Source organism: Pseudomonas sp. yb_2 (assembly GCF_043103905.1).
GTDB classification, from domain to species: domain Bacteria; phylum Pseudomonadota; class Gammaproteobacteria; order Pseudomonadales; family Pseudomonadaceae; genus Aquipseudomonas; species Aquipseudomonas alloputida.
In genome coordinates this window covers 1-82,978 of record NZ_JBICKH010000010.1, presented here as the reverse complement: position 1 = coordinate 82,978, position 82,978 = coordinate 1, and the positions used below count along the sequence as shown (strand labels likewise).

Here is an 82,978-nt window from a genome sequence, read left to right as displayed (position 1 = left end):
GCGCAGGTAATCATGTAAGTCGTGGTGCCGTCACCGTCCAGCGCCACCAGCAGCGACAGCAAGGCGGTGCCGATGGCGATCTTGATCGGGTCGCCATTCACCCGCTTGAGGATCTTGCGGATCAGCGGGTCGAACAGGCCGGCGTCGATCATCAGGCCGAAGAACAGGATGGCGAACAGCAGCAGCGCGGCAGACGGTGCGACCATTTTCAGCCCATCGAGCATCATCTTGCCCAGGTCTGGCGCGAAACCGCCAACAAGGGCGAAAACAATCGGCACGATGGTCAGCGCGACGATCGGTGACAGGCGTTTACTCATGATCAGGTAGGTGAAGGTCACCACCATGATCAGGCCCAGAAGTGCGAGCATGGTTTGTTCTCTTGTTTTTATTGTCTATGTGGCCACCTGCAGCGCAGACGGCCCCCTGACCCCCACCCGGCAACGCCTGGTGGGGGCCTGCAAAAAGCTTGAGGGTGTCGGGGCTCAGCCGTGGCGGTGTGGTTCGGCGACCCAGTCGGCTGTTTCAGCGACGGGGGTGACCACCGGCTCGCCGTTCAGCCGGCTGTGCAGCGTCTGGCGGTCACAGGCGTTTTCCGACAACGAAACCACCACCGTCGCCACTGCGTTGCTGGCAAGACTCGTCAGCGCACGGGCTTCCGACATGAAGCGGTCGACCCCGATCAACAGGGCCAGGCCGGCCAGGGGAATGTCGTGGATCACGGTAAGGGTCGAGGCCAAGGCCACGAAACCGCTGCCGGTGACACCTGCCGCGCCCTTGGAGGACAGCAGCATGATCGCCAGCATGGTGACCACCTGGCCCAGGCTCAGGTCGATGTTGCAGGCCTGCGCGATGAACACGGCTGCCAACGACAGATAGATGGCAGTACCGTCCAGGTTGAACGAGTAGCCAGTGGGCAGCACCAGGCCAACCACGCCTTTCTTGCACCCAAGCTTCTCGAGTTTCTCAAGCATGCGCGGCAGCACCGGCTCGGTTGAGGAAGTACCCAGCACCACGAGGAACTCTTCGCGGAAATAGCGCAGCAACTTCCACAGGCTGAAGCCATGGGCGCGGCAGATGCCACCGAGCACCACCAGCACGAAGAAGGCGCAGGCGATGTACAACGTCCCCACCAGCTTGGCCAGCGCACCAAGCGACGTAATCCCGTACTGGCCCACGGTGAATGCCAGTGCGCCGAAAGCGCCGACCGGTGCAAAGCGCATCAGGTAGCCGAAGATGCGGAACACCATGGTCGAGGCCGACTCCAGCACATCCAGTACCGGCTTGCCCTTTTCGCCCATCGACGAGAGAGCGAAACCGCTGAGTACGGCGATGAACAGGACCGGCAACACCTCACCCTTGTTGAAGGCACCGATGAAGGTGTCCGGGATGATGTGCATGAAGAAGTCCACCACGCTCAGCTTGGCGGCCGACGCGGTGTACTGGCTCAGGCCCGCTGTGCTCAAGGTGGCAGGATCGATGTTCATGCCGGCACCTGGCTTGAACAGATAGACCGCCGCCAGTCCGATCACCAGGCTGACCACCGTCAGCCCCAGGAACAGCAGCAGGGTCTTGCTCATCAAGCGCCCCAGGGAACGCTTGTCGGTCATGCCGGCGATGCCGGTGACGATGGTGCAGAACACCACCGGCGCGATCATCATCTTGATCAGCTTGATGAACGCATCACCCAGCGGCTTGAGGGCCACGGCCTGTTGCGCCCAGAAGTGTCCGACCACCACGCCCAGCAGGACGGCGCAGAGAATCTGGAAATACAGCGATTTGGCGAGTCTCATGGCATCACCCATTGTTGAAATTGTGCGGATGCGCTTGTTACGAATGTGCAGGTCTGGATCGGTGCCTGGAACTACCCGGCCAACCTGCGGAATGTAGGGGCGTAGACGAACCCTGAGAAGAGCCGCCGGGCGGTTCGCACCACCGAAGCCTGGATCGTCTGGCCCTCGGCACCGCTGCGCGTCAGCGCAACATCGATGCCGCCACTTGGGTGCTCCAGGCGGACCTGGGCCAGTTGCTGCGCGCCTTCGCCCAACAGGTCGGCAATCACGGTGCCAGGGCTGACGCAGGCAGTCGCCAGCCCCACCGCTCCAGTGATCGCCAAGGCACGATGGCAGTTGTGCGGCATGAAATAGCGAACCTGCAGCGTGCCGTCGTAGCGCGGCTTGGACACCAGCACTGGCTTGGGGATGACCATGCCACTGACATCGCCCAGGCCCATGGCCTTTCCGGCCTTCAGCCGCAACGCTTCCAGGCGTTCGAGCAGCGCGCTGTTGGCGTCCAGCTGAGCCGGGGTTTCCGAGCCGCTGACACCCAACTGGCTGGCCTCCACAACCATCATCGGCATGGCCATGTCGATGCAGGTCACCGGCACGCCATCAATCACGTCCTGGGCCTTGCCCGTGGGGAACAGCTTGCCGGTCTTGCTGCCGACCGCGTCGAGGAAGGTCAGATGCACCGGGGCGGCAGTGCCCGGTACCCCATCGATCGCCGTGCGGCCTTCGTAGCGCACGATACCGCCGGGCGTTTCGACCAGCGAATTGACGAAGGTGCCGGTGTTGAGGTTGCGAATGCGCACCAAGGTCTTGCCTTCCTGGCCTTTTACCAACCCCTGTTCGATGGCGAACGGCCCAACCGCACACAGCATGTTGCCGCAGTTGGGGGCCGTATCGACCCGGCGCTGTGCGACCATCACCTGCACGAACAGGTAGTCGACGTCGGCGTCGGCATGCAATGACGGGCTGATGATCGCCACTTTGCTGGTCTGCGGGCTGCCGCCACCGATGCCGTCGATTTCCAGCTCATGGCCAGAGCCCATGAGGTTGATCAGCAACTCGTCGCGCTCGACCACATTGGCAGGCAGGTCCCAGGCGTGGAAGAACGGCCCTTTAGAGGTACCGCCGCGCATGAGTACGCAAGGAATTCGTTGCATGATTTCGCACTCTTGTTGATCAATGGACATCATTGATGCTGTGAGCAAAAGAGTGACAGGGATGGATAAATCAATCCAATGCAAATATCGTAGCTATTATTGCGATTCAAACATCAATATAGCGCCAGGCCAGTCGAAGGTTTCTTATGGAATATGAGCTGCAAGACATCAGATCTTTCGTAAAAATCGCCGAACTTGGCAGTTTCCATGAGGCCGCAGAAGCGCTTCACCTGTCCCAGCCGGCCCTGAGCCGGCGGATCAAGAAACTGGAGGAAGGCCTGGGCACCTCGCTGCTGGAACGCACCACTCGCCGGGTCAGCCTGACCAGCGTGGGCCGCGACTTCCTGCCCAAGGCCAGGCGCCTGCTGGATGATTTTGAAGACTCGATCCTCAGCATCCGCGAGCTGGCCGAGCGCCAGACCGGTCAGGTTACCCTCGCCTGCATTCCTACCGCGGCGTTCTACTTCCTGCCGTCGGTGATCCGCGATTACAACGAGCAATACCCGAAAATCCGCATTCGCCTGCTGGACCTTAGCGCCAACGACGGGCTCGAAGCCGTGCTGCGCGGCGAGGCCGACTTCGGCATCAACATGATGAGTGGCCAGCACCCGGACATCGAGTTTGTCTCGCTGGTGCAGGAGCACTTTGTACTGGCCTGCCGGCGTGACCACCCACTGGCGAATCGCGCCTCCGTTACCTGGACAGAGCTGGCTGATTACCGCCTGATCGGCGTCGGCCGCCTGAGTGGCAACCGCATGCTGCTGGACCATGCGTTGTCCGGGCTCAACCTGCGGCCCAAGTGGTTCTACGAAGTGCAACACCTGTCCACGTCGCTGGGCATGGTCGAGGCCGGGCTGGGCGTGTCCGCCATGCCCAGCCTGGCCATGCCCAATGCCGACCACCCCACGCTGGTGAGCGTGCCGTTGATCGAGCCGCAAGTCACCCGCACGCTAGGGCTGGTGTACCGGCGCGGCGCATCGCTGTCGCCGGCTGCGGAGAAATTCGTTTCGATCCTGCTGCAGAAATGGCCAAATCGCTGAAGGAAGCCGCGCGCGGCCTTAGTCGTTCTTACCCAGCATGTACCGGTCAAAATGCTCGATATGCTCATCGAGGTTGTCCTCGAGCATCATCCGGTACTTATCGCAGAAGTACTTCAGAATCTCTTCCCGTGCCGCGCCCAGCTCCGCGCCGCTCTTGAAGCTGCGGGCGCTCATCCAGGCGCTGAAGCGCGCGGCACCGAAGGTCAGCGAGGCGCTTACCTTGCCCAGGTCCTCGAACTTTTCGATCTGCTGGTTCGCCAGTTCGATGTGCGCATCGGCACGATCGTAAAAGGCCTGGTCGGTAGCTTGGGTCATTGGGGTTCACCTTGTTGCGTAATGCGAGCGGGAGGCCAAGCCTTGCATGTCGCGGCGCATACGTGCAAGGCTGAAAAAGGATCACCCATGACGAAAAGGAAGCAAAGCACCTCATGCTTGGAATCACACGTATCCATCGCTATTTGCGCCCACTGCCTGCGAAACCGACTGCAGCCAGTGGGCGTGACCTCAAGGCCAAACGCGCCACCCGCCTCGCCTCAACGGTTGCCAACCTCCTCTGCACGCCCCGCTCCGCCCCGCCTTACCTCTGCGTCACTCCTGAGCGTCCCCCTGTCGAACGTGTGCCCCCGACCTGACTGCCCCCACTGCAGCTCACACACCGTTCTCGCCTGTTGCAGGCGAGATGCCTGACGCAACGACAAGGGGCAACAGCCAATGCTTTTCTTTCACGGTAAACAGATTTTCAGCGCCATCTTCGATATGGATGGCACCCTCTTCGACACCGAGCGCCTGCGCTTCAGGACACTCAAGCAAGCTTCTCTGGAAATCTTCGGCAAAGCGCTGAGCGAGCAGACCCTGATTGGCTCGCTGGGCCTGAGCGCAAAAAAGGCCGAAGCCCTCGCCAAGGCGCATAACGGCGAAGACTTCCCTTACGCACAAATCCGCCAACGCGCGGATGAACTTGAACTGGAGTATGTGCGCAATCACGGCGTACCGATCAAGGCCGGCCTGCTGGAGGTGCTGGAGCGCCTGCGCAAATCAGGCCTGACCATGGCGGTGGCCACGTCCAGCCGCCGTGCCATCGCCGAGGAATACCTGATCAACGCCAACGTGCTGAAGTACTTCGACATCACCGTTTGTGGCGATGAAGTGGGCCAAGGCAAACCCCACCCCGAGATTTTCCTGAAAGCCGCCCGCGCGCTCAATTGCGAGCCAGGCCAGTGCTTCATGGTCGAGGACTCGGAAAACGGCATGCTGTCAGCGATGCGCGCCGAAGGGCAGGCGATCCTGATCGAGGACATCAAGCCGCCTGCGCCGGAAATCAAGGCAGGCGCGCTCAAAGCCTACCGCAGCATGCATGAATTTCTCGCCGACCTGAGCGAGTGCGTACCCGACCTGGGCATGCCTGCATTGAGCGAGCCGTTCCCGGCCTCGATGAACCAGTTCAGCGTGGGCATTCATGGTTTCGGCGCCATCGGCGGCGGTTACCTGACGCAGGTATTTTCCCATTGGGACGGCTACACCCGACCGCGTGAAATCATTGCCGCAACCCGCTCGCGCATGCTGCGCGAAAGCGTCAGCGCCTTCGGCCGCTACAGCGTGCGCTACGGTGCCACATCGTTCGACCAGACCATCGACAACGTGCGCATGATCGACATGGACGATGACGACGCCGTGATCGGCATGTACACCACTGCCGAAATCATCGGCCTGAGCCTGCCCGAGCAGGCCATCAGAAGCCAGGCCAGGGTGATCGCCCAAGGCCTGCTGCAACGCTTCGAGCGCCGAGGCCGCGAGCTGACCCTGCTGATCGTGCTGAACAAGGTTGGCGGTGCAGCGTTCGTGCGGCGTCATGTGCAAGCCGAGTTGTCGCTACTGTGCCCGCCTGCGATCAGCGAGCAGGTTTTGCAGAAGACCCATTTCGCCGAAACGGTGGTCAGCCGCATCGTGTCCAAACTGGGCAATGACGCGCTGGTACGGCAGCTGCGCATCAAGTCGCAGATGTTCCAGAACAGCCTGGAAGACGAGCCCGCAAGCACGCGCAAACCTTCAGCGCCGCTACCGGAGTACGAACGGCTGATCGGCCACTTCAGGCCTTTTGCACAGCCCAGCAGCGCCATGAGCCAGCTGCATCTGGTGCTGTTCAACAGTGAAGCCGACATGCCGCTTTACGCGGAGCGCGGCAGCGATCTGCTCGAACGCCTGCGCCAGGTGAAGACAGTGCCAGACATTGCCCAGATCCAGATCATCAAGAACCGACTGTGGAACGGCCCGCATGCCATCGTGGCCTGGTACGCCAGCCTGCTGGGCCATGCCTGGGTCGGCCAGGGCATGGGCGATGCGCGGGTGAGTGAACTGGCCGAGCGCCTGATTCGCCAGGAGGTCGCGCCCGCACTGGTGGCCGAATACCCACAGATGGCCGAGGTGGTCAGCCGCTTTGCCGAGGCATTTCTCGAGCGCTGCAAAACCTCGTTCAAAGACCCCTGCGCCCGGGTAGGCCGCGACCCCTTGCGCAAGCTGCAACGCAACGAACGCATCCTCAGCAGCATCGACCTTGCCCGCAAGCACGGTATTGCAACCCCGGCCCTGGCGTTTGGCGCCGGGCTCGCCATTCACCACGCCCTGAACTGCAGCAACAGCAAGGACCTGGAAAGCCAGGCAATCAGGCAGGTTTACCTGGATAACCAGGAAAGCGTCGAAGCCGTGCTCACCCATGCCAACAAACCTTTCCCCGGGTTGTGCCCCGTCAAGGACGCGGAACTGATCGCTGCCATCCGTGAAGGCTTCCGCCAATTGCCACAGCCGGCTCCGCGTCACGCGGTTGCTGTAGGCTCATAACCAGCCCTGGCCGGGACACTGTGGGCGCGAGTTGCGCCTGCGTCCCGGTCAGCGCCATGGGCTGGCCTTGGGTACCGGCCTAAAGCACTTCGAACAGGCCCGCTGCGCCCATGCCGCCGCCCACGCACATCGTCACGACCACGTACTTCACCTTACGTCGCTTGCCCTCCAGCAAGGCATGGCCGACCATCCGCGCGCCGCTCATGCCATAGGGGTGGCCGATAGCAATGGCGCCGCCGTTGACGTTCAGTTTCGCCGGGTCGATCTGCAACTGCTGGGCGCAATACAGCACCTGGCAGGCAAACGCCTCATTCAGCTCCCATAGCCCGATATCGTCTACCGTCAGGCCCTGCTGGCGCAGTAGCTTGGGCACCGCCAACACCGGGCCGATGCCCATTTCCTCGGGGGCCAGGCCAGCCACGGCGATACCGCGGTAAAGCCCCAGGGCCGCGATGCCCGAGCGCGCCGCCAGCGCACCTTCCATCAGCACGCAGGCACTGGCGCCATCGGACAGCTGACTGGCATTGCCGGCCGTGACACAACCGCCTTCGACCACGGGCTTGAGCCCCTGCAGATCGGCCAGGGTCGTCGCCGGCCGGTTCCCTTCGTCCTGGGTCAGGCGCACCTCTTCATGGCTGACGACACCTGTCAGCTTGTCCACCACCTTCTTGCGTGCGATCACCGGCACGATTTCAGCGGCGAACAACCCCGCCGCCTGCGCCGCCGCCGTGCGCTGCTGAGACTGCAGGGCGTAGACATCCTGTGCTTCGCGGCTTATGCCATAACGCCGGGCCACCCGTTCGGCCGTTTGCAGCATCGGCATGTAGGCATGCTCGCTCATGCGCAATACCGCGGGGTCATAAGCCTCACTGGCCAGCTGGTTGTGCACCTGCTGCACCAGGCTGATCTGCTCCTGACCTGCGCCAATGGTCACCTGCATGCCATCAACCATGATCTGCTTCGCCGCCGTGGCAATGGCCATCAGGCCTGAAGCACACTGGCGGTCGACGGTCTGACCGCTGACCGATTGGGGCAGGCCGGCGGCCAGCGCCGACAGCCGACCCGGGTTGATCGCGGCAGTGCCGCTCTGCATGGCAGTCCCCAGCACCAGGTCATCGACCTGCGCCGGTTCGATGCCAGCACGTTCTACTGCGGCGCGGATAGCGACAGCCGTCATGCTGGGGGTTTTCAGGTCGTTGAAGGCGCCACGCATGGCTTTGCCGATAGGGGTGCGAGCAGTGGCGACGATCACGGCATCTTTCATGATGGCTGTTCCTCAGAGGATAGGGGCTGCAGTTCGCTCAACACATGCCGTAGGCAGTCAGGCACCGGCACCGGACGCCGCCCTTCGCGGTCGACGAATACATGGACGAAGCGGCCGGTGGCACAGGCCAGTGGCTGGCCGGAGAGGAACACCGCCAACTGATAGTGCACCGAGGTGTTGCCCAACCGGCTCACCGCAAGGCCCACTTCGATGTCATGCGGGAAGGCCAGCGGCGCCTGGTAGTCGCAGGCGGAGCTGACCACCAGCGCGATCACCCTCCCCTGGTCGATATCCAACCCGCCCTCCCGCACCAGCAGGCGGTTCACGGCGCTGTCGAAAAAGCTGTAATAGACCACGTTGTTCACGTGGCCATAGACATCGTTGTCGTGCCACCGAGTGGTTATGGGCGTGTAGTGCCGATAGTGTTCACGTCGCCGGAGGTGGTTCATCAGTAGGCTGCCTCATAGATGGCCAACGCATCGGCCTGGGTGACTTCACGCGGGTTATTGACCAAAAGGCGCTGCTGTTGCATCGCGTCTTCGGCCAGCTGGCCAAGCCGATGACGCGGTACATCGGCGTCGCGCAGGCGGTCAGGTAACCCGCAGCGGCTGCTCAGCGCGGCCAGCTCGGCCACGAATTGTTCTGCCTGCTGGCGCTGATCACCGGGCTGCAAACGGGCCCCCAACAGCGGCACGGCCAATTCGGCGTAGTCCACTGCCGCCACCGGCAGGTTGAAGCGCAGCACATGCGGCAACACCAGCGCGTTGGCCAGGCCATGGGGAACATGAAAGTGCCCACCCAGCGGATAGGCCAGGGCATGCACCGCCGCCACCGGTGCATTGGCAAAGGCCTGGCCGGCCAGGCAAGCCCCCAGCAGCATGGCCTGGCGGGCCTGCAGGTTGCCGCCGTTGTGCACAGCCTGGTCAAGGTTATCCGCCAGCAGCCGCAGCGCCTCACGGGCCAGCAGGCTGGACAGCGGGTTACGTTTGAGGCGGCTGGTATAGGCTTCGATGGCATGCACCATGGCATCGATACCGGTAGCAGCAGTCACCGCCGATGGCAGGCCGAGGGTGCAGACGGCGTCGAGCACTGCCAGGTCTGGCAACAGCAGCGGCGAAACAATGCCCATCTTGGTGGTGGCGCCGGTGGTGACGATGGCGATCGGCGTCACCTCCGAACCGGTACCTGCCGTGGTGGGCACCTGGATCAACGGCAGTCGGCGGCCCTTGGCCCTGTCGATGCCGTACAGCTCGGCGATGGGCTGCGAACAATCGCGGTGGGCCAGCAGCGCAACCAGCTTGGCCACATCCATCGAGCTGCCGCCGCCGAACCCCACCACCAGGTCGGCGCCGATATGCCGGGCGCGCTGGGCGGCCGCCAGCACGCATGCCTCGCTGGGGTCGGCCGTAACCTCACTGAAGATCGCCACACCGACCTTGGCTGCCGTGAACCCCGGCAGCAGGTCATCGAGCATGCCAAGGCGGGCGATACCCGGGTCACTGACAATCAAAACACGCTTGGCACCGCGCTCACGGCACAGACCTGCAAGGCGCTGCACCGCGCCAGGTTCGCAGAGGATCTGCGCAGTGGTGGCAAAGCTGAAAGGCTGCATCGCACTCTCCTTGTTCGTGTGGTTTGCCGTGCGCTAGAACGCGAAATCGCTCGCCGGTAGCGCCATCAGGCAATCTGCGCCACCCAGCAGGGCCTCGCGGTGAGCAGTGGCGCGGGGCAGGAGCCGCCGCCAGTAGAACGTTGCGGCGTCAAGCTTGGCCCTGTAGAAGGCTGTTTCCGCGCTGCCGGCGACAAGCGTTGCTTGAGCGCACACAGCCGCTTGCAACCACATCGCCGCCAACAGCACGTAGGCCGAGTAGGCAAGAAAATCAACCGACACTGCCCCTGACTCCTGAGGGTCACGTTCACAGGCCTCGACCACGTGGGCGGACAAGGCGCGCCACTCCTCCAAACGTTGACCCACAGCCGTCGCCATGGACTGCAGGCCGTCGAGCGCATTGGCAGCCCTGACGTGCAACGCCATTTCGTCGATCAGCAGATTGAGCTCGGCCCCGCCGTCCCCGAGGACCTTGCGTCGTATCAGGTCGAGGGCCTGTATGCCGTTGGTGCCTTCATAAAGCTGGGTGATGCGGCTATCGCGCATCAACTGCTCCATGCCCCACTCGCGGATGTAGCCGTGACCGCCGTACACCTGCACCCCAAGACTTGCGACTTCCTGACCGACGTCGGTGAAGAACGCCTTGACGATAGGGATCAGCAACGCCGCCCGCCGAGCTGCGGCCTGGCGCGCCGGTGCACTTTTCGCAGCATGCTCCAGGTCCAGTTGCCGAGCGGTGTAGATGCCCAGCATGCGACAGCCCTCGGTAAGGGACTTCTGGGTCAGCAGCATACGCCGCACGTCTGGATGGACGATGATCGGATCGGCAGGCTTTTCCGCTGCCACCGGCCCGGCAAGCGAGCGCGACTGCAGACGCTCCCGGGCGTAGGCCAGCCCTCCCTGAAAAGCGGCCTCGGCAATACCAAGCCCCTGCAGGCCGACCTGGAAGCGGGCATCGTTCATCATGGTGAACATGCAGGCCAGGCCCTGGTTGGCCTCCCCCACCAGCCAGCCCTGGGCACCGTCGAAGTTCATCACGCAGGTCGAGGCCCCCTTGATGCCCATCTTGTGCTCCAGCGCCCCGCAGCACAGCGCATTGCGCTCGCCACCGGGCAGCAGCTTGGGCACCAGGAACAGGCTGATGCCCCTGACACCGGCCGGCGCATCAGGCAGGCGCGCGAGTACCAGATGAACAATGTTGTCGGTCAGGTCCTGCTCGCCACCACTGATGAATATCTTGCTGCCGGTAATGCGGTAGCTGCCGTCCGCTTCCGGATGGGCGCGGGTACGCAGCAACGCCAGGTCGGTGCCGGCCTGCGGCTCGGTCAGGCACATGGTGCCGGCCCACTCGCCACTGACCATACGGCTCAGGTAAGCCTGCTTGAGTGGCTCGCTGCCATGGCGATGCAACGCCAGGACCGCGCCCTCGGTCAGGCCGGAGTAGATGCGGAACGACAACGACGCCGCCATCAGCATTTCATGGAAGCTGGCCGATGCCATCTGCGGCAGACCCTGCCCACCATAGGCCTGCGGCCCGGTCATGCTGGCCCAGCCATGTTCGACGTATTGCCGATAGGCGTCCCGCATGCCGTCCGGGGTGGTGACCTCACCGCCCACCCACTGACAGCCCTGTTCGTCACTGTTGCGATTGAGCGGTGCGATGATTTGGCCAGTGAAGCGTGCGGCCTCCTCAAGGATGCCGTCGAGGGTGTCGCGGTCCAGTTCGATACCGAGTTGCTGGCAATGTCCGCTCAGGTCGAACAGTTCATGCAGCACGAAACGCATGTCGCGAAGGGGCGCCTGGTAGTTCATGCCTGAACCTCCCCACGCGGTTCGAAACGCTTGCCACCGGCCACGAGTGAGTAGAGCAGCCCTGCCGGGCGCCAATGCTCGCCAAGCACGCCCTGTAGGTATTCCAGCCGGGCCAGGATAAACGGCGCCCCCTGCTCGTCAGCCCAGCGCATGGGCCCGCCAGTGGCAGCCGGGAAGCCATAGCCGTGGAGCCAGACCCGGTCGATGTCGCTGCTGCTGGCGGCGATACCTTCCTGGAGAACCTTCGCCCCTTCGTTGACCAGTGCCAGCAGGCAACGTTCGAGGATTTCCTCGGCACTGATGCCCCGACGTCGGTAGCCAAGGTTCTGGGACACCTGCAGCACCAACGCGTCGACCTGCGGGTCATGCTCGGCCTGCCGGCTGCCGGGGGCATAGCGGTAATAGCCCTGCCCGGTCTTCTGCCCAAGGCGGCCGAGCTCGCACAGCGCATTATCGACCTGCACCAGCGGGTCGTGCATGCCTTGCCCGGCCAACTGCCGGGCGCGCCACTCCAGGTCGATGCCCACCACGTCGTACATGCGGAACGGCCCCATGGCGAAGCCGAACTGCTGCAGTACCGCATCCACCTGGTGAGGCAACGCCCCTTCAAGCAGCAACTTGCGCGCTTCGCCCACATAGCTGCGCAACATGCGATTGCCAATGAAACCAGGGCAGTTGCCTGCCACGATCGCCACCTTGCCCATGCGCTCGCCCAGCGCTTTGGCGGCATCGAGCACCTTCTGATCGGTGTGCGTCCCACGCACGATTTCGAGCAGCTTCATGACATGCGCAGGGCTGAAGAAATGCAGCCCCAGGACCTGGGACGGCCGCTGGGTGACGGCGGCAATCGCGTCGATGTCCAGCGCCGAGGTGTTGCTGGCCAGGATCGCCCGTGGCTTGAGGTGTGCATCCAGTGCACGGAAGATTTCCTGCTTGAGCGCCAGGTTTTCATACACCGCTTCAATCACCAGGTCGGCCTCCGCCAACGCCGGATAGCCGTCCACTGCCTGCACACGCGCCAGGCAGGCGTCGGCCTGGGCCTGGGTGATGCGCTGCTTGTCCACCTGCTGGGCCCAGGCCTGGCTGACCATGCCCAGCCCGGCTTCGAGCGCTGCCGCGTTGCAGTCCAGCCACAGCACCGACAGCCCGGCGTTGGCCAGGCTGATGACGATGCCGCGGCCCATGGTGCCTGCACCTATCACAGCCACCTGATTGATCGGGAAGGGAGTATTCACGCGCAACGCTCCTGCTTTCTTGTAGGTATGAGGACTGTGATCACCCTAAGCAGGCCGAAGGTATTTTTGAAATTTCCATTTCGTATGCCATATATTTTCAGCATGAATATTTCGAACTTCGACCTGAACCTGCTGCGCGTCTTCGACATGTTGCTGCGTGAACAGAATGTATCCCGGGCAGCCGAGCGTCTGGCCCTGACCCAGCCGACCGTGAGCAATGCCCTGGCGCGCCTGCGTGACCAGCTGGGCGACCCGCTGCTGGTCCGCGTGGGCCGGCGCATGCGCCCGACGCCACGGGCCTTGGCACTGGAGGGGCCGATACGTGCGGCGTTACAGCAGATCGAGCAGACGCTGGGCACCGGCGATGGTTTCGAGCCTCAGCGCAGCCATCGCCAGCTGCGCATCGCCCTCACCGATTTCGTCGAACAGCTGTGCATGCCGCCACTCCTGGCGCGGCTGGAGCTACTGGCACCCAACGTGCGCATCGACGTGGTGCACCTGGCCCCCAACCTGCCGGCCGAGGCGCTGGACCGGGGCGACCTCGACCTGGTACTGGGCCGTTTCGACGAGGTGCCGGCGCGCTTCACCCGCCACCCCTGGCGCCGTGAAACCCTGCAGATCGCGCTGCGCCAGCAGCACCCGCACCTGGCGCCGGGCCAGGCACTGGACCTCGACGCATTCCTGGGCTTGCGGCACATCTGGGTGCACGGCGGCCAGACCCGGGGCATGGTCGACCAGTGGCTGGCCGAGCAAGGCCTGACCCGGCAAATCGCCTATACCACGCCCAACTACCTGCAGGCCGCCCATCTGGCCGCAGCCACCGACATGTGTGTGGTGCTGCCGCGGCAACTGGCGCAGCAGTTTGCGCACCTGCTGCCATTGGCGGTGCACGAACTGCCATTTGCCCTGGAGCCTTTCGAATTGGAAGTGGTGCACCTGAGCCACCGTCAGCACGACCCCGCCCTGGCCTGGCTGGTCGAACAGATCCTCACGCTCCCCCCCGCCTGAAGCCATCAGGAAACGCGATAGCGGCCATGCCGCTCTGGTATTGGCTGGTGCGCAAGCCCCTCCCCTAGAGTGTTCTGCCTCAAGAACAACAAGGAAATCCCATGCGCTTTTCACTGTCGATGCTGGCGCTTGCCCTGCTGGCCCCCCTTCCGAGCCTGGGCGCAACAGCGGCCAAGGATGCCACCCCGGCCACTCAGGCCAGCAACCAGCAGTGGCTGCAACGGTTGCCCTTCGAGGATCGCGTCGATTACGAAACAGCCCGGCGTGGGCTGGTCGAGCGGTTCGACGGGCCAGTCGCGACGGCCGATGGCAAGACCGTATGGAACCTGGCCCAGTATGCTTTTCTGGCGCCGGCGCAGTCCCCTGCCACGGTAAACCCGAGCTTGTGGCGACTCGCTCAGTTGAACAACATCGCCGGGCTGTTCAAGGTCACCGAGGGCATCTACCAGCTTCGCGGCCTGGACCTGGCCAACATGACCATCGTCGAAGGGAAGGACGGGCTGATTGTGCTTGACCCGCTGCTTGCCGTGGAGACTGCCAAGGCGGGCCTCGAACTGTACTTCAAGCACCGCCCGCGCAAGCCGGTGACCACGGTGATCTACACCCACCCGCACGTCGACCATTTCGGCGGCGTGCGCGGGGTGATCAACGAGGCGGACGTCAAGGCTGGCAAAGTCCAGGTCATCGCGCCCGAGGGGTTCTTCGAACATGCCATCGGCGAAAACGTGCTGGCCGGACCGGCCATGAAACGCCGCGCCCAGTACATGTACGGCGCCCCCCTGCCCCGTGGGCCGCGAGGCCAGGTGGATGCCGGACTGGGCAAGGGCGTGCCGGCCAATGCCACTGTCAGCCTAATCGCGCCGACGCTCGAAATCAGCCAACCGCTGCAACGCATGACCCTGAGCGGCGTGGAGGTGGAGTTCCAGCTGACCCCGGGCACCGAGGCGCCGGCGGAAATGAACATTTATTTCCCGGCGCTCAGGGCACTGTGCATGGCCGAGAACGCCACCCATGTGCAGCACAACGTACTGACGCTGCGCGGGGCCCTGGTGCGCGATCCGAAAGTGTGGGCCCATTACCTGGACCAATCGCTGGTGCGCTACGGCGAGCAGGCCGAGGTGGTGTTCGCCCAGCATCACTGGCCCACTTGGGGTGGTGCGGCCATCCGCGACTACCTGGCCGACCAGCGCGATATGTATGCCTTCATCGACAGCCAGACCTTGCGCCTGATCAATCAGGGCCAGACCCCCATGGAAATTGCCCAGACCCTGGCCAGCCTGCCGCCGCGCCTGGCAAGCAAATGGTACAGCCGCGACTACTACGGCTCGCTCAGCCATAACGTCAGGGCCGTCTATCAACGCTACATGGGGTTCTACGACGGCAACCCGGCCAACCTCGACCCATTGCCACCGCAAGCGGCCGGCAAGCGTTACGTGGCGGCGATGGGGGGTGCCGATCAGGTGCTGACCCAGGCCCGCCAGGCCTTCGCCGAGGGCGACTATCGCTGGGTGGCGCAATTGGTCAACCACCTGGTATTCGCCGAGCCAGACAACACCGAGGCCCGCGAACTGCAGGCCGACGCGCTGGAGCAACTGGGTTACCAGAGTGAGAACGCCACCTGGCGCAATGCCTACCTCAGTGGCGCGCAGGAATTGCGCTCAGGCGTTGCCGCCGGTGCGGGTAGCGGCGGCAACGCCGATGACATGGTGCGGGCCCTGACACCCAGCCTGTTTTTCGACTACCTGGGCGTGCGGGTGAATGCCTACAAGGCTGCCGATAGCAACCTGACCATCAACTGGCGGTTTTCCGACCTGGACGAAGACTACGCCCTCACCCTGCGCAACGGCGTCCTCACCCACCGCGACCTGGCGCGCCACGCCAAGGCCGATGTAGAGGTCATCATGCGCAAACAGACACTGGACAGCATTGCCTTGAAGCAGACAGGCTTTCTCAAGGAAGCCACAGCAGGGGCAATCGAAATCAAAGGCGAGCGGGTGAAGTTCCTGCAATTCATGGGGGGGCTGGAAGAGGCTGATTCGCGCTTCAATATCGTCACGCCCTGAGCGGCAGCGGGCGGCGCCGGCACTGTGCTCAGCCGCCCTTCGCCAACCGGCACAAGCCTGCCAATGCCATGAGCCACACCACGCTACCCAGTGCCAGCACTCCCCACGGTGCAGGCTGGCCGCGTTCGGCTTGCAACATCGCCAGGCCCCGTTCGTAACGCCGCCCTTGGCGGGCCTGCAGCGCCAGCGCGGCCACGCCCGCCAATGCCAGCACGTACACATCGCCCTGACGACAGGCCAACCCCGCCACCACCACCAGCGCCAGCACAGTGCGCCGCCAGGCCAACTCGGTGCGTTCTGCCTGCAGGCCCGGATCACCCATGCCAGCGTGGCCACAGGACGAGACCTGCCAGCAGTACAGCGACCAGGCAGCCCAGCGCCAACAAGGGCACCAGTGCCGGCAACGGCAACGGACGTCGCTGACGCAATGCCCGCTCTACCCGCAGCCAGCGCAGGCAGGCGCCAGCGCTCAGCAATGCACTCAGCAGCATCAGGCCAGCGACCAGCCACAGCCGCAGGGGTGTCTCGAGGACGTGGCCGGCGAAAGTTTCGATGGCGATTGCGCCACCCAGCAGCGCCAGCGCGGTCCGGACCCAGGCCAGGAAGGTACGTTCGTTGGCCAGCGTGAAGCGCGGATCAGGCGCCTCACCCTGCCCCAACAGCCGCCGCGACCAGTCAGGCCGTGGTTCAGGCACGCCCATCAGCGCACACCAAAGCTGCGCAGGGCGCCGGGCGAGAAGTACGAAAGGCTGGTGCGCACATTGAAGGCAAAGGGCCGACGCTGCTCGTTGATCAAGCCCGATGCATGGTAGCGGCCACTCTTGAGGTCGTAGGTAACCTCCATGGCGTTGACTGCCACCTGGCCGCCGGGGTGAAAGAAACCATGGGCCTGGGAGGTGCGCCACAGCTCGCCACGCGCGTCGTAGCTGTCTGTTTCGAGAATGGCCCAGGTGTCTTCATCCAGGTAGAACCGGCGCTTGGCGTAGATATGCTGCGCCCCGGGCTTCAACGTCGCCTCCACGACCCATACCCGGTGCAGTTCGTAGCGGGTTGGTGCCGGGTCGATGTGGCCTGGCTTGATCAGGTCCGCATAGCGCAGCTCAGGCGATGCCAAGCGGTAGCTGTTGTAGGGCACGTGCAGCGTCTGCTTGCCCAGCAGCTTCCAGTCATACCGGTCAGGCGCGCCATTGAACATGTCGCGACTGTCGGCGGTCCGCAGGCCGGCGGTGCCAGGGCCAGTGGTGTCATAGGCGATGTTCGGCGCCCGTCGTACCCGCCGCTGGCTGGCGCTGTACACCCAGGACAAACGCGGTTCGGCGACCTGGTCCAGTGTCTCATGCACCACCATCGCATCGCCGGCAAGCCGCGAGGGCGCCGTCATGCGGTAGGTGAAGTAATAAAGTACATTGCCCGCCCCCAGGTTGGCCAAACCTTCGGGCCGGGCCACTTCCTGACGCGCGCTCATCAGCACGAAGCGGCCATTCTTCAGCGGCGTGACGCTGTCGGAGCTCAGGCTGTAACTCACGTTGCGATGCCGGGTCAGGTGGTTCCAGATCACCTCCAGGCCGTTGGTTGGCTGCGCAAAGGCGATAACGCCAGTGAAACCGCGCACACCGTTGCCCTGGTCATCCAGCTGCGCCTGCTCGGCGTTGCGGGCGGCCGATGCCGCGACCGCGTCGGGTACCGCAACACTGCGGTGGGTGGGATACACCGGCAAGCTCAGGCTGGCTGGGAAGCGTTTGAGCAAGGCCACCTGGCCGTCGGTAAGCTGACCTCGGTACTGCCGGTAGTTGGCGGCCGTGATCCGGTACAGAGGCTGCTCATCGGCAAACGGATCCAGCGGCGTGCCGTTGTCGCCCAGGCGTTGCTGAGCCGCGCTCAACCCACCTTGCCAGGCCGGGATGCGCCCGTCGGGGCTGGCAGCACGCTCGGCTCCCACCGGGGTCAGGTTGTCGGGCAGGCCGGCTGCTGCCAGCGTGCCACTCGCCCAGAACAGGCCGATCATCACCATGCGCATTTTCATTGTCATGCCCTCAGAAAGTGACGCCCAGGCTCAGCGAGATGAAGTCCCGGTCGCCGCGGGTGCCATAGTCGCCGTCGATAAAGTCGGTGTACGACACACTCAGGCTGTAGGTGCTGGCGAGCGTCGCATCCAACCCGACACTGATGGCCCTGGAGCCTTCGCTGAACGCCGACCCCTCCACCGGGCCGTTGCCGTGCACGTCATGTGCCCAGGACAGGTTCGGCCGCAGGTCGAAACCGGCAATCACGTTGGGGTAGGCCCAGGTGGCACGCAGCCGGTAGCCCCAGGAAAACGGGGTCATGAAGCCTTCGTCGTTGCAGTGCTCAGGGGTTTTGGAAATGGCCACGCACACGCTGTTGTCCGCCAGTTCGCCACTGTTGAACGTGCCCGAGCGCCCGTAACGGGGGCCATAGGCGCCCTCCAGACCGCCCACGTAGGTGGCGCCCGCCTCGCCTATCAACAGCAACTGGTTGGCCCCCATCACCTGGCTGAAAGCGTGAACAGCGGTTATCTGCAACTGGGTCATCTCTTTACGGCGGTAGCCGTCGAACAGCGTACTGGCGCTGTCTGGCCGCAGGCCGTCGCCGAGCAAGGGCGAGCGGCCATCGACGTTCAACAACGACTGGATGATGTCGGTACCGTTGAGCTGCATGGGCATGTTCGGCCGGTAGCTCAGCTCCCCCTGCAGCGCCGTGCCGGCGCGCAGGGTGGTGGAGAACGAAAGGCCGTAGAGGCGAATGTCCTCGGGGTATTGCACCCGGTACTGCGAGGTGCCCAGGCGTAGCGCGCCGACCAGCGACTGGCCTGCGCTGGAGCCCAGGAAAGCGGCACAGTCTGCAAGCCCGATAGCGAGGTTGGCGCACAACTGCGGGGCGAAACGGCGGTTGTCGAAATACGGGCTGCTGACCGTACCCAGGTAAGGCGTGCGGCTGTGGTAGTTCGCCGCGTAAGCACCAAACTCGGTGTCCAGCGCCGCCACGTACCAGCGCAGCGAAACGCCCCACTGCCCGCTGTTGCGGGCATCCTGGTCGCTGCCGCGAGGTATGCGCACGCCTTCGCTGGTGAGGTTCACACCGAACGGCGCAAGCCCCGCCACGGCTGTGGGGTTGCCGAGCAATTTGGCGCCCACGTCGAGGCCATCGCACCCATCGGGCAAAAAGTCGTTGTTCGAAAAGAACGTGCCACAGTTGTCGAGCTGGGTCTGTTCCCAGTCCAGCTGATAGAAACCGTCGACCGACAGCGCTTCGGTGAGGTTCTGGGTGAAGTAGAACAGGTTCACCGGCACCAGCGCGTCCTTCACTTCCGAGCCGGGGCGCCGCAATGCCGCAAGGTTGAAGGGGTTGATGACGTTCAGTCCGCCCTGGATGAAGGTGCTCTCACCCCAGTTGACCACCTGCTTGCCCAGCCTGAGCGAACCCGGTTGGCCGTCGATGTCGTACAGGTAGTAACCGAAGGCATCGAGCAGCTGGCTACCTGCGGTCTTGGCCGAGCGCTTGCGGTTGTTGTCCTCGACCTGCTTGAAGCGCTGATCGTGATCACGCAGGGCCGTGTCGTACCAGTAGGTACCGCGCAGGAACACCCCCAGGTTGTCGTGCTTGAGCTCCAGGTCATGGGTGCCTTTGAACACCGCTGAAAACACATCGCCAGAGGCAAAGTTCAGGCGGCCGTCATCGCTGTTGGCGCTGTTGTGCAGGGCCGGGTCAGGGTTGGCAGTCGCAATGCTGGTACCAAAGGAAAGCGCCGAGTCGAATTGCCCCTCAAGTTCACCCCAGTGAAACTGAGCGGCACCGGCAGACGCAGAAAAAAGTACTGATGAGGCAAGTACCGACAACGGTCCCGAGCGACCGAAAATACGAGATGCCATCACTCTTAACCTCTTATTGTGTTTATTAGAGAGTGAATTGCGAGTTAATGCTTAAGTACGGCGCAAAGGCCTGCAGGCAAGGGCTTGGGTAATTATTCGAACGTTTCTGTTATCCTCGTTTTGCTGCTTACCGATACTAAGTAGGCCACCGGGGCTGAACAAATAGCGTCTCCCGATGGTTGCCATATCACTTCGGCATAGCCTGAGAACCACAATGACTTTGAAACAGCTGCGTTATTTGATCGCCATTGTCGAAGCCGGCAGTTTTTCCAATGCCGCACGCCAGGCGTTCATCGCCCAACCGGCCTTGAGCCGACAGATAGGCCTGCTGGAGAGCGAACTGGAAATGCAACTGCTGGCGCGCCAGCATGACGGTATCGAACTGACCGATGCCGGGCGGCAGTTGTACGAAGTGGCCCGATCGGTCGTGCAGCAGCTCGATTCGGTGAAAGACGAGCTGAAATCCAGCCGCGGCAACCCCAAGGGGCACGTGGCCATCTCGATTCCCGCCACTGCCTCGGCACTGTTGTTGCCGGCCATCATTACCCAGGCCCAGGCACGCTTCCCGGGGATCAAGCTCACCGTTTGGGATGGCCTGAGCCGCGAAGGTGGCCAGGCGATTGAACTGGGCAAGGTGGATTTCGGCGTGGTGCCCAACGCCGAAGAGCTTGTCCATGTGGTCGCCGAGCCCGTGTTTTCCGAAGACCTGTACTGGGTCGGCCTGCCTGGGCACGGGCCTGACGAGTCGCCCATCACCTTGGCTGAGGCCGCGGCGAGCCGCCTGGTTATGCCACCCCGTAGCCTGCACTTGCGCAGGCGCATCGAGCAGGCTGCCATGGAAACCGGTGTGACACTGGACTCCAGCTACGAACAGCAGTCGGCCCCCGGTATCACCAGCCTGGTCCGTGCTGGCCTGGCGGCCACCATCAGCAACTGGCCGCCGCTGCTGGATCTGGCCGCGCCTGCCAGCGCGCGGCTGATAGTGGAACCGCGCATCACCCGCACCATCGCCTTGGCCCACTCGCAGCACAAGCCGCTGTCGTTCGCCGCCGCCTGCATGCGCGACCTGGTGCGCGCACTGCTGGTGGATGCAGTGCGCAGCGAGCGCTGGAAAGGCACCTTGATCGAGCGCGAGGCCCTAGCGGAGCAGAGCCTCTGAGCGCTGTGAACATCACGCCTGGGCTGGCGCAGCCGTGCCCACCTGCACCAGACGTTGCCGGGTTTTCTGCGGGTCCATCCAGGCCAGCCCGATCAGCCCGGCAATCACCAGCACCGCGCCGCACACCAGAAAACCCTGGCCAAACCCTGCCGTGTGCCCGGCCCCGGCGCCCTGCACCAGCAAACCGGTGACCACCGGTGCCGACAGCCCGGCCAACGAGGCGATACCGTTGCCGATCGCCAGAATGCCGCCGCGCTGCCCGCTGGGCGTGAACTCCGCCAGCATGGCAGGCCCCACGGAGTACATCACCAGCGCCAGCCCACCGCTGAACGTGAGGCTGACGATCCGCTCGACGTTGCTCAGACCGGGCAGAAACAATGCCGCCGACAGCAGCCCGCTGGCGATCAGGCACACGGAAACGAACGCACCGCGCGACCAGCGTGTGGCCAACCCGGCACGCATCATTCGCTGGGACAGCCAGGCCATGAACAGGCTCAGCGGCGTGGTAACCACCACGAACAGGACGAACACCTGGCCGGTCATGATCGGGTCGATACCCAGCCCGGTTTCCAGGTAGCTCGGTACCCAGGTCAGGGTCAATGCCAGGGACCAATTGGCGGCGAAGTGGCACAAGTAGTTGCCCAATACCGTGCGGTCACCGAGCAGTCGACGATAGGGAACAGGGGCCTGCCCTTCTTCAAGCTGGCCCGGGCGAATGCGGTCGAGGTTGCCCTCGCTGCCAAGCCGCCACCACAGCACGCACCACACCGCGCCGATCACCGCCAGCACGATGAAGTTCATGCGCCAGCCGTAGTGCACACTGATCCATGGGATCATGGCACCCGCTACCAGCAGCCCCAGCGCACTGCCGGTATGCAACAGCGCCACGGGAAGGTTGCGACGGTCATTGGGGAACCACTTGTACAAGGCATGTGTAGCCACCGGTGAGGCCGGTCCCTCGCCAATACCCAGCAGCACCCGGCAGGCGACGATCGCCCACAGCGAGCTGACGAACAACATGGGCAACTGGATAAGCGCCCAGAACGCGCCCATGCCCAGCAGCAGGGTGCGGGTTGGCCGGCGATTGGCCATGAAGCCGCCTATCACCGCCGAGATGGCGAAGAACCAGTGCAGTGCGCCCCCTACCAGGCCGAACTCGGCAGGGGACAAGCCCAGTTCCCTGGACATCGGCACCGCCACCAGGCCGATGACCACCTTGTCCAGGAAGTTCACCAGCATCAACAGCGCCAGCAGTACCGCAATCATCCAGGCCGTGCCTGCACGTGCGGGGGTGTCAGTATGAGTCATGATGATCTCTCGTTATTGTTCTTGTCTGGAGAACCCGGCCACCACGGGCCGGGCATACCGCGTCATTGCTCAGGCATGAGCACGCCCTTGGCGATGGTGTTGCGCTGGATCTCGCTGGTTCCGGTGAGAATGCGCATCATACGTGTCGCACGGAATATCCACTCCACCGGGTTGCCACGCAGCAGCCCGGCACCGCCGTGTATCTGCACGGCGCGATCGGCGATGCGGAAGGCCGTCTCCGAAACGAACAGCTTGCACATCGGGGCCTGGGTGCGGATATTGCCGCCGGCGTCATTCACCGCTGCCGTGGCGTAGACCATGCTGCGTGCAGCATGCAGCTCGGTGGCCATGTCGGCGATCATATGGTTGATCGACTGGAACATGGCGATAGGCTGGCCGAACTGCTTGCGCGTGCGGGCATAGTCGATCGAGAGGTTCAGTGCCAGGCCGGCCAGCCCCAGCAAGGTGGGGCAATGCAGCAGGCGGTTGAGGGTGATACGCCCCATCGCCAGCTTGAAACCCTGCCCCTGCTCACCGATGCGGTTGGCCGCCGGCACCCGTACGTCCTCAAGGATGATGTCGCCATGCGCACCACCGCCGGACATGACCGAATAATCGCTTTCAACCCTTACCCCCGGTGCGCTCAGGTCGACGAAGAATGCCGAAATCCCTTGGGCACCGCGCCCAGGATCCGTCACTGCAAGCAGCACCGCAATGTCGGCATAGGGCGCACCCGAAATGTAACGCTTGGCGCCGTTCAGCACATAGTGTTCACCTTCCCGCAGTGCGGAGGTCTTGATCGCCGTTGCATCAGAGCCGGCTTCGCTTTCAGTCAGGGCGAAGCACACGGCCTTTTCGGCACGGCACACCGGCTGCAGGAACGCCTCGATCTGGGTCGGGCTCGCCACCTTGAACAGATGGCCGATACGGGGCGGCCCGGAAAGCTCGCCGAGAATATGCGGCGCCAGCATCGAGCCGGTGAGCACCGTGGCTTCCTTGACCGCACACAGGTCTGACACGCTCAACCCGGCGCCACCTATCGCCTCGGGCAGCATGATGTTGTAGAAGCCCTGCTCGCACGAGCGCTGCCATACCTGCTGCAGCACCGCCCGCGGGTGCGGCTCTGCCCAACTGAGACCGGCTTGCTGTTCCAGGGGCAGGATTTCGTTGCGAACGAAGCCACTGATGGCCTCGATGATCTGCTGGGCCTTTTCGCTTGGCTGATACATGGTCGTTCCTCGTGTCAGATACGGCGTTCGCTGTTTTGCCAGTAGGCGTCACGGATCAACCGGCGCACCACCTTGCCGTTGGGGTTTTTCGGCAGCTCGCTGACGAAGTCCACGGCACGTGGTTTCTTGAAACCGGCCAGGGCCTGGGCGCAATGTTCGATGACGTCCTGCTCCTGCAGCGCCATGCCCGGCTTGAGCACGATCACCGCCCGCACCGCTTCGCCCCACTGCTCGTCAGGCACCCCCACCACCGCCGCCTCGAACACCTGCGGCATGCTGTAGAGCACCTGCTCGACCTCGCTGGGGTAAATGTTGAAACCACCGGAAATGATCATTTCTTTCTTGCGGTCGACGATGAACACATACCCCTGCTCATCCACCGTGGCCAGGTCGCCAGTCAGGTAGTAGCCGTCGCGCATCACCTCGGCGGTGAGGTGGGGTGCGCGCCAGTAGCCCTGCATGATGTCCGGGCCCTTGACTACGATTTCGCCCACCTCTCCCGGCTGGACGTCCTGGAAGTGGTCGTTCACCACGCGCAGGTCGGTTTCGAAGTAGCAACGCCCGCATGAGGCCAGGCGCCGGTAGTCGCCGCCCTCGCACAAATGGTCCTGTTCGGTCAGGACGGTTACCAGCGAGCAGGTCTCGCCAGCACCGTAACCCTGGGCCAGGATCGGCCCGAAGACCTCGATGGCCCGCTTCACCAGCGCTGGTGCCATCGGCGCGGCACCGTACATCACCAGGCGCAAGCTGCTCAGGTCGTAGCGCTCGACATCGGGGAAGTTGACCAGGCGATTGATCATGGCAGGCACCAGGAACAAGCGGGTTACGCCTTCGCGCTGGATGGTCTCGAGCAACAGCTGGTCGTCGTAGCGCTCCAGCAGCAGGTTGCAGGCACCGACCGCCAGCAGTGGCATCAGCTGCATGCCGCTGGCATGGGTGATAGGCCCGACGTGAGCCATGACATCGCCCGGGGCGGCGCGACGGGTAGGGCTGGCGAGGCTCTTGCGGATAAGCGCCTTGCGGTTGCCCACGCTGAGCATCGCAGCCTTGAGCACACCAGAGCTGCCAGAGGTGTAATGCAAAACGGCAAGGGCGTCGTCAGGCAGGTCGCAGCTGATTGGCTGGCTACTGCCTTGGGCCAGCAGCGCGGCATAGGTGATGTCACCGCCCCGCTCACCCAAGGTCACGATCAAGCGTAACGCAGGTACCTCCTGCCTGCGGGCCAGCAACGCCTGGGCGAGTTGCGCATCGGCGATCAGCGCGACACTGCAGGCGTCGTTGAGCACCTGAATCACTTCATCCGGTGCCAGGCGCGCATTGACCGGTACCTTGACCAGGCCGGCCTTGTAGAAAGCCACCTCTGCTTCCACCAGTTCGGCGCGGTTGGGCGCCAGGATGGCGACATGCTCGCCCGTGGCGATGCCCTGTGCCAGCAAGGCCGAGGCCAGCTGGTTGGCCCGTTGTTCGAGCTGAGCGAAGGTCAGCCGGGTGTGGCGGTCGATCACCGCCAGACGTTCAGGCCAGTATCTGGCACTTCGACTGGATAGGGTTCCAAGGTTCACGTTGTTGTTCTCGTCGACGGTTAAGACCCGATCGATGCTAAACAGCGTGAAGCCGGGGCAAGTAATACCAGTTGCGTATGCACGCCATAACAGATTGCGCTGGCACTGATGTGTTGAGGCCCTGAGGCAAGGATGACACATCGCTTGCATATGACACCTTGTGTCATTATGATCAACGCCGTGTCCTGGCGTCGCCTCCGCGCCGATCAGCCATCCCTAGTCTCCACCCCTGCAGGTACCGCCCATGACGACCACCATGCACACCCCCAAGGACCAGCTTGTCAAACTCGCCCAGCAACAGATGCTGACGGCGCTGACCGACAACACCTACACCGTGCGACAAAAGCTCGCCCTCACCTGCCGTATCCTGTTCGACGGCGGCCACGACTCTGGCCTGGCCGGGCAGATCACTGCGCGTGCGCAGGAACCTGGCACCTACTACACCCAACAACTGGGGCTTGGCTTCGACGAAATCGCCGCTTCCAACCTGCTGGTGGTGGACGAAGACCTGACGGTGCTGCAAGGCCGTGGCATGGCCAACCCGGCCAACCGCTTCCACAGCTGGCTGTACCGCGCCCGCCCCGACGTCAACTGCATCATCCACACCCACCCACTGCACAGCGCCGCCTTGTCAATGCTGGAAGTTCCGCTGGCCATCTCGCACATGGACCTGTGCCCCCTGTTCGACGACTGTGCATTCCTCAAGGAATGGCCCGGTGTACCGGTGGGCAACGAAGAAGGCGAAATCATCGCGAACGCGATTGGCGACAAGCGCGCAATCCTGCTTTCCCATCATGGCCTGCTGATCGCTGGGCGTTCGATCGAGGAAGCCTGCGTGCTCGCCCTGCTGTTCGAGCGCGCAGCAAAGATGCAACTGCTGGCCATGGGCGCCGGTGACATCCGCCCCATCCCCGAAGCACTGGGCAAAGAGGCCCACGACTGGATTTCCACCCCCAAACGTCACGGTGCCGCCTTCAGCTACTACGCGCGCCGAGCCTTGCGTGCCCATGGCGACTGCCTGGGCTGATCGAATCTGTACGCTTTCCTCAACAACGGCAAAGGTGCCTGGTCATGTCTACACCTGTAATTCGCGGCGTTATCGGCTACACCATCACTCCCTTCACGGCAGACGGCTCACTCGACCTGGATGCCCTGGGCACGTCCATCGATAGCCTGATCGCAGACGGCGTGCACGCCATCGCGCCGCTGGGCAGCACCGGCGAAGGGGCTTACCTGTCCGACAGCGAATGGGAAACCGTGGTGCGCTTCAGCCAGGCACGCATTGCCGGGCGCGTACCCAGCGTGGTCAGCGTCTCCGACCTGACCACCGCCCGCACCGTGCAGCGTGCCCGCCTGGCACAGGCCTGCGGTGCTACGGCGGTGATGGTGCTGCCCATCTCTTACTGGAAGCTCACCGAAGCCGAAGTGATCGCCCACTACAAGGCGGTCGGCGCCGCCATCGACATTCCGATCATGCTCTACAACAACCCGGGCACCAGCGGCACCGACCTGTCGGTGGAGCTGATCCTGCGTATCCTCGGCGAAGTGCCCACTGTGACCATGGTCAAGGAAAGCACCGGTGACATCCAGCGCATGCACCGCCTGTTCACGGCTACAGATGGGCAGGTGGCGTTCTACAACGGTTGCAACCCGCTGACCCTGGAAGCCTTGGTGGCCGGCGCCACGGGCTGGTGTACCGCCGCGCCCAACCTGATCCCGGCACTCAACCTGGCGCTGTGGGACGCCGTACAACAAGGCGATCTGGCCGAAGCCCGTGCGTTGTTCTACCGCCAGTACGAGCTGCTGGAGTACATCACCCGCCGTGGCCTGCCGACCACCATCAAGGCCGGCCTGAAAATGCTCGGCCAGGATGTCGGCGCCCCACGCCTGCCCCTGCAGCCGCTGGATGCGCAAGGCAGCAACCACCTGAAAAGCCTGCTGGTGGCGCTGACCAACTGACGCCCAAACCTGCCCGGCAGCCTGTCGCTGTCGGGCAGTCTTTTTCTTCAGGAGCAGCCTTGGGCTGCGCAAGGGCCAATGACGCTGCAGTCGGATTACCCCTTCGCCGCACAAAACGGCTCCTCATCTGACCATTACCAGAGGCAACCATGGACGCGCCTGCTCAAAGCTCTACCACCCCGCTCAGGCTGACAGACATCCTTCACCCGGTGATTGCCGGACTCGTTTCGGTGATCGTCAACTACGGCGGCACGTTCATCCTGGTGTTCCAGGCGGCCAAAGTGGCCGGGCTGAGCCCGGAGCTGACATCATCGTGGGTCTGGGCGGTGTCGATCGGCGTCGGCCTCAGCGGCCTGGCATTGTCCTGGTACAGCCGCGAGCCGGTCATCACAGCCTGGTCCACGCCCGCCGCCGCGTTCCTGGTCACCGCCCTGGCCAGCGTGCCCTACAGCGAGGCCATAGGTGCCTACCTGCTGTCGGCCGCCGGCTTCGTGGTGCTGGGGCTGAGCGGGTGCTTCGAGCGGCTGGTGCGCGTAGTGCCCGGCGGCATTGCCGCCGGCCTGCTGGCCGGCATCCTGCTGCAGTTCGGCATCGGTGCCTTTGCCAGCCTGTCGGTCGACCCCAGCCTCGCCGGGTTGCTGATTGCAGCGTATGTGGCTTTCAAACGCTTCACCGCCCGTTACGCCGTGGTCGCCATACTGCTGCTGGGCCTGGGGTACCTGTTGCTGCAGGGGCAAGTAGGCCTGACCACGTTGCGGCTGGAATTTGCCTCACCGGTTTTCACAGCGCCCACCTTCTCCCTCAACGCGGCCCTCAGCGTGGCCCTGCCCTTGTTCCTGATCACCCTCACCGGCCAGTACATGCCCGGCATGCTGGTGCTGCGCAACGATGGATTCAAGACCAGCGCCAACCCGATTGTCGCCGTCACCGGCATGGGCTCGTTGCTGATGGCGCCCTTCGGTTCACACGCGTTCAACATCGCGGCCATCACCGCGGCCATCTGCACCGGCAAGGAAGCCCATGAAAACCCGGACAAGCGCTGGGTGGCGGGTATCGCCGCCGGTGTCTGTTACATCCTCGTCGGGGTGTTCGGGGTCACGCTGGCGAGTGTCTTCATGGCCCTGCCGGGCACCTTTATCACCACCCTGGCGGGCCTTGCCCTGCTGGGCACCATCGGCGCCAGCCTGGCCAGCGCCCTGGCCGATGCCCGTTCACGCGAGTCAGCACTGATCACCTTCCTGGCGGCGGCGGCCAACATCAGCCTGTTGGGCATTGGCGGGGCTTTCTGGGGCCTGGTCATTGGTCTGCTGGCCCACGTTGTCCTGAACGGTCGCCTGCCCGGTTTGCGGGGCGCCTCCCGCTAAGCGGGCTTTCCACCACCTTGCCGTGCGCCAGGGGCGCACGCTGTTCAACAGGTATCGACATGCCCCACGCTGGCCCCAAGCTGCTGACCCAAATTGCTGCCGTGCACTTCGTCAGCCACGTGCACATCATGCTGATCCCGGCGCTACTGCCCGTATTGCCCGGCCTGTTGGGCGTGGGCTTCGTAGAGCTGGGCGTAGCCCTGGCAGTGTTCAACATCGTCTCCGCGCTGGTACAGGCCCCGCTGGGTTATGCCGTCGACCACTATGGTGCACGTAAAGTGCTTAAGGCCGGGCTGTTGCTGGGCAGCCTCAGCTTCGTGCTGCTGGCGGCCAGCCCCGGGTATGCGGTATTGCTGGTGGCGATGGCCATGGCTGGCCTGGCCAATGGTGTGTACCACCCGGCCGACTATGCGCTGCTGGCCAACGGCATCGAGCCCGCACGCCTGGGGCGGTCGTTCTCTATTCATACCTTTGCCGGTTTCCTCGGTTCGGCCGTTACCCCAGCCGTATTTCTCGGCATCGCCGCGGCGCTCGGCACGCGGGCAGCCCTGGCGGCGGGCGCGGTATTCGGGGTAGCCGCGCTACTGCTGATTTCGATACCCGGCAGTGGCGTGTACCGGGTCGCCAGGCCTGCCAACAAACAAGACACAGGCCCGGCCGCAGCAACAGGCCGCGTACGTTTGTTCACCCCCATGATCGGCGTGCTGACGGTGCTGTTCATCCTGCTCAACCTGAGCACCAGTGCCATCGAGAAGTTCTCCGTAGCCGCCCTGGTCCAGGGCCAAGGCCTGACACTGGCCTGGGCCAACGCCGCGCTCACCGCCTTCCTGCTGAGCAGCGCAGCCGGCGTGCTGTGCGGGGGCGCTTTGGCCGACCGTACCCGGCGCCATGGCCTGGTGGCGGCGCTGGCCTTCGCGCTGGCGGCTGCGCTGACCGCTCTGGTGGCACTGGGGCTGCTGCAGGGCTGGGCATTGGTGGTCGTACTGGGTGCCATCGGCTTGCTCACCGGGGTCATCGCCCCATCACGGGACATGCTGGTCAAGGCGGCGGCGCCACCCGGGGCCGAGGGCAAAACCTTCGGCCTGGTGTCGACCGGGTTCAACATCGGTGGCGCCATCGGGCCGGTGGCGTTCGGCTGGATGCTCGATCAGCACCTGCCCAACGGGATTTTCATCGCATCGGTGGTGTTCATGTTGCTGACGGTGCTGCTGACCCTGGCACAGGAGATGTATTCAGCCAGAAGGCGCGCGACTGAACAGCTGGCGCGCGCCCTGTAGGCCCGGTGCAGCATTGCCAGGCCACGATCAATCACTCATTACGCCGGGTTGGCATGCATCACTCGCCCGCCTGCCCCCGGCCGATTGACGAACAGCACATCCAGCACACTGTTGCGCAAGCCCTTCACTGCATTCCAGTTCGCTGACGCATGCACGTATCTGTCGCGCAACAGCCGCTGTTCTTCCTCGCTCAACCCCACCTGGCCAGTTTCCCCCAAGGCAAAGGCATGCAGTTTTCGGCTGATGCTCGACAACTCATCCGGCAGCCAATGCTCAGCCTGCGCCCCCAACGGCGCAAACGGCACGCCCGCGCGCACCGCCAATGCCCGCATCACGCTCAAGTACACCCGGGACAGGTGCCCCGCCACTTGCCGCTCCCGGTACACCGCCGCATAGACCTGCTTTTGCGCCTCGTCCCGACGCCCGCCCGCAATCGGCTCCTCCCAGGTCATCACTTGCGGCCTGGGTTCGCCCATATCGGCAAACGTCGAAGCCAGCAAGGCACTCACCTTGGCATGGACGCGGCACTGCTCGACACGCGTGCCTGCAGGCACGCACTGGGACTGCGGCTTGCACAGCAGCACCTGCTCCAGAAGGGTCTCCGGGTAACCACCCCCAATATTCGAGTGCACGCCCGGCAGCACGATGTCGTGGCCACTGCGCACCAGCGGGAAGTTATGCCGTCGCTCGTCCTCGGCCACCAGTTGCACCACGTGCCGGGCAATACCCGCACCCAGGCCCAGGCGCAGGCCACCATGGCGGCCGTCTGCAGGGTCGAAGTCACCCTGTAAGGGCGCGATGATCGCCGCCACGGTGTCGAACAGGCCGATAAAGTTGATCGAGGTTTCGCACGCCACCGACAACAGCCCGCCCGCGCCCTCGTGCAGCAGGTTGGCCAGATGCCGCACCGCCGCCGCACCGCGGCTGAAACCGAAAAGATCGAACTCGACCCCTTCCAGCGTTGCCTGCGGATGCGCCTGGCGCCATGCCCGCAGTTGCTCGGCCATTCCCTGCAACGCCTCGGCAACCCGGGCCTCTGCCCCTGTGCGCCCATGCCCGGTGGCCGAGGCGTAGACATGGTCGGCTTCACCCGCCAGCGTGCCCACGCCTTCCACATAGCGCTTCAAGAACGCCTGCGGCCCGTCGGCACCGGCAGCATCAGCCGGATACAACGCATGCAACAGGGCCACATTGCTCAAGGCGTTGCCATAGCTGCCACCCTTGTCACCCTGCTCACCCTCCGCCGTGGCATTGTGCAGGTTGTTTCCGGTGCCATCGAAGAACACGCCAAAACGCAGGGTGACCGGCGTAAGGTTTGCCGTGCTGGCGCTGCTCATTTTCATCATCGTGTCTCCTGCTTGTCCCAAAAGCACAAGCAGGCGCCAGCACGCCGTCACGGACCATCAGGCAAAGGCCAGCCATGCGTGGGACATTTCTTTGCCCGCAGGCCCGTCTGCAACGATAAATTTACCCGCCGCCATTGGTGGTCGCCCCCCCGGATAGATTAAAGTATCCCCCCTTGCCAAGGCTGCTGCCTCGCGCCGCCTCAGGCCCCCTACCAGGAACCGTCGCCGATGGAACACCGTGAAGCGCTGATCGCGCTGCGCACTTTTCTTTCTACCCAGATCCTAGGCCAGGAGAAACTGGTCGAACGGCTGTTGATCGTGCTGCTGGCCGACGGCCACATGCTGGTCGAAGGGGCACCGGGCCTGGCCAAGACCAAAGCCATCAAAGAACTCGCAGAAGGCATCGAAGCGCAGTTCCATCGCATCCAGTTCACCCCCGACCTGCTCCCGGCCGACATCACCGGCACGGAGATTTACCGCCCGGAAACCGGCAGCTTCGTGTTCCAGCAGGGGCCTATCTTCCATAACCTGGTGCTGGCCGACGAAATCAACCGCGCACCGGCCAAGGTTCAGTCGGCACTGCTCGAAGCCATGGCCGAGCGCCAGGTCAGCGTGGGCCGCAGCACCTACGACCTGTCGCCGCTGTTTCTGGTCATGGCCACGCAAAACCCGATCGAGCAGGAAGGCACCTACCCGCTGCCCGAAGCCCAGCTCGACCGCTTCCTGATGCATGTAAAAATCGGCTTCCCCGACGCCGCCGTAGAGCGGCGCATCCTGGCGCAGGCCCGGGGTGAAGCCCTGGGCGGCGAGACCAAGCCTGAACGCCGGGTCAGCCAACAGGCCATCTTCGCCGCGCGCAAGGAAATCCTTGGCCTGTACATGGCCGACGCAGTGGAGGAATACCTGGTGCAGCTGGTCATGGCCACCCGCACCCCGGCCAAGTTCGACACCGAGCTGGCCGACTGGATCGCCTACGGCGCCAGCCCGCGTGGCTCCATCTCGCTGGACCGCTGCGCGCGTGCCCATGCCTGGCTGGCCGGGCGCGACTTCGTCAGCCCCGAAGACATCCAGGCCGTGCTGTTCGACGTACTGCGCCACCGCATCATCCTCTCGTTCGAGGCCGAGGCGGCAGGGATCGACCAGGACCGCGTGGTCCAGCGCATCCTCGACGTCGTCGCCGTTGCCTGAACCCATGCCCACTGCGCAGCTGGCCGAACACGGCATCCGCATTGGCCTTGCCGAGCTGATCGACATGCGCCACCGCGTGCGCGAAATCCAGCTGTTTTCCAAGCCCGGCCAGCGCAGCCCACTGGTGGGCCTGCACCATTCCAAGCTGCGCGGGCGCGGCGTGGACTTCGACCAGGTGCGCGTTTACCAGGCCGGCGATGATGTGCGCAACATCGACTGGCGTGTCACTGCGCGTACCCAGGAGCCGCACACCAAGCTGTTCCACGAAGAACGCGAGCGGCCGATCTTCATCCTCGTCGAGCAAAGCCAACGGCTTTTCTTCGGCTCAGGGCTGATGTTCAAGTCCGTGCTGGCGGCCCAGGCTGCGGCGCTGTTCGGCTGGGCAGCGCTGGGCCACAACGACCGCATCGGCGGCCTGGTGTTCGGCGACAACGAACACCACGAAATCAAGCCCCGACGCAGCAAGCAAAGCCTGCTGCAACTGCTCAACCGCTTGGCAAAGGTCAACCAGTCACTGCACACCGAAGCCATACCCGGGGCCGACAGCCTCGGCCTGGCCCTGCGCCGCGCCCGCGAAGTGCTGCGCCCCGGCAGCCTGGCCATCGTGATCTGCGATGAACGCTCGCTCAGCGCCCAGGTGGAACAGCACCTGGCCATGCTCTCACGGCATTGCGACCTGCTGTTGCTGCCGGTATCCGACCCGCTCGACCACGCGTTGCCTGCCGCCGGCCTGCTGCGCTTCGCCCAGCGCAGTGCCCAGCTGGAGCTCGATACCCTCGACGCCAACCTGCGCCAGGCCTACCGCCAGCAGGCCGAAGCCCGCATCGAGCGCTGGGAGCTGATGGCGCAAAAGCTGAGGGTGGTGCTGATGCCTCTGAGCACGCAAAGTGAAATGGTCGAACAACTGCGCGAGTACCTGAACGCCCAGCGGCCACGGAGCGCGTCATGAACCCGCTCGACCAGTTGCACCCACTGATCGCCCCGGCACCGGTCAGCCTGTGGCCACCCGCACCAGGCTGGTGGCTGCTGCTGGCCGTCCTGCCACTCCTGGGCTGGGGCCTGTGGCGGCTGCGCCGCTGGCGCCCGGGCAAACGCCGCATCGTGCGCGCCGAACAACCCCTGGACCCGGTGCGCCTGGAGGCCTTGGCCGAGCTGGCCCGCCTGCCACGCCCGTATGACGGCGCCCCGGCCGGCGCCTGGCTGCAACAGATCAACGCCCTGCTCAAGCGCCTGTGCCGCAACCACTACCCAGGCGCCAACAGCCACACCCTCAACGGCCGCGAGTGGCTGGCCTTTCTGGATAACCGCTGCCCGGCCGCCGGCCTGACCCGCTGGATGGTACTGGTAGAAGGCGCCTATAAACCCGAGTGCAAGCTCGACGACAAGGCCATCGCCGGGCTCAGCCAAGCCGTCGAAATCTGGATCCGCAAGCATGTTTGAACTGGCCTGGCCGTGGGTCTTCGCCCTGTTGCCGCTGCCATGGCTGGCGCGCCTGCTGCTGCCCGCTGCCGACAGTGGTGAACCGGTGCTCAAGGTGGGTTTCCTCAACGAGCTGGAAGGCCTGGCCGGGCGCCGCGCAAGGCTCAACCTGCCCACCTGGCGCCAGCAGGCACCGTTCGTCGTCATCTGGCTGTTGCTGCTGTGCGCCGCCGCTCGCCCGCAATGGCTGGGCGAACCGGTGCCGATCGCCGCCAGCGGCCGCGACCTGCTGGTGGCGGTGGACGTGTCCGGGTCGATGGACTTCCCCGACATGCAGTGGCAGAACGAGGACATCAGCCGCCTCGACCTGGTCAAGGCGCTGATGGGCGACTTCCTGCAAGACCGTGAAGGCGACCGCGTGGGCCTGATCCTGTTCGGCAGCCAGGCCTACCTGCAGGCGCCGCTCACCTTTGACCGGCGCACCGTGCGCACCTTCCTCATCGAGGCGCAGATCGGCATCGCAGGCAAGAACACCGCCATCGGCGACGCCATTGGCCTGGCGGTCAAACGCCTGCGCGAACGCCCGGCACAAAGCCGGGTGCTGGTGCTGATCACGGACGGCGCCAACAACGGCGGGCAGATTCACCCGCTGACAGCCGCCCGCCTGGCGGCCCAGGAAGGCGTGCGCATCTACACCATCGGTATCGGCGCCAACCCCGAAGCCAGTGGCACCCCAGGCCTGCTCGGCCTCAACCCGAGCCTGGACCTGGACGAAGCCGCGCTCAAGGAAATTGCCGACATCACCCACGGTGCCTACTTCCGCGCCCATGACGGCGCCGAACTGGACGCTATCGGCGATACCCTCGACCAACTGGAGCCAGTGGCCCAGCAACCGACCCAGGCGCGCACAGCCCAGGCCCTGTACGCATGGCCGCTGGCGCTGGCGCTGCTGCTCAGCGTGCTGCTGGTGGTGGCCGTGCAGTGGCCCGACAACCTGTTGCAGCGCCTGCTGCGCAAGCCGCGCTTCCTGCAGCCGCACCCGGAATGGCGCCAGCGCTTGAAGCGCCTGCGTTTAAGGAGGCGGCGATGATCGACTTGTGGCCCCAATGGCTGCGCCCGCTCTGGCTGCTGGCGGTTCCCGTGCTCGGCTGGCTGCTGTACAAGCTGTGGCACCGGCGCAAGCGCGCCGGGCGCTGGCAGATGATTCTGCCGCCAGCCTTCCACGGTGTACTGCTGGGTGGCGGCAGCGGCAGCACCAGCAAACTGCCGTGGGTGGCGCTGGGCCTTGCCTGGTTACTGGTGATCCTGGCGCTGCTCGGGCCCAGCTGGCAGCGGCTGGAAGAAAGCCGTCAGCGCCCGGCCGACCCGCTGGTGATCCTGCTCGAACTGACCCCGCAAATGCTCGCCGAGGACAGCCCGCCCAACCGCCTGGAACAGGCCCGGCGCAAGATCCTCGACCTGCTTGAACACCGCCGCGACAGCCAGACGGCGCTGGTGGTGTATGCCGGCTCCGCGCACACCCTGGTGCCGCTGTCCGACGACCTGGCCACCACCCGCAATTTGCTCGAGGCCATCGACCCGTCGATCATGCCCAAACCCGGCCAGCGTGCCGACCTGGCCGTGCAAAAAGGCCTGGCGCTCCTGGCCCAGAGCGGCCTCGGCCAAGGCCGCCTGCTGCTGGTAGGCTCAGCGCTCAGCGCCGCCGAGCGCCAGGGCATCACCCAGGCCCTCGGCCGCCAGGGCCCAAGCCTGCTGATGCTGGGCATCGGCAGCCGCGAAGGCGCCCCGGTGCGCCAGGCCAATGGCGAATACCTTAAAGACGACCAGGGCGGCATCCTCTTGCCTCGCCTGGACAGCGCCAGCCTGAAGGGTTTTATCAGCGGCACGGGCGGGCGCTACCGGCACGCCCGCATCGACGACCTCGACCTGCGTGGCCTGGGCCTGTTCGACAACCCGCGGAGCGGGCGCAATGACGGCCAGACCCTGCAACTGGACAGCTGGGCCGACCAAGGTTACTGGCTGCTGATTCCGTTGTTGCTGCTGGCCGCCTGCGCCGGCCGGCGCGGCTGGCTGTTCTGCCTGCCGCTACTGCTGGCCTTGCCGCAGCCTGGCCAGGCTTTCGAGCTCAACGACCTGTGGCTGCGCCCCGACCAGCAAGGCCAGAAGCTGCTGGAGCAAAACCGCCCGGCCAGCGCTGCGCGTCACTTCCAGAACCCGCAATGGCGCGGCATGGCCCTGTACCAGGCCGGCGACTATGCCGGTGCCGCCGAGGCATTTTCCCAAGGCGACACTGCAGCAGCCCACTACAATCGAGGCAATGCCCTGGCCCGCAGTGGCGAGCTGGAAGCCGCCCTGGATGCCTACGAGCAAGCCCTGGAGCGTCAGCCCGACCTGCAGGCCGCGCTGGACAACCAGGCGCTGGTGCAGCAACTGCTGCAACAACGTGAAGCCAAGGCCGAGGAACAACCGCCCGGCAGCGATGCCCAAGACACGCCCGGCAGCGAAACCGAAGGCAACAGCAGCTCGGCCAGCAGCCCGGCCCAAGGCACACCCGGCGACGACCAACAGGCCAGCCCCGAACAACCCGGCGAAAGCAGCAGCAACAGCCAGGCCGCCCCCGGCAACCAGGCCGGGAGCGACGACAGTGTCATCCAGCCGCCACAGCGCCCGGTGTCGACCAGCCTCGACGGCGAACAGCGCCAAGCCCTGGAGCAATGGCTGCGGGAAATCCCCGACAACCCGGCAGAGCTGCTGCGACGCAAATTCTGGTATGAACAGCAATTGCATCAGGAAAAATCACAATGAGTCGCTTCGGCGTCTTTCTCCTCACCCTGCTGTGGGCCGTGCTGGCCCAGGCCGAACCGCTGCTGCAGGCCAGCGTCGACCGCACCCGCCTGGAAGCTGGCGAAAGCCTGGAACTGACCCTGGAAAGCCAGGACGTCACCCAGTTCGGCAAGCCCGACCTGCGCGCCCTGGAAGGTGACTTCGAAGTGCGCGGCACGCGACAGCTGAACAGCCTGCACACCCTGGACGGCGAAACCCGTGCCAGCACCCGCTGGATCATTACCCTGCTGCCACGGCGCAGCGGTACCCTGCGCATCCCCGAGCTGCGGCTGGGCCAGTCGCACAGCCAGGCCATCGAACTGCAAGTGCTGCAGGCCGATGCCAACCGCCAGGACAACGCTCAGGTATTCATCGAAGCCACCCTCGACAGCCACGACGTCTATGTCCAGGCCCAAGCCGTGCTGACCCTGCGCATCTACCACTCGGTAGCGCTGTACGACGACAGCAGCCTCAGCTCCCTGCAACTGGAGAACGCCAAGGTCGAGCCGTTGGGCGAGTCGCGCACGTATGAAAAGGAAATCAACGGCGTGCGTCATGGCGTGATCGAAACCCGCTATGCGGTGTATGCCCAGCAAAGTGGCACCCTCGACATCCCGTCGCTGACGTTCACCGCCACGGCAGCTGCCAGCAGCGACGAAGCAGCGCAGGCCAATGGCACGGCCCGCGCCGGCCACCAGGTGCAGGTCAGCTCGCTGCCCTTGCGCCTCACGGTACGGCCGATTCCGGCAGCCTGGCCGGCTGGCTTGCCGTGGTTGCCAGCCAGCAGCCTGACCCTGGAAGAGCACTGGAGCCCGGACCCCGGCAGCCAGCAGGTACAGATTGGCGACTCGCTGACGCGCAACATCACCTTGCGTGCCGAAGGCTTGTCCAGCACCCAACTGCCGCCGCTGCCGGCTACGGAGATCATCGGCCTGCGCCGTTACCCTGACCAGCCGCTGCTGCGCAACGAAATCAGCGAACGGGGCATGACCGCCAACCGCGAAGAGCGCGAGGCCCTGGTGCCGACCCACAGCGGCACGCTGGCGTTGCCGGCGCTGGAAGTGGCCTGGTGGAACACCCGCGAAGACCACCTGGAGCACAGCAGCCTGCCGGCGCGCACGCTGAACGTGCTGGACAACCCGGCACTGAGCGCCGACACCCCGGTGGGCGACAACAGCAGCGCCAGCACCCTGCTGTGGCCCTGGCAGCTGTCCACACTGGTGTTTGCCCTGACCACCGTGCTGGGCTTTGCCCTGTGGTGGCGCGCCCGTTCGCGGCCAGCGGTGCTGCGCACGGCGCAGAACGGGCCAAGCCCACGCACCTTGCTGGACGACCTCAAGCGCGCATGCCAGGCCAACGACCCCCAGGCTACGCGCCAGGCGCTGGATGCCTGGGCCCGGCAGCAACCGGAAACCCTGGCCGAGATGGCGGCGCGCTTCGTGCCGTTGTCGGATGCGCTGGATGGTTTGAACGGGGCGTTGTACAGCGAGAGCGGGCAGTATTGGCAGGGGGAGGATTTGTGGCGGGCGATTGGTACCATTCCGCCAGCTGAGCAGGTGTTGCTGCCGGCGGGCGAGAACGGCAGCTTGCCGCCGCTCTATCCCAAGTAAGTGGTTGCCTGTGCGGGCCTCTTCGCGGGCATGCCCGCTCCCACTGACCGCGTACGCCGAGAACCTTGCGCCGTACCTGTGGGAGCGGGCGTGCCCGCGAACACCGGCGCAGCTACCACCGTAAGATATTTCTGAACCTGCAACCCAATGCTTCAGAATCAACCCGCTTAGGAATTACCCTACGCGCGCTGCCGAACTATCGCTGTTGTCGGGGAAACACCTCACGGATAACGTTTCCGGGTCGCTTCGGTGACCGGGTGTGAGAACCCGACAGAGATTTTACGCAGCACCTCTAATGGCGGCCGTACGTGGGCAGGCTTCGGCCTGGCCGAGTCATTGCGTATTTCTCCTCGGTTTCTCACCCCGCGTACGGCTGCCACCCTCGATCCGTGAGAAAGATTCAGGTGGCAGTGCCCTTCTGTTTCAGAGGAATACGCCATGAAGAAGATCGTCCCCGATCCTCCTGCAATCCTGACAGCCCGCCCCTTCTACACCATCAACCAGGACACGCCTTCGGTTGACGCCCTGACCCACACCCTCCAGTTGATGGCCGGCATCGAAAACTCGCTGGACGAATACATCTGCGCCAATGCCGGTGAACCCGGTATCAACATGCTGGTCAACGCAGTGCATCACGTGCAGATGACCAGAGCGCTGGCCGAGTTGCTGCTACACCGGCAGACCGGGGAAATCACCCTGCGCTGATTGCAGCCTTTGTAGGAGCGGCCTTGTGTCGCGATCGGGGTGCGAAGCGCCCCCAGGGTCTTCGCATCACAGCCAAATCGCCGGGCCATGTTGCGGCCCTCTGCGACCGGTCCGGCAAGGCAGCTCCCACAATGAACCGAACCGCAAACCCTTGATGATCGTGCTTAAAACCATTCTGCTTTACGCAGCCGTGAAGCCGACTGAGCGGGCTGCTCTGCGACTGCCTCGGTTGGCCCTGGCTTGGGCGGGAAGGGATCGTTCGGATTCAGAAGCGCGTCGATCATTGGCGTTGCACTGGATGCATCACCTTGTGGACCGCTCAGCAGTGGTTTGGGGCTCCTTTTATCCTGCCTGGATGCCAATTCACTGATCAAAAGCATTTGTTGCTCGTGCAACGCGTAATGCGTTCTCTTGGACTTCGAAATCATACTGTCGACCATTTGCGAACCTAGTGTGTTGTACCGTTCAACCAACTGATCTGTAGTTAGCTGCTGAACTTTCTTCACGGAGACTGGCTTGATCCGCACGGGTCGCCGTGAAAGAGCATTTCTCTCGAACCCATGCCCACTTGGATCCTGCCGATTAACAGGATCATTCGAACAAAAGGCGTAGCTGTTCACCCCACCCTCACCAAACGGGCTGAAGCTGTCCGCCGACAGAAAGCGCATCAGAGCCGGGCTGAATGCACGATACCCGTTGCCCAATAGATAACTCGTCAACTCAACGGCCAGCCGTTCGCCGTTGAAACCGAGTAGCGTGCTTTTCGATGGCCGCTTGGAGTACCCGTATGCTGTATAGACCTGTGCCAAGGTCGCCATCGCCTAGCCTCATACAAGTGAGCCAGTTGTAGTTTGCTCGAACACAATTTTTCCGCCGCAATCAACGGCGAGACAACTGACAAAAATGCCAGGCAAGCGCGGTCCATGTGGGAGCGGGCGCGCCCGCGAACACCGGCGCAGCCGGTGCCATGCACCGCGTTGGATTCTTCGCGGGCACGCCCGCTCCCACAGGGTCCCTGCTAAATCAGTAAGTGATGCGCAGTTCTATGAGCTGGCTTGCCCGCGATCGGGCCGCACAGCGGCCCCACGCTTGGGTTACCATACCGCCCTTTCCCCGCTTGCCCGACTCGACACCAACAGGTCATCCATGCGTCTGTTTCATACCTCCGACTGGCACCTGGGCCAAAGCCTGCACGGCCAGGAACGCGACTTCGAACACGCCTGCTTCCTCGACTGGCTGCTCGGCCAGCTGCGCCTGCGCCAGCCGGATGCGCTGCTGATTGCGGGCGACATCTTCGACACCGTCAACCCGCCCGTCAAAGCCCAGGAACGCCTCTACGACTTCATCGTCCAGGCCCACGAGCAACAGCCCAAGCTGGACATCGTGATGATCGCCGGCAACCACGACTCCGGTTCGCGCATCGAGCTGCCGGCCGCACTCATGCGCCGCCTGCGCACCCATGCGTTGGGCCGTGTGCACTGGCTGGACGAGGGCCAGCTGGATGCCGAACGCCTGTTGATTCCGCTGACCAACGGCCGTGGCAAGGTGGCCGCCTGGTGCCTGGCCCTGCCGTTCCTGCGCCCGGCCGAAGTGACCGGCCCGCAGCTGGGTGACGACTACCTGCAAGGCATCACCCAGGTGCACCAGCAACTGATCGCCGCCGCACTGAAGAAACGCAAGAAAGACCAGGCGCTGATCGCCATCAGCCACGCGCACATGGCCGGTGGCGCGGTGTCGGAAGACTCCGAACGCAGCCTGATCATCGGCAACGCCGAGGCGCTGCCGGCCAAGCTGTTCGACAAGGCTATCAGCTACGTCGCCCTGGGCCATCTGCACAAGCCGCAGAAGGTCAACCGCGAAGAGCGCATCCGCTACAGCGGCTCGCCAATCCCGCTGTCGTTCGCCGAAATCAACTACCCGCACCAGGTCCTGGAAGTGGAGTTGGACGGTAACGGCCTGGTCAGCGTCGAGCCACGCCCCGTACCACGCGCCGTGGCCCTGCAACGAGTGGGCCCGGCTCCGCTGGGCGAGCTGTTGCAGCAACTGGCCGACCTGCCAGTGGTCGACCTGCTTGAAGACCCCAACCGCCAGCCCTGGCTGGAAGTGCGGGTGATGCTCGACGAGCCGCAACCCGACCTGCGCCAGCAGATCGAAACCGCGCTTGAAGGCAAGGCGGTACGGTTGATCCGCATCAGCGCCGAGTACGCCGGCCGCAACAACGCCGAAGACGATGACCTGGCCTTTGTCGAACTGGCCCAGATGACCCCGCAAGACCTGTTCAGCCGCGCCTGGGAGCAAGCCTACGGCAACCCCGCCGACGAGCAGGCGCTGGCCGACTTCGCCCTGCTGTTGCAGGACGTGCAGCAGGAAGAGGAACAGCCATGAAGATTCTCGCCATCCGCCTGAAGAACCTGGCATCGCTGGCCGGCCCGATCGACATCGATTTCACCGCAGAACCGTTGGCCAGCGCTGGCCTGTTCGCCATCACCGGGCCTACCGGTGCTGGCAAGAGCACCCTGCTTGACGCCCTGTGCCTGGCGCTGTTCGGCACCGTGCCGCGCCTCAATGCCATTGGCCGTGAGGCCAAGGTGCCGGACGCCGACGGCGACATCCCCACCTCAGACCCGCGCAACCTGCTGCGCCGTGGCACCGGCAGCGGGTTTGCCGAGGTCGATTTCGTCGGCATCGACGGACGCCGCTACCGCGCCCGCTGGGAAGCCAACCGCGCCCGCGACAAGGCCAACGGCAAACTGCAGCACAGCCGTCAAAGCTTCTACGACCTCGACAGCGAGCAAGTGCTCGGCAGTGGCAAGAACGAATACAAGCAACTGGTCGAAGCCCGTCTGGGCCTGAACTTCGAACAGTTCACCCGTGCGGTGATGCTGGCCCAGAGCGAGTTCGGCGCGTTCCTCAAGGCCGACGACAAAGACCGTAGCGAGTTGCTGGAAAAGCTCACCAACACCGCGATCTACACCCGTCTGGGCCAGCGTGCCTTCAGCAAGGCGCGCGAAGCCGGCGAGGCGCACAACGCCCTGAAAGAACGCGCCAGCCATCTACTGCCGATGGCTGCCGAGGCCCGTACCGAGCTCGACCAGCGCCTGGAGCAGGCGCAACAGCAGTTCAAGGCCGACCAGGCCGGCGAGCGCCAACTGGAGCAACAACGCAACTGGCTGAATGAGCAACACCAGCTACAGGCCCAACACACCGAAGCCAGCACCACGCTGCAGGCCGCCGAACTGGACTGGCAACAGCTGGCCGAACCACGCCTGGACCTGGCACGCCTGGAGCGCCTGGCCCCACAGCGTCACCAGTTCCACCGCCGACAGGCCCTGAGCGCACAGCTGGCGCCAGTGGCCGCGAAAATTGCCGAACAGCAACAGCAGCAAGCCGAACTGCAGGTGCGCACCCGCGAACTCGAACAGGCGCTGGACACTGCGCGCCAAGCGCTTGCCGACCGCCAGGCCGAGCACGGCGAGAATGCGCCGCGCCTGCGCCAGGCCTTTGCCGCTCAGGATACGCTGGCACGCCTGGACCAGGAGCTGGCCGCCCAGCGCAGCATCAGCCAGCAGGCGCAACAGCAGGTCGCTGACGGCCAGCAGCAACTGCAGCAGCTGGAAGACAACCAGCAGCGCAGCGTGCAACAACTGGCGCTGATCGACACCGCGCTTGCCGACAGCCAGCACCTGGCGGGCCTGGCCAATGCCTGGCACGCCTACCTGCCGCAACTGAAGCAGGTGATGCTGATCGGTGGCCGGCTGACCAAGGGCCGAGAAGAGCTACCCGGCCTGCAGGCCCAGGCCAGCCAGGCCAATGCGCGCTTGCAGGCCGAGCGCGACGCCTACGACCTGTTGTTCCGTGAAGCCAAGGCCGAACCCCAGGCCCTGGCCGAGCAGATCGACCTGCTCGGCGGCATGTTGCAGGACAACCGCAAACAGCAGCGCGCCGTAGAGGAAATGTCACGCCTGCACGGCCGTGAACAGGAGCTGCGCCAGCAGCTGGATGCCCTGCGCGAACGGCAGCAGCAGGCCATGCTGCAACGCCAGCAACTGATTACCGAAGGCACCGCCGCCAAGGCCGAGCTGGAGGCCGCCGAACAGGCGTTGACGCTCACCCGTCAACTGCTGGAACGCCAACGCCTGGCACGCAACACCAGCGTCGAAGAACTGCGTAACCAACTGCGTGACGGCGAACCCTGCCCGGTCTGTGGCAGCGCCGAACACCCCTTCCATCAGCCAGAAGCGCTGCTGCAGAGCCTGGGCCGCCATGACCAGGCCGAAGAGCACGCCGCCCAGAAGCAGGTCGAGACGCTCAACAGCAAGCTGGTGGAGCTGCGTACCCAGTTGGGTGTGGTCAATGCCCAGCTCAAGGACTTCCAGCAACAGCAGCAGCAACTGGGCGAACAGTTGCAACCGCTGGTGGCTCAGGTACAGGCACACAGCCTGTGGCCAGCCCTCGCCCCGCAGGACGACAAGGCCCGTAGCGCCTGGCTCGACAGCCAGCTGCGTCGCCTGGATGAAGAAATCAGCCAGGACGAGAAACGCCAGAGCGCCCTGCTCGCCCTGCAACGGGACGCGGCCCGCCTCAACCAGCAATTGCAGGCTGCCCACGACGCCCAACAACAGGCCCAGCGCCACCTGGAGCAACAGCACCAGGCCCTGGCCAACGACGAGCAGCTGTTGCAGCAAGGCCTGAACGACCTGGCGGGCGTACTACCAGAGGAAGCGCTCAAGGCCCTCAACGACGACCCGGCCAATGCCTTCCTCGCCCTCGACCAGCAGATTGCCCAGCGCCTGCAGCAACTGGAACAGCGCAAGGACGAACTGGGAGAGCAGCAAGCCCGCCAAACCCAGCTGGACAAGCTGCGTGACCAACAGCAGGCGCGCGTGCAAGGCCAGCAGCAGTTACAGCAGAAACTGGCCGCCCTCGACGAGCAACGCCAGCAAGCCCTGGCCTCACTCGCCGAACTGCTCGGCGAACATGCCAGCGCCGAAGCCTGGCAGCAGCACATGGACACCGCGCTGGAGCACGCCCGCACCCTTGACGCCGACACCGCCCAGCGCCTGCAAGATCTGCGCACCCAAGGCGTACAACTGGCCAGCGAGCTCAAGGCCAATACCCAGCAACAACAGGCACTGGATGCCGAATGCCAACAGTTGCAGGCCCAGATCGCCCAGTGGCGCAGCGAGCATCCGGAACTGGACGATGCCGGCCTCGATCGCCTGCTGGCCATGGATGACGCGCAAGTCAATGAATTGCGCCAGCGTTTGCAAGGCGCGGAAAAAGCCATCGAGCAGGGCCGCGTCCTGCTGCAGGAGCGCGAACAGCGCCTGCAGCATCACGCGGCACAGATGACCGTGGACACCACGGTCCAAGCCCTGGAGCAAGCCTTGGCCGAACTGCGCGAACGCCTGGCAAACCACGAGCAGCAATGCGCCGAATTGCGTGCACAACAGGCCGACGACCAGCGCCGCCAGCAGGCCCACCAGGCGCTGGCGGCAGAAATCGAACAGGCCCACCAGCAGTGGCAACGCTGGGCCCGCCTCAATGCCCTGATCGGTTCGGCCTCCGGTGATGTGTTCCGCAAGATCGCCCAAGGCTACAACCTTGACCTGCTGCTGCACCACGCCAACGCCCAGCTACGTCAGTTGGCCCGTCGCTACCGCCTCAAGCGCGGCGGCAGCGCCCTGGGCCTGCTGGTGCTGGACACCGAGATGGGCGACGAACTGCGTTCGGTGCACTCGTTGTCGGGCGGGGAAACCTTCCTGGTGTCGCTGGCCCTGGCCCTGGGCCTGGCGTCGATGGCGTCCAGCACCTTGCGTATCGAGTCGCTGTTCATCGACGAAGGTTTCGGCAGCCTCGACCCCGAGTCGCTGCAACTGGCAATGGACGCCCTCGACGGCTTGCAAGCCCAGGGTCGCAAAGTGGCGGTGATCTCCCACGTACAGGAAATGCACGAGCGCATCCCGGTGCAGATCCAGGTGCGGCGCCAGGGTAATGGCCTCAGTGAAGTGGAGGTGTGCGGGTGATCCTCTACTCGTTCCGCCGCTGCCCGTGGGCCATGCGCGCGCGCCTGGCCCTGCGCTATGCCGGCTGCGAGGTGGAGATCTGCGAAGTGGCGATGAAGAACAAGCCGGCAGAGCTGCTGGCCTTGTCGCCCAAGGGCACGGTACCGGTGCTGGACACCGGTGCCGAGGTACTGGAAGAGAGCCTGGACATCATGCGCTGGGCGCTGACGCAGAACGACCCGCAGGACTGGCGGCTACAGGCCAACCCTGCGGCTGCGCAGCAGGCTGAAACGCTGATTGCGCGCAATGACACCACGTTCAAGGCGCACGTGAACCTGTACAAGTATGCCGAACGTTACCCGGAGCATTCCCGCGAGCATTACCGCCAGCAGGCCGAGGCCTGGCTGGCGGAGCTCGAAGGCTTGCTGGTGGGGCGGGCTTACCTGCTGGCCGACCACCCGAGCATGGCCGATGCCGCGTTGCTGCCCCTGATGCGCCAGTTTGCCGGGGTCGAACCGCAGTGGTTCGCCGAGGCGGCTTATCCGCGTGTGCGGAGCTGGCTGGAGGGGTGGCTGGCTTCGGAGCTGTTCAAGGCAATCATGGTCCGCTGATTAAACATCGGGCTGCACATGGGTCCGTGTGGGAGCGGGCATGCCCGCGAAGCAGGCACCGCGGTGGATGGCACCGGCTCTGCCGGTGTTCGCGGGCATGCCCGCTCCCACAAGGACCTCACACAAGCCAGATCAGTGGTGGTGCTTGCCACTCAGGGCCGCATGGAAATTGGCGCTCTGGCGCAGGTACTGCTCGGTGTAGCTGTGGGTGGCAGAAGCCTTGCTGCTGTCGGCATGGGCATGCGCTGGCAGTACGACCGATGCGGAAATGGCGGATGCGGCAATAACCGGGAAGAGATTGAAGTTCATCTGGGCTTACCTCGACGGCGGTGGTTTGACGGTGGCCCTTTTGGGCCTTGGGTCAAACTTACGCCGCCGAGGCCGCACGCAAAAATTCATTGCAGCAGTACCGATTATCACGCTGATCGATATCACTCGATGAACTTGAGGTCCGAGGGTGCATCCTGCTTCAGCGTCTGCACCGTCTCCAGCAGCTTGCCACTGCGCGGATCGCGACGTATCACCACGATCTGGTTGCTCTTCTGGTTGGCCACCAGCAGGAAGTTGTCACTCGGGTCCAGGGCAAACTCCCGAGGGTGATCACCTTCTGCCGGGCGACGCTGCAGGAACGTCAACTGGCCGTCCTGCTTGCCCACGCTGAACGCCACAATTTCATTGGCCGTGCCACGGTTGCTCACGTACAGGAAGCGCCCGTCCGCCGACAGGTGCAAGCCACCTGCTGCCTTCGCTGCGGCCTCCTGGCGCTCGGTCAGGGGTAAGCGCTGGCGTTCAACCAGGTTGCCGTCCTGCACATCGAACATCACCACCTCGGCGTTCATTTCCAGGGTGAGGTAGGCGTGCCGGCCCTTGGCGTCGAACAGCAAGTGACGCGGACCGCTGCCCGGCGGCAAGGCCACGGACGCAGGTATCGCCGCTGTCAGCGGGTGGTCCGCACTGGCACCGTCGTAGCGGTAGATGAACACCTTGTCGGCACCCAGGTCGCTGGCATACAGGTGCTGGCCATCCGGCGACAGCACCAGCGAATGCACGTGGGCGCCGGCCTGGCGCTCAGGGTTGACCCCGCTCGCTTTATGCCGGGCCTGTTGCACCACGGGCTTGAGCGTGCCGTCCTTGGCCACCGGGATCACCACCAGGCTGCCACCGGGGTCGGGGTTGACCGCGTAGTTGGCCACGAACAGGTAGCGCTGGTCACGGCTGAGGCTGGCGTGGGTGGGCTCGTCGCCCTGGGTGACCACTTGGTTGAGCGGCTTGATTTCGCCTTTGCTGCTGATGCTGAAACTGCTGGCATGGCCCTGCGGGGTCTCATTCACCGCGAACAGCTGACGCTGGTCGGCCGACAGCACCAGCCACGAAGGGCTGACGCTTTTCACCACCTGCAGAGGTGTTGGGCCGATTTGGCCGGCCTTGTCGTCGAAATGGTAGCGGTAGATACCCTGGCTAGCGCCATCGGTGTAGCTGCCCACCAGCAAGGTGGCAGCGTGTGCAGAGATTGTCAGGCTCATCAGGCTAGCGGTCAGCAGGCTCGTCCAGGTCCGGTTCATCTTGGTCATCATCCGGGGCACGAAAGGCACTCATACAGACTAGCCGATGCGCGCCGTTGGCATCGTCGAGTTGCCACTCGTCTCCGGTGGCGATGGCGGCAGCGATTTGCTCAGGGGTGAACGACCAGCGACGCAATTGGCGGCCGTCCATGCATTCGACAGTGAGGCCGGCTTCATCAACGGTGAAATCGAAGGCGTGCAGGCCGTCGATCAAAAGCATATCGCAGGACTGCAGGGCGGTAGCGAGGGGGGACATAGGGGTACCCATCTGAAATGAGCTGGCAGTATAACCGGGGGGCCGCAATGCGGCCCCCTCCAATCAATGGGCGAAGATCGACCCACCCTCCTTGCCCACCATCTTCTCAGGCTTGATCAGGAACCGCGCCAATGCCGGTAGCAGCCACAGCGCACCAAACATGTTCCAAAGCAGCATGAAGGTCAGCATCAGGCCCATGTCCGCCTGGAACTTGATCGCCGAGAAGATCCAGGTGCATACACCAATAGCCAGGCACAACCCGGTGAACAGCACCGCCTTGCCGGTCGAGCGCAGGGTCTGGTAATACGCCTCCTGCAACGGCAAACCGGCACGCAGGAAGCTTTCCAGGCGGCTGTAGATATAGATGCCATAGTCCACGCCAATGCCCACCCCCAACGCCACCACCGGCAAGGTCGCCACTTTCACCCCGATACCCATGTAGGCCATCAGCGCGTTGCCCAGCACCGAGGTCAGCACCAACGGTAGCACGATGCACAGCGTGGCGGCGAACGAGCGGAAGGTGATCAGGCACATCACGGCCACGCAGATGTACACCAGGATCAGGATGGTCAGCTCGGCCGACTTGATCACTTCGTTGGTCGCTGCCTCGATGCCGGCGTTGCCCGCCGCCAGCAGGAACTGCAGGCCTTCCTTGTCATGGCTGTCGGCAAATGCCTTGGCCACGGCGGTGACGCGCTCCAGCGTTTCAGCCTTGTGGTCATTGAGGAACACCAGCACGGGTGCCAATGAGCAGTCGCCGTTGTAAAGGCCGTCGGCCCGGGCGATGGAGTTGTTGAGGATGTCCGGGTTGCGCGACAGGGTTTCCCATTTCAGGCTGCCCTCGTTCATGCCCTTGATCACCTGTTTGGAAACGGTGACCAGGGAAATCGCCGACTGCACGCCTGGGGTGTTTTCCATGGTCCACATCAGCTCGTCGATCGGCGCCATGGTCGAGTGGACCGAGCACTTCTCCGACGGCGTCTTGACCATGATCACCAGCACATCGGAACTGGTCGAGTAGTTGCTGATGATGAAGTTGTTGTCCTGGTTGTAGCGCGAGTCGGGGCGCAGCTCCGGTGCGCCCTGGTCGAGGTCGCCGATCTTCAGGTTCTGGCTGTACCACAGGCCACCGGCGAAGGCGAGCAGTGCCAGCACCACCGACACCGGCGCCACCTTGGCACTGGCGAAGTTCGACAACAGGCGCCAGAACGGGTGCTCGCAGGTTGCGTCTTTCTTGCTGCGCTCGATGGCCTTCTTGCTGATGCCGACATAGGAGATGGCCACCGGCAACAGGATCAGGTTGGTGAACACGATCACCGCCACGCCGATGGAGGCGCCGATGGCCAGTTCGCGAATCACCCCGATGTCGATGATCAGCAGGGTAATGAAGCCCACTGCGTCGGCAAGGATGGCGATCATTCCCGGCAGGAACAACTGACGGAACGTGCGCCGGGCAGCGGTAAGGGCGTTGTCGGCATCACTCGACTGCAGGGCGATGCCGTTGATCTTCTGCACCCCGTGGGAAATGCCGATGGCGAAGATCAGGAACGGCACCAGCATCGAATACGGGTCCAGGCCAAAGCCTACCGCATGCATCAGCCCCAGTTGCCAGACCACCGCCACCAGCGTGGTGATGAGCACGGCGACAGTGCTGCGGATGCACCAGGTGAACCAGTACAACAACACCAAGGTGATCACCAGGGCGACGCCGAAGAACATCGCCACCATCACCAGGCCATCGATCAGGTCACCGACCTTCTTGGCAAAGCCGACGATGTGGATTTTTACATTGGGGTTCTGCGCCTGGAACTTGTCGCGGATCTTCTCTTCCAGCAGGTGAGAGAACTGCTGGTAGTCCAGCTTCACCTGTTTGCCCGGGTCCTGCGGGTCGGGGTAGCTCTCCAGCAGCGGCACGTCGACGATGCTGGACTTGAAGTTGTTGCCTACCAGGCGCCCCACCTGGCCTGACTTGAGCACGTTGTCGCGCAGGGTATCGAGGCTGTCCTGCGACCCGTTGTAGGTGTTAGGGATGACCTCGCCACCGGAAAAACCCTCTTCGGTGACCTCGCTCCAGCGCACGCTGGGGCTCCACAGTGACTTCAGCCCGGCCCGGTCGACACCGGGGATGTAGAACACCTCGTCATGGATCTGACGCAGGGTCTCCATGTAGTCCTTGTCGAAGATGTCACCGTTCACCGCCTCCACCGAGATGCGCACGGTGTTGCCGAGGTTGGCCAGGTCGTTGCGGTGCTCCATCATCTGCTCGATGAACGGATGCTGCAGCGGGATCATCTTCTCGAAGCTGGTGGACGGGCGAATCTGCGTGGCCTGCCAGAACAGGAAAATGCTGACCAGCACGCACAGGGCGATGACCACTGGGCGGTTGTTGAAGATCAGGCGTTCGAGCAGCGTGGCTTTATCCTGGTGATGCGGGTGCATGGTAATGCTCTCCCTGCTGGTCATGGGCGCACCTCCGGGGCAGGCTGATCAGCCCCTTCGGCGCTGGCCAGGTGCACACCACCCTGCCCCACCAGCAGCAGGCCGCCGTTGGCCAGGCCACTGACGCCGGCCAGGGCCAGGCGGTCGGCGCGGTTGTACACGCTGAAGGTCTGGCCGTCGTCCGTGCTGCGCAGCACGCTGCCACCATTGCCGACCAACACCAGGGTGCCATCATCGACAAGCGTAGCGCCTGCCAGGCCGAACTCCAGGGTACCGCGTGCGGCCTTGAGTTCGATCGGCTGCCAGTTGTCACCGAAGTCGCTGGAGCGGAACAGGTTGCCGCGAAGGCCGTAGGCCAGCAGGGTCTGCGGCCTGGCGGTGCCGATCACGCCGAACAGCGAGCCCTCGTAGGGGCCCTGGACCTTGGCCCAGGTCTGGCCGTTGTCGGTGGAGCGGAACATGCCGCCCTGCTCACCCACGATGAACAGGCCGGCATCGCGCACGTGGGCGATACCGTTCAGGTGCAGCTGGTCCGGGTTGTCCAGCCGCTCGGCCACATCCTGCCAGTGTTGCCCACCATCGGTGGTTTCCAGCAAGGCACCATAGGCCCCCACGGCAAAGCCGTGCTGGGCGTCGAGGAAGGTGACATCGAGCAAGGGTGCTTCACGGGCGAGGTCTTCGAACTGCTTGCTCCAGGTGGCGCCGCCGTCGGTGCTGGCGAGGATCTGCGCGTCATGGCCGACGGCCCAGCCACGCTTGTCGTCGAGGAAAAACACGGCAGTGAGCAATTGCCGGGTGGGTACCCGAGCCTGGGTCCAGGTACTGCCCTGGTCGTCGGAGAACAGAATGTGGCCTCGATCACCCACCACCACCAGGCGCTTGCCGGCATGGGTGGCGTCGATCAACAGGCTTTGGCTGGCCTTGGCCGATTCGGTGGAGTATTCGTCGGCGGCCGCGGCCTGGGCGCTGTCTGCCCACACCCCCAATGCCAATGCCAGCATCGCGCTGGCTGCCCATGGCCAGGCACCACGCCTGGCTGGCGTACGTAACTGTTCCCTCATGACTGCCCCCTTGTTGTGTTCTTTTTTGGTGGGTCAATGCATTGCAGGCTTTGCAGAAAGCCTGATCTAGAGGCCTGCAATAGCTTGAGGAGATCGTAGCGGGGATGTTTGCGGGAGTACAACGGGCGGGGTGTTATGTTTTGTTGTCGGCCGGGGAAAGCCGGGGCCGCTGGGCGGCCCCAATTCACCAGAATTACGCCAGACTCTTGCTCACAACCTCATACACATCACTGGACAACTCACCCGAAGCCAGAATGCGCTCCAGCTCACCCTTCATCAGCGCCTGACGCGCATCGTCATACTTGCGCCAGCGTGTCAGCGGCGCCAGTTGCCGCGAGGCAATCTGCGGATTCAGCGCATTCAGCTCGATCACCAGGTCCGCCAGGAAGCGATACCCGGAGCCATCGGCAGCATGGAAGTTGACCAGGTTCTGCCCGGCAAAGGCACCGATCAGCGCACGCACCTTGTTCGGGTTCTTCAGGGTGAAGGCCGGGTGCTGCATCAACGCCTTGACCCGCGCCAGCCCGCCCGGCAGCGTGCTGGCCGCCTGCACGCTGAACCATTGGTCCATGACCAGCGGGTTGTCCTTGAAGTGCTCGGCAAAGGCCTCCAGCGCTTTGGCGCGCTCGGCCTCGAACGGCGAGTTGACCAGTACCGCCAGCGCGGTAAGGCGCTCGGTCATGTTGTCGCAGTGCTCGAACTGCTCCAGGGTCGCGTCCAGCACCTGTTGCTTGCCACTCTGCATCAGGTACGACAGGGCAATGTTCTGCAGGCTGCGGCGGGCAAAGTGCTCGGCCGAGGCCACATAGGCAGTGCTGCGCGACACTTCACGGTTGGCCTGGTAACGCGCCCACAGGGCGTCGAACAGGTGTTCGGCGATCTGCTGGCGTGCGAACTCGCGGGCGGCGTGGATGGCGTCGACGTCGGCCACCTGGCTGATCTCGGTAAGGTACGCCTCACCTGGCAGCGAGAGCATTTCGGCCACCATGGCCGGGTCCAGCGATACATTGCCCAGCACAGTGCCCAGGGCGGTGATCAGGCGCTGGTCGAGCTTCAGGGCTTCGCCGCGTTGATGCTGGCCGATCAGTTCCTGCAGTACCTGCACCGACAGCTGCTGGCCCGCTTCCCAGCGGTTGAAGCCGTCGCTGTCGTGCTGCATCAGGAACATCAGCTGGTCACGGTCATACGGGAAGCTCAGCTTCACCGGGGCGCTGAAGCCACGCAGCAGCGACGGCAGCGGCTTGGCCTGGATGCCCTGGAAGGTGAAGGTTTGCTCGGCTTCGGTTACCGACAGCACGCGGCTGGTTCCTTGAGCAGCGTCTTCGCCAGCCAGTTGCAGCGGCAGGTCGTTGCCATCGGCATCCAGCAGGCCCAGCTCCACCGGGATCACGAACGGCAGTTTCTCGGCCTTGTCCGGGGTCTGCGGGCAGCTCTGGCGGAACGTCAGGCTGTAGGTCTGCGCGGCGGCGTCATACGCCTCGCTGACCTCCAGGCGTGGGGTGCCCGCCTGGCTGTACCAGCGCTTGAACTGGGTAAAGTCGACGCCGTTGGCGTCTTCCATGGCCTTGATGAAGTCGTCGGTGGTTACCGCCTGGCCATCGTGACGTTCAAAGTACAGGTCGCTGCCCTTACGGAAGCCTTCGCTACCCAACAGGGTACGGACCATGCGCACCACTTCAGCGCCCTTCTCGTAGACGGTCAGGGTGTAGAAGTTGGAGATTTCGATGAAGCTTTCCGGGCGCACCGGGTGGGCCATGGGGCCGGCGTCTTCGGCGAACTGGTGGGTGCGCAGGTAGGCGACGTCTTCGATGCGCTTGACCGTGCGCGAGTTCATGTCGGCACTGAACTCGGCATCGCGGAATACCGTGAAGCCTTCCTTCAGCGACAGCTGGAACCAGTCACGGCAGGTGACGCGGTTGCCCGACCAGTTGTGGAAGTATTCGTGGGCGACCACGCCTTCGACGCGCTGGTGCGCAGCATCGGTGGCGGTTTCGGCACGGGCCAGCACACAGCTGGAGTTGAAGATGTTCAGGCCCTTGTTTTCCATGGCGCCCATGTTGAAGTCATTGACCGCAACAATCATGAAGATGTCCAGGTCGTACTCGCGGCCATAGACTTCTTCGTCCCAGCGCATGGACTTTTTCAGGCTGACCATGGCGTGGTCGCACTTGTCGATGTTCTCGGGTTCGACGTAGATGCGCAGGGTCACCTCACGGCCGGACTGGCGGGTGAAGCTGTCTTCAACGCACCACAGGTCACCGGCCACCAGGGCGAACAGGTAGGCCGGCTTCATGAACGGGTCTTCCCAGGTCGCCCAGTGGCGGCCATCTTCGGCCGGCCCGCTGCCGATCGGGTTGCCATTCGACAGCAAGACCGGGTAGCGATGCTGCTCGGCGATGACCGTGGTGGTGAAGGTGCTCATCACGTCCGGGCGGTCGAGGTAGTAGGTGATCTTGCGGAAGCCCTCGGCCTCGCACTGGGTGCAGAACATCTTGCCCGACTTGTACAGGCCTTCCAGGGCGGTGTTGCTTTCCGGGTGGATCTTCACGCTGGTGTCGAGGGTGAAGCGCTCGGCCTTGGGCTGCACGGTCAGGCTGTCGGCGTCGAGTTGGTACTCGCCTGGCTGCAATTCCTGGTCATCCAGCGAGGCGCGCAGCAGTTCCAGCTGCTGGCCATCGAGTTCCAGTGGCGGCAGGCCGGCACCGCGTGCCGGGTTGCGGCGCATGACCAGTTGCGCGTGAACCAGCGTGTGGTCCTCGAACAGCTCGAAGGTCAGGTGCGTCTCGTCGATCAGGTACTCCGGCGCCTGGTAATCCTTGAGGTAGATCACTTGCGGTTGTTCGGTACGCATGTGCAGGTCCTTTTTACTGGAGCACGGCCAACTGGTAGGCCGTGTACTTGCGAATATTGATCACACCGGTGTCGAAGATCAGGTACTGGCCCTTGATGCCCAGCAGCGTGCCCTCGGCCACCGGGTCCTTGTCGAGGTTGAAGCTGACAATCTTCTTCGGGTACGCCTCGACCGGGTAGTTCATCTGCACCACTTCGGCGTCCGGCAGCGGCTGGATCGCCTGCAGGCCAAAGCGCCCCTGCAGCTCGCGCAGGCCGTCGGCGCAGGCTTCGAAGACCTGCTCCCGGATGGCCGGCAGGTCGAGCACCTCGGCATCGCCCTTGAGCAGCGCGCGCCAGTTGGTCCGGTCCGGCACCTGGCTGCGCAGCACGTCTTCGACCAGGCCCGATTGCTGCCGGGTGGCCACGCGCATGATCGGCAACGCCTGGCTGGCGCCCTGGTCGAGCCAGCGGGTGGGCAGCTGGGTGGCACGGGTGATGCCGACCTTGATCCCCGACGAATTGGCCAGGTAGACGACGTGGTCGGTCATGCAGAACTGTTCGCCCCACGACGGTTCGCGGCAGGTGCCGGCGTCGTAGTGGCATTTTTCCGGGGCCATGATGCACACGTCGCACTGAGCCAGCTTGGTCATGCACGGGTAGCAGTAACCCTGGCTGAAGCTGGTCTTGGTGCGCTTGCCGCAATGGCTGCAATGAATGGCGCCGAGGTATTCCAGGCGCAGACGCTGGCCGATCATGGGGTTGACCGGCACCTGGGTGTCATCCAGGCGGAAGCTGTACTGCACCACCGGTGCCTGCAGGCTTACGGCCATCTTGCTCAACGAGCCACGTGCGAGTTCGATCAATGTACCGAGTCCGACTTGAACAGAATGTTGGCGATGGGCGCGGACTTCGACGCACATTCCTGTGGGCCCATGTAGCCGGTGCGCTGGTCTTCGGGCAGGTTCTTCATCTCCCAGGCGATGACCGCCTGCAGCGACAGCTCTTTCTGCTCGGCGGTGAGCTTGCGGCCGTCGGACCATTTGCCGATTTCCACGGCCAGTTTCAGGCTCTGGTAGATTTCCGGGGTGATGTTTTCAATCATTTGCGCGAAAGTGGACATAGTGTCTCCTGATTCAAGCCGACAGTTTACGCCGGGCCAGCGCCCCACCCAAGAGCCCGGTCAGGCATCCGATGAGCAGCCCGCCGACGTGGGCGGCATTGGCGATCTGGCCAAGGCCGAGCGTGCCGACCACGCCGGTCAGGCATACCACCAGCCAGATCAGCATCATCACCAGCACGCCCTTGGGCAGGTTGAAGTAACGGTCAGGCGCCAGCCACTGGTACAGCCAGATATGCCCGAGCAGGCCGTACAGCACGCCGGACAGGCCGCCAAACAGGCTCGGCCCGCTGGTGTAGTGCTGGGCCAGGTTGGAGACCAGGCTGAACAGCAGGGTCAGGCCCAGCAACGCCCACGGGCCCTGGCGCAGTTCGATGCGTTTGCCCAGCTCCCAGTACCACAGGCTGTTCATGGCCAGGTGCAGCACACCGAAATGCAGCAGCATGGGCGATACCAGGCGCCACCACTGGCCTTCATCCAGGGTTTGCGCCAGCGAGGTGAAGTACAGGTAGTCGCCCTGGACACGGAAGTCGAGGAAGGTGAACCAGCTGATGGTGGTGAAGTTGTCGCCAAGGCCCGTGAGGCCGGCGACGATGAAGCACAGCAGCAGGGTGAGAGTGGTGACTTTGCAGGCCTTGGCTTGCTCTACCAGGGAGGGTTGTGTGGGGCTGTTCGCGGGCATGCCCGCTCCCACAGGGTCCTGCGCAGGTTCGAGATCGGCGTTGCCGTCGGGGTAGCGCTGGTAAAGCTGCAGCACATCTTCGGCCAGGGTGTCGGGGGCCCAGAGGACCTGGGCATCACCCTCCTCGCTGACCCGGTGCGGCACCTGCAGGCGTTGCAACAGGTGGACGAAGCCGCTGAGGTCGACCGACAGCGGCAGGCGCATCACTTCGATAATGTTCATTGGTTGGCCTGTGGGCGGTCGACGTCGACCCAGACGAACTTGTGCGGGTCGATACGGGTTTCATCATCCAGCCGGTAGGCGACCAGCTTGCCGTAGAGCACGGCGCTGTAGTCCAGGCAGGCCAGGTTGGCGCGGATCGGTGCCGGTCGGCCGCTGCGCCAGTAATGCCCGACGAACAGCATCGGCTGGTCTTCGTCATAGCGCAGCAAGGCGTTCTTCTGGCTGTGGCTGAGCGGGGTGCTGGCCACTTCCTCGGGCAGGGCATCAGGCTGGAACACGATGTCACCGTAGGTTTTCGGGTCTTCTTCCCAGAACTTGGTGCGGAAAAACGCGCGGGTCAGGCCGTCGCCGCCGGTCAGCGTCAGCCCGTCCGGCAGGCGCATGTCGGTACCGCGCAACAGGCGGTTGCACACTGTGTCGGCAAAACTGCCACTGACCGCCGAGGCCTGGATGAAGTGTTCATCGATGCGGCCGTCGGGGTATTGCTGGCGCAGCGGCTCGATCAGCCGCGGGTCCCAGCAGGCGTGCACCAGACGGAAGCGCCCTGCGTCGATGAACAGCGGCAGCTGGTAGAACCAGTTGACGAAATCGTGCCAATCGCCGGGGTGCTGGGCAAACTGAGTCAGGGTTTCGTCGATCAGCCGGGCATGCCGCGGCGTGTGTTCGCGGACATAGGCCTTGCCGCTGCCAGGCAGCGCCGGGGTGACCCAGCCCAGGGCATTGTATTCGTGGTTGCCCATGATGCAGAACGCCTGGCCGGCTTCGACCATGTCGTGGACGATGTGCAGCGCCTCGCGAATGCGTGGCCCGCGGTCGACGATATCGCCAAGGAACAGCGCCTGACGTCGCGGGTGGCGCCACACGCCGGCCACGCGCTTGTATCCGAGGGCGTCGAGCAGGCGTTCAAGGGTCAGTGCACAGCCGTGCACGTCGCCGATGATGTCAAAACTTCGCGCCGGATCGAGCATCAGTCGTCACTGCTCCCCAGGCGGCTGCCCCAACCCAGTTTGGTGCGGCAGACCTCGTAGTAATTGTGGTCCAGCGGGTGGATCAGGCGCAGCTTTTGCGGCTTCTTGCTGACCGTGATGGTGTCGCCGGGGGCACAGGTGAAGTGGTTCTGGCCGTCACAGGACACCTGCGGGTAGATCTGCAGGTCCTTGGACACCACGATCTTCAGCTCGCTGTTGCCGTCAACCACGATCGGCCGACCCGACAAGGTGTGCGGGTACATCGGCACGATGACGATGGCATCGAGCTTGGGGTGCATGATCGGGCCACCGGCCGACAGCGCATAGGCGGTGGAGCCGGTGGGGGTGGCGACGATCAGGCCGTCGGCCTTCTGGCTGCAGACGAACTGGCCGTCGATGTAGATCTCGAACTCGATCATGCGCGTGGACTTGCCCGGGTGCAGCACCACGTCGTTCAGCGCATCGCCCTGGCCGATGGCCTCATGGTGGCGACGCACCTCGGCCTGCAGCAGGAAACGGTTTTCTACCAGGTAGTGGCCGTCGAGCACTTCGGCGACCTTCTGTTCCAGCTCGTCGGGACGAATGTCGGTGAGAAAACCCAGGTTGCCACGGTTGATACCCAGCACCGGAATGTTGTGCCGGGCCAGCGCGCGGGCAGCACCCAGCAGGCTGCCATCGCCGCCGACCACGATGACCAGGTCGCAGACCTCGCCCAGCAGCTTGCGGGTGGACGTCTGCAAGCCGTGGCCGGGCAGCACTTCGGCAATGGTGTCCTCGAGGATCACGTGCAGGTGGCGATCGAGGAGGAATTTTTTCAGTCGGCGAATGGTGTCGAGCACCTGCGAGCTGCCAAGGCGACCGATGATACCGATATTGCGAAATTGCTCCATGGGGCTCCTGCAAGGCTCTGCGGCGGGTGACGATGCGCCGATTATGGGCGAAACCACCGGGCAGCGGCAAACCGGCTATGCTCGCAGGATGACGCCATTCGCCCAGCTTCACGACCTGCCCCGACAACTGCAGCACTCCACCGTGCGTGACCTGGCATGGGCCTTGTTGTCGCCGCCCCTGCTCAGCGCCCCGCCCTGCCCCCAGCGACACCCGCTGGCGGGCAGCCTGTGGGCGCAGCAGCCGCAACGCCTTGAACAATGGTTGCGGGCCCTGGATGCCGATGACCGACCGTTGCGCGCCTGGCTGGCGCAATTGGGCAGCCGGCGCCTGGGGCATTACTACGAACGCCTGTGGCAATTTGCCCTGAGCCAGGCGCCAGGCATCGAGCTGCTGGCCGCCAACCTGGCGATTCGCGACGGCGGGCACACCCTGGGCGAGCTCGACGTGGTGCTGCGCGACCGCGACGGCGTGCACCACCTGGAACTGGCGATCAAGCTGTACCTGGGCCCGGAAGACGCCGGGCACGATCCCCATGCCTGGCTGGGGCCAGGTTGCCATGACCGGCTGGGGACCAAGCTTGCGCACCTGGCGGGGCACCAGTTGCCCATGTCCACGGGAGCGCACAGCCGTCAGGCGCTGGCGCAGCTAGGGGTGGAGCAGGTGCAGGCGCAAATGTGGCTGGGTGGTTACCTGTTCTATCCACGGCCTGGGCATGCCGAGGCGCCGGAGGGCGCCAACCCGCAACATTTGCGGGGGCGCTGGCTTCGTCGGCGGGACTGGGTGATGGCCGAGGGCGAGCGTTGGCAGCCGCTGCAGCGGCATGCCTGGCTGGCGCCGGCAAGGGTGGAGTCAGGTGAGTGCTGGCAGGCGGAGCAGTTTGCAGCCTGGCTGCATGTGCTGGAGCAGCAGGCACCGGCGCACTTGCTGGTACGACTGGTGCCTGATGCCGATGGTGCCTGGCAGGAGGCAGAACGGGTGTTTCTGGTGGGTGATGACTGGCCCTATCTGCCCGGTAACTGATGTCGCCTGCTCCGGCCCCTTCGCGGGCACGCCCGCTCCCACAGGGACTGCACGGCTTCAAAGACTGTGCAGTCCCTGTGGGAGCGGGCGGGCCCGCGAAGAGGCCGGTGGCTGGCAACACAATTTTCACAGACCCAGCGCAAAGATTCGTTTCTGGTAACCATTACAATGGTGCCTGAGCGCCAGCAAGAGCGCCTTTCCGACCTGATGACGAGGACCGATCATGGTTTCATCCAACCCCGCGACCCATTACGCGCGCCTGTCCATCGCCCTGCATTGGCTGATGCTGGTGCTGCTGGCCGCTGTCTATGCACTCATCGAACTGCGTGGCCTGTTCCCCAAGGACAGCGCCGAACGCAACCTGATGAAAGACCTGCACTTCATGCTCGGGCTCAGCGTGTTCGTGCTGGTCTGGCTGCGCCTGGCCATGCGCCTGAGCCGCCCGACTCCGCCCATCGTGCCCAAACCACCGGCCTGGCAGACCGGCCTGGCGCACCTGATGCACCTGGCACTGTACCTGATGATGATCGGCCTGCCGCTGGCCGGCTGGCTGATCCTCAGTGCCGCCGACAAACCGGTGCCGTTCTTTGGCCTGGAGCTGCCCCATCTGATCGGCCCGAACCCGGACCAGGCCAAGTTCATCAAAGGTTGGCATGAGCGTATTGGCAGCTGGGGCTACTGGCTGATCGGCCTGCATGCACTGGCCGGGCTGTACCATCACTATGTGCAGCGCGACAACACGCTGTTGCGCATGCTGCCTTACAAGTAACCGCGTCGCCCCTGCAGGCCACCCGTGTGTACGAAGATCAGGCGGCTGCCGGGCTTGAACAGCCCGGCAGCGACCTGATCACGCAAGGCCAGCAGAGCCTTGCCGGTATAGAGGGCTTCGAGCGGCACGCCAGTGCGCTGCTCGCAGTCGGCGATGAACGTCAGTAGCTCATTGTCGAATTTCCCGAAACCGCCACGGCAGGCGTCGTGTAGCTGGTAGCCGTGCGTGCCGGCCAGTGCTGCCACCGTCTCCGGCACCCCATGATCCCTGGGCACTGCCAGCGCGCCATGCACGGCATGTGCACCCGCCTCGGCCAGTACAAGGCCGGCCAAGGTAGTCCCCGTTCCGGCAGCCAGCCACCAGGCGTCATGGTCCGACCAGCCCAATCCCGCGATCTGCGCGCGCGCCTGCTGCATGATCAGCGCGCAGCCCTGCGCACCGGCCAGCCCGCCGCCCCCTTCGGGGATACAGTGCCAGCCTGGGTAGCGCGCTTGCCAAGGTTCCCAGAAGCCGGGTTCGTTGCGTGCACGGTAGCCGCCGTAGCCTAGCCAATGCAGTTCCATGCCCAGCGCCTGCAGGTCACGCACGGTTGGCGTGTCCTGGGCATGGCCGCGTAACAGGCCGACGGTGGCGAAGCCGAAGCGCTTGCCGGCAGCGGCCAAGGCGTGCAGATGGTTGGAATGGTTACCGCCGAGGCTGATCAGGCCTGGAGCATTGCTGGCGCCGGCCTGTTGCAGGTGGTGGCGTAGTTTGAACCACTTGTTGCCGCTGATCAGCGGGTCGATCAGGTCCAGGCGCAGAATGGCGGCCTGGACCTGGGCTTGCCGCAGCCAGGGCAAGTCCAGAAACTGCAGGGGGGCTGGGGGGAGGTCGAATACATGCATGGATCGCAGTTTACAGGGTAATCCCGCAAGCGCTTATAATCGATGACCTGCCCCCGCCGAGGCATCACAGTGCCAGGGTGGACGCGCATCAGTGGTTCGACACAGGCATCGACGGCCCGGTACAGACCGTCGTAGGAGCGGGTTCACCCGCGAAAGGGCCGGACCTGCTGGCCAATCTCCACCCGCCGTTCACCGTTGCCACCGCCATCGAATTCGCGGGCATGCCCGCTCCCACAGGTTTCGGGTTCACGTAGCCCCAACGGCCTCAGAGCTCAGCCGCCAACCGCGAGCCTTGGTTGATCGCCCGCTTGGCATCCAGCTCGGCCGCCACATCCGCGCCGCCGATCAGGTGCACCGACTGCCCCGCCGCCACCAGCCCTTCCTGCAGCTCGCGCAGCGGATCTTGCCCGGCACAGATCACCACGTTATCCACCGCCAGCACCTGCGGCTCGCCGCCGTCCACACGAATGTGCAGGCCGGCATCGTCGATACCCAGATACTCGGCACTGTTAAGCATCTGCACCCCCTTGTTCTTCAACCCGGTGCGGTGAATCCAGCCGGTCGTCTTGCCGAGCCCGTCGCCCACCTTGGATTTCTTGCGCTGCAACAGGTACACCTGCCGCGCCGGAGCATGCGGCTCGGCCTTGATCCCGGCCACACCACCTCGCGCCTGAAGATGGGTATCGATGCCCCACTCTTTCCAGAATGCCGCTCGGTCCTGACTGGTGGCCACGCCCTGATGCACCAGGTACTCGGACACATCGAAGCCGATACCTCCCGCGCCAATCACGGCCACCGACCTGCCCACAGGCTTGCGCTCGAGCAGCACGTCCAGGTAGCTGAGCACCTTGGCATGCTCCACGCCCGCGATGTCCGGGGTACGCGGGGCGATGCCGGTAGCCAGGATGACTTCATCAAAGCCGCCGCCCACCAGTGCCTGCACATCCACGCGGGTATTCAGGCGCAGGTCGACGCCCGTGCTTTTGACCTTGTTGCGGAAGTAACGCAGCGTTTCGAAGAATTCTTCCTTGCCCGGCACCCGCTTGGCCACGTTGAACTGGCCACCGATTTCGCTGGCGGCGTCAAACAGTGTCACCGCGTGGCCCCGCTCGGCCGCCACGGTGGCCGCCGCCAGGCCAGCCGGGCCGGCGCCGACCACGGCAATGCGCTTCACCGTACGTACAGGCAGGTAGTTGAGTTCGGTCTCGTGGCAGGCCCGCGGGTTGACCAGGCAACTGGTCAGCTTGCCGCCGAAGGTATGGTCCAGGCAGGCCTGGTTGCAGCCGATGCAGGTGTTGATTTCATCCGCACGACCGGCAGCGGCCTTGTTGACGAAGTCCGGGTCGGCGAGAAACGGTCGGGCCATCGAGACCATGTCCGCATCGCCCTCGGCCAGCACTGCCTCGGCCACTTCCGGGGTGTTGATGCGGTTGGTGGTGATCAGCGGAATGCTCACCACGCCGCGCAACTTGGCGGTGACTTTGCTGAAGGCCGCACGCGGCACCTTGGTGGCGATGGTCGGAATGCGCGCCTCGTGCCAGCCGATTCCGGTGTTGATCAAGGTCGCGCCGGCCTGCTCGATAGCCTTGGCCAGCAGCTCGATCTCGTCCCAGCTGCTGCCCCCCTCGACCAGGTCGAGCATCGACAGGCGGAAGATGATGATGAAGTTAGGCCCTACCGCACCGCGTACCCGGCTGACGATTTCCACTGCCAGGCGCATGCGGTTTTCATAACTGCCGCCCCAGCGGTCGGTGCGGTGGTTGGTGTGCGCGGCGAGGAACTGGTTGATGAAGTAGCCTTCCGAACCCATGATTTCGACGCCGTCGTAACCTGCACGCTGAGCCAGTACCGCGCAGTTGACGAAGTCGGCGATCTGCTTCTCGATGCCCGCCTCATCCAGCTCTTTGGGCTTGAACGGGTTGATCGGCGCCTGGATCGCGCTAGGTGCCACCTGCCGTGGGCTGTAGGCGTAGCGCCCGGCGTGCAGGATCTGCAAGCAGATCTTGCCACCGGCGGCGTGCACCGCCTCGGTGACGATGCGGTGCTTGTCGGCCTCTTCCTCGGTGCTGAGCTTTGCCGCACCGGAATACACCCCGCCTTCATCGTTGGGCGCAATGCCGCCAGTGACCATCAGGCCAACGCCACCGCGGGCGCGCTCGGCAAAGTACGCGGCCATGCGCTCGAAGCCGCCTGGGCGCTCTTCGAGGCCGGTGTGCATCGAGCCCATCAGGGTGCGGTTGCGCAAGGTGGTAAAGCCCAGGTCCAGCGGAGCAAGCAGGTGCGGGTAGCGGTCGGCGGCCATGGAAAGGTCCCCTGATGGCGTGATCACGGAATGCGGGCACCTCACTGGGTGGCGGGCCCCGTCGTTTGTCTGCCTGCGACATTAAACAGCCGTTTGAATTGCCTCAATGATCAAAACTGACAAGTTAATGATCGTGATGAACAGCAGAGGCAGCGACTGTCGGGAAGGCTCCAGAACTTCAGCGCTATAAGGTTCGCCTGGCTTGATCGCCAAACAGTCTCCCCGCGCATTTGCCAGACAACGCGGCTCTGCCAGACTCTTCAAGCACGTTTGATCATCCACCCATGGAACGTGGCGCCTACTCAGTGCGCCCGGAGGGTTCGCTCATGCTGACAAAAGGATGGGACACCATCAGCATCGTTCGCCAGGACAGCGTGAACAGTGACCTGGCAGCCAGCTGGAACAGCCTCGACCACGAATTTTCCTACACCTCGGATGAAGGCTACGCCTGCCACGGGGTGTTCGACTGCTGGTCGGTCATCAACGGTGGCGGCGGTCGCTTGCTGCGCCTGCGCATGCCTATACGCTCAGGTTTTTTCGAGGCCAGTGGCACCAGCCGCTCGCTGGCCGGCGCGGTTGCCATCATCGAGGTCACCCTGTCGCTGTTGCCACAAGGCAACGGCCAGGTGCAGTTGAAGTCGGCCTTCCTGCACAAGGCCGGAGCCACTCAACCCCTGCAGGGCGACGAAGGCGGCTGGCTGCGCGGCATCACCCTGCAAGACCCCGACGGTTCGCTAGGTCCTTTCGCCTCCGTGGTGTTGGACTGCATCTGCAACTACCTGGTCGAGCATCCCCTACAGTTCACCCATACCTTCGCGACCATCAACTTCAGCAAAGCCACTGCCCCGGAATGGGCCAGACCGCGAAAATGTACCTATGCGTACCTCGATTCAGGTTTCCTGGCGATCATGGCCGTATGTACCGAACGCGACATCAGTGGGCTGCCACTGGATATCGATGTGTCGGGTATCAGCCAGGGTGGACAGTCGAGCTATGTGCTTTCTCCACGCATGGTCCTGGAGCATCTGGTACTGCCCGGGCTGCTTCAGCTTTACCAGGGGGCCACGGCGCAGGACTACCGCTTCGACAATACGCAAATGGTCAACATACCGACCTTGCGCATGAAGGCCATCAAATCAGGGGCGATCTGGTACACCCCCGTTGTCTTCGCCGGTTGCAACCCTGCACGAATGCTCGGTGACTTCATCACCGTCGACTATAAGGGCGACTGTGACCTGCACGCAGGTATCGACATGAAGTGGAACGGCTGGCTGAGGATGAAGCTGGTGCTCGATGGCAACACCATCAACTTCGTCAAGCAATCGTCCGACTTCAGAAAGGAAGTGCATATTCCCTGGTACCTGGCCTGGCTCTCGCCCATCGTCAGCCTGATCACCCACATCGTCGCCGCTGTGATCTCCGATGACCTGATCAGCGCCATCGCCGCGCGTGGCGGCTCGGTCAAGGCCGACACCATCGATTGCGTGTCCTGGAGCAACGACACGCATACCGCTTCGTCGAGCTACCTCGCCGAGGCCCTTGTCATCAACTACGTGTGACCCCACCAACACAAGGAGCCGTATCATGAGCAATGAAAGCAAGGTCATGCTGTCCGGGTTTGCCCAACCCATCTCGCTGCGCCTCGATCACCTCAATGAAACCGCGCGCCAGACCCTGCGCGAATCGCCCCTGTACCGCAACGCGGCGCTTGTACACAGTTCCGAAGACACCTTGCGCGCCGCGCAGCTACTGACCAATGCCGGAACACTGGCCAGTACGGTCACGACCAATGGCTGGGATACCGTGAGCATCTGCCGGGTCTCTGCGCTCAACCAGCGCATCGCCCTGGAAAAAACCTACCCCGCCAGCATAGACGCCGGGGTCGACAGCTTCTCGCTCAAGGCCGACTTCGACGCCTGGTCGATTACCACCGGCGGCGACGGGCGCAACGTCAAGGTACGCATCCCCTTCGGCTCAGGGACATACAAGGGCCTGAACGGCAAAACCTACCAGGTCCAGGGAATGTCTGCGGATGTCTACGTCAAGCTCAGCTACTTCCCGGCGCCCAATCCAGTATCGGCTTCAGACGGCACGTATGAACTGCAAGTCAACACCCAGGCAACGGACCCGGATGACCCGATCGCGGCGGTGATTGCCCTGAGGGACCCGAACAACGTCTTGAGCGGCATTGACCAGAGCGTGATGCGCGGCGTACTCGAAGACTGGCTGAACCAGCCCGAGAACCTGAAGAAGTTCGACACCCTGTTCAGTACCGTACTGATCAACAACATGGGCAAGGAAAGCGAGGAATTCAAATGGCTGCGGGCCACCTCCATGAGCTATGCCTATACCGACAAGAACAGTGAGGAAAGCAGCATCTTCGGGGTGCTGGCCATGACCAACGAGCGTGACTCCACGGGATTGCCGAACCAGTTGCCTGCCGTGATGCTGGCTGCGGACAACAATGCCAACTTCCTCATCAGCCGGGAGATCTTCGTCAAGTACCAGTTGCTGGCGGCATTGCCGTTCATCTTCGAGGGTACCACCGAGGCCAACTTCACCCTGGATGCAGCGGGCACGTCCATCACTGCCAACGACCTGAAGCTCGATAGCGTCAAGTTTGGAGCCATCACCTATCACCCCGTGGCCGAAAAGTTCGATATCAACTTCGACGAGTCCTATATCCGCACCGAATGCAAGGTACGCACCGATATCTCACCGGGTGTCGTGGCCTATACCCGTATCGTCACCAAGCAGACGCTGCAACTGGGCGTCAACGACAAGGGCGAACAGGTGATGGTATATGCCATGGTCGGAGACCCGGATGTCCAAAACACGACAGACATCGCCACCTGGGTGGTCATCACCGAAGCCATCCTGGGCGCAATTGCCGCCGTGGCCACCGCCGTGGCGGGTGGCGTGGGCGGCAAGGTGATGGCGTTGATCGTCGGCATCATCGCAGCGTTGGTGGTGGCCATTGTCAGCATCGTCATCCACGTGATCATCGAGCGCGTGGTGGCGGGTGGGGTAACCAACAACATTCCGTCCATAGCGCCCATGGTCAAAGTGGCGGCGAACCAGGTCAAATGGCCATTCAGTGAACCGGATGCCTTTGTCCTGACCGACATCACCTACTCCGGTGCCCTGATATTCGGTGGCTCGCTGAAGTTGCTCGAGAAATTCTGCATCCAGGACAAACGTCTCGCCCTGGCGACGCTGGCCGCCTGACCCTGCCAACACAACCCCGGGCTCAACGCCCGGGGTTCGTTGCACGCCCATCGCCATTCCTTTGGTATGATCAAAAGTCGATTGTGCATGGATCCATGCAGTGCGCTGCTCAAACCGATCACAAGGCGCGAGATTGCGGCTGCATCGCTCCGTATGGCCACTCCACTTTTAGCGAATACCCACGCTTGATGCGAAAACTCCTGGCAAGCGCCCTGGCGCTGGTGATGATCGCCGCCCTCTGCGGCTATGGCTTCTGGACCCAACAGCGCCCGGAAGGCCACTACCTGTCCGACCTGCGCATCGAACTGGCGCTTAACCATGGCGTACCGGGCGAGCACGGCAACCTGCTCGGTGTCGAACCACTGCTGTACCCCGGCGACTATCAAAACCTGCAACGCCTGCACCGCAAGCTCGCAGCCTATCTGGAGCAAGCCCGCGCCCAAGGCCTGGTGAACCCGCGCACCGTGGTGGTGCTGCCGGAACACATCGGTACCTGGCTGTGGGCGCGCGGAGAGAAGAACGAGCTGTATCAAGTCACCCAAAGCCACGAAGCCCGACAATGGCTGGAACTGAGCAACCCGCTGCGCTATGGCCTCGCGGTTCTTGGCGCTGACGGCGACGACTGGCGCGCCGATGCGCACTTGCGCATGAAGGCCGAGCAGATGGCCGCAGACTACCAGCAGCTGTTCGGCGGCCTGGCCAGGGAATTTGGCGTCACCTTGGTGGCCGGTTCGATCGTGCTGCCCGAACCTTATGTGAAACAAGGCGTACTGCATACCGGCCGTGGCCCGCTGTTCAACAGCAGTGTGGTGTTTGCCGGAGACGGCTCGCTACTGGGGCAGCCCCAGCGCCAGCAATATCCCGACAGTGAAATGCGCCGCTACGTCCACCACGGCCGCCAGCACCCGCTGCAGGTCGTGCAGACCCCGGCCGGGCGCCTCGGGATACTGGTGGGCAGTGACAGCTGGTACCCGGAAAACCACCAGCAACTGACTGAACAAGCCGTACAACTGGTCGCCAACCCGGCGTTTCTCAGTGGCAAGGGCAGTTGGCAAGCACCCTGGCGGGGAAATCGCCATCAGGATGCCAGCGCCGGGCTGGCCTTGCAGCGCGGCGAAGTCAGTGAACAGACGGCTTGGCAACGCCTGACCGAAGTGGCCGGAACCGGCATCAGCAGCATGAGCGTGTTCATGCGCGGGCAGTTCTGGGAACAGGGCAGCGATGGCCAGGGCTTTGCTCGCCAGTCGGGAGCGTTGCTCGCCGGCCCCCCCAGCCCAGGCGCCCGCCTGTTGAATGTGTGGTTGTAAACCCATGGCCCGCCCCCGCGTGCGCCTGGGCGAACTGTCGGTTGGTTTTGTCCAGCCTTTGAGCGAAGCCCTGCGCGAGCTGGGCCACGACCCTGAACCATTGCTGCGCCGCTACGGCCTGGACGCGACCCGCCTGAGCGAAGCCGGCGCACGCCTGTCCATACCCCGCTACATGCACCTGGGCCACGCAGCCATCGAAATGAGCGGTGAGGCCGCTTTAGGTCTGCGTATGGGGCGCCTCAGCCGGCTGGCGCATACGGGCCTGGCCGGGGTCACTGCGGCCCAGGCCCCCACCCTGGGCGAGGCCGCGCGTACCCTGCTGCGTTTCGAGCCGCTTTACGCGGCCAACTACCGCGGCCATTCCAGCTTTGAGGAAGATGCCCAGGGCGCCTGGCTGCGCTTCTATTCCATCAGCCCCTATAACGACTACAACCGCTTTGTGGTCGACTCACTGCTGGCCGGCTGGCTGGCCCAGTTGGCCGAGCTGGCCGGCACCCCGGTGCAGGCCGAACGCCTGGAGATCGAGTTTGCCGCGCCCTCCTATGCCGCGCGCTATCAACCGCTTTGCAGCACGCCTGTGCAGTTCGCCGCCGACGGCAATCAGCTGCGTCTGAGCCGCGCTACCTTGCAACTGGCCAACCCCGGGCATTGCCCGAGTACCTGGCAGCACCTGTTGCAGTTGTGCGAAGCAGAGCTGCTGCAGCGCACGCGGGTGCGCAGTCTGGGTGAGCGCATCACCCACCTGCTGGGCCCGCTGCTCAATGGCGGCCGTGAACCGGACCTGGAAGAAGTGGCGCTGCACTTGCAGCTACCAAGCTGGACCTTGCGCCGCAAGCTCGCGGAGGAAGGCACGCGCTTTCGCGACCTGCTCAACGAAACCCGGCGCGACCTGGCCGAGACCTACATCCGTGACACGGCGCTGGCCTTTGGCGAGATTGCCTATCTGTTGGGGTTTGCTTCGGCCGAGGCCTTCCAGCGCGCATTCAAGCGCTGGACGGGCCTCACGCCGGGGGAGTTCCGCCGCAGCCAGCGGCAGCCGAGCTAGAGTTCGGTGGCGTCGTCGGCCGGTTCCGGGGTGTCCAGTTCGTAAGCCTGGGTTTCGAGTAGTTCTTCCTGGTATTCATCCATTGCCCTGCGTCCTCTTTGCTCATTTTGCCTTTGTAGGTATCGCCTTCAGCCTAAGCAGGTGGGATGAAGGGATGATGACAAGCTTATGAGTGGTAAACGTAGCAGGTGTTCAGAAAGTTATCGCGGGGCGTCTGTAACAGGGGATGTTTACAGCCTGAACCGGCCCTTTCGCGGGCTGCCGGCGAAAGGGTCGGTTCAGGCGACCCATCAAAGGGAGGGGGCGGCGGCCTCGGCCGGCTGGGCATCCTGCTGCACCTGAATGGGTGCAGCTTCGGCCGGCGGGGCCACAGGCTGCGAACCCTGGCTGTCATCCACCACCGGCGCCGCTGGCGCCTCGCTGGCCGGGGCTACCCCCGCAGGTGCAGGCGTCGCGTCAACCAACGGCGCAGGTGCAGGCGCCGCGTCAACCAACGGCGCAGCTGCCGGGGCCGGCGCCACCGGGTTCGCCGCCGCCTGCTCCGGCAGCCCCAGGTCCACCGCCGGCTTTTCCACCTTGGGCGCCTCGACCTTGGCCTTTTCGACCTTCTTCGGCTTGGGCAGGTAACTCTCCACCAAGGCAAAATAGCGGTCATAGAACTGCGCCGCGGTCACCGTCTCGCTAGCTACCTTGACCATCGAGTCGTCACTGGAGCCGATCGGCATTGACACCGAACCCAGCACCCCCACACCCAGGCTGGCGGAGGTGTTGGACTTTTTCAGCGCATAGCGGTCCTGGAGGGCGTTGGCGAACATGGTCGAGCGCTGATCGTCGCTCACGTCCGGTGCACAGGTGACATTGAAGCTGATCTGCAGGTGGTTCTCGCTGTTTTGCTGAAAGCTCTTGTTACCCACCACCTGGTTGGCGCCGCTGCTGGTGATGATGTACCCCTGGCTGAGCAAAGCACGCCGGGCGGCCTCGCAAGAGCCGGCATCGCTCACCGGAAAGCTGCGCGAGAAGGTACCCGAGTCATCGAAGTTCTCGTGCTCGTAGACGGCCGCTTTTTTTGAGGAACAACCGGTCACGCCCGCCAGCACCAGGGCCAGCCCGAGCGCACCAAAGACGGAAGATCTGGTCATTGCGAATTCCGGGTATGTCGGGAAAGTGCCTATTGTGCAACACAGCAGGCAGGCACAGGAACCGCTGGTCGGTGAAGAATCTGTCAGGTTGGTGCAAATCTGGGTAAAGGCAGGCACTTGTCAGGCGCACCAACGAAAAAAGCGACCCGAAGGTCGCTTTAACGTTGCGTCAAGGCGTTCATGGGGCCTTGAAGCGAAGATGGCGCAGCGGACGGGACTCGAACCCGCGACCCCCGGCGTGACAGGCCGGTATTCTAACCGACTGAACTACCGCTGCGTATCATTCAGGCTTGCGCCCGATTGAAACCTGGGTCTACCCTTCCGGCGCGATGGCCTCAGGGCAGGCACAAAAAAAGCGATAACGCGATCGCTTCTCTTGTGTTTGCTTCAAGGTGTTCTAGGGACCTTGAAACGAAGATGGCGCAGCGGACGGGACTCGAACCCGCGACCCCCGGCGTGACAGGCCGGTATTCTAACCGACTGAACTACCGCTGCGTATCGTTCAGGCTTGCGCCCGATTGAAACTGGGATCAGCCCAAGGCATGTGCCTTGTGGCTTCAGACCGGTGCCAGGCACCCATCTGTTACTGAAAAATGGCGCAGCGGACGGGACTCGAACCCGCGACCCCCGGCGTGACAGGCCGGTATTCTAACCGACTGAACTACCGCTGCGCAGTGCGTTCCTCTCTGGCTATCGGCTTCTTGCGAACCCGAAGCTCCAGGAACATCTCAGGAAGTGGTGGGTGATGACGGGATCGAACCGCCGACCCTCTGCTTGTAAGGCAGATGCTCTCCCGGCTGAGCTAATCACCCTCGCGATGTTGCTTGTTGCGTTTGCTTCGCTGAGGCCGCGAAATTTACGCAGGTGGCGAAGCTAAGTCAATAGCCCCATTGAATTTTTTTCAAAAAGGCAACGTGAGGTTATTGCCTGTGCCGGCCTCTTCGCGGGTAAACCCGCTCCTACAGTCGGACATTAACCGTTGTTGGAGCGGGTTTACCCGCGAAGAGGCCGGCGCAGTTTAAACAAGGTGCTCAGGTATAGATCATCTTGCGGGTCATGCCGCCATCGACCACAAACTCCTGGCCGGTGACAAATGCCGCCTGGCGTGACAGCAACCAGGCAACCATGGCCGCGACATCTTCCACGGTCCCTACCCTGCCCGTTGGATGCTGGGCATGGTCAGCTTCGCTCAACGGCTCGGCACGGCGCTGCGACGGATCACGGGCATCGATCCAGCCCGGGCTCACCGCATTGACGCGAATCTCCGGGCCCAGGCTCATGGCCAGGGCATGGGTCAAAGCCACCAGGCCGCCCTTGCTTGCCGCGTAAGCCTCGGTGTCGGGTTCGGACTGCCGAGCACGGGTAGAGGTCAGGTTGACGATCGCGCCATTGTGCGCACGCAGGTACGGCGCACAATGCTTGGCCAGCAGCATGGGGCCGCTGAGGTTGACCCCCAGCACCCGGTTCCATTGTGCCAGGCTCAGGCTTTCCAGCGTCTGGTTGTGCGGGTTGGCAATGGCCGCATTGCACACCAGCGCGTCCAGCCGGCCGAACTGCCCGAGCACTTCGGACACTCCGGCACTGACCTGGGCCTCGTCGGCAACGTCCATGGTGATGAACCAGGCGTTGTCGCCCAACGCCTTGGCCACTTTGGTACCACGCTGGCGGTCCAGATCACTCAGCACCACTTGCCAGCCTTCGCAGATCAGCCATGCGGCAATGCCCAGACCGATGCCGCGGGCGGCGCCCGTGACCAAGGCTACCCGGCCATTGTGGCCCGGGGTGCTGCCGCTGATTTCGATCACAATGCCGCCAGCCCGCGCGCCAGGTCAGCCTGCAGGTCAGCCACGTCTTCCAGACCCACGGCAACACGGATCAGGCTGTCGCGGATACCAGCCGCTTCACGCTCCTGCGGCGACAGACGACCGTGTGAGGTGGTCGCCGGATGAGCGATGGTGGTTTTGCTGTCACCCAGGTTGGTCGTGATGGAAATCACTCGGGTAGCGTCGATGAAACGCCAGGCGCCCTCTTTGCCCCCCTTGACTTCAAAGCTGACCACTGCACCAAAACCGCTCATCTGGCGCTTGGCCAGTTCGTGCTGCGGGTGGCTGGGCAGGCCGGCGTAATGCACCTTCTCCACGCCGTCCTGCTGCTCCAGCCATTCGGCCAGGGCCTGAGCGCTTTCGCAGTGCGCACGCATACGCAGGCGCAGCGTTTCCAGGCCCTTGGTGAAGATCCAGGCGTTGAACGGGCTGAGGGTTGGACCTGCGGTTCGCAGGAAACCCACCACTTCTTTCATTTGCTCAGTACGGCCGGCAACCACACCGCCCATGCAGCGGCCCTGGCCGTCGATGAACTTGGTGGCCGAGTGGAACACAATGTCGGCACCCAGCTTCAGCGGCTGCTGCAACGCCGGGGTACTGAAACAGTTGTCCACCACCAGCATGGCACCCTGAGCATGGGCGATTTCGCTGAGCGCGGTGATATCGACCAACTCGGCCAGCGGGTTGGAGGGCGATTCGACGATCAGCAGCTTGGTGTTGGCCTTGATGGCCTTTTCCCAACCGGTGAGGTCGACCAGTGGCACGTAGTCCACTTCTACACCAAAGCGCTTGAAGTACTTCTCGAACAGGCTGATGGTGGAGCCGAATACGCTCTGCGACACCAGCACATGGTCACCGGCGCTGCACAGCGACATGACCACGGCCAGGATCGCCGCCATGCCGGTGGACGTACCCACGGCCTGTTCGGCACCTTCCATGGCCGCCAGGCGCTCCTCAAAGGCACGCACCGACGGGTTGGTGTAGCGCGAGTAGACGTTGCCCGGCGTTTCGCCGGCAAAGCGCGCAGCAGCATCGGCTGCCGTGCGGAACACATAGCTGGAGGTCAGGAACAGCGCTTCGCTGTGCTCGCCTTCCGGGGTACGGTTTTGGCCAGCGCGTACCGCCAGGGTGTCGAAACCGACACCCTCGAGGTCACTGTCCAGTCGCCCGGCATCCCATTGATCCGTCATGCCGTCGCTCCCAAAATCAGTTGTTGTAAAGGTCGATGATCGCGCTGACGGCCTGGTTCTTGACCTTGGCCAAGTCGTTACGGGCCTGCTCGATGCGGTCGAGGTAGGCTTCGTCGATATCGCCAGTGACGTACTCGCCGTTGAACACCGCACAATCGAACTGCTCGATCTTGATCTTGCCGCCGCCGACCGAGTCGATCAGGTCTGGCAGGTCCTGATAGACCAGCCAATCGGCGCCAATCAACTCACCCACCTGTTCGGTGGTGCGGTTGTGGGCGATCAGTTCGTGAACACTCGGCATGTCGATGCCGTAGACGTTGGGGTAGCGTACTGCAGGCGCTGCGGAGCAGAAGTATACATTCTTGGCGCCGGCTTCGCGGGCCATCTGGATGATCTGCTTGCAGGTGGTGCCGCGCACGATCGAGTCGTCCACCAGCATCACATTCTTGCCGCGGAACTCCAGCTCGATGGCGTTGAGCTTCTGACGCACCGACTTCTTGCGCGCGGCCTGGCCGGGCATGATGAAGGTACGGCCGATGTAACGGTTCTTGACGAAACCTTCGCGGAACTTGACGCCCAACCGGTTGGCCAGTTCCAGCGCGGCAGTACGACTGGTATCCGGGATCGGGATGACCACGTCGATATCATGATCGGGGCGCTCGCGCATGATCTTGTCGGCCAGCTTTTCACCCATGCGCAGACGCGCCTTGTACACCGAGACCCCATCGATGATCGAGTCCGGACGCGCCAGGTAGACGTGCTCGAAGATGCACGGCTGCAACTTTGGCGATTCGGCGCACTGCTTGGTGAACAACTGGCCTTCTTCGGTGATGTACACCGCTTCGCCCGGCGCCAGGTCGCGGATCAGGGTGAAGCCGAGCACGTCCAGGGCGACGCTTTCCGAGGCGATCATGTATTCCACACCTTCGTCGGTGTGACGCTGACCGAACACCACCGGGCGAATGCCATGGGGGTCGCGGAAACCGACGATGCCGTAGCCGGTGATCATGGCCACCACGGCGTAACCGCCAACGCAGCGGCTGTGCACATGGGAGACCGCAGCGAACACGTCTTCTTCGGTCGGCTGCAGCTTGCCGCGCACTGCCAGCTCATGGGCGAACACGTTCAGCAGCACTTCCGAGTCGGAGTTGGTGTTGACGTGGCGCAGGTCGGACTCGTAGATCTCCTTGGCCAACTGCTCGACATTGGTCAGGTTGCCGTTGTGAGCCAGGGTGATGCCGTAAGGCGAGTTGACGTAGAACGGCTGGGCCTCGGCCGAGGTCGAGCTGCCCGCAGTCGGGTAGCGCACGTGGCCGATACCGATGTTGCCAACCAGGCGCTGCATGTGGCGCTGCTGGAACACGTCGCGCACCAGGCCATTATCCTTGCGCAGGAACAACCGGCCGTCATGGCTGGTCACGATACCGGCAGCGTCCTGGCCGCGGTGCTGGAGGACCGTAAGCGCGTCATACAGCGCCTGATTGACGTTCGACTTACCGACGATACCGACGATGCCACACATGCGACGCAACCCCTACTTTGATGAAACTTGAGTGAATAGCGCTCAGGGCTTGGACGGCCCGAGCAACTGTTCCTTGAACGGAAGATCAGCCGGAGTGCTGATCAGCCCACTGGGCGTCCATTGGTCGGTGAAACCCAGAATCAGGTTTTTCGACCAGTCGGCGACCAAGAGAAATTGTGGTATCAGGCGTGATTCCTGCCACCAGGTGTCTTGTTGAACCGGCCCCAGGCTGATCAGGCCTATGGCCACCACTACCAGCAAGGCCCCGCGCGCAGCGCCAAAGGCCATGCCCAGGAAACGATCGGTGCCGGACAGCCCGGTCACGCGGATCAGCTCACCGACAAGGAAGTTGACCATGGCCCCCACCAGCAAGGTGGCGACGAAAAGAATGGCGCAGCCAGCGATGATGCGCATCGATGGCGTCTGGATATAGCTCTCAAGATACACCGAGAGCGAACCGCCGAACATCCAGGCAACCGCACCGGCAATGATCCAGATGAGCAAGGACAAGGCCTCCTTGACGAAGCCGCGCTTGAGACTGATCAGTGTGGAGACGGCGATGATCGCGATGATCGCCCAATCAACCAAGGTAAATGCCACGGTGTTGCCTGCAGACGTTTGAGGCGGCGCATTTTACCAGAGCAGAGGGCCGGGAGTAAGCGGAATGTCAGCTGGATTGGTGTTGGGCCATTGGCAGGCAAACCCGCCCCGACAGGTTCTGGGTGAGCCTTGCAGCGGCGCTGTACCTGCAGGCGCGGGCTCACCCGCGAATGGGCGGCCTAGCCGCCCCGGGGAATCAGCTGCGCTCAGGCTGGAAGCGCACCACGAAGCCCTTGAGGCTGTTCTGACGGTTGATGGCGTCACGCACGCGCTCGGCCTCGGCGCGCTCGATCAACGGCCCCACGTAAACGCGGTTCATGCCACCCGCCGTACGGATATAGGCGTTGTAACCCTGGCTACGCAGGGTTTGCTGCAGCTTTTCGGCTCCTGCGCGGTTGGACAGACTGGCCAGCTGGATCGACCAACTGACGGGCAGGCCATTGGCGTCGATCTTCGATGGCGCGGCAGGTGCTGGTGTTGCAGCAGCTTTGGCCTCCACCCTGGGCGCGGGCGCCTGGGGCTTGGGTGGCTGAACCTGAGCCTGGGTCTGTGGCGACGGGGTGATTGGCTGGCTGGGTGTACTCGCCGGCGCAGTGGCCTCGTCGATCACCACCGGCGCCTGCTGCGCCTCCTGCGCAATAACCTGTGGCTCCGGCACGGCAACCGGCTCCACCTTCACTTCCGGCAGGCTGGGCATGGCCGGTGCCTGCGGGGCTTCGACGTGCACCTGGCGCATCTCGTCCTGGCGGGTAAACAGCATCGGCAGGAAGATAACCGCCAGCGCCACCAGCACCAGCGCACCCACCATGCGCTGTTTCATCCCTTTATCCAGCACAGCCATCTATTCCACCCTCCTGGGCGTGCCGCTCCAGCCATTCCAGCGCCTGGGCGACACAGAAAAACGAACCGAACAGCAGGATCTGATCATCCGCCGTCGCCTGCGCACATTGCCCTTCAAGGGCGGCGTCGACGCTGACATAAGACTTCACCGTGGCACCGAGGTTCGCCAAGGACGAGGCCAGCTCTGCGGCCGGGCGACTGCGCGGGGTATCCAGCGGCGCCACCGCCCAGTCGTCGATGAGGCCCTGCAGCGGCGCGATAACGCCCTCCAGATCCTTGTCGGCGAGCAGACCAAAGACCGCGAGGCGGCGCCCCTTCAGCGGCCGGGCCGCCAGGCGCCTGGCCAGGTACTGCGCCGCATGCGGGTTGTGCCCGACATCCAGCAGCAACGCTACCGGTTTGCCCTGCCAGTTCACATTACGGAGGTCGAGACGCCCAGTGATACGGGTATCCAGCAGCGCCTGGCGGACTTGCGCCGCGTTCCACGGCAGCCCCATCAGCAGGTAAGCCTGCAAGGCCAGCGTGGCATTTTCCATGGGCAGGTCAAGCAAAGGCAGGTCACGCAGCTCGACCTGCGCGCCATCGGCGGCAGTACCACGCCAGCTCCAGCAGCCATCGGCGCTGGCCAGGTCGAATTCCCGACCGCGCAGGAACAGTGGCGCGGCCAGTTCGGCGGCCTTGTCCAGCAACGGCCCGGGCGGATCCAGATCACCGCACAGGGCCGGCTTGCCCGGGCGGAAGATGCCCGCCTTCTCGAAGGCCACCAGCTCGCGGGTATCACCCAGGTAATCAACATGGTCGACACCGATGCTGGTCACCAGGGCGAAGTCGGCATCCACTACGTTGACGGTATCCAGGCGGCCACCCAGGCCCACCTCCAGCACCACCGCATCGAGCTGCGACTGGTAGAACAACCAGAACGCGGCCAACGTCCCCATCTCGAAGTAGGTCAGGGAAATATCGCCCCGCGCCACCTCGACGGCGGCGAAGGCTTCGCACAGGCGCTCATCGCTGGCCTCTTGACCATCGATCACCACCCGCTCGTTGTAACGTAGCAGGTGCGGCGAACTGTACACACCGACCTTGAGCCCCTGGGCACGCAGCAACGACGCCACGAAGGCGCAGGTCGAACCCTTGCCGTTGGTGCCGGTTACCGTCACCACGCGCGGCGCCAGCTTGCCCAGCGCCAAGCGGGCAAGCACCTTCTGCGACCGCTCCAGGCCCATGTCGATGGCCGAGGGGTGCAACTGCTCGAGGTAGGCGAGCCATTCGCCCAGGGATCGTTGTTTCATCACGCGACGGCAGCCGCCTCACGCGCTTCTTCCGGCGTTTGCTGACCGGTCATCTGCGCCAGCAGGCGGGCCAGACGCGGGCGCAATTCGCCACGGGAGATGATCAGGTCGATGGCACCGTGCTCCAGCAGGAACTCGCTGCGCTGGAAGCCTTCAGGCAGCTTCTCGCGTACGGTCTGCTCGATCACGCGTGGACCGGCGAAACCAATCAGGGCCTTCGGCTCACCGACGATGACGTCGCCGAGCATCGCCAGGCTGGCGGAAACACCGCCATACACCGGGTCGGTCAGTACCGAGATGAACGGGATGCCTTCTTCGCGCAGGCGCGCCAGCACGGCAGAGGTCTTGGCCATCTGCATCAGCGAGATCAGCGCTTCCTGCATGCGCGCACCGCCCGAAGCGGAGAAGCAAACCATTGGGCAGCGGTTTTCCAGGGCATAGTTGGCCGCACGGACGAAGCGCTCGCCGACGATGGCACCCATGGAGCCGCCCATGAACGAGAACTCAAAGGCGCTAACCACGATCGGCATGCCCATCAGGGTGCCGCTCATGGAGATCAGCGCGTCCTTTTCGCCAGTCTGCTTCTGCGCAGCGGTCAGGCGGTCCTTGTACTTCTTGCCATCACGGAACTTCAGGCGGTCGACCGGTTCCAGGTCAGCGCCCAGTTCGGCACGGCCTTCGGCGTCAAGGAAGATGTCGATGCGCGCACGTGCGCCGATGCGCATGTGGTGATTGCACTTGGGGCAGACATCCAGGGTCTTTTCCAGCTCCGGACGATACAGCACGGCCTCGCAGGACGGGCACTTGTGCCACAGGCCCTCAGGCACCGAGCTCTTTTTCACCTCGGAACGCATGATCGAAGGGATCAGTTTGTCGACTAACCAGTTGCTCATGCTTTCTTTCTCCAGTATTGGCAGGCGGGGGACGGCGTCACCGGCCCTGCCCTGCCCTTGAGCTCAAAATCTTTTATGAAACGATGGTGGACCGGCCGCCGGGGCTTCCAGCGCGCCACTCCACCGCTAATGTGTTTTTTTGCCGCCACAGGTGCTGGCATGCGGCCCGCAGGGCTGCGAAAGCTATGGACGATGGCGCGCAGCCAGCCGTCACATCTGCCATCAAGCCTGTTTCACCGCACGCATGAAGGCCTCGATCTTCGCCGCATCCTTGATGCCCTTGGCCTGTTCCACGCCACCGCTGACATCCACCGCATAAGGCTTTACCTGGGCAATGGCCTGGCCAACGTTATCGGCCGACAGCCCGCCCGCAAGGATGATCGGCTTGCCAAGACGCGCCGGTACCAATGACCAGTCGAACGCCTCGCCGGTTCCCCCTGGCACGCCCGGTACATAGGTGTCGAGCAAAATGCCGCGGGCACCCGCGTAAAGCCGACAGGCCGCCTCCAGGTCATCGCCAGGGCGCACACGCAGGGCCTTGATCCAGGGGCGGTGGTAGCCTTCACAGTCCTGCGGGGTTTCATCGCCGTGAAACTGTAGCAGGTCCAGCGGGACCACTTCGAGGATCTCGTTCAGCTCGCAGCGCGAGGCATTGACGAACAGCCCGACCGTGGTCACGAAGGGCGGCAACTCGGCAATGATCGCCCGCGCCTGGCGCACGTCCACCGCCCGCGGGCTCTTGGCATAGAAGACGAAGCCGATGGCATCGGCCCCCGCTTCGGCAGCGGCCAGTGCGTCTTCGATGCGGGTAATCCCGCAGATCTTGCTGCGAACATTGCTCATGGAACAAGAACCCTGATTGTTGCGGCGAAAGGGCGGATGTTAGCAAATGGCTTTTCGCTCGTCAGTCTGCCAACGCCTCGTAACCACTCAAAAAGTGTGGGCCGATGTAACGCTTGGGCAACGCAAACGCTTCGGGGTACTCCACCTGCACCAGGTAAAGCCCGTATGGGTGGGCCGTTACCCCACCTTCACGGCGGTTGCGCCCTTCCAGCACCTCGCGTGCCCAGGCAACCGGACGCTCGCCGGCGCCGATGGCCATCAGCACACCAGCAATGTTACGCACCATGTGGTGCAGGAAGGCGGTGGCACGCACGTCCAGCACGATCATCTGGCCATGGCGGGTAACACGCAGGTGGTAGATGTGCTTGATCGGTGACTTGGCCTGACACTGGCTGGCACGGAAGGCGCTGAAGTCGTGGGTACCGAGCAGGTACTGCGCCGCCTCGGCCATGCGATCGACGTCCAGCGGACGGTGGTTCCAGGTCACTTCTTCGGCCAGGTGCGCCGGGCGAATCGGGTCGTTGTAGATGACATAGCGGTAACGCCGGGCGCAGGCCTTGAAGCGGGCATGAAAGTCGGCCGGCATTGGCCGCGACCAGACCACGCTGATGTCGTGCGGCAGGTTGAAGTTGGTGCCCATGGTCCAGGCGCGCTCGTCACGCACGGCACGGGTATCGAAGTGCACGACCTGCCCGCAGCCGTGAACGCCGGCGTCGGTACGCCCGGCGCAGACCACCGAAATCGGCTCGTTGGCGACCTTGGACAGCGCTTGCTCCAGGGCTTGCTGGACACTCGGCACGCCGCTGGCCTGACGTTGCCAGCCGCGGTAGCGCGCGCCTTTGTATTCCACGCCCAGGGCGATGCGGGAGTAGCCTTCGGCCGCGGATTCGGCGGTAGCGGTGTCGATGATGTCCAAGAGCATGAAACCTGTGGGGTGTACGGAATGGCGGGGATTATAACGACAACGGCAGCCTCGTAGGGCTGCCGCTGATTGCGCACTGCATGCGCGGGCCTCTTCGCGGGCGCGGTCAGCCCGCCAAGAGGCCTGACCTGCTTGCATCAGACCAGCCGGGAGAGCATGTCCTCGGCTTCCTGACGCTGGCTGTCGTCGCCATCCTTGACCACTTCGTCGAGGATGTCGCGCGCGCCCTGGCTGTCACCCATGTCGATATAGGCACGGGCCAGGTCGAGCTTGGTGGCGACTTCGTCACTGCCGGAGAAGAAGTCGAAGTCCAGGTCGTCCAAAGGCTCGGGCTCTGGCTGCGCCACCGCGTCTTCACTGGTGAAATGCGGCTCCAGCGATGGCGTTTCGAGGCTCTGCGACAGCTTGTCCAGCTCGGCGTTGACGTCATTGAGCTCCGAGGCAAAGCTCTTTGCGGCCGGCGAATCGTCTTCCAGCGACAGGGACAAGTCGAAGTCCGATGGCAGGTCGAACTCGGAGACCGGGTCAAACTCCGGCTCGCTGTCGAAGGCAGCCAGTTCGGACGCAACATCCAGCGGATCTTGCTCCAGCGCCTCCGGGGCAGCCGGGGCAACCGGCTCGCTGACGTCGAGGTCGAAATCAGACAGGTCCACGGCAGGCTGAGGCTCGGCCTGAGCCAGCATGGCCTCGAAATCAGCGTCGGCGTCGGCTTGCAGCTCGGCATCCACGGCAAAGGGCTGTTCTTCTGGCTGAGCTTCTTCCTGTACGGGCTCATCCAGCACAGGTTCAGCGATTACCAGCTCGTCGGGTACGCCCCCCTGTGCGATCGGCTCTTCCAGCACGGACGCGGCCAGCGGGTCTTGATCGGCCAGGTCTTCACCCAGGCTCAGGTCGAAGGCGCTGTCCAGATCCTGCTCGGCCAGGTCCGTTGCATCGAGCGTTGGCACATCATCGAAGGCGTCCAGCTCAGCGTCAGGCGCTGCTTGCGCGACAACCTCTGGCTCAACCTGCTCTTGCGGCTCGAACCCGGACAACTCGTCAGGCACCACATCGGCAACCACTGGCGCTTCGGGCTCATCGTGCAGCAGCTCTTGCACGTACTGCTCATCCATTTCGGCAGCCAGCGCCGCCGCACCCAGGCCGGCAGCGGCCAGGCCGAGCATGGCGGGGTAACGCTCTTTCAGGCTGGCGACTTCAGCAACGTTCTGCTCGCTGGCCGGCAACTGACGCTCCTGTTCAGCGAACGCGCTCTGGTCACCCTGACGGGCGTACACGTCCATCAGCTTCAGGCGCAGGTCGTCACGCTCCGGCGCGGCGGCCACGGCGGGCTCCAGCAGCTCGGTAGCACGATTAAGGCGGCCTTCGGCCAGGCATTGGTCAACTTGCGCCAGCAGCGCGGCGTGCGGGTCTGCTTGTGGTTCAGGCTCGGGTGCTGCCTCGGCGACCGGTTCTGCCACTTTTTCCGCAGCGACGGCAGCTGCAGCCGAAGCGGCAACCACAGCCGGCGACAGGGTTACACCCGGCTCGGGGGCTTCGACGCCGTCGAAGCTCTCGGTATCGCTGTCGAAACCTGCGCCCTGCTCTTCTTCCAGCGCCCGCGCCATGCGCAGGTGCTTCTCGGCTTCCTGCTGGGCCTTGCGCTTGCGCGCCAGCAGCCACAGCAGCAGTGCCAGCACCAGAATGCTGGAACCGGCAATCACCCCCAAAAGCCACGGGTTGCCCAGGACCGAATCGAGCGCACCCTTCGGCTGGCTGGCGGGTGCTGGCTGGGTGTCCGGCACAGGCTGGGGTGCGGTATCGGCAGCAGCAGGTGCCGGATTGACCACGGGCTGCTCCGGGGTATCGGCAGCCGCTGCCGACGCGGCTGCGCCCTGGCCTTCCAGGCGTGCCAACTGGTTGTTCTTCAGCTCGATCAGGCGCTGCAGCTTGTCCAGCTGGCTCTGCAGGTCGGCCATGCGGCTTTTCAGTTCTTCGTTGTCGCGACGGCTGGTGTCCAGGCTTTCTTGGGCCATGGCCAGCTCGTCATTCAACGCCTTGGCCTGGCCTGCACCGGCCTGGTTGCCCGGGCTGACCAGGCGCAGGTTGTCGCCCTGGGCGATACGCGACGGTGCAGCCTCGGCGGCGCCACGGCGAGTGGCATCCAGCTGGCGGGCACGCGGTCCCAGGCGACGGCCTTCACGCCAGGCCGCATACTGCTCGGCCACCTCGCGGTTCGCCTCGCCCTGGGCGATGCTCTGGATCTGCTGCTGGTCGGGCAGGCGCAGTACCTGGCCAACCTTCAGCTGGTTGATGTTGTTGCCGATGAAGGCATCCGGGTTCAAAGCCTGGATCGCGATCATGGTCTGCTGGATCGATCCACCCTGGGTGTTACGCGCGGCAATCTGCCACAAGGTGTCGCGACGCTGGGTGGTGTAGCTGCTGGCACCGGTGATGGCCGGTGTGACATTGCCTGCCGCCGGCTGTTCGCCCTGTGCCTTGGCCTGGTCGAGCAGCACGCTATAGTCACGCAGCAGGCGGCCCTGCGGCCACATCACCTGCACCAGGAACTTGACCACCGGACCTGGCAGCGGCTGACTGGAGGTCACGCGCAGCACACTTTTGCCGTTGGGGTTGATCACCGGTGTGAAGGTCAGGTCTTCGAGGTAGGTCGGAAACGCCACCCCGGCCTTGCTGAACTCTTCCGGTGGCGCCAGGCTCGGCGCCACTTCGGCGGCTTTGAGGTCGCGCACGTCGAGCAATTCGATCTCGGCGTCCAGTGGCTGATTCTGCGCCGACTTCAGGGTCAGCTCCCCCAGGCCCAGCGCATTCGCCATGCCAGACGACAGCGCGGATGCTGCAGCCATGGCCAGAACCAGTTTGCGAATTCGAAGCATGACCTCTTCCCTTGTATGAATCGTCCCGAAACCTGCATGCGGAGCAGGACAAAAGTGCTCGCCAGTATCTTTTACGGCATGTGTTTAATCAACAATTGCGCCACTTGCACGGCATTGAGCGCGGCGCCTTTGCGCACGTTGTCAGTGGTTAGCCAGAGATTGAGTTGCTGGTCTTCATCAACACCGTGACGTACACGTCCAACATAGACCACGTCTTGGCCCACTGCGTCACCTACCGGGGTCGGATAATCATCGTTTTCCACCCGCTCGATGCTGTCGGCTGCCTCCAGGGCCTGGTTGACCGCTGCCAGGTCTACCGGGCGACGGCTTTGCACGGCCACACTGAAGCTATCGCCGAAAAACACGGGGACTTGAACACAGCTCACGGAAATCTTCAGTTCAGGCAGGCCCAGCAGTACGCGCAGTTCGCTGACCAGGCGGCGCTCCAGCGCAGTATGGCCCTGCTCGTCGGCAGCACCGACCTGGGCCAGCAGGTTGAATGCCACCTGGCGGTCGAAGAAACGCGACTCCAGCGGGCGGGCATTGAGCAGTTCGGCGGTTTGCCGGGCGAGCTCGCTGACCGCTTCACGGCCTTGCGCAGACACCGCCAATGCGGCCATCACTTGCACCCGCTCGATGTCCAGCAGGCCTTTGAGCGGCGCCAGCGCGACGGCCAGGGCTACTGCGGCCGAGCATGGGCTGACGATACGCGCTGGCAACGACAGGCTGGCCAGGCGTTCGGCGTTGGCTTCCGGCACCAGGGCCAGGGCGTCGTCCAGGCCGCCGGACAGGTCGATGACCGTGCAGCCCGCCTGCAGCGCCTTGCCGGCAAAGCTGCGGCTGACGGCGGCGCCGGTGGCGAAGAAGGCCAGCTTGACCTGGGCGAAGTCGAAGCTGTCGACTTCGCGCACCTTCAGTTTCTTGCCAGCGAACATCACGCTGCTGCCCGCCGATTCCATGCTGGCCAGCAGGTGCAGAGTGGCAACCGGGAATGCCAGTTCTTCGAGTATCTGCACCAAGGCTTCACCGACGCTGCCGGTGGCGCCGACGACGGCGATATCCAAAGGGTGTGTCATGGAAGGGATCCTTTTGCTGTAAACGGCGGGGGCGGCACTTTACTCGGATTGTAGGGTTTTGTCTGTGCCTCCCCCAGCGTTGCCTATTGCTGTAGCTATTGCTGTTGCTGTTGCTGTTGCT

Annotated in this window: 68 protein-coding genes and 4 tRNA genes; 25 read left to right on the top strand and 47 right to left on the bottom strand. The window is 63.9% G+C overall.

Annotated features, from left to right (window positions below):
- The 3 genes from ACF8FB_RS02785 to ACF8FB_RS02775 form a co-directional block, all read right to left on the bottom strand.
- Positions 1 to 368 (bottom strand): SLC13 family permease (locus ACF8FB_RS02785; RefSeq protein ID WP_392510988.1); only part of this gene is annotated, 368 nt, incomplete at its 3' end.
- Between the two features lie 114 nt (positions 369 to 482).
- On the bottom strand, positions 483 to 1,790 hold the full coding sequence (locus tag ACF8FB_RS02780) for a dicarboxylate/amino acid:cation symporter (protein WP_239607974.1): 1,308 nt from the start codon (positions 1,788 to 1,790) through the stop codon (positions 483 to 485).
- Between the two features lie 71 nt (positions 1,791 to 1,861).
- Positions 1,862 to 2,941 carry a 4-oxalomesaconate tautomerase gene (locus ACF8FB_RS02775; protein ID WP_010953059.1) on the bottom strand — a complete coding sequence of 360 codons (1,080 nt, stop codon included), beginning with the start codon at positions 2,939 to 2,941 and terminating at the stop codon, positions 1,862 to 1,864.
- 146 nt (positions 2,942 to 3,087) lie between these two features.
- Here ACF8FB_RS02775 and ACF8FB_RS02770 point away from each other — a divergent pair, with 146 nt between their 5' ends.
- Positions 3,088 to 3,981, top strand: a complete 894-nt coding sequence (locus ACF8FB_RS02770; protein ID WP_003247268.1) for a LysR family transcriptional regulator — start codon at positions 3,088 to 3,090, stop codon at positions 3,979 to 3,981.
- A gap of 18 nt (positions 3,982 to 3,999) precedes the next feature.
- Here ACF8FB_RS02770 and ACF8FB_RS02765 read toward each other — a convergent pair whose 3' ends face one another.
- Positions 4,000 to 4,296 (bottom strand): DUF3144 domain-containing protein, encoded by a 297-nt coding sequence (locus tag ACF8FB_RS02765; RefSeq protein WP_392510987.1) that lies wholly within the window; start codon positions 4,294 to 4,296, stop codon positions 4,000 to 4,002.
- A gap of 396 nt (positions 4,297 to 4,692) precedes the next feature.
- On the opposite strand from ACF8FB_RS02765, the gene mtlD reads away from it, so the two are divergent.
- Entirely contained in the window at positions 4,693 to 6,816 is a 2,124-nt protein-coding gene (gene mtlD, locus ACF8FB_RS02760; protein ID WP_350297553.1) for a bifunctional mannitol-1-phosphate dehydrogenase/phosphatase, read from the top strand.
- Positions 6,817 to 6,895: 79 nt separating this feature from the next.
- On the opposite strand, the gene ACF8FB_RS02755 is transcribed toward mtlD, so the two are convergent.
- Genes ACF8FB_RS02755 through ACF8FB_RS02735 form a run of 5 tightly spaced genes read right to left on the bottom strand, consistent with a single transcriptional unit; the run spans position 6,896 to position 12,736 of the window.
- A complete protein-coding gene (locus tag ACF8FB_RS02755; protein WP_010953057.1) occupies positions 6,896 to 8,080 on the bottom strand; it encodes an acetyl-CoA C-acyltransferase in 1,185 nt (394 codons plus the stop codon).
- A complete protein-coding gene (locus tag ACF8FB_RS02750) occupies positions 8,077 to 8,529 on the bottom strand; it encodes an acyl-CoA thioesterase (protein ID WP_392510986.1) in 453 nt (150 codons plus the stop codon). Before ACF8FB_RS02750 ends, ACF8FB_RS02755 begins: the two co-directional genes overlap by 4 nt.
- A complete protein-coding gene (locus ACF8FB_RS02745) occupies positions 8,529 to 9,692 on the bottom strand; it encodes an iron-containing alcohol dehydrogenase (RefSeq protein ID WP_020192317.1) in 1,164 nt (387 codons plus the stop codon). Before ACF8FB_RS02745 ends, ACF8FB_RS02750 begins: the two co-directional genes overlap by 1 nt.
- 33 nt (positions 9,693 to 9,725) lie before the next feature.
- Positions 9,726 to 11,501 carry an acyl-CoA dehydrogenase C-terminal domain-containing protein gene (locus ACF8FB_RS02740; RefSeq protein WP_392509953.1) on the bottom strand — a complete coding sequence of 592 codons (1,776 nt, stop codon included), beginning with the start codon at positions 11,499 to 11,501 and terminating at the stop codon, positions 9,726 to 9,728.
- Positions 11,498 to 12,736 (bottom strand): 3-hydroxyacyl-CoA dehydrogenase NAD-binding domain-containing protein, encoded by a 1,239-nt coding sequence (locus ACF8FB_RS02735; RefSeq protein WP_392509954.1) that lies wholly within the window; start codon positions 12,734 to 12,736, stop codon positions 11,498 to 11,500. The genes ACF8FB_RS02740 and ACF8FB_RS02735 overlap by 4 nt, the downstream gene beginning before the upstream one ends.
- A gap of 84 nt (positions 12,737 to 12,820) precedes the next feature.
- On the opposite strand from ACF8FB_RS02735, the gene ACF8FB_RS02730 reads away from it, so the two are divergent.
- Positions 12,821 to 13,744 (top strand): LysR family transcriptional regulator, encoded by a 924-nt coding sequence (locus ACF8FB_RS02730; RefSeq protein ID WP_010953052.1) that lies wholly within the window; start codon positions 12,821 to 12,823, stop codon positions 13,742 to 13,744.
- A 101-nt stretch (positions 13,745 to 13,845) separates the two neighbouring features.
- Positions 13,846 to 15,807 carry an alkyl/aryl-sulfatase gene (locus ACF8FB_RS02725; protein ID WP_392510985.1) on the top strand — a complete coding sequence of 654 codons (1,962 nt, stop codon included), beginning with the start codon at positions 13,846 to 13,848 and terminating at the stop codon, positions 15,805 to 15,807.
- A 28-nt stretch (positions 15,808 to 15,835) separates the two neighbouring features.
- Here the strand turns inward: ACF8FB_RS02725 and ACF8FB_RS02720 are convergent, their stop codons facing one another.
- From ACF8FB_RS02720 to ACF8FB_RS02705, 4 genes are read right to left on the bottom strand one after another with little or no spacing between them, the layout of a single operon-like run.
- Positions 15,836 to 16,129: a DUF202 domain-containing protein gene (locus ACF8FB_RS02720; RefSeq protein ID WP_392510984.1), complete on the bottom strand. Its 294-nt coding sequence runs from the start codon at positions 16,127 to 16,129 to the stop codon at positions 15,836 to 15,838.
- Positions 16,122 to 16,508, bottom strand: coding sequence for a YidH family protein (locus tag ACF8FB_RS02715; protein ID WP_020191763.1), 387 nt, complete (start codon positions 16,506 to 16,508; stop codon positions 16,122 to 16,124). Before ACF8FB_RS02715 ends, ACF8FB_RS02720 begins: the two co-directional genes overlap by 8 nt.
- Entirely contained in the window at positions 16,508 to 17,818 is a 1,311-nt protein-coding gene (locus ACF8FB_RS02710) for a DUF1329 domain-containing protein (RefSeq protein WP_392510989.1), read from the bottom strand. The genes ACF8FB_RS02715 and ACF8FB_RS02710 overlap by 1 nt, the downstream gene beginning before the upstream one ends.
- Before the next feature lie 22 nt (positions 17,819 to 17,840).
- Entirely contained in the window at positions 17,841 to 19,694 is a 1,854-nt protein-coding gene (locus ACF8FB_RS02705) for a DUF1302 domain-containing protein (protein WP_392510983.1), read from the bottom strand.
- 214 nt (positions 19,695 to 19,908) lie between these two features.
- Here ACF8FB_RS02705 and ACF8FB_RS02700 point away from each other — a divergent pair, with 214 nt between their 5' ends.
- Positions 19,909 to 20,853, top strand: coding sequence for a LysR family transcriptional regulator (locus ACF8FB_RS02700; protein ID WP_003247253.1), 945 nt, complete (start codon positions 19,909 to 19,911; stop codon positions 20,851 to 20,853).
- Between the two features lie 12 nt (positions 20,854 to 20,865).
- On the opposite strand, the gene ACF8FB_RS02695 is transcribed toward ACF8FB_RS02700, so the two are convergent.
- The 3 genes from ACF8FB_RS02695 to ACF8FB_RS02685 all read right to left on the bottom strand — a co-directional run bounded on the left by ACF8FB_RS02695 (position 20,866) and on the right by ACF8FB_RS02685 (position 24,952).
- Positions 20,866 to 22,119 (bottom strand): MFS transporter, encoded by a 1,254-nt coding sequence (locus ACF8FB_RS02695; protein WP_049586654.1) that lies wholly within the window; start codon positions 22,117 to 22,119, stop codon positions 20,866 to 20,868.
- Between the two features lie 104 nt (positions 22,120 to 22,223).
- A complete protein-coding gene (locus ACF8FB_RS02690; protein ID WP_392510982.1) occupies positions 22,224 to 23,390 on the bottom strand; it encodes an acyl-CoA dehydrogenase family protein in 1,167 nt (388 codons plus the stop codon).
- 14 nt (positions 23,391 to 23,404) lie between these two features.
- A complete protein-coding gene (locus ACF8FB_RS02685; protein ID WP_033725201.1) occupies positions 23,405 to 24,952 on the bottom strand; it encodes an AMP-binding protein in 1,548 nt (515 codons plus the stop codon).
- Positions 24,953 to 25,196: 244 nt separating this feature from the next.
- Between ACF8FB_RS02685 and ACF8FB_RS02680 the strand changes: the two genes are divergently transcribed.
- The 4 genes from ACF8FB_RS02680 (at position 25,197) to ACF8FB_RS02665 (ending at position 29,552) form a co-directional block, all read left to right on the top strand.
- Positions 25,197 to 25,979 carry an aldolase gene (locus ACF8FB_RS02680; protein ID WP_004577435.1) on the top strand — a complete coding sequence of 261 codons (783 nt, stop codon included), beginning with the start codon at positions 25,197 to 25,199 and terminating at the stop codon, positions 25,977 to 25,979.
- 44 nt (positions 25,980 to 26,023) lie between these two features.
- Positions 26,024 to 26,911, top strand: coding sequence for a dihydrodipicolinate synthase family protein (locus ACF8FB_RS02675; protein WP_392510981.1), 888 nt, complete (start codon positions 26,024 to 26,026; stop codon positions 26,909 to 26,911).
- 149 nt (positions 26,912 to 27,060) lie between these two features.
- Positions 27,061 to 28,275, top strand: coding sequence for a benzoate/H(+) symporter BenE family transporter (locus ACF8FB_RS02670; RefSeq protein WP_392510980.1), 1,215 nt, complete (start codon positions 27,061 to 27,063; stop codon positions 28,273 to 28,275).
- A gap of 59 nt (positions 28,276 to 28,334) precedes the next feature.
- Positions 28,335 to 29,552 carry an MFS transporter gene (locus tag ACF8FB_RS02665; RefSeq protein ID WP_392510979.1) on the top strand — a complete coding sequence of 406 codons (1,218 nt, stop codon included), beginning with the start codon at positions 28,335 to 28,337 and terminating at the stop codon, positions 29,550 to 29,552.
- Positions 29,553 to 29,590: 38 nt separating this feature from the next.
- On the opposite strand, the gene ACF8FB_RS02660 is transcribed toward ACF8FB_RS02665, so the two are convergent.
- Entirely contained in the window at positions 29,591 to 30,898 is a 1,308-nt protein-coding gene (locus ACF8FB_RS02660) for a T6SS phospholipase effector Tle1-like catalytic domain-containing protein (RefSeq protein ID WP_392510978.1), read from the bottom strand.
- Between the two features lie 228 nt (positions 30,899 to 31,126).
- On the opposite strand from ACF8FB_RS02660, the gene ACF8FB_RS02655 reads away from it, so the two are divergent.
- From ACF8FB_RS02655 to ACF8FB_RS02625, 7 genes are all read left to right on the top strand, one after another.
- Positions 31,127 to 32,086, top strand: coding sequence for a MoxR family ATPase (locus ACF8FB_RS02655; protein ID WP_003247242.1), 960 nt, complete (start codon positions 31,127 to 31,129; stop codon positions 32,084 to 32,086).
- A gap of 4 nt (positions 32,087 to 32,090) precedes the next feature.
- A complete protein-coding gene (locus ACF8FB_RS02650; protein WP_020193144.1) occupies positions 32,091 to 33,035 on the top strand; it encodes a DUF58 domain-containing protein in 945 nt (314 codons plus the stop codon).
- Positions 33,032 to 33,526 carry a DUF4381 domain-containing protein gene (locus tag ACF8FB_RS02645; RefSeq protein WP_010953039.1) on the top strand — a complete coding sequence of 165 codons (495 nt, stop codon included), beginning with the start codon at positions 33,032 to 33,034 and terminating at the stop codon, positions 33,524 to 33,526. Before ACF8FB_RS02650 ends, ACF8FB_RS02645 begins: the two co-directional genes overlap by 4 nt.
- A complete protein-coding gene (locus ACF8FB_RS02640) occupies positions 33,519 to 34,595 on the top strand; it encodes a VWA domain-containing protein (protein ID WP_010953038.1) in 1,077 nt (358 codons plus the stop codon). Before ACF8FB_RS02645 ends, ACF8FB_RS02640 begins: the two co-directional genes overlap by 8 nt.
- A complete protein-coding gene (locus tag ACF8FB_RS02635; protein ID WP_010953037.1) occupies positions 34,592 to 36,310 on the top strand; it encodes a tetratricopeptide repeat protein in 1,719 nt (572 codons plus the stop codon). Before ACF8FB_RS02640 ends, ACF8FB_RS02635 begins: the two co-directional genes overlap by 4 nt.
- The gene (locus tag ACF8FB_RS02630; protein ID WP_010953036.1) at positions 36,307 to 37,938 is read left to right on the top strand and encodes a BatD family protein; all 1,632 of its coding nucleotides are present in this window, start codon (positions 36,307 to 36,309) and stop codon (positions 37,936 to 37,938) included. The genes ACF8FB_RS02635 and ACF8FB_RS02630 overlap by 4 nt, the downstream gene beginning before the upstream one ends.
- Positions 37,939 to 38,376: 438 nt before the next feature.
- On the top strand, positions 38,377 to 38,643 hold the full coding sequence (locus ACF8FB_RS02625) for a hypothetical protein (RefSeq protein ID WP_392510977.1): 267 nt from the start codon (positions 38,377 to 38,379) through the stop codon (positions 38,641 to 38,643).
- 164 nt (positions 38,644 to 38,807) lie between these two features.
- Here ACF8FB_RS02625 and ACF8FB_RS02620 read toward each other — a convergent pair whose 3' ends face one another.
- A complete protein-coding gene (locus ACF8FB_RS02620) occupies positions 38,808 to 39,461 on the bottom strand; it encodes an RHS repeat-associated core domain-containing protein (RefSeq protein WP_392509964.1) in 654 nt (217 codons plus the stop codon).
- A 328-nt stretch (positions 39,462 to 39,789) separates the two neighbouring features.
- Between ACF8FB_RS02620 and ACF8FB_RS02615 the strand changes: the two genes are divergently transcribed.
- Genes ACF8FB_RS02615 through ACF8FB_RS02605 form a run of 3 tightly spaced genes read left to right on the top strand, consistent with a single transcriptional unit; the run spans position 39,790 to position 45,259 of the window.
- Positions 39,790 to 41,028, top strand: coding sequence for an exonuclease SbcCD subunit D C-terminal domain-containing protein (locus tag ACF8FB_RS02615; RefSeq protein WP_003247235.1), 1,239 nt, complete (start codon positions 39,790 to 39,792; stop codon positions 41,026 to 41,028).
- Entirely contained in the window at positions 41,025 to 44,669 is a 3,645-nt protein-coding gene (locus ACF8FB_RS02610; RefSeq protein WP_392510976.1) for an AAA family ATPase, read from the top strand. Before ACF8FB_RS02615 ends, ACF8FB_RS02610 begins: the two co-directional genes overlap by 4 nt.
- Positions 44,666 to 45,259, top strand: a complete 594-nt coding sequence (locus ACF8FB_RS02605) for a glutathione S-transferase (RefSeq protein WP_350297540.1) — start codon at positions 44,666 to 44,668, stop codon at positions 45,257 to 45,259. The genes ACF8FB_RS02610 and ACF8FB_RS02605 overlap by 4 nt, the downstream gene beginning before the upstream one ends.
- A 132-nt stretch (positions 45,260 to 45,391) precedes the next feature.
- On the opposite strand, the gene ACF8FB_RS02600 is transcribed toward ACF8FB_RS02605, so the two are convergent.
- The 11 genes from ACF8FB_RS02600 to ACF8FB_RS02550 all read right to left on the bottom strand — a co-directional run bounded on the left by ACF8FB_RS02600 (position 45,392) and on the right by ACF8FB_RS02550 (position 57,288).
- Positions 45,392 to 45,568 carry a hypothetical protein gene (locus ACF8FB_RS02600; RefSeq protein ID WP_003247232.1) on the bottom strand — a complete coding sequence of 59 codons (177 nt, stop codon included), beginning with the start codon at positions 45,566 to 45,568 and terminating at the stop codon, positions 45,392 to 45,394.
- Positions 45,569 to 45,690: 122 nt separating this feature from the next.
- On the bottom strand, positions 45,691 to 46,821 hold the full coding sequence (locus ACF8FB_RS02595; RefSeq protein WP_010953030.1) for a lactonase family protein: 1,131 nt from the start codon (positions 46,819 to 46,821) through the stop codon (positions 45,691 to 45,693).
- Positions 46,787 to 47,077, bottom strand: coding sequence for a DUF5629 family protein (locus ACF8FB_RS02590; RefSeq protein WP_049586638.1), 291 nt, complete (start codon positions 47,075 to 47,077; stop codon positions 46,787 to 46,789). The genes ACF8FB_RS02595 and ACF8FB_RS02590 overlap by 35 nt, the downstream gene beginning before the upstream one ends.
- A gap of 63 nt (positions 47,078 to 47,140) precedes the next feature.
- Positions 47,141 to 49,516 carry an RND family transporter gene (locus tag ACF8FB_RS02585; protein WP_049586703.1) on the bottom strand — a complete coding sequence of 792 codons (2,376 nt, stop codon included), beginning with the start codon at positions 49,514 to 49,516 and terminating at the stop codon, positions 47,141 to 47,143.
- A 20-nt stretch (positions 49,517 to 49,536) separates the two neighbouring features.
- Positions 49,537 to 50,577, bottom strand: coding sequence for a WD40/YVTN/BNR-like repeat-containing protein (locus tag ACF8FB_RS02580; RefSeq protein ID WP_392510975.1), 1,041 nt, complete (start codon positions 50,575 to 50,577; stop codon positions 49,537 to 49,539).
- A 193-nt stretch (positions 50,578 to 50,770) separates the two neighbouring features.
- Positions 50,771 to 53,428, bottom strand: coding sequence for an aminopeptidase N (pepN, locus tag ACF8FB_RS02575; protein ID WP_392510974.1), 2,658 nt, complete (start codon positions 53,426 to 53,428; stop codon positions 50,771 to 50,773).
- A 13-nt stretch (positions 53,429 to 53,441) separates the two neighbouring features.
- Entirely contained in the window at positions 53,442 to 54,272 is an 831-nt protein-coding gene (locus ACF8FB_RS02570; protein ID WP_003247225.1) for a DUF2797 domain-containing protein, read from the bottom strand.
- Positions 54,269 to 54,529 (bottom strand): YeaC family protein, encoded by a 261-nt coding sequence (locus ACF8FB_RS02565; protein WP_003247224.1) that lies wholly within the window; start codon positions 54,527 to 54,529, stop codon positions 54,269 to 54,271. Before ACF8FB_RS02565 ends, ACF8FB_RS02570 begins: the two co-directional genes overlap by 4 nt.
- 13 nt (positions 54,530 to 54,542) lie before the next feature.
- Positions 54,543 to 55,430 (bottom strand): rhomboid family intramembrane serine protease, encoded by an 888-nt coding sequence (locus tag ACF8FB_RS02560; RefSeq protein WP_392509968.1) that lies wholly within the window; start codon positions 55,428 to 55,430, stop codon positions 54,543 to 54,545.
- Positions 55,427 to 56,398 carry a metallophosphoesterase gene (locus ACF8FB_RS02555; RefSeq protein ID WP_010953024.1) on the bottom strand — a complete coding sequence of 324 codons (972 nt, stop codon included), beginning with the start codon at positions 56,396 to 56,398 and terminating at the stop codon, positions 55,427 to 55,429. Before ACF8FB_RS02555 ends, ACF8FB_RS02560 begins: the two co-directional genes overlap by 4 nt.
- Complete coding sequence (locus ACF8FB_RS02550; protein ID WP_003247220.1) at positions 56,398 to 57,288, bottom strand: NAD(+) kinase; 891 nt, start codon at positions 57,286 to 57,288, stop codon at positions 56,398 to 56,400. The genes ACF8FB_RS02555 and ACF8FB_RS02550 overlap by 1 nt, the downstream gene beginning before the upstream one ends.
- On the opposite strand from ACF8FB_RS02550, the gene ACF8FB_RS02545 reads away from it, so the two are divergent.
- A complete protein-coding gene (locus tag ACF8FB_RS02545; RefSeq protein ID WP_049586635.1) occupies positions 57,287 to 58,309 on the top strand; it encodes a DUF1853 family protein in 1,023 nt (340 codons plus the stop codon). The two genes, ACF8FB_RS02550 and ACF8FB_RS02545, sit on opposite strands and share 2 nt — an antisense overlap.
- 223 nt (positions 58,310 to 58,532) lie before the next feature.
- Complete coding sequence (locus tag ACF8FB_RS02540) at positions 58,533 to 59,078, top strand: cytochrome b (protein ID WP_021784071.1); 546 nt, start codon at positions 58,533 to 58,535, stop codon at positions 59,076 to 59,078.
- Here the strand turns inward: ACF8FB_RS02540 and ACF8FB_RS02535 are convergent.
- Together ACF8FB_RS02535 and ACF8FB_RS02530 are read right to left on the bottom strand one after the other, a co-directional pair.
- On the bottom strand, positions 59,069 to 59,962 hold the full coding sequence (locus ACF8FB_RS02535) for a 1-aminocyclopropane-1-carboxylate deaminase/D-cysteine desulfhydrase (protein WP_392509969.1): 894 nt from the start codon (positions 59,960 to 59,962) through the stop codon (positions 59,069 to 59,071). The genes ACF8FB_RS02540 and ACF8FB_RS02535 overlap by 10 nt on opposite strands.
- 265 nt (positions 59,963 to 60,227) lie before the next feature.
- Positions 60,228 to 62,264 carry an FAD-dependent oxidoreductase gene (locus tag ACF8FB_RS02530; protein ID WP_392510973.1) on the bottom strand — a complete coding sequence of 679 codons (2,037 nt, stop codon included), beginning with the start codon at positions 62,262 to 62,264 and terminating at the stop codon, positions 60,228 to 60,230.
- Between the two features lie 326 nt (positions 62,265 to 62,590).
- Between ACF8FB_RS02530 and ACF8FB_RS02525 the strand changes: the two genes are divergently transcribed.
- From ACF8FB_RS02525 to ACF8FB_RS02510, 4 genes are all read left to right on the top strand, one after another.
- Entirely contained in the window at positions 62,591 to 63,823 is a 1,233-nt protein-coding gene (locus ACF8FB_RS02525; RefSeq protein ID WP_392509971.1) for a TULIP family P47-like protein, read from the top strand.
- 25 nt (positions 63,824 to 63,848) lie between these two features.
- Complete coding sequence (locus ACF8FB_RS02520) at positions 63,849 to 65,492, top strand: TULIP family P47-like protein (RefSeq protein WP_392509972.1); 1,644 nt, start codon at positions 63,849 to 63,851, stop codon at positions 65,490 to 65,492.
- A 188-nt stretch (positions 65,493 to 65,680) separates the two neighbouring features.
- Positions 65,681 to 66,799 (top strand): nitrilase-related carbon-nitrogen hydrolase, encoded by a 1,119-nt coding sequence (locus tag ACF8FB_RS02515; RefSeq protein WP_010953016.1) that lies wholly within the window; start codon positions 65,681 to 65,683, stop codon positions 66,797 to 66,799.
- Positions 66,800 to 66,803: 4 nt separating this feature from the next.
- Positions 66,804 to 67,844 carry an AraC family transcriptional regulator gene (locus tag ACF8FB_RS02510; protein ID WP_350297531.1) on the top strand — a complete coding sequence of 347 codons (1,041 nt, stop codon included), beginning with the start codon at positions 66,804 to 66,806 and terminating at the stop codon, positions 67,842 to 67,844.
- Positions 67,845 to 68,134: 290 nt separating this feature from the next.
- On the opposite strand, the gene ACF8FB_RS02505 is transcribed toward ACF8FB_RS02510, so the two are convergent.
- The 16 genes from ACF8FB_RS02505 to ACF8FB_RS02430 form a co-directional block, all read right to left on the bottom strand.
- Positions 68,135 to 68,983 (bottom strand): DUF2242 domain-containing protein, encoded by an 849-nt coding sequence (locus ACF8FB_RS02505; protein ID WP_392509973.1) that lies wholly within the window; start codon positions 68,981 to 68,983, stop codon positions 68,135 to 68,137.
- Positions 68,984 to 69,183: 200 nt separating this feature from the next.
- Positions 69,184 to 69,260, bottom strand: a tRNA-Asp gene (locus ACF8FB_RS02500).
- A 141-nt stretch (positions 69,261 to 69,401) separates the two neighbouring features.
- Positions 69,402 to 69,478, bottom strand: a tRNA-Asp gene (locus ACF8FB_RS02495).
- A 99-nt stretch (positions 69,479 to 69,577) separates the two neighbouring features.
- Positions 69,578 to 69,654, bottom strand: a tRNA-Asp gene (locus ACF8FB_RS02490).
- Positions 69,655 to 69,719: 65 nt separating this feature from the next.
- Positions 69,720 to 69,795: transfer RNA gene (locus ACF8FB_RS02485), tRNA-Val, on the bottom strand.
- Between the two features lie 219 nt (positions 69,796 to 70,014).
- Entirely contained in the window at positions 70,015 to 70,788 is a 774-nt protein-coding gene (locus ACF8FB_RS02480; protein ID WP_010953013.1) for an SDR family oxidoreductase, read from the bottom strand.
- The gene (locus ACF8FB_RS02475; RefSeq protein WP_010953012.1) at positions 70,785 to 71,996 is read right to left on the bottom strand and encodes an O-succinylhomoserine sulfhydrylase; all 1,212 of its coding nucleotides are present in this window, start codon (positions 71,994 to 71,996) and stop codon (positions 70,785 to 70,787) included. The genes ACF8FB_RS02480 and ACF8FB_RS02475 overlap by 4 nt, the downstream gene beginning before the upstream one ends.
- A gap of 16 nt (positions 71,997 to 72,012) precedes the next feature.
- Positions 72,013 to 73,518, bottom strand: a complete 1,506-nt coding sequence (gene purF, locus ACF8FB_RS02470) for an amidophosphoribosyltransferase (protein WP_003247207.1) — start codon at positions 73,516 to 73,518, stop codon at positions 72,013 to 72,015.
- Positions 73,519 to 73,560: 42 nt separating this feature from the next.
- Positions 73,561 to 74,118: a CvpA family protein gene (locus tag ACF8FB_RS02465; protein ID WP_010953011.1), complete on the bottom strand. Its 558-nt coding sequence runs from the start codon at positions 74,116 to 74,118 to the stop codon at positions 73,561 to 73,563.
- Between the two features lie 196 nt (positions 74,119 to 74,314).
- A complete protein-coding gene (locus ACF8FB_RS02460) occupies positions 74,315 to 74,959 on the bottom strand; it encodes an SPOR domain-containing protein (protein WP_392509974.1) in 645 nt (214 codons plus the stop codon).
- The gene (gene folC, locus ACF8FB_RS02455; RefSeq protein ID WP_392509975.1) at positions 74,943 to 76,250 is read right to left on the bottom strand and encodes a bifunctional tetrahydrofolate synthase/dihydrofolate synthase; all 1,308 of its coding nucleotides are present in this window, start codon (positions 76,248 to 76,250) and stop codon (positions 74,943 to 74,945) included. The genes ACF8FB_RS02460 and folC overlap by 17 nt, the downstream gene beginning before the upstream one ends.
- Positions 76,250 to 77,143: an acetyl-CoA carboxylase, carboxyltransferase subunit beta gene (accD, locus tag ACF8FB_RS02450; RefSeq protein WP_004574892.1), complete on the bottom strand. Its 894-nt coding sequence runs from the start codon at positions 77,141 to 77,143 to the stop codon at positions 76,250 to 76,252. The genes folC and accD overlap by 1 nt, the downstream gene beginning before the upstream one ends.
- Before the next feature lie 222 nt (positions 77,144 to 77,365).
- Entirely contained in the window at positions 77,366 to 77,986 is a 621-nt protein-coding gene (locus ACF8FB_RS02445) for a phosphoribosylanthranilate isomerase (protein ID WP_010953008.1), read from the bottom strand.
- A 61-nt stretch (positions 77,987 to 78,047) separates the two neighbouring features.
- Entirely contained in the window at positions 78,048 to 78,908 is an 861-nt protein-coding gene (gene truA / locus ACF8FB_RS02440; RefSeq protein WP_014754042.1) for a tRNA pseudouridine(38-40) synthase TruA, read from the bottom strand.
- Between the two features lie 137 nt (positions 78,909 to 79,045).
- Complete coding sequence (locus ACF8FB_RS02435; RefSeq protein WP_392509976.1) at positions 79,046 to 81,781, bottom strand: FimV/HubP family polar landmark protein; 2,736 nt, start codon at positions 81,779 to 81,781, stop codon at positions 79,046 to 79,048.
- Between the two features lie 71 nt (positions 81,782 to 81,852).
- The gene (locus tag ACF8FB_RS02430) at positions 81,853 to 82,857 is read right to left on the bottom strand and encodes an aspartate-semialdehyde dehydrogenase (RefSeq protein ID WP_392509977.1); all 1,005 of its coding nucleotides are present in this window, start codon (positions 82,855 to 82,857) and stop codon (positions 81,853 to 81,855) included.
- Positions 82,858 to 82,978 lie beyond the last annotated feature (121 nt).

Excerpts from the sequence above, each read along its gene's own strand:
- ACF8FB_RS02780 (WP_239607974.1), bottom strand. The coding sequence starts at position 1,790 with ATGAGACTCGCCAAATCGCTGTATTTCCAGATTCTCTGCGCCGTCCTG.
- ACF8FB_RS02775 (WP_010953059.1), bottom strand. The coding sequence starts at position 2,941 with ATGCAACGAATTCCTTGCGTACTCATGCGCGGCGGTACCTCTAAAGGG.
- ACF8FB_RS02770 (WP_003247268.1), top strand. The coding sequence starts at position 3,088 with ATGGAATATGAGCTGCAAGACATCAGATCTTTCGTAAAAATCGCCGAA.
- ACF8FB_RS02765 (WP_392510987.1), bottom strand. The coding sequence starts at position 4,296 with ATGACCCAAGCTACCGACCAGGCCTTTTACGATCGTGCCGATGCGCAC.
- mtlD (WP_350297553.1), top strand. The coding sequence starts at position 4,693 with ATGCTTTTCTTTCACGGTAAACAGATTTTCAGCGCCATCTTCGATATG.
- ACF8FB_RS02755 (WP_010953057.1), bottom strand. The coding sequence starts at position 8,080 with ATGAAAGATGCCGTGATCGTCGCCACTGCTCGCACCCCTATCGGCAAA.
- ACF8FB_RS02750 (WP_392510986.1), bottom strand. The coding sequence starts at position 8,529 with ATGAACCACCTCCGGCGACGTGAACACTATCGGCACTACACGCCCATA.
- ACF8FB_RS02745 (WP_020192317.1), bottom strand. The coding sequence starts at position 9,692 with ATGCAGCCTTTCAGCTTTGCCACCACTGCGCAGATCCTCTGCGAACCT.
- ACF8FB_RS02740 (WP_392509953.1), bottom strand. The coding sequence starts at position 11,501 with ATGAACTACCAGGCGCCCCTTCGCGACATGCGTTTCGTGCTGCATGAA.
- ACF8FB_RS02730 (WP_010953052.1), top strand. The coding sequence starts at position 12,821 with ATGCCATATATTTTCAGCATGAATATTTCGAACTTCGACCTGAACCTG.
- ACF8FB_RS02725 (WP_392510985.1), top strand. The coding sequence starts at position 13,846 with ATGCGCTTTTCACTGTCGATGCTGGCGCTTGCCCTGCTGGCCCCCCTT.
- ACF8FB_RS02720 (WP_392510984.1), bottom strand. The coding sequence starts at position 16,129 with ATGGGTGATCCGGGCCTGCAGGCAGAACGCACCGAGTTGGCCTGGCGG.
- ACF8FB_RS02715 (WP_020191763.1), bottom strand. The coding sequence starts at position 16,508 with ATGGGCGTGCCTGAACCACGGCCTGACTGGTCGCGGCGGCTGTTGGGG.
- ACF8FB_RS02710 (WP_392510989.1), bottom strand. The coding sequence starts at position 17,818 with ATGGTGATGATCGGCCTGTTCTGGGCGAGTGGCACGCTGGCAGCAGCC.
- ACF8FB_RS02705 (WP_392510983.1), bottom strand. The coding sequence starts at position 19,694 with ATGGCATCTCGTATTTTCGGTCGCTCGGGACCGTTGTCGGTACTTGCC.
- ACF8FB_RS02700 (WP_003247253.1), top strand. The coding sequence starts at position 19,909 with ATGACTTTGAAACAGCTGCGTTATTTGATCGCCATTGTCGAAGCCGGC.
- ACF8FB_RS02695 (WP_049586654.1), bottom strand. The coding sequence starts at position 22,119 with ATGATTGCGGTACTGCTGGCGCTGTTGATGCTGGTGAACTTCCTGGAC.
- ACF8FB_RS02690 (WP_392510982.1), bottom strand. The coding sequence starts at position 23,390 with ATGTATCAGCCAAGCGAAAAGGCCCAGCAGATCATCGAGGCCATCAGT.
- ACF8FB_RS02680 (WP_004577435.1), top strand. The coding sequence starts at position 25,197 with ATGACGACCACCATGCACACCCCCAAGGACCAGCTTGTCAAACTCGCC.
- ACF8FB_RS02675 (WP_392510981.1), top strand. The coding sequence starts at position 26,024 with ATGTCTACACCTGTAATTCGCGGCGTTATCGGCTACACCATCACTCCC.
- ACF8FB_RS02670 (WP_392510980.1), top strand. The coding sequence starts at position 27,061 with ATGGACGCGCCTGCTCAAAGCTCTACCACCCCGCTCAGGCTGACAGAC.
- ACF8FB_RS02665 (WP_392510979.1), top strand. The coding sequence starts at position 28,335 with ATGCCCCACGCTGGCCCCAAGCTGCTGACCCAAATTGCTGCCGTGCAC.
- ACF8FB_RS02660 (WP_392510978.1), bottom strand. The coding sequence starts at position 30,898 with ATGATGAAAATGAGCAGCGCCAGCACGGCAAACCTTACGCCGGTCACC.
- ACF8FB_RS02655 (WP_003247242.1), top strand. The coding sequence starts at position 31,127 with ATGGAACACCGTGAAGCGCTGATCGCGCTGCGCACTTTTCTTTCTACC.
- ACF8FB_RS02650 (WP_020193144.1), top strand. The coding sequence starts at position 32,091 with ATGCCCACTGCGCAGCTGGCCGAACACGGCATCCGCATTGGCCTTGCC.
- ACF8FB_RS02645 (WP_010953039.1), top strand. The coding sequence starts at position 33,032 with ATGAACCCGCTCGACCAGTTGCACCCACTGATCGCCCCGGCACCGGTC.
- ACF8FB_RS02640 (WP_010953038.1), top strand. The coding sequence starts at position 33,519 with ATGTTTGAACTGGCCTGGCCGTGGGTCTTCGCCCTGTTGCCGCTGCCA.
- ACF8FB_RS02635 (WP_010953037.1), top strand. The coding sequence starts at position 34,592 with ATGATCGACTTGTGGCCCCAATGGCTGCGCCCGCTCTGGCTGCTGGCG.
- ACF8FB_RS02630 (WP_010953036.1), top strand. The coding sequence starts at position 36,307 with ATGAGTCGCTTCGGCGTCTTTCTCCTCACCCTGCTGTGGGCCGTGCTG.
- ACF8FB_RS02625 (WP_392510977.1), top strand. The coding sequence starts at position 38,377 with ATGAAGAAGATCGTCCCCGATCCTCCTGCAATCCTGACAGCCCGCCCC.
- ACF8FB_RS02620 (WP_392509964.1), bottom strand. The coding sequence starts at position 39,461 with ATGGCGACCTTGGCACAGGTCTATACAGCATACGGGTACTCCAAGCGG.
- ACF8FB_RS02615 (WP_003247235.1), top strand. The coding sequence starts at position 39,790 with ATGCGTCTGTTTCATACCTCCGACTGGCACCTGGGCCAAAGCCTGCAC.
- ACF8FB_RS02610 (WP_392510976.1), top strand. The coding sequence starts at position 41,025 with ATGAAGATTCTCGCCATCCGCCTGAAGAACCTGGCATCGCTGGCCGGC.
- ACF8FB_RS02600 (WP_003247232.1), bottom strand. The coding sequence starts at position 45,568 with ATGAACTTCAATCTCTTCCCGGTTATTGCCGCATCCGCCATTTCCGCA.
- ACF8FB_RS02595 (WP_010953030.1), bottom strand. The coding sequence starts at position 46,821 with ATGAACCGGACCTGGACGAGCCTGCTGACCGCTAGCCTGATGAGCCTG.
- ACF8FB_RS02590 (WP_049586638.1), bottom strand. The coding sequence starts at position 47,077 with ATGTCCCCCCTCGCTACCGCCCTGCAGTCCTGCGATATGCTTTTGATC.
- ACF8FB_RS02585 (WP_049586703.1), bottom strand. The coding sequence starts at position 49,516 with ATGCACCCGCATCACCAGGATAAAGCCACGCTGCTCGAACGCCTGATC.
- ACF8FB_RS02580 (WP_392510975.1), bottom strand. The coding sequence starts at position 50,577 with ATGAGGGAACAGTTACGTACGCCAGCCAGGCGTGGTGCCTGGCCATGG.
- pepN (WP_392510974.1), bottom strand. The coding sequence starts at position 53,428 with ATGCGTACCGAACAACCGCAAGTGATCTACCTCAAGGATTACCAGGCG.
- ACF8FB_RS02565 (WP_003247224.1), bottom strand. The coding sequence starts at position 54,529 with ATGTCCACTTTCGCGCAAATGATTGAAAACATCACCCCGGAAATCTAC.
- ACF8FB_RS02560 (WP_392509968.1), bottom strand. The coding sequence starts at position 55,430 with ATGAACATTATCGAAGTGATGCGCCTGCCGCTGTCGGTCGACCTCAGC.
- ACF8FB_RS02555 (WP_010953024.1), bottom strand. The coding sequence starts at position 56,398 with ATGCTCGATCCGGCGCGAAGTTTTGACATCATCGGCGACGTGCACGGC.
- ACF8FB_RS02545 (WP_049586635.1), top strand. The coding sequence starts at position 57,287 with ATGGGGCTCCTGCAAGGCTCTGCGGCGGGTGACGATGCGCCGATTATG.
- ACF8FB_RS02550 (WP_003247220.1), bottom strand. The coding sequence starts at position 57,288 with ATGGAGCAATTTCGCAATATCGGTATCATCGGTCGCCTTGGCAGCTCG.
- ACF8FB_RS02540 (WP_021784071.1), top strand. The coding sequence starts at position 58,533 with ATGGTTTCATCCAACCCCGCGACCCATTACGCGCGCCTGTCCATCGCC.
- ACF8FB_RS02535 (WP_392509969.1), bottom strand. The coding sequence starts at position 59,962 with ATGCATGTATTCGACCTCCCCCCAGCCCCCCTGCAGTTTCTGGACTTG.
- ACF8FB_RS02530 (WP_392510973.1), bottom strand. The coding sequence starts at position 62,264 with ATGGCCGCCGACCGCTACCCGCACCTGCTTGCTCCGCTGGACCTGGGC.
- ACF8FB_RS02525 (WP_392509971.1), top strand. The coding sequence starts at position 62,591 with ATGCTGACAAAAGGATGGGACACCATCAGCATCGTTCGCCAGGACAGC.
- ACF8FB_RS02520 (WP_392509972.1), top strand. The coding sequence starts at position 63,849 with ATGAGCAATGAAAGCAAGGTCATGCTGTCCGGGTTTGCCCAACCCATC.
- ACF8FB_RS02515 (WP_010953016.1), top strand. The coding sequence starts at position 65,681 with ATGCGAAAACTCCTGGCAAGCGCCCTGGCGCTGGTGATGATCGCCGCC.
- ACF8FB_RS02510 (WP_350297531.1), top strand. The coding sequence starts at position 66,804 with ATGGCCCGCCCCCGCGTGCGCCTGGGCGAACTGTCGGTTGGTTTTGTC.
- ACF8FB_RS02505 (WP_392509973.1), bottom strand. The coding sequence starts at position 68,983 with ATGACCAGATCTTCCGTCTTTGGTGCGCTCGGGCTGGCCCTGGTGCTG.
- ACF8FB_RS02475 (WP_010953012.1), bottom strand. The coding sequence starts at position 71,996 with ATGACGGATCAATGGGATGCCGGGCGACTGGACAGTGACCTCGAGGGT.
- purF (WP_003247207.1), bottom strand. The coding sequence starts at position 73,518 with ATGTGTGGCATCGTCGGTATCGTCGGTAAGTCGAACGTCAATCAGGCG.
- ACF8FB_RS02460 (WP_392509974.1), bottom strand. The coding sequence starts at position 74,959 with ATGGCTGTGCTGGATAAAGGGATGAAACAGCGCATGGTGGGTGCGCTG.
- folC (WP_392509975.1), bottom strand. The coding sequence starts at position 76,250 with ATGAAACAACGATCCCTGGGCGAATGGCTCGCCTACCTCGAGCAGTTG.
- accD (WP_004574892.1), bottom strand. The coding sequence starts at position 77,143 with ATGAGCAACTGGTTAGTCGACAAACTGATCCCTTCGATCATGCGTTCC.
- ACF8FB_RS02445 (WP_010953008.1), bottom strand. The coding sequence starts at position 77,986 with ATGAGCAATGTTCGCAGCAAGATCTGCGGGATTACCCGCATCGAAGAC.
- truA (WP_014754042.1), bottom strand. The coding sequence starts at position 78,908 with ATGCTCTTGGACATCATCGACACCGCTACCGCCGAATCCGCGGCCGAA.
- ACF8FB_RS02435 (WP_392509976.1), bottom strand. The coding sequence starts at position 81,781 with ATGCTTCGAATTCGCAAACTGGTTCTGGCCATGGCTGCAGCATCCGCG.
- ACF8FB_RS02430 (WP_392509977.1), bottom strand. The coding sequence starts at position 82,857 with ATGACACACCCTTTGGATATCGCCGTCGTCGGCGCCACCGGCAGCGTC.